Annotated in this window: 101 protein-coding genes, 2 tRNA genes and 1 pseudogene (2 of these 104 running past the window's edge); 40 read left to right on the forward strand and 64 right to left on the reverse strand. The window is 56.7% G+C overall.

Features of this window, described 5'->3' with window-relative positions:
* The 3 genes from BUA15_RS00970 to serS form a co-directional block, all read left to right on the forward strand.
* Window positions 1-8 carry the 3' end of a hypothetical protein gene (locus BUA15_RS00970; protein WP_072714024.1) on the forward strand. The gene continues 472 nt to the left of window position 1, outside the view, so only the last 8 of its 480 coding nucleotides appear in the window; the start codon falls outside the window, past its left edge; the stop codon is at window positions 6-8.
* 69 nt (window positions 9-77) lie between these two features.
* On the forward strand, window positions 78-1,004 hold the full coding sequence (gene rfbD / locus BUA15_RS00975) for a dTDP-4-dehydrorhamnose reductase (RefSeq protein WP_072714026.1): 927 nt from the start codon (window positions 78-80) through the stop codon (window positions 1,002-1,004).
* Window positions 1,005-1,037: 33 nt separating this feature from the next.
* Window positions 1,038-2,318 (forward strand): serine--tRNA ligase, encoded by a 1,281-nt coding sequence (gene serS / locus BUA15_RS00980; protein WP_072714028.1) that lies wholly within the window; start codon window positions 1,038-1,040, stop codon window positions 2,316-2,318.
* 8 nt (window positions 2,319-2,326) lie between these two features.
* Here serS and BUA15_RS00985 read toward each other — a convergent pair whose 3' ends face one another.
* From BUA15_RS00985 to BUA15_RS00995, 3 genes are read right to left on the reverse strand one after another with little or no spacing between them, the layout of a single operon-like run.
* Window positions 2,327-4,018 carry a M1 family metallopeptidase gene (locus BUA15_RS00985; RefSeq protein WP_072714030.1) on the reverse strand — a complete coding sequence of 564 codons (1,692 nt, stop codon included), beginning with the start codon at window positions 4,016-4,018 and terminating at the stop codon, window positions 2,327-2,329.
* A 19-nt stretch (window positions 4,019-4,037) separates the two neighbouring features.
* Window positions 4,038-4,832, reverse strand: a complete 795-nt coding sequence (locus tag BUA15_RS00990; protein ID WP_245771868.1) for a LytR/AlgR family response regulator transcription factor — start codon at window positions 4,830-4,832, stop codon at window positions 4,038-4,040.
* Window positions 4,825-6,000, reverse strand: coding sequence for a sensor histidine kinase (locus BUA15_RS00995; RefSeq protein WP_072714034.1), 1,176 nt, complete (start codon window positions 5,998-6,000; stop codon window positions 4,825-4,827). Before BUA15_RS00995 ends, BUA15_RS00990 begins: the two co-directional genes overlap by 8 nt.
* A gap of 246 nt (window positions 6,001-6,246) precedes the next feature.
* Here BUA15_RS00995 and BUA15_RS01000 point away from each other — a divergent pair, with 246 nt between their 5' ends.
* Both BUA15_RS01000 and BUA15_RS01005 read left to right on the forward strand, forming a co-directional pair.
* Window positions 6,247-8,736, forward strand: coding sequence for a FlgD immunoglobulin-like domain containing protein (locus tag BUA15_RS01000; RefSeq protein WP_072714036.1), 2,490 nt, complete (start codon window positions 6,247-6,249; stop codon window positions 8,734-8,736).
* A gap of 125 nt (window positions 8,737-8,861) precedes the next feature.
* Window positions 8,862-11,330, forward strand: coding sequence for a TonB-dependent receptor (locus tag BUA15_RS01005; RefSeq protein WP_072714038.1), 2,469 nt, complete (start codon window positions 8,862-8,864; stop codon window positions 11,328-11,330).
* Between the two features lie 498 nt (window positions 11,331-11,828).
* Here BUA15_RS01005 and BUA15_RS01010 read toward each other — a convergent pair.
* From BUA15_RS01010 to BUA15_RS01070, 13 genes and pseudogenes are all read right to left on the reverse strand, one after another.
* A pseudogene (locus BUA15_RS01010) lies at window positions 11,829-12,149 on the reverse strand (LA_3696 family protein); the annotation flags it as partial.
* Between the two features lie 446 nt (window positions 12,150-12,595).
* Window positions 12,596-14,038: a capsule assembly Wzi family protein gene (locus BUA15_RS01015; RefSeq protein ID WP_072714040.1), complete on the reverse strand. Its 1,443-nt coding sequence runs from the start codon at window positions 14,036-14,038 to the stop codon at window positions 12,596-12,598.
* Window positions 14,025-15,521: an undecaprenyl-phosphate galactose phosphotransferase WbaP gene (gene wbaP / locus BUA15_RS01020; protein ID WP_072714042.1), complete on the reverse strand. Its 1,497-nt coding sequence runs from the start codon at window positions 15,519-15,521 to the stop codon at window positions 14,025-14,027. Before wbaP ends, BUA15_RS01015 begins: the two co-directional genes overlap by 14 nt.
* A gap of 300 nt (window positions 15,522-15,821) precedes the next feature.
* Window positions 15,822-16,838, reverse strand: a complete 1,017-nt coding sequence (locus BUA15_RS01025) for an NAD-dependent epimerase/dehydratase family protein (protein WP_072714043.1) — start codon at window positions 16,836-16,838, stop codon at window positions 15,822-15,824.
* A 110-nt stretch (window positions 16,839-16,948) separates the two neighbouring features.
* Window positions 16,949-18,151, reverse strand: coding sequence for a glycosyltransferase family 4 protein (locus tag BUA15_RS01030; RefSeq protein WP_072714044.1), 1,203 nt, complete (start codon window positions 18,149-18,151; stop codon window positions 16,949-16,951).
* 5 nt (window positions 18,152-18,156) lie between these two features.
* Window positions 18,157-19,020, reverse strand: coding sequence for a sulfotransferase domain-containing protein (locus BUA15_RS01035; protein WP_072714045.1), 864 nt, complete (start codon window positions 19,018-19,020; stop codon window positions 18,157-18,159).
* Window positions 19,021-19,153: 133 nt separating this feature from the next.
* Window positions 19,154-20,332, reverse strand: a complete 1,179-nt coding sequence (locus BUA15_RS01040) for a glycosyltransferase family 4 protein (protein WP_072714046.1) — start codon at window positions 20,330-20,332, stop codon at window positions 19,154-19,156.
* 45 nt (window positions 20,333-20,377) lie between these two features.
* Window positions 20,378-21,526 carry a non-hydrolyzing UDP-N-acetylglucosamine 2-epimerase gene (wecB, locus tag BUA15_RS01045; RefSeq protein WP_072714047.1) on the reverse strand — a complete coding sequence of 383 codons (1,149 nt, stop codon included), beginning with the start codon at window positions 21,524-21,526 and terminating at the stop codon, window positions 20,378-20,380.
* Window positions 21,523-22,851, reverse strand: coding sequence for a hypothetical protein (locus BUA15_RS13560; protein ID WP_143149541.1), 1,329 nt, complete (start codon window positions 22,849-22,851; stop codon window positions 21,523-21,525). The genes wecB and BUA15_RS13560 overlap by 4 nt, the downstream gene beginning before the upstream one ends.
* Window positions 22,848-24,242 carry a lipopolysaccharide biosynthesis protein gene (locus tag BUA15_RS01055; protein ID WP_143149542.1) on the reverse strand — a complete coding sequence of 465 codons (1,395 nt, stop codon included), beginning with the start codon at window positions 24,240-24,242 and terminating at the stop codon, window positions 22,848-22,850. Before BUA15_RS01055 ends, BUA15_RS13560 begins: the two co-directional genes overlap by 4 nt.
* Window positions 24,221-25,039 (reverse strand): FkbM family methyltransferase, encoded by an 819-nt coding sequence (locus BUA15_RS01060; RefSeq protein ID WP_072714050.1) that lies wholly within the window; start codon window positions 25,037-25,039, stop codon window positions 24,221-24,223. Before BUA15_RS01060 ends, BUA15_RS01055 begins: the two co-directional genes overlap by 22 nt.
* A complete protein-coding gene (locus tag BUA15_RS01065) occupies window positions 25,036-26,172 on the reverse strand; it encodes a glycosyltransferase (RefSeq protein WP_072714051.1) in 1,137 nt (378 codons plus the stop codon). Before BUA15_RS01065 ends, BUA15_RS01060 begins: the two co-directional genes overlap by 4 nt.
* A 132-nt stretch (window positions 26,173-26,304) precedes the next feature.
* A complete protein-coding gene (locus tag BUA15_RS01070) occupies window positions 26,305-27,555 on the reverse strand; it encodes a Wzz/FepE/Etk N-terminal domain-containing protein (RefSeq protein ID WP_072714052.1) in 1,251 nt (416 codons plus the stop codon).
* Window positions 27,556-27,951: 396 nt separating this feature from the next.
* On the opposite strand from BUA15_RS01070, the gene BUA15_RS01075 reads away from it, so the two are divergent.
* Window positions 27,952-28,025, forward strand: a tRNA-Arg gene (locus BUA15_RS01075).
* A gap of 359 nt (window positions 28,026-28,384) precedes the next feature.
* On the opposite strand, the gene BUA15_RS01080 is transcribed toward BUA15_RS01075, so the two are convergent.
* From BUA15_RS01080 to thiE, 3 genes are read right to left on the reverse strand one after another with little or no spacing between them, the layout of a single operon-like run.
* Window positions 28,385-29,890: a leucyl aminopeptidase gene (locus BUA15_RS01080; RefSeq protein ID WP_072714053.1), complete on the reverse strand. Its 1,506-nt coding sequence runs from the start codon at window positions 29,888-29,890 to the stop codon at window positions 28,385-28,387.
* Window positions 29,887-30,987, reverse strand: coding sequence for a DHH family phosphoesterase (locus BUA15_RS01085; RefSeq protein ID WP_072714054.1), 1,101 nt, complete (start codon window positions 30,985-30,987; stop codon window positions 29,887-29,889). Before BUA15_RS01085 ends, BUA15_RS01080 begins: the two co-directional genes overlap by 4 nt.
* A gap of 52 nt (window positions 30,988-31,039) precedes the next feature.
* Complete coding sequence (gene thiE, locus BUA15_RS01090; protein WP_072714056.1) at window positions 31,040-31,702, reverse strand: thiamine phosphate synthase; 663 nt, start codon at window positions 31,700-31,702, stop codon at window positions 31,040-31,042.
* Window positions 31,703-31,817: 115 nt separating this feature from the next.
* On the opposite strand from thiE, the gene BUA15_RS01095 reads away from it, so the two are divergent.
* Together BUA15_RS01095 and BUA15_RS01100 are read left to right on the forward strand one after the other, a co-directional pair.
* A complete protein-coding gene (locus tag BUA15_RS01095) occupies window positions 31,818-32,663 on the forward strand; it encodes a phosphosulfolactate synthase (protein ID WP_072714058.1) in 846 nt (281 codons plus the stop codon).
* Window positions 32,664-32,950: 287 nt separating this feature from the next.
* The gene (locus tag BUA15_RS01100; RefSeq protein ID WP_072714059.1) at window positions 32,951-35,815 is read left to right on the forward strand and encodes an SLBB domain-containing protein; all 2,865 of its coding nucleotides are present in this window, start codon (window positions 32,951-32,953) and stop codon (window positions 35,813-35,815) included.
* Window positions 35,816-36,663: 848 nt separating this feature from the next.
* On the opposite strand, the gene BUA15_RS01105 is transcribed toward BUA15_RS01100, so the two are convergent.
* Both BUA15_RS01105 and BUA15_RS01110 read right to left on the reverse strand, forming a co-directional pair.
* Window positions 36,664-37,155 carry a PIN domain-containing protein gene (locus tag BUA15_RS01105; protein ID WP_072714061.1) on the reverse strand — a complete coding sequence of 164 codons (492 nt, stop codon included), beginning with the start codon at window positions 37,153-37,155 and terminating at the stop codon, window positions 36,664-36,666.
* A 2-nt stretch (window positions 37,156-37,157) separates the two neighbouring features.
* Complete coding sequence (locus BUA15_RS01110; RefSeq protein ID WP_072714569.1) at window positions 37,158-37,427, reverse strand: UPF0175 family protein; 270 nt, start codon at window positions 37,425-37,427, stop codon at window positions 37,158-37,160.
* A gap of 438 nt (window positions 37,428-37,865) precedes the next feature.
* Here BUA15_RS01110 and BUA15_RS01115 point away from each other — a divergent pair, with 438 nt between their 5' ends.
* Window positions 37,866-38,912, forward strand: coding sequence for a glycosyltransferase family 2 protein (locus BUA15_RS01115; protein ID WP_072714063.1), 1,047 nt, complete (start codon window positions 37,866-37,868; stop codon window positions 38,910-38,912).
* Here the strand turns inward: BUA15_RS01115 and BUA15_RS01120 are convergent.
* The 7 genes from BUA15_RS01120 to BUA15_RS01150 form a co-directional block, all read right to left on the reverse strand.
* Window positions 38,890-39,813, reverse strand: coding sequence for a DMT family transporter (locus tag BUA15_RS01120; RefSeq protein WP_072714064.1), 924 nt, complete (start codon window positions 39,811-39,813; stop codon window positions 38,890-38,892). The two genes, BUA15_RS01115 and BUA15_RS01120, sit on opposite strands and share 23 nt — an antisense overlap.
* A gap of 13 nt (window positions 39,814-39,826) precedes the next feature.
* Window positions 39,827-40,252: a DUF4293 family protein gene (locus tag BUA15_RS01125; RefSeq protein ID WP_072714065.1), complete on the reverse strand. Its 426-nt coding sequence runs from the start codon at window positions 40,250-40,252 to the stop codon at window positions 39,827-39,829.
* 71 nt (window positions 40,253-40,323) lie between these two features.
* On the reverse strand, window positions 40,324-40,782 hold the full coding sequence (locus BUA15_RS01130; protein ID WP_072714066.1) for an ExbD/TolR family protein: 459 nt from the start codon (window positions 40,780-40,782) through the stop codon (window positions 40,324-40,326).
* A 15-nt stretch (window positions 40,783-40,797) separates the two neighbouring features.
* Window positions 40,798-41,352 carry an ExbD/TolR family protein gene (locus BUA15_RS01135; RefSeq protein WP_072714067.1) on the reverse strand — a complete coding sequence of 185 codons (555 nt, stop codon included), beginning with the start codon at window positions 41,350-41,352 and terminating at the stop codon, window positions 40,798-40,800.
* Window positions 41,353-41,367: 15 nt separating this feature from the next.
* Entirely contained in the window at window positions 41,368-41,643 is a 276-nt protein-coding gene (locus BUA15_RS01140; RefSeq protein ID WP_072714068.1) for a hypothetical protein, read from the reverse strand.
* A gap of 42 nt (window positions 41,644-41,685) precedes the next feature.
* A complete protein-coding gene (locus tag BUA15_RS01145; protein WP_072714069.1) occupies window positions 41,686-42,417 on the reverse strand; it encodes a MotA/TolQ/ExbB proton channel family protein in 732 nt (243 codons plus the stop codon).
* A 118-nt stretch (window positions 42,418-42,535) separates the two neighbouring features.
* Window positions 42,536-44,215: a S41 family peptidase gene (locus tag BUA15_RS01150; RefSeq protein ID WP_072714070.1), complete on the reverse strand. Its 1,680-nt coding sequence runs from the start codon at window positions 44,213-44,215 to the stop codon at window positions 42,536-42,538.
* A 125-nt stretch (window positions 44,216-44,340) separates the two neighbouring features.
* Here BUA15_RS01150 and polX point away from each other — a divergent pair, with 125 nt between their 5' ends.
* Both polX and BUA15_RS01160 read left to right on the forward strand, forming a co-directional pair.
* Window positions 44,341-46,017, forward strand: a complete 1,677-nt coding sequence (gene polX / locus BUA15_RS01155) for a DNA polymerase/3'-5' exonuclease PolX (protein WP_072714071.1) — start codon at window positions 44,341-44,343, stop codon at window positions 46,015-46,017.
* A 1-nt stretch (window position 46,018) separates the two neighbouring features.
* A complete protein-coding gene (locus BUA15_RS01160) occupies window positions 46,019-47,896 on the forward strand; it encodes a penicillin acylase family protein (RefSeq protein ID WP_072714072.1) in 1,878 nt (625 codons plus the stop codon).
* On the opposite strand, the gene BUA15_RS01165 is transcribed toward BUA15_RS01160, so the two are convergent.
* The 15 genes from BUA15_RS01165 to BUA15_RS01235 form a co-directional block, all read right to left on the reverse strand.
* The gene (locus tag BUA15_RS01165; RefSeq protein ID WP_245771872.1) at window positions 47,889-48,950 is read right to left on the reverse strand and encodes a M14 family zinc carboxypeptidase; all 1,062 of its coding nucleotides are present in this window, start codon (window positions 48,948-48,950) and stop codon (window positions 47,889-47,891) included. The genes BUA15_RS01160 and BUA15_RS01165 overlap by 8 nt on opposite strands.
* Window positions 48,951-48,959: 9 nt before the next feature.
* Window positions 48,960-49,505 (reverse strand): CvpA family protein, encoded by a 546-nt coding sequence (locus BUA15_RS01170; protein WP_072714074.1) that lies wholly within the window; start codon window positions 49,503-49,505, stop codon window positions 48,960-48,962.
* Window positions 49,502-49,975, reverse strand: coding sequence for a GatB/YqeY domain-containing protein (locus tag BUA15_RS01175; RefSeq protein ID WP_072714075.1), 474 nt, complete (start codon window positions 49,973-49,975; stop codon window positions 49,502-49,504). Before BUA15_RS01175 ends, BUA15_RS01170 begins: the two co-directional genes overlap by 4 nt.
* A 68-nt stretch (window positions 49,976-50,043) precedes the next feature.
* Window positions 50,044-50,808: a hypothetical protein gene (locus BUA15_RS01180; RefSeq protein ID WP_072714076.1), complete on the reverse strand. Its 765-nt coding sequence runs from the start codon at window positions 50,806-50,808 to the stop codon at window positions 50,044-50,046.
* On the reverse strand, window positions 50,786-51,841 hold the full coding sequence (locus BUA15_RS01185) for an outer membrane protein assembly factor BamB family protein (RefSeq protein WP_245771903.1): 1,056 nt from the start codon (window positions 51,839-51,841) through the stop codon (window positions 50,786-50,788). The genes BUA15_RS01180 and BUA15_RS01185 overlap by 23 nt, the downstream gene beginning before the upstream one ends.
* Before the next feature lie 59 nt (window positions 51,842-51,900).
* Entirely contained in the window at window positions 51,901-54,843 is a 2,943-nt protein-coding gene (locus BUA15_RS01190; protein WP_072714080.1) for a peptidase MA family metallohydrolase, read from the reverse strand.
* Between the two features lie 461 nt (window positions 54,844-55,304).
* A complete protein-coding gene (tyrS, locus tag BUA15_RS01195) occupies window positions 55,305-56,552 on the reverse strand; it encodes a tyrosine--tRNA ligase (RefSeq protein ID WP_072714082.1) in 1,248 nt (415 codons plus the stop codon).
* Window positions 56,553-56,567: 15 nt separating this feature from the next.
* Window positions 56,568-57,032 (reverse strand): SsrA-binding protein SmpB, encoded by a 465-nt coding sequence (gene smpB, locus BUA15_RS01200; protein ID WP_072714084.1) that lies wholly within the window; start codon window positions 57,030-57,032, stop codon window positions 56,568-56,570.
* Window positions 57,033-57,050: 18 nt separating this feature from the next.
* The gene (locus tag BUA15_RS01205) at window positions 57,051-57,887 is read right to left on the reverse strand and encodes an MqnA/MqnD/SBP family protein (RefSeq protein ID WP_072714085.1); all 837 of its coding nucleotides are present in this window, start codon (window positions 57,885-57,887) and stop codon (window positions 57,051-57,053) included.
* 133 nt (window positions 57,888-58,020) lie between these two features.
* Window positions 58,021-58,395, reverse strand: a complete 375-nt coding sequence (gene rplS, locus BUA15_RS01210; protein WP_072714086.1) for a 50S ribosomal protein L19 — start codon at window positions 58,393-58,395, stop codon at window positions 58,021-58,023.
* Between the two features lie 15 nt (window positions 58,396-58,410).
* Window positions 58,411-59,130, reverse strand: a complete 720-nt coding sequence (gene trmD, locus BUA15_RS01215; protein WP_072714087.1) for a tRNA (guanosine(37)-N1)-methyltransferase TrmD — start codon at window positions 59,128-59,130, stop codon at window positions 58,411-58,413.
* 27 nt (window positions 59,131-59,157) lie between these two features.
* Window positions 59,158-59,697, reverse strand: coding sequence for a ribosome maturation factor RimM (gene rimM / locus BUA15_RS01220; RefSeq protein WP_072714088.1), 540 nt, complete (start codon window positions 59,695-59,697; stop codon window positions 59,158-59,160).
* A gap of 38 nt (window positions 59,698-59,735) precedes the next feature.
* Window positions 59,736-60,365 carry a 30S ribosomal protein S16 gene (gene rpsP / locus BUA15_RS14045; protein ID WP_072714089.1) on the reverse strand — a complete coding sequence of 210 codons (630 nt, stop codon included), beginning with the start codon at window positions 60,363-60,365 and terminating at the stop codon, window positions 59,736-59,738.
* Between the two features lie 51 nt (window positions 60,366-60,416).
* Window positions 60,417-61,769: a signal recognition particle protein gene (gene ffh / locus BUA15_RS01230; RefSeq protein ID WP_072714090.1), complete on the reverse strand. Its 1,353-nt coding sequence runs from the start codon at window positions 61,767-61,769 to the stop codon at window positions 60,417-60,419.
* A gap of 112 nt (window positions 61,770-61,881) precedes the next feature.
* Window positions 61,882-62,265 carry a carboxymuconolactone decarboxylase family protein gene (locus tag BUA15_RS01235; RefSeq protein ID WP_072714091.1) on the reverse strand — a complete coding sequence of 128 codons (384 nt, stop codon included), beginning with the start codon at window positions 62,263-62,265 and terminating at the stop codon, window positions 61,882-61,884.
* Window positions 62,266-62,281: 16 nt separating this feature from the next.
* Between BUA15_RS01235 and BUA15_RS01240 the strand changes: the two genes are divergently transcribed.
* From BUA15_RS01240 to BUA15_RS01250, 3 genes are all read left to right on the forward strand, one after another.
* Window positions 62,282-62,902, forward strand: coding sequence for a 5-formyltetrahydrofolate cyclo-ligase (locus BUA15_RS01240; RefSeq protein ID WP_245771873.1), 621 nt, complete (start codon window positions 62,282-62,284; stop codon window positions 62,900-62,902).
* A 64-nt stretch (window positions 62,903-62,966) separates the two neighbouring features.
* Window positions 62,967-63,707: a PspC domain-containing protein gene (locus BUA15_RS01245; RefSeq protein WP_072714092.1), complete on the forward strand. Its 741-nt coding sequence runs from the start codon at window positions 62,967-62,969 to the stop codon at window positions 63,705-63,707.
* Between the two features lie 137 nt (window positions 63,708-63,844).
* A tRNA-Asp gene (locus tag BUA15_RS01250) sits at window positions 63,845-63,921 on the forward strand.
* Between the two features lie 144 nt (window positions 63,922-64,065).
* Here the strand turns inward: BUA15_RS01250 and BUA15_RS01255 are convergent.
* Together BUA15_RS01255 and BUA15_RS01260 are read right to left on the reverse strand one after the other, a co-directional pair.
* Window positions 64,066-65,697, reverse strand: coding sequence for an N-acyl-D-amino-acid deacylase family protein (locus BUA15_RS01255; RefSeq protein WP_072714093.1), 1,632 nt, complete (start codon window positions 65,695-65,697; stop codon window positions 64,066-64,068).
* A 163-nt stretch (window positions 65,698-65,860) separates the two neighbouring features.
* The gene (locus tag BUA15_RS01260) at window positions 65,861-66,298 is read right to left on the reverse strand and encodes a MerC domain-containing protein (protein ID WP_072714094.1); all 438 of its coding nucleotides are present in this window, start codon (window positions 66,296-66,298) and stop codon (window positions 65,861-65,863) included.
* A 177-nt stretch (window positions 66,299-66,475) separates the two neighbouring features.
* Between BUA15_RS01260 and BUA15_RS01265 the strand changes: the two genes are divergently transcribed.
* Window positions 66,476-67,969: an OmpA family protein gene (locus BUA15_RS01265; RefSeq protein WP_072714096.1), complete on the forward strand. Its 1,494-nt coding sequence runs from the start codon at window positions 66,476-66,478 to the stop codon at window positions 67,967-67,969.
* Window positions 67,970-68,142: 173 nt separating this feature from the next.
* On the opposite strand, the gene dprA is transcribed toward BUA15_RS01265, so the two are convergent.
* The gene (gene dprA / locus BUA15_RS01270; protein WP_084660489.1) at window positions 68,143-69,282 is read right to left on the reverse strand and encodes a DNA-processing protein DprA; all 1,140 of its coding nucleotides are present in this window, start codon (window positions 69,280-69,282) and stop codon (window positions 68,143-68,145) included.
* A 68-nt stretch (window positions 69,283-69,350) separates the two neighbouring features.
* Window positions 69,351-70,373: a GTPase ObgE gene (obgE, locus tag BUA15_RS01275; protein ID WP_072714098.1), complete on the reverse strand. Its 1,023-nt coding sequence runs from the start codon at window positions 70,371-70,373 to the stop codon at window positions 69,351-69,353.
* A 96-nt stretch (window positions 70,374-70,469) separates the two neighbouring features.
* Between obgE and rnhA the strand changes: the two genes are divergently transcribed.
* Both rnhA and BUA15_RS01285 read left to right on the forward strand, forming a co-directional pair.
* The gene (gene rnhA, locus BUA15_RS01280) at window positions 70,470-70,955 is read left to right on the forward strand and encodes a ribonuclease HI (RefSeq protein WP_072714099.1); all 486 of its coding nucleotides are present in this window, start codon (window positions 70,470-70,472) and stop codon (window positions 70,953-70,955) included.
* Window positions 70,956-70,962: 7 nt separating this feature from the next.
* Complete coding sequence (locus BUA15_RS01285) at window positions 70,963-71,715, forward strand: Mut7-C RNAse domain-containing protein (RefSeq protein ID WP_072714101.1); 753 nt, start codon at window positions 70,963-70,965, stop codon at window positions 71,713-71,715.
* Here the strand turns inward: BUA15_RS01285 and BUA15_RS01290 are convergent.
* Window positions 71,688-72,326: an IMPACT family protein gene (locus tag BUA15_RS01290; RefSeq protein ID WP_072714103.1), complete on the reverse strand. Its 639-nt coding sequence runs from the start codon at window positions 72,324-72,326 to the stop codon at window positions 71,688-71,690. The genes BUA15_RS01285 and BUA15_RS01290 overlap by 28 nt on opposite strands.
* 1,200 nt (window positions 72,327-73,526) lie before the next feature.
* Here BUA15_RS01290 and BUA15_RS01295 point away from each other — a divergent pair.
* Complete coding sequence (locus BUA15_RS01295; RefSeq protein WP_218587554.1) at window positions 73,527-75,971, forward strand: DUF5916 domain-containing protein; 2,445 nt, start codon at window positions 73,527-73,529, stop codon at window positions 75,969-75,971.
* On the opposite strand, the gene BUA15_RS01300 is transcribed toward BUA15_RS01295, so the two are convergent.
* The 4 genes from BUA15_RS01300 to BUA15_RS01315 are packed head-to-tail and all read right to left on the reverse strand — an operon-like array spanning window position 75,972 to window position 78,163.
* On the reverse strand, window positions 75,972-76,280 hold the full coding sequence (locus BUA15_RS01300; RefSeq protein WP_072714106.1) for an ATP-dependent Clp protease adaptor ClpS: 309 nt from the start codon (window positions 76,278-76,280) through the stop codon (window positions 75,972-75,974). It abuts the gene before it with no gap.
* A gap of 19 nt (window positions 76,281-76,299) precedes the next feature.
* The gene (gene purS / locus BUA15_RS01305) at window positions 76,300-76,569 is read right to left on the reverse strand and encodes a phosphoribosylformylglycinamidine synthase subunit PurS (RefSeq protein ID WP_072714108.1); all 270 of its coding nucleotides are present in this window, start codon (window positions 76,567-76,569) and stop codon (window positions 76,300-76,302) included.
* On the reverse strand, window positions 76,562-77,440 hold the full coding sequence (gene pssA, locus BUA15_RS01310) for a CDP-diacylglycerol--serine O-phosphatidyltransferase (RefSeq protein WP_072714110.1): 879 nt from the start codon (window positions 77,438-77,440) through the stop codon (window positions 76,562-76,564). The genes purS and pssA overlap by 8 nt, the downstream gene beginning before the upstream one ends.
* Window positions 77,441-77,455: 15 nt before the next feature.
* On the reverse strand, window positions 77,456-78,163 hold the full coding sequence (locus BUA15_RS01315; protein WP_072714112.1) for a phosphatidylserine decarboxylase family protein: 708 nt from the start codon (window positions 78,161-78,163) through the stop codon (window positions 77,456-77,458).
* Between the two features lie 84 nt (window positions 78,164-78,247).
* Between BUA15_RS01315 and mtaB the strand changes: the two genes are divergently transcribed.
* Window positions 78,248-79,573: a tRNA (N(6)-L-threonylcarbamoyladenosine(37)-C(2))-methylthiotransferase MtaB gene (gene mtaB / locus BUA15_RS01320; protein WP_072714114.1), complete on the forward strand. Its 1,326-nt coding sequence runs from the start codon at window positions 78,248-78,250 to the stop codon at window positions 79,571-79,573.
* Between the two features lie 430 nt (window positions 79,574-80,003).
* Here the strand turns inward: mtaB and carB are convergent, their stop codons facing one another.
* Both carB and carA read right to left on the reverse strand, forming a co-directional pair.
* The gene (gene carB, locus BUA15_RS01325; protein WP_072714115.1) at window positions 80,004-82,844 is read right to left on the reverse strand and encodes a carbamoyl-phosphate synthase large subunit; all 2,841 of its coding nucleotides are present in this window, start codon (window positions 82,842-82,844) and stop codon (window positions 80,004-80,006) included.
* Window positions 82,845-82,880: 36 nt separating this feature from the next.
* Window positions 82,881-84,020: a glutamine-hydrolyzing carbamoyl-phosphate synthase small subunit gene (gene carA, locus BUA15_RS01330; RefSeq protein WP_143149543.1), complete on the reverse strand. Its 1,140-nt coding sequence runs from the start codon at window positions 84,018-84,020 to the stop codon at window positions 82,881-82,883.
* A 337-nt stretch (window positions 84,021-84,357) separates the two neighbouring features.
* On the opposite strand from carA, the gene BUA15_RS01340 reads away from it, so the two are divergent.
* Window positions 84,358-85,035, forward strand: coding sequence for an energy transducer TonB (locus BUA15_RS01340; protein ID WP_072714118.1), 678 nt, complete (start codon window positions 84,358-84,360; stop codon window positions 85,033-85,035).
* 3 nt (window positions 85,036-85,038) lie between these two features.
* On the opposite strand, the gene BUA15_RS13680 is transcribed toward BUA15_RS01340, so the two are convergent.
* The 3 genes from BUA15_RS13680 to folK are packed head-to-tail and all read right to left on the reverse strand — an operon-like array spanning window position 85,039 to window position 86,455.
* Window positions 85,039-85,215, reverse strand: coding sequence for a hypothetical protein (locus BUA15_RS13680; protein WP_178139365.1), 177 nt, complete (start codon window positions 85,213-85,215; stop codon window positions 85,039-85,041).
* Window positions 85,216-85,218: 3 nt separating this feature from the next.
* The gene (locus BUA15_RS01345; protein ID WP_072714120.1) at window positions 85,219-85,902 is read right to left on the reverse strand and encodes a deoxynucleoside kinase; all 684 of its coding nucleotides are present in this window, start codon (window positions 85,900-85,902) and stop codon (window positions 85,219-85,221) included.
* A gap of 16 nt (window positions 85,903-85,918) precedes the next feature.
* Window positions 85,919-86,455 (reverse strand): 2-amino-4-hydroxy-6-hydroxymethyldihydropteridine diphosphokinase, encoded by a 537-nt coding sequence (gene folK / locus BUA15_RS01350; protein ID WP_072714121.1) that lies wholly within the window; start codon window positions 86,453-86,455, stop codon window positions 85,919-85,921.
* Window positions 86,456-86,732: 277 nt separating this feature from the next.
* Between folK and BUA15_RS01355 the strand changes: the two genes are divergently transcribed.
* Window positions 86,733-87,032 carry a SemiSWEET family sugar transporter gene (locus BUA15_RS01355; RefSeq protein ID WP_072714123.1) on the forward strand — a complete coding sequence of 100 codons (300 nt, stop codon included), beginning with the start codon at window positions 86,733-86,735 and terminating at the stop codon, window positions 87,030-87,032.
* Here the strand turns inward: BUA15_RS01355 and BUA15_RS01360 are convergent.
* Window positions 87,013-88,410, reverse strand: coding sequence for an NAD-dependent succinate-semialdehyde dehydrogenase (locus BUA15_RS01360; protein ID WP_072714125.1), 1,398 nt, complete (start codon window positions 88,408-88,410; stop codon window positions 87,013-87,015). The genes BUA15_RS01355 and BUA15_RS01360 overlap by 20 nt on opposite strands.
* A 186-nt stretch (window positions 88,411-88,596) precedes the next feature.
* On the opposite strand from BUA15_RS01360, the gene BUA15_RS01365 reads away from it, so the two are divergent.
* From BUA15_RS01365 to BUA15_RS01405, 9 genes are all read left to right on the forward strand, one after another.
* A complete protein-coding gene (locus BUA15_RS01365) occupies window positions 88,597-89,025 on the forward strand; it encodes an RrF2 family transcriptional regulator (RefSeq protein WP_072714126.1) in 429 nt (142 codons plus the stop codon).
* Between the two features lie 217 nt (window positions 89,026-89,242).
* On the forward strand, window positions 89,243-89,695 hold the full coding sequence (locus BUA15_RS01370; protein ID WP_245771876.1) for an RrF2 family transcriptional regulator: 453 nt from the start codon (window positions 89,243-89,245) through the stop codon (window positions 89,693-89,695).
* A complete protein-coding gene (locus BUA15_RS01375) occupies window positions 89,686-90,174 on the forward strand; it encodes a cytochrome c (protein ID WP_072714130.1) in 489 nt (162 codons plus the stop codon). Before BUA15_RS01370 ends, BUA15_RS01375 begins: the two co-directional genes overlap by 10 nt.
* 35 nt (window positions 90,175-90,209) lie before the next feature.
* Entirely contained in the window at window positions 90,210-92,192 is a 1,983-nt protein-coding gene (gene nosZ, locus BUA15_RS01380) for a Sec-dependent nitrous-oxide reductase (RefSeq protein WP_072714132.1), read from the forward strand.
* A 67-nt stretch (window positions 92,193-92,259) separates the two neighbouring features.
* Complete coding sequence (locus tag BUA15_RS01385; RefSeq protein ID WP_072714133.1) at window positions 92,260-92,922, forward strand: cytochrome C; 663 nt, start codon at window positions 92,260-92,262, stop codon at window positions 92,920-92,922.
* Window positions 92,900-94,270: a nitrous oxide reductase family maturation protein NosD gene (locus tag BUA15_RS01390; RefSeq protein WP_072714135.1), complete on the forward strand. Its 1,371-nt coding sequence runs from the start codon at window positions 92,900-92,902 to the stop codon at window positions 94,268-94,270. The genes BUA15_RS01385 and BUA15_RS01390 overlap by 23 nt, the downstream gene beginning before the upstream one ends.
* A 21-nt stretch (window positions 94,271-94,291) precedes the next feature.
* Complete coding sequence (locus BUA15_RS01395; protein WP_072714137.1) at window positions 94,292-95,161, forward strand: ABC transporter ATP-binding protein; 870 nt, start codon at window positions 94,292-94,294, stop codon at window positions 95,159-95,161.
* Between the two features lie 3 nt (window positions 95,162-95,164).
* On the forward strand, window positions 95,165-96,007 hold the full coding sequence (locus BUA15_RS01400) for an ABC transporter permease (RefSeq protein ID WP_072714139.1): 843 nt from the start codon (window positions 95,165-95,167) through the stop codon (window positions 96,005-96,007).
* Between the two features lie 191 nt (window positions 96,008-96,198).
* Entirely contained in the window at window positions 96,199-96,678 is a 480-nt protein-coding gene (locus BUA15_RS01405) for a nitrous oxide reductase accessory protein NosL (RefSeq protein WP_072714141.1), read from the forward strand.
* A 1-nt stretch (window position 96,679) separates the two neighbouring features.
* Here BUA15_RS01405 and BUA15_RS01410 read toward each other — a convergent pair whose 3' ends face one another.
* Entirely contained in the window at window positions 96,680-97,114 is a 435-nt protein-coding gene (locus BUA15_RS01410; protein ID WP_072714143.1) for a CBS domain-containing protein, read from the reverse strand.
* Between the two features lie 129 nt (window positions 97,115-97,243).
* On the opposite strand from BUA15_RS01410, the gene BUA15_RS01415 reads away from it, so the two are divergent.
* A complete protein-coding gene (locus BUA15_RS01415; RefSeq protein WP_072714145.1) occupies window positions 97,244-98,302 on the forward strand; it encodes a YjbQ family protein in 1,059 nt (352 codons plus the stop codon).
* Here BUA15_RS01415 and BUA15_RS01420 read toward each other — a convergent pair.
* Entirely contained in the window at window positions 98,299-98,631 is a 333-nt protein-coding gene (locus BUA15_RS01420) for a HesB/IscA family protein (protein ID WP_072714147.1), read from the reverse strand. The two genes, BUA15_RS01415 and BUA15_RS01420, sit on opposite strands and share 4 nt — an antisense overlap.
* A 274-nt stretch (window positions 98,632-98,905) precedes the next feature.
* On the opposite strand from BUA15_RS01420, the gene sufB reads away from it, so the two are divergent.
* From sufB to BUA15_RS01460, 8 genes are read left to right on the forward strand one after another with little or no spacing between them, the layout of a single operon-like run.
* A complete protein-coding gene (gene sufB, locus BUA15_RS01425) occupies window positions 98,906-100,366 on the forward strand; it encodes a Fe-S cluster assembly protein SufB (protein WP_072714149.1) in 1,461 nt (486 codons plus the stop codon).
* 47 nt (window positions 100,367-100,413) lie between these two features.
* A complete protein-coding gene (sufC, locus tag BUA15_RS01430; RefSeq protein WP_072714151.1) occupies window positions 100,414-101,178 on the forward strand; it encodes a Fe-S cluster assembly ATPase SufC in 765 nt (254 codons plus the stop codon).
* A 55-nt stretch (window positions 101,179-101,233) separates the two neighbouring features.
* A complete protein-coding gene (gene sufD / locus BUA15_RS01435; protein ID WP_072714152.1) occupies window positions 101,234-102,565 on the forward strand; it encodes a Fe-S cluster assembly protein SufD in 1,332 nt (443 codons plus the stop codon).
* Between the two features lie 29 nt (window positions 102,566-102,594).
* A complete protein-coding gene (locus tag BUA15_RS01440) occupies window positions 102,595-103,851 on the forward strand; it encodes a cysteine desulfurase (RefSeq protein WP_072714154.1) in 1,257 nt (418 codons plus the stop codon).
* A 3-nt stretch (window positions 103,852-103,854) separates the two neighbouring features.
* Complete coding sequence (locus tag BUA15_RS01445) at window positions 103,855-104,298, forward strand: SufE family protein (RefSeq protein ID WP_072714156.1); 444 nt, start codon at window positions 103,855-103,857, stop codon at window positions 104,296-104,298.
* A gap of 15 nt (window positions 104,299-104,313) precedes the next feature.
* Window positions 104,314-104,655: an SUF system Fe-S cluster assembly protein gene (locus BUA15_RS01450; RefSeq protein ID WP_072714157.1), complete on the forward strand. Its 342-nt coding sequence runs from the start codon at window positions 104,314-104,316 to the stop codon at window positions 104,653-104,655.
* Window positions 104,656-104,673: 18 nt separating this feature from the next.
* On the forward strand, window positions 104,674-107,646 hold the full coding sequence (locus BUA15_RS01455) for a sigma-54-dependent transcriptional regulator (RefSeq protein WP_072714159.1): 2,973 nt from the start codon (window positions 104,674-104,676) through the stop codon (window positions 107,644-107,646).
* Window positions 107,647-107,664: 18 nt separating this feature from the next.
* Complete coding sequence (locus tag BUA15_RS01460; RefSeq protein WP_072714161.1) at window positions 107,665-108,087, forward strand: VOC family protein; 423 nt, start codon at window positions 107,665-107,667, stop codon at window positions 108,085-108,087.
* A 2-nt stretch (window positions 108,088-108,089) separates the two neighbouring features.
* Here BUA15_RS01460 and BUA15_RS01465 read toward each other — a convergent pair whose 3' ends face one another.
* Together BUA15_RS01465 and BUA15_RS01470 are read right to left on the reverse strand one after the other, a co-directional pair.
* A complete protein-coding gene (locus BUA15_RS01465) occupies window positions 108,090-108,788 on the reverse strand; it encodes a TPM domain-containing protein (protein WP_072714163.1) in 699 nt (232 codons plus the stop codon).
* Window positions 108,785-109,789, reverse strand: coding sequence for a zinc ribbon domain-containing protein (locus BUA15_RS01470; RefSeq protein WP_072714165.1), 1,005 nt, complete (start codon window positions 109,787-109,789; stop codon window positions 108,785-108,787). Before BUA15_RS01470 ends, BUA15_RS01465 begins: the two co-directional genes overlap by 4 nt.
* 132 nt (window positions 109,790-109,921) lie before the next feature.
* Here BUA15_RS01470 and BUA15_RS01475 point away from each other — a divergent pair, with 132 nt between their 5' ends.
* Window positions 109,922-113,008 carry a M1 family metallopeptidase gene (locus tag BUA15_RS01475; protein ID WP_072714167.1) on the forward strand — a complete coding sequence of 1,029 codons (3,087 nt, stop codon included), beginning with the start codon at window positions 109,922-109,924 and terminating at the stop codon, window positions 113,006-113,008.
* Between the two features lie 6 nt (window positions 113,009-113,014).
* On the opposite strand, the gene BUA15_RS01480 is transcribed toward BUA15_RS01475, so the two are convergent.
* Entirely contained in the window at window positions 113,015-114,895 is a 1,881-nt protein-coding gene (locus tag BUA15_RS01480) for a GspE/PulE family protein (protein ID WP_084660490.1), read from the reverse strand.
* A gap of 98 nt (window positions 114,896-114,993) precedes the next feature.
* Window positions 114,994-115,343, reverse strand: partial view of an SDR family NAD(P)-dependent oxidoreductase gene (locus BUA15_RS01485; protein ID WP_072714168.1) — the 3' portion only. Its footprint extends 427 nt past the window's final position; only the last 350 of its 777 coding nucleotides appear in the window; the start codon falls outside the window, past its right edge; the stop codon is at window positions 114,994-114,996.

Below are 115,343 nucleotides of genomic sequence, written 5' to 3' on the forward strand. Positions count from 1 at the left end.
GTCAGTAGCCAACCCGCAGAACGAAATCCCCCGCTTGCGTGTATCTTTAGGCCACACGCCGACGCACTCCCACCGTCATGCTCTACCAGCGCATCCTGATAACCGGCGCAAACGGCCTGCTGGGCCAGGAGCTGGTTGCCCAACTCAGCCGGCATGCCGAATACGACGTGCTGGCTACCGCCCGCGATCCAGCACCGCGCTTTCAGGGCGGCTCCTGCGGGTACGTGCCGCTCGACATCACCGACGCCCAGGCCGTCCGCCGGATTTTTCAGGATTTTACGCCAACGGTGGTGATCAACTGCGCGGCTATGACGCAGGTCGACCGGTGCGAGCTGGAAAAAGAGGCCTGCTGGCGCGTTAACGTTGAAGCAGTCGAAACACTGGCCCGGCTATGCCGGCAATTTGGCGCCCGCCTCATCCAGGTATCTACCGACTTTGTCTTTGACGGCGCGGCCGGTCCGTACCGGGAAACAGACCGCCCCCATCCGATTAACTTCTACGGCCGCTCCAAACTGGCCAGTGAGAATGTGGTGCGGGAAGCGGGAATCGACCGCTGGGCCATCGCCCGTACCGTACTGGTCTATGGGACCGGCGAGCAGCTCAGCCGCTCCAACATTGCGCTCTGGGTCATCGAACAACTGTCGCAGGGCCGGCGCATCCGGGTTGTTACCGACCAGTGGCGCACCCCTACGTACGTGGCCGACCTGGCAGCCGGTATTGAACGCATTGTCCGCTACCATAAACATGGCATCTACCATATTTCAGGACGTGAATTTCTGACGGTCTACGACTTTGCCTGCCTGATCGCTGACGTGTTCGACCTGGATCGCACGCTTATCGAACCGGTCGATAGCGCCACGCTCAACCAGGTGGCCCCCCGCCCCCCACGCACAGGTTTCATTATCCTGAAAGCTGAAACCGAACTGGGTTACCGCCCACGCTCGATTCCAGAAGCCCTCCGCCATTTAGGCCAACGCCTGGGTTTGCCGGTCACGCTATCCTGAAGTTGTTTCTGGTTGTATCCTGAGAGAAAACCTATGCTGGATCTGCAGCGCATTCGCCAGGAACCCGACCGCGTGCGAGACGCCATTCGGGTCAAAGGAATGGGCGATCCACAGCTCGTTGACCGCGTCCTAGACCTAGACACCCGGCATCGCCAGACGCAAACCGAGTTGCAGGAAGCACGCCATCGCCTGAACACGCTCGCGCGTCAGATCGGCCAGCTCATGCGCGAAGGGCGCCGCGACGAAGCCCAGGCGCTCATCGAAGAAAATGCTCGTCTCAAAGAACGCATTAAGTCGCTGGAAGCTCATGCGCGCGCGCTGGGCGAGCAGCTCGAAACCCTCCTGCTGGAGTTGCCCAATATTCCCCATCCATCGGTTCCGGTCGGGCGCGGCCCCGAAGACAACGTAGTGCTGCATGAAGAGGGCTGCCCGCCGACGTTCGACTTCACACCGCGTCCGCACTGGGAACTGGCCACGCGCCACGGACTGATCGATTTTGAGCGCGGCGCCAAAGTGACGGGAAGCGGCTTCCCCTTCTACGTGGGCAAAGGCGCCCGGCTGCAACGCGCCCTGATTCAGTTCTTCCTGGACCTGGCCGTGCAGGAGGGTGGCTATGTAGAAATACAACCTCCGCTCCTGGTCAACGCTGATAGTGCGCGAGGTACGGGCCAGCTTCCCGACAAGGAGGACCTGATGTACGTGATTGAACGGGATGAACTTTATCCCATCCCTACCGCAGAGGTACCGGTCACTAACTATTTCCGCAACGAAATCCTCGAAGAAAATCAGCTTCCTGTCAAGTTTTGCGCCTACTCTCCCTGCTTTCGGCGTGAGGCAGGGTCTTACGGCAAGGACGTGCGCGGTCTGAACCGTCTGCACCAGTTTGATAAGGTAGAGCTCGTCCAGTTTGTCCACCCGGACCATAGCTACGAAGCGCTGGAACAACTGCGAGAAGATGCAGAGCGGCCGCTTCGCCTGCTGGGACTGCCGTATCGCCGCGTGCTGATGTGCACCGCAGAGACCGGTTTCACGCAGGCCAAAAAGTACGACCTAGAAGTCTGGAGCCCGGGCCAACAACGCTGGTTAGAGGTGTCGTCTATCTCTAATTTTGAAGACTTTCAAGCGCGGCGCGCACGCATCCGCTTCCGCCCGGCCCAGGGGGGCAAGCCCCATTTTGTGCACACGCTCAATGGAAGCGGCCTGGCCCTACCTCGTGTGGTGGCGGCCCTGCTGGAGCACTACCAGCAGCCAGACGGCTCGATTCTCATTCCTGAGGTGCTTCGCCCCTACACCGGCTTCGACCGGATCGGATGAGCTGCGCACTAGTCGGAGGCGCGCAGGATCCAGTGATCCGGATCGATAATCGGGTCAGCTTCCAGCTCGCCTAGCGGCACCACCGCCTTACCATTCGGCATAGGAATGCGGCGCCGCGTCTCCCCGATCTGCACCTCCACGGGCATGGGAAACGGCAGATCGCCTGGCACCTCCCAGCGCAGCACGAGCCGGTCTGGCTCGCGCACTACGAGAAGACGGGGCAGCTCGGCGCGGCGCACGTACACCTCGAAAAACCAGTCCAGCTCCTGTCCGGTAATTGCTTCAACCAGCGAGATAAAATCGTCAGTCGTGGCAAAGCGACATGCACAGCCCCCAGACATGCGCTCCAGTGCCGGATCGGGATACGCCATGCGCCGCAGGGCCCGGAAGAAAGCCTCGTCGCCGATCAGATAGCGCAGCGTGTGCAGCACCCAGGACCCCTTGTAATAGATGTCGTTGTCCGTCTGACCGGTCGCCGGATCTGCAAAGTACATTTCTGTGGTTGTCCTGGAAGTGCGGGGCGCAATAGGCCGCCGGTTCCGAATAGCGGGAAGGTAACGACGTAACTCTGCCCGATAGGCCTCCACGCCGAACCGTTCTTCCGCATAAAGGGCCTGCATGTAGGTGCAGAAGCCTTCATGCAGCCAGAAATCCTTCCAGTCGTAGACTGTTACCAGATTACCCCACCATTCATGGCCCAGTTCGTGGTGGTGTAGCCAGTCGAAGCCATAGGGTTGATCCGAGAAGTCGCTTCCATAGGCAATGATCGTCTGGTGTTCCATGCCCAGGAAAGGCGTATGCGCAATCCCGTATTTGTCCGCACGGAAAGGGTACGGCCCCAGCAGGCGCTCATAGAACGCCAGATGATCCAGAAATTCTGGCAACATGCGGCGAGCATCGGCCTCTCGTTCGGGCAGTACCCAGAACGTTACCGGGATCGTATCGCCAGCCACGCTGACGTAGGTGGTATCGACGGTTCGGTAAGGAGCAATGTTCAGCGCAACGCCGTAGTTGTTGATGGGCGTTGAAACGAACCAGTGGTAGGTGCGCGTGCCATCGGCATGCGGTTCGACGCGGCGCAGCCGCCCGTTGCTGGCTACCACGAGCGGTTCGGGGACAGTAATGCGCAGCGCCATCGAGTCGGGCTCATCCGAAGGATGGTCTTTGCACGGCCACCAGAGGTCCGCCCCTTCGCCCTGGTTGGAAGTAGCAATCCAGGGTTGACCATCGGCCGTGCGCGCCCAGGTAAACCCGCCGATCCAGGGAGGATATGGCGCCTCGCGCGGAACGCCTCCGTAATGCACCCGGAGCACGACGCGCTCACCCGGCTGGCGCGTACGTGTCAGATGCGTCCAGATGCGTCCGTCGGCGCGATGTTCAAAACCGCGCGGCACCCACTGTCCGGCTACCCGTTCCTCTACCTTCTGGACAGTCAGCGCCGTGTCAAGGTCCAGCACGAACCAGATGAGCGGTTGCACTACGCGCGCCTGCACTTCCAGCGTGCCATCGATGCGACGGGCCGCCGGATCGATGCGCAACGCGAGATCATAAAACGTGACGTCGTAAGCAGCCTGCTCAGGTAGTAGCGGCCCACCGGAATGGTTCGTAACCCGTCGGTCCAGCAATCGCTGCGCACAGGCAGCCTGCACGGACAGGATGACAAGACCAAGCGCAAGACTTCCCTTAAGATGCCCGGACATGGGAATATGTTGCTGGTTTTCACTCCGCGTTTAAGCCCAGCCGGCGTTCCAGTGCTTCACGACGGCTGCGACTGACCTTCAGGCGCACCCCGTTTTTCAGCCGCACCGCATAACGCCCCCCGGCTCCCCTCAGCAGCACGTCAATCAGATCAATGCGCACAATTGCCGAACGATGAATGCGAATAAACAGCGCCGGATCCAACCGCTCTTCAAGCGTCTGCATCTGCTCACGAATCACGTACACTTGGTCCCCCACGTGCAGCTCCGCATAGGGGCCACTGGCGGTAATATAGTCGATCTGCCGAACCGGAATGACGCGCACCTGCCCACGCATTTCCACGGCAATGCGCTCCAGATATTTCGGTGGCCGTGCAGGCTCTGGCGTTCGATCTTCCTGCAGCAGTTGCAACAGGCGATCTCGTAGCGCTTCCACCTTTTTGAGCTTCCACAGACGGCGCGCCCGTTCAAGGGCCTGTTCAAATCGTTCATCGTCAAACGGTTTGAGCAGATAGTCCAGCGCTGCCACCTCAAAGGCCTGAAGCGCATACTGGTCGTATGCCGTCACAAAAATGGTAACCGGCATCTGTTCAGGACCGATTTCGCGCACAACGTCAAAACCGGTCATGCCCGGCATCTGCACATCTAAAAAGACCAGATCCGGGTGCAACGAGCGGATGGCCTGAACAGCCTCCCGACCGCTGGTGGCCTGCCCCACAACTTCAATCTCTGCCCGTCCTTTTAGCAAATCCAGTAAACGTTGCCGTGCCAGCGGCTCGTCGTCTACAATCAGCACGCGAAGCGGACGGTCATTCATCGGCATGCGCAGCTACACGCAGGTCGCTTTCGGTATGATAGGGAAGCTGAAGGCAAACTTCTACGCCTCCCTCCGGAAGTTCGCGCAGTTCCAACCGATAGGCAGCGCCATAAAGGCCTTCCAGCCGGGCACGCGTATTTCGCAGCCCCAGCCCTTCCTGCCACTGTCCGTCGCCGGAAAGCCCTGGTCCGTTATCGCGCACGCACAGGCAGAGATAATCTCCTTCCCGCCAGGCACGCAGCGTAATGCGTCCGGTTGTTTCCAGGCGGCTGACGCCATGCTTGATCGCGTTCTCCACAATCGGTTGCAAGATCAGGTTAGGCACCAGTGCATCCAGCACAGCCGGATCGATCTCCTGACGCACCTCCAGACGTCCCTGAAAGCGAATCTGCTGAATGTCCAGGTAACCCTCCAGAAAACGCAGTTCCTGCGACAGCGGGACCTCCTGCGCAACGCTCTCGTCAAGCGTATAGCGCAGCAGCTCACTGAGACGCGCAATCATGTGCCGCACGCCTTTGGGATCACGCTCGACCAGGGCCGAGATGGCATGCAACGTGTTGAATAGAAAATGCGGATTGAGCTGCATGCGAAGCGCCCGCAACCGCGCCTCGGTCAGTCGCGCCTGCAAATCGGCCGCCTGTGCCCGAAGTTGGGCTGCCTCCTGCTGCCGCTGCTGATAGCGAATAAAGTAGTCTCGGGCAAAGCCTGCGGCCAGGACGGCAAAATAGGTAACCAGCTCATTGATAAACCAGAAGCGGCGGATGCCCATCAACAGGTCGAAATTGACGACGCGCCGACGCGCGAGCTTATACACATAGAAGTAGAGATAGTCGACCCATACTTCCATGGCCAGGGCTACCATTAGCCCAATCAGCAAATGTAAAATCAGCCGCCCCACCCAGCGGGGACGGTCGAATGCCAGCTTCCGGCTAAGCCAGAAAATACCCGGCGTCAATAGCGCCCAGGTGTAGTATTCCGAAAAGATGTAAAGCACCTGCCGCTGCAGCAGCGACACGCCCCGATCCGCCCAGCGCGGATCCAGCAACCGACCTGTTACGACCAGCACGGCCAGAAACGTCCAGAAGGCCCAGATGACTAGCACCTCCACCCATGGCCGTCGAAACAGCCGGGCAGCGTCGCACCTTGTCTTTTGCGGCAATGCAGTCATATATCCCTATACCTGGCCAGACTGAAACGCCTGATTGCCTAAAAGATCACCAGGTCTGCACAGAGTGCACCCAGCCACTTACAAACAGCACGGATTTGTTTTCAGCGACTTCGACACTTTTTCAAAACCTGCAAGGTTATTGATCCATTATACAACTGTCTTTTAGACCAGAACACGGATGCGCAGGCTACTCCTATCTGCCTGTCCCGTTGAAGCGTCGCCCATTGATCCAATCTGCATAAACCCATGAAGCTACACTTTTATGGATTGCTCCTCATGCTGTGGGCCCTGCCTGTTTCTGCCCAGCAGCCACTTTTCTACGGAACGCCCGATACTACGGGTAGCCTACCCATAGGCTGGCAGGCGCACTTCTGGACCACGACCGACCAGACTCCATCACCTGGCTCAGGGGGATTCAGCTTTGTGCTCCACGGGCGCCAGGCAGATCGGCTCTGTACCCCTGTGCTTGACACACGCGCAGCGGTACTGGATACGCTGTCTTACCGGGCGCGTCGAACCCGCTCCTATCCGGCGCTGCATCTGACGGTGCGGGCTTCGGTCGATGGAGGCCGCACGTTTCCCTATGTCATAGCGGTCGCCGGTGCAGCCCTGCCCGCATCAGCAAGCAAATGGCAAATCATGCGTTTTCCACTCCCCCCACAGCTTTCTGGCACACCCGCCCTCCAGCTCTGCTTCGATGCCCTGGGCGGCATGACCAGTAGCGCACGGCTCCAACTGGACGATATCCGTCTGTATGGTTCCGGGCAACTCCACCAGCGACCGTTTGCCATCCAGCCTGCGCAAATCAACGCGGGCTTTGTAGCCGTAGGCGATACCGTAATGCTTCCGCTCTACCTGCGCAACCAGAGCGACCGTACCCTGACAATAACTCTTCCCGCTCCCCCTCCTCCCTGGACGTTAACGCGTCATACCATGACGCTTGCACCGCATCAGATCGATACCCTGAAACTCTATGTAGCGCCTTCTCAGCCCGACACGTTCACCGCTACCTGGATGCTTCCCTTTGAGGGTGACACCCTCTGGATCCCGCTCCGCGTCACCGCTACGCTCCCGGTGCATCACCTGGGGTGGAGCACCCCGCATATCCTCGCCCGGGCTCGCGACACCGTTCGCCTCGGGCTCCAGCTACAACTGGGAGGCAACGCCCCCACGCTGCAGGGATTGCTGCTGACAGCCCAGTTGCCGCATCATGCGCACACTTACCTGGTACTGGAGCCAGGCGCATCGCTGCCCGATCCGGACCGATGGACGTTACAATTCACCCAACAGGGCAACACGCTGCAGCTATTATTGCTGGGCGATGCAACGCATACGCTATCGCCGGGAAGCTATCCAGAGCTACTCCGGCTCCAATTGGGGCTGGCCGATGTCCCCGATACAACCCGGCTGCAACTGACCTTGCAATCCGTAGAGGCCATAGCAGCTACGCCGGAAGCCCCCTCCATAGGCCTGGCACTCCATCCACGTCGCCTGCACCTCACCGTGCGTCCGCGCATCGCACAGGCTGTGTTGATGCCCGACACGCTCCGCCTGCCCGCCACGCCCGTGGGTACCCGCCGGTCGGCTACCGTCTACCTGAGCAATCCCGGCGGCGAGCGTCCGCTCCACGCTCGCTTCTATCTTTCACCTGATCCTACCGTGACCATTGTGCCCGACTCTATAGCCGTTGCGCCCAATGACACCGTGCCCCTGACGGTTCGCTTTGAACCAACGCTCCGAAATTTTGGCCGGCGCGTGGCCTCCCTGCACGTGCAGCATGATGGACTGGGCAGCGACACCTTACTTATCATCGAAGCGACGGGCACCGGCGGCCTGGGGGATGCCACCGAAGAGGGCGCCGTCGATGTAGCTGACCTGCAACGAGGCATCCGCTACGTGCTTGGGCTGGAAGAGCCCGAAGCGCAGGATCGGCTTGTGCTCGACGTAGCACCGTTTCCGCACGGCGATGGTCAGTTGCGCTTGAACGACCTGGGCGTGCTGGTGCAGGCGATTGCCCGCAACCAATGGCCTGACGGCCATCCTCTACCTGTCCCCCCGCCTTTTCCACGGACGAGCGCCAAACAAGACGCCCCGATCACCTTGCATCTGCAACCTGAACCAGACGGTATGACAGGCCTGGAAATAGAAGCACCACGCCCATTCGCCGCCCTGCAGCTCATGCTGCCTCCAGTCGCCTTCGATGCAGCCCGGCAGGCTCTGCCTGCAAACGCCCACTTTCGCGTCGAAAACAATCCGAACCACCTCGCACTGCTGATGTACCGTCTTGACGGCGCCGCTTTTGCACCCGGACGATACCGCCTGGGCATGTTGCGAGACGTAAAGGCCGACACGCTGCACCTGCTGCGATGGGTAGCTGTTGATGCGATAGGTCGTTATCTGTCTACTACGGTTCAGGTGGCTCGCGCAACCCCTGTCGAGCCGGCCGCTTCGCCCCCCCTCTTTTTTCCTCCATATCCGCAACCCTTTGCTCCTACCCGCCACACGGCTCTGATACTTTCCGGTACGCTTCCGACGCCTAGTGCATTCACGCTGGAAGTATTTGACCTGCTGGGACGCCGCCTGACGTACACGCAAGGCCATCTGCCTGCTGGCGCGTTTCAGTATCACTGGAACGGACGGGACCTGCAGGGGCGGAGGCTCCCTCCTGGTCTCTACCTGCTTCGCCTGCGCACCGCAAGCCTGACCCAGACTTTCCCTGTGGTAATTATCCACTGAACCCTGCATCCATAGCGCCCACGTGCCACTCATGACAGTTCGGTGCGGCTCGTGCCCTGCGCTGTATCTCGGTGCGTACCCCTACTGTATAAACACGTGCAATAACCAACGCAAAAGGATCCAACATGCGCACCGTCTTCTGGGGCTTATTGCTGAGCAGTCTGGTATACGGATACGCCTGGGCGCAGGACCGACCATTTCAGGGCAGACGGCTACCTACCCACATCGCAGGTCAGGTACTGGATGCTACCCACCAACAACCCATCGAAGCAGCCACCGTTGCCGTCTGGCGCACTGCCGACTCCACGTTGGTCACGGGTACGGTAACGGACGCGCAAGGGCGCTTTACCATTGAAGGGCTTCGGCCAGGCCGCTACTATGTAACAGTTAGCTTCATTGGCTATCAGCGCCAGGTGCTCTCATCTATTGTCCTGCGCCCCCCCAACGCACTACGCATCGACCTGGGCATCATTCACCTGAAGCCCGACACGGCTTACCTTCAGGAAGTGCAGGTTACGGCCGAACGTGCGGCTGTAGAGATCGGCATCGATCGCATTGTTTACAATACGCGCGATCAACTGGTCAGCATTGGCGGCGCGGCCGTCGACGTGCTGCGTAGCATCCCGTCGGTCGAAGTAGATATTGAGGGGAACATCAGTCTGCGGGGCAATCAAAACGTAGCCATCCTGATTAATGGCCGCCCCTCCGCACTGCAGGGCGAAGCGCTTACTCGCTTTCTGGAAGGGCTACCGGCTGATGCCATCGAACGCATTGAGATTATTCCGAACCCCTCCGCCCGCTACGAACCCGACGGCATGGCTGGCCTGATTAACATCGTGCTACGCCAGAATCGGGATCTCGGGCTAGGCGGCAGCCTGACGCTGGGAATCGGCACCCTGAATACCTACAATGCTTCAGGGCTTCTGACCTACCAGCGAGGCCGGCTCAATCTGACGACCAACTATGGCTTTCGGACCGGCGAGCGTCCCATCGAAGGATCCCGATTTCGGGAAAACCGCTATACGGATCCCCTCTCTTACCTGGAACAGCTGGACCGTGGCACGCGCGGGCGTTATGCCCATAATCTGAACACCACGCTGGAATATCGCCTGAGCCGCTACCAATCCCTGGGCCTGCAAACCCTGCTCAGCTTCCGCGGAGGCAATTCCAGTACCCGGGCCCTGTATCAGAATCTGGACGCTGCCCGGACGCTAACCTCGCAGTATGAACGCCAGATGAGCGGTAATCGAAACGACCTGAACACCGACGTCCGTCTTTTCTTCCGACGGATCGTTACGCCTTCCCGCCATGAATTCACGGCCGAGCTGCGCTACGAGCGCGAACGCGACGATAACGAGGAGCGCTACCTCCAACAGTTGCTCTCACGCGAAGGTGATCCCCTGACGCTGATGCGCCGCGAACAGAACGACCAGGATGAACATGGCTCGACCCTCTCGCTTCAGCTTGACTATATGCGTCCCCTGAACGCCCGACTTCGTCTGGAGGCCGGCTATAAAGGCGATTTAAACGTTAATGACTACGCCCAGACTTACCGCGTTCAGGACAACAGCCCACAACTGCTCACCAACACCTTCCGCTACACGCTTCAGCGCCATGCCGCCTATGGCATTCTGAACTATGACCAGGACTGGTGGGGCGTGCAGCTCGGACTCCGCATTGAACAGGCCTATACGGCCTTCGAGCAGAAAACCCTGGGAGAAACGTACCGTCAACGCTACTTCAACCTGTTTCCCAGTATCTTCTTAAGCTTTCGTCCTACAGAGACGCACCAGGTTCGCCTGAGCTACAGTAAACGCATTCGGCGCCCGCGCACCTGGCAGCTCAATCCCTTAAGTGACCTGCGGGATCCACTCTTTCGCCGTCAGGGTAACCCCTACCTCGATCCAGAATACACTCATGCCTTTGAATTCAGCTATTCCTGGCTCTCTTCCTCCTTTACCCTTACCCTGACCCCTTACTACCGCTACACGGTTGACGTTATCCGCTGGTACGAAACGCTGGACCCAGCAAGCGGCACCTCTATCATTACGTTCAAGAATCTGGCGTCCCGCAACGACTGGGGCCTGGAAACCATCGGCACCTTTCGAATGGGGCAGTGGCTGAACGCCCACGCCAGCCTGAACTTCTTCCGGGTCACAACGGATGGGAGTAACGTTGACACCGACTTTGGCAGCGATGCGATCGGCTGGAGCACCCGTCTCAATGCAACCCTACAGCTACGGCCGGGCCTGTCGCTTCAGTTTTTCTACTTTTACCGCGCTCCTATGGACATTGAAAATGGCCGCATCTCCAGCCACTCAATGGCCACCCTGGCGGTGCGGCAGCAATTGCTGGATCGACGGGCCAGCCTGAGCCTGCGCATCAGCGACCTGTTCAACACCATGCGCATTCAGACAGAACGAGAAGATGAGCAGTTCTACCAGCGCTTTTATCGAAGCTGGAATGCGCAACAGGTATTTCTGACCTTCACGTATACCTTTGGGCGCCAACCACAACGCCGCGATCGACGGTGGAGCGGAAACAGAGAGAGTGACCGGCCTCAGGATCTCGAAGGCGTCTTTATGCAGCAGTAGGGATTGCGTTAAGAGCGTGGGCTGGTGTAAAGCCGCCTGCTATAGCTTCGTAGATAAGAAATCAGCGGCAGATAGCAGCGCTGCCTTGTGGCGGGTTGCTGCCTTACACGCGAGGCCCTCTCGATGCCCCACGCAATGGACCCGAGAGTGTCCTTGCGACCAAACAGATATTTCCCACCAACAACCAACAGCCCAGATGATCATTGATCATTCGGCTCCCCCTTAGATCCAATAATCCCTACTGACACCGTGTACGCGTAGCGGGCCGTTCTGTCATCGTGGTAAGTTGCTGCACATAGCTTCTCCGCGCTATCCACGCCCAATCAGAGCAGACCTTCCTCGTTGATGCCCCCTGCCGCACGATTCCAAACCACCTTCCCAGTGCCATCTTCAGGTACCGCGAAGCCCATCCTTCTACCTCCGCATTTTTGGAAGATCGGTCTGGCAAGGCCTTTTGAGCCTAACCATTCTCACCGGAGGCCTTTTCTGCTAGCTCCTTTACCGCAGCAGCGCAAACAGCGCCACAATCACCCCGATCTGTCCCGCCCAGAAAATAAACATCCAGCGCACCAGACTCGCATACCGCTCACTGAGTGCCACTTTCACCTCTGCAAACTGATTGTCCAGACGCGCTTCTACTTCCGTGATGTGCTGTCCCAGACGTGCCTCCACCTCCGTGATACGCTGCTCCAGACGCGACACCTCCTCCGTGATCCGGTTGTCCAGTTTCGCCGCCTCTTCGGTAATTCGGTTTTCCAGGCGTTTTTCCGTCTGGGCAATCAATAACTCCAGCCGCTTGCCTTCTTCCGTCACGCGGCGAAAGATGGATTTGGTTTGGAAATTCATAGCTCACAGGTTCCCCTCCACTTGCACCTGGTCCATATCGCTACCCTCCCACACTACCTTCCCGGGGAGCAGCTGTTGCCATGCGACAGTAAGGGTCCTGACAGTTGCCGGCAGCCGAACCTGCCAGCAGCAGCGTGCGTCCCTGCGCCCGCAGTCATCTTTTCCGCTTCGTTTTATCCCGCTGTGCAATGGCTGCACAACACCGCGCAGAAGCAGAACATCTGGATAACGCTATGGATTCAGCGTCCACCGAATCAGATTCACGCCTGTAGTCAGGTATCAGGCAACGCGGAGTGTTACTCTCAAAAAGCCCCGGGACCAATGTCTCCGGGGCTCCACAAACTACCAGGCCGCTTGCAGTCAAGTGCGAAGCAACGTGGCGCGTCGTTGTCCTGAACAAATTGTTTCAGGTTTCTGCGTCAGCGTCCCTGCCAGCGCAGCGTCACCTCCACTCCAGTGCTTCGGGGGTATACCCGTCCCTGATCTCGGGCTACTGCCATGCGCAAGGTCAGTTGTTCTGAAAGCATCCGTGACAGGGCAATGTACCAGCTCCATTGCCGCGGCCCATTTTCATAGAAGTACGGGACCCCTTCCTGACGTGCTGCATCACGGGCTCTGTAGGTTCCATAATTGCGGGAATAGGTCACCTTAAACACATAGTGCCCTATGCCTGGCAGCGCACCTGACAGTCCCACGTGATGTGCAACAATGCGGTTATTCGCAATGCGATCGGCATTTACAATCTGCCCATTGGGATAAGGGAAGAACAGCGGGTTACTGATCGTGCGGCCGTAGTAGGTCCATCCAGAACGATAAATGTAATGGTTGTAGTAATTATCTTGTCCTCCGGGCCCTCCTCGCCCCACCGTTGGTCCAGGCGGAATTGGTCCACTTTGACGTTTTGAGTAAAGGTATTCATACACCACCTGTGAGATAGTCCCCTTCTCAAACGTTAGCGCTATCCCTAACAGACCATCTCCAGGGTTTTTCAGTTTCAGTCCATCCTTATCGTTAAAAAGAAAATGCCGATAGATGTGTAGATTGATGGCCCCTACCTGTCCTTTCACTCCCACGTCCCAGATACCCAGGTGGTTACCCTGGTAGTATACCTGTTCAGGTAATGGCGTATCCGGCGCACCGCCCATGCCCCAGAACACACGCCACCAATCGTCAATGCCATCAGGTTGCGGCCCATAGACAGGAGATGTGCCGCCCCACTGCACATCATGCACTAACCCACCATAAAACCTCCACTTTCCCAACTGCAACCGGCCATAAAGAAACTTCTGGTGCAGGTAAGCTCCGCGTGTATGGCGTGGATCATCGAACCATCCATGGGCCAGATATGCGCGAACGCCCAGGAGTCCACGTGTCCATGGAACGGTCAGAAATCCGGGCGTTTCGAGCACTACTTTAGGCAGTGGCGTTGCGTTGAGGCCGGTCCCCAGAGATCCCATCGACAGCTTACCGGCCGTTTCGCCGATCTCATAGACTCGCCGACCGATCCAGAACCGTATCCACGTACTGGCTACTTCCGTGTACAGCTCTGGAAAAAACACCGTCTGATGGGGCGAGCGTCGTCCTACCAGTTGAACACTTGCTTCCCACTGCCAGGTCCCCCCCAGATGTTTGCTGGCTATGGCATGCACCCGCACGTACCCATTAGTGCCGCCTGGGTCGATCATGCCCAGGCGGTTTGCATGCAGCCAGAGCGGCAGCGAGTCGGCTGTGGCGGCGACCAGTCCCGTTTCTACCATCAGATGCCGTAATAAAGACTCCTGCCCCCATACTATGCTAGTGCTGTTTAGTCCCAGCACCAGGAGCAGGTGCACAGCTCGCCAGCGACGTTCAGTACGCTCCATGTCCTTGCAGAACAACCCGAATAGTACGAATCAGAATCACCAGGTCCAGCCATATCGACCAGTTGCGCACATAGAAAGAATCCAGCATAACACGATATTCATAGGAGGTATCATTCCTACCGGATACCTGCCATATTCCTGTAACCCCGGGTTTTACTCTCAGATAAAGATCAAACTTGTCTCCATACTTTCTTGCCTCCTCCTCAACAATAGGCCGCGGCCCCACCAGACTCAATTCACCACGCAGCACGTTCCACAACTGAGGTAACTCATCCAGAGAAAACTTGCGTAACCATTTTCCAATCCTTGTAACTCTCGGATCGTTTTTAAGCTTAAAATTCTCCTCCCACTCCTTACGCGCCTCTGGATGTTGTTCCAGATAAGTTTCCAACACCTCTTGGGCATTGGGTACCATTGTGCGAAACTTGATAACCCGAATAGGTCTCCCCTTATATCCTATGCGCTGATGCATAAAGAAAGGTGCTTTTCGATCACTCAGCCATATAAGCAGGGCAATTATTGCAATCAGGGGAGCCCACAGTGGAAGAGTTCCCACCACAAATACTAAATCAAATAATCTTTTGATCACCTGCGCAACTGGATCGGTCAATTCCCGATTGATCTCAAAGGCTGGCCGTCCGGCAAGTCCGCACGATCGTACCCCGAGGATTGGTAGACTGTCGGGCAAGGATGGAATAAAAATAACCCTCCGATAAAGGCTAAGCGGTCCGTCAAGCAGTTTTTCCAGTAGCTTTTTGTTCAATCCCTCTCCAATAAGCAGCGCAACGGGTACTTCATCAGTATTCTGATTTAACCCCCCCAGGACTGGGATCCCCCAGATTTTTTCACCCCAGAGTTCCGGACTTCCGTGAAATATTCCCACAGGATTGTATCCAATAGCCCGCTCATTGCGAAGCGCTGCGCATAATTCCTTGACCGTTCCGTTACATCCATAGATAACCACAGGTACGCCCCATTTATTCAGGCGCACTAATATGTACTTAATAAATGCCCGGGTGGCAGGGAGCATAACCAGTGCCAAAGGGCCTCCCATTGCCAACAACATACGACCTGTTTCTGCTTGTTTTGCTAGAAAGAGCAGCGCTGCGGTCCCGACAAAGAGCGTAACCAAGCCGAGCGTCATCCGACGTAATTCTTCAGCGGCACCCAGCCCCCAACCTGGCAGCAGGCGGCTGAAGGCAGCAATTCCCCACCAGAGTACAGGGAACCCCCACGCCCACACAGGCCAGGAAGCTGCACCGGTTAACCAGAGATCGAGATGATATGCAAGCCCAAGGGCCGCCAGGAGAGCTAATCCTTCTCCTACAGCCAGAATTAGCGCATCCCCTATGCGGCGACGATGATATAGCAGCGCCTTACGACGCCCCAGATGTATGAACTGATGAGCAGAGTCTGTAGCAGTAACGTCGCCTGGGGCAGGCGACGTTACTAACACTTCAACTCCGGCGGCGCCTTCATCCATCGGCGACGCGTGGCTGGACATGCTTTCCCGGGCGGGTTCTGTCTCTAAGCGAGATTCAGGAACAAACATACGCGATTGCGAGGATGTTTACAAGGTCCGGAAGTTTTTTCCTACATAGACATCATTCGCCCTTACGCATAACCTGCACACAAACCTTTCAAAAAAACGAAAGGCAAGACTATTGGGCAGAAGGGCCAAAAAAGTGCCACAAAGAGTAAAGACTCTTCAAAAAAGCACTCCGGCGAGAGCTTGCTCGCCGGAGTGCTTTGCGTTCATGGGTTCGGAGTTAGATTGTTAATCTTATACGGCAGCCTGCTCAAGAGCTTTTTTCTGAGCTTCTTCTGCTAGCCATAGGCGCACCTGCTCCTCAATCCATGCGTAGGTACGTTTCAAGCCTTCCTTTAGCGGCATCGACGGTGCCCAGCCTAATTTCTCCTGAATCAACCGATTGTCAGAATTACGTCCACGGACGCCTTGCGGTTTGGTCAGGTCATGCCGTTTTTTCAGACGCTTGCCAGCAATTTCACAGACCATGTCCACCAGTTGATTGATCGTCACCATTTCCTCGGAGCCAATGTTTACAGGCCCCGGAAAATCTGACTCCATAAGACGACGGATTCCTTCAATGCACTCATCAATGTAGAGAAAAGACCGTGTTTGATTACCATCTCCCCAGATTTCGATTTCATCACCGTCTTTTGCCATCGCGACTTTCCGGCAAATTGCGGCTGGAGCCTTTTCTCGTCCTCCTCGCCAGGTTCCCTGGGGTCCAAAGATGTTATGTAGGCGGGCGATGCGCACATTCAGGCCATAATTACGCATAAAGGCCAGGTAAAGCCGTTCGCTAAACAATTTTTCCCACCCATACTCGCTGTCAGGCATAGCTGGATAGGCAGAATCCTCGGAGCACTTGGGATTATTGGGGTCCTGTTGATTGTAGGCGGGATAGATACATGCGGATGATGAATAGAAGACCTTCTTCACCTTGTGCTCCACACACAGCTTAGCCATGTTCAGATTGATCAATGCTGAGTTGTGCATCACATCCGCATCATGTTCGCCTGTAAAAATGTAGCCTGCGCCGCCCATATCAGCTGCAAGCTGATAAACTTCATCAATGGGACGATCGAACAGACGGGCACATACCTGTGGATCGCGCAAATCTCCCAGCACGAAATCATCAGCGTTCATGTTGCCCCACTCGTTCTCCTTTAGATCCACACCTCGGACCCAGTAACCTTCATCTTTCAGACGATTTACCAGATGTCCGCCGATGAATCCACCGGCACCACACACGATTGCGGTTTTCTGCGCCATAGCTTTGCTCCTCTGGTTTGTTAAGAAGGTGCTGATGACCCGGATTTTCCAGTGCAAGGAGTGTTCCTACAAAAGGGACACCACATTCCCTCCAGGATAACCACTCTTTATCAAATCTTAACAGCACACTTAATAATTGTCTCAAATTTGTCTGCAATCTGTTCAATATCGAAATGTTCTTCGGCGTACGTTCGTCCTTTTTTGGCCATTACTTTCCTCAGGTTGGCATTTTTATACAGCGTCCAGGCAGCTTCCACAAAAGCTTTGGGATCATTGGGAGGCACTACTTTGCCTGCTCCGTGTTCAGAGACAATGCGCGCTGCCAAGTTTTCTGGAGGTACCGCCAGCAATAGCGGCCTGCCCGCACACAGGTAGGTTAATACTTTAGAAGGAACGGCAAAGACACCGGCATCAGGTTCTAGCAGAGCTACCAGTACATCAGCCGCAGCTAACATTCGAGGTAATTGATGGTAATCCTGGAAGGGCAATAGCATGAGGTTATTCAAGGCAAGTTCTTTTTTCTTTTTGCTGAGATAGTTTGCGCCAATACCTTCGGAGGCCACAATAATCCGTACGGTCGGCTCACATTTAAAGTGCTGGGCTAATTCTATCAGCAGATCAGGGTTATGCTTCATACCTAACGTTCCTGAATACAAAAAATTGAAAGTATGCACTACTCCATGATCCTGTGTCCATGCATTTTTCTTATCAAGAACGGGCAGTTCATCCAGCGGTGCCCAGTTGTAGATTACGCTTACGCGATCACGAGTAACACCAGCCCGATCACAGGTAGAAAGAAAATCCTCAGTAATTACAACAATAGCATCACTCTGTCGCAGAAGATATTTTTCTAGCCACACAAAGTATTCGCCAAGCAGCCCACCAATGAGAGGAAGTTTCTTGTTTAAGTTGACTTTAATACCAAAGCCTAGCAAATCCTGGACCCAGTATATTCGATTTATTTTATATTTCTTACACATTTTGTCAATAACCTTCAATGTAATTAAAGGAGTATTTGAAGTTATAACAACATCAGGTTTAAAATGGGCTATTTTTTCTGCTACGAGCAGTCCCAGCTTATATTCTTGACGTAGACGTTCGAGCAGCCCATATCGATTAAATTCCTTTCCCAGTTTTATAGGAGTTATTTCGAAAGTAGGCGAATCGTCCTTTTGCCTAACCAGCGCACCACGTGGTGTTGTAAGCTCTGCAGTAAAAGTATGTAGCACCTGATATCCACGAGAAGCTAACTTTCTGCTAAGCTGAACTTGAAAAGGATGGCCACAGTGATCATTGATCAAAATTTTCAACATAGTCTCTAAACCTCCTTGATTGCCAGTTCGTACCCCAAAGCTCTTATTTCTGAGTGAGCAAGACTTTCAAGAAGAAGTAAATTATCGGGAGATAGACGACTTCTCCACTTTTGAACTCCTCCTTCACGAAATGTATGGGACTTTTGGGGATTAATTCCGGACTCCATTCTTTTCACCAATTCATCTACGGTTCCATAAGCAGATGTCTTTTCCACTATTCTTCTGGCAATATACTTCAACACATTCTTACGATTATCTCCTTGCAGATCTTCATAGCGAATACAAATACAATCTTTACTATTTATCCATGGAATAAAACCACGTAGCCGTTCACTTATATCACCATATATTCCAGGAATTCCTTCTATCAAACTTCTTATTCTATCTTCATAAGAGTCTAATTTACACATAAACTTATGTAAACGATGCCATCGATTCATCTCCGTTAGATATACAGCCTCTGAAATAACAATATCTCTAGGATCTCTATAGATGAACAGATGAATACAATTCATTTTCCTAATTAGATTTTCAATTTTAGTATCATATTTTATATGAGCTCCCACAACTTCTCCAGGCACAAGCATTCTTATTCGCAACAATAATTCCCATACTGAACGCTCTCTTAAGGTTACAGACCAGGCATGTGCAATAAAACCACCCAGGTATATAGTTTGAGGTATTGAACGGGCAATCTGCAATAGCAGATGGGTGCCACTTTTAGGAATAGAATTCACAATAATTGGCGGTTTTACTTTATAGAGAGAAGAAGTACAAGCAAAGCGAAAGGGGATCTTTATCGTTTGTAAAGTATAAGCAACCCCCTTTCTAATTATTGAATTTTTATGATTCAGAAAATATTCCAACATAGATATATCTAGTTTCTAGTTTGATTCAAGTGATTGATCTCACAATTTATTTCAATTAAAACCATTTTACAAATAATTTGTCGTTGACCCTGGAGTTCTCTATCTTCAAATTATGAAGATTATCAACAATTTATCATTTACTCATAACCTTTGTAATGATATTTTCGAGAAGATCTTCCTGACACTCCCAGAAATAACGTTCCCTTATGGCATTACGTCCCGCTTCTCCCATACGTTTCCGCTTTTCATGATCTAGAATAAGTGTCATCAGACCTTCCGCAACTTTATGAGGATCTTCCTCGACAATTATACCACACCCTTCCTTATTAACAAATCGAACCACAGGCTTCATAGGTGTTGCACATACAGGCAACCCCACACTTAAATAGTCATAAATCTTGTTTGGCATTGTATGATTTGTAAGTTCACATACGCGATGAAATATGATACCAATATCCCCTTCACTCATAGCACGATAACGCATTGTTGGAGAAACAAAGCCTCTAAACTCTACAACTGATGCTACTCCTAGCTCATGAGCTCGTTTTTCAAGAGTAGGACGCAACGGGCCGTCCCCAAAAATAACCAATCGTGTAGCTGGTAAATGGCGGTGCACTATAGCAAAGGCATCGATCGCAAGGTCAAGACCACGAATTTCATTAATAAGCCCAAAAGAGACAATCCGCACAGGATCACTAGCGAGACCATAAGGCCGATGCTGACAGTAATCAGTTTGAGATATCTCTGAAAGAAGCGGATAATTTTCAATCACATTTAATTCCTTAGCATAAGGTCGCAGTCGATGAGCATTCTCTTCACATACTACCCAAACCTGATCGGCAGCCTGAATTGTAAAACGTTCAAGCCAGGCAATTAGTAATGGATTGCGGTACGTCACATCAGCCAGGATGCCTTTTGATACAATCTGCATCAATCCTGGATAATGCTCTGCAATGTCCAATATAGCAGGTATACCTAAATGATGCGCAGCAGTAATAGCCGGTAGGCTAAGCCGTAAATCTCGAGTAATCACAAGATCCAATTTCTCAGCCTGGAAAACCTGCTCTAGCCAATGCGTCCAACTTGGGTTAAACGGAATAGATATGTGCTTGATCTTCGAAAATGGCCTGGCCGCAGATATTCTTCTCAGAATACGACCATAATCAAACAGGTCATGTTCCTTATCATCAGAATGTCCAGGACAAAATACAATACATTCATGCCCCATTCTATCTAAACTATAAGCTAGCTTTGTCAAACGAATTTCTCGGGGCGTAGGATACCGATGGGCAGTTACTAAGCCAATACGCATGGGATTCTACTGTTTTCCCCAATCACAAAATGCACAAATACAATTTTATTTATCGTTTACAGATGATAAAATACCAACGATTCTCTGTGCTGCGTATCCATCTCCATAACACAATACAGATCTGCTCATTTGAGCATAGAATGCTTTATCATCAAGCAATCTAGTTGTTTCAGTTACAATACGCCTAACGTCTGTCCCGACAAGCTTTACAACTCCTTCTTTAACAGCCTCCTCTCGCTCCGTCACTTGTCGCATAACTAATACAGGTTTACCAAGCACTGGCGCCTCTTCTTGCACTCCTCCCGAGTCAGTCAATATAAGATAGGAGCGTAACATGAGTCCTACAAACCATCGATAGTCTACCGGATCAATAAGAGAAATATTGGGATAATTCCCAAGCATCTGATACACGGGACCTCGAACGTTAGGATTTAGATGTACAGGATATACAATCTCAACATCTTTCCGCTCTGCAATTTGACTTATTGCTTTACAAATATTTGCAAATCCTTCTCCAAAATTCTCTCGTCTATGCCCTGTCACCAAAATTAATTTACGCCCCTCTTCTCGACAGCGTTTCAAAGCAGGAATAGCTGCTTCCATCTGTCGTGCTAATACACTATCCTTTTTAATACGCTCTGCCATCCATAAAAGAGCATCTACAACAGTGTTACCTGTTACAAAAATCCGATCGTCTGTTACTCCTTCTGATAAAAGATTGATACGAGCGGCTTGTGTTGGAGCAAAATGATAATCAGCAACTACACTTACAATCCGGCGATTTGCTTCCTCAGGAAAGGGAGCATGCAGATTTCTCGTGCGTAAGCCAGCCTCAATATGACCAACAGGGATTTTTCTATAAAATGCAGCAATAGCAGCGGCCATAGTTGATGTAGTGTCACCCTGCACAAGGACGTAATCAGGATTTACACTTCCCATTGCATCATCTATACGCGTTAATATTCTGGCCGTCAAATCTGATAATCTCTGATTGGGAAGCATCACTTGGAGGTCAATATCAGGTACAATGTCAAACATCTCTAAAGTGCTATACAGCATTTCCCGATGCTGACCAGTAGAACAGACAACAGGCTTAAAACAGCCGCTTTCTTGAAGCGCCTGTATAACGGGTGCCATCTTAATAGCTTCAGGTCGTGTTCCGACAACACAAAACACAGTGTACACTGCTTTCATTTTCTTCTTATCGCATTCTTGGTTGTTTGAAATACACTCGAGTAAACAAGCAACACAAAGAAAACCGACCACAATTTCAGACCATTAAGCGCTCCTTCAGTAAGCGCGAAAGCAAGTAATAACATCCAAAATAAGAAGCCTCTTTTTCTGGAACTGACTTGCTGTAGTTTTATCAGACTCCACAGCGCTACTGCTCCTCCCAACAATCCAAATGTTATGATGAATTGAGCGATTGAATTCATTATAAGATACTCAAGCCGCCCAGCAGCGGCCATTTGTCTGATTAATGCAATTCCGGAGTAACTCTCTAAAATGACATCTTCTGCAAAAGCCTCTGCCCCTCCAACCCCAATTCCCGTAACAGGATTAAAAACAAGAAGTTTGGGAATTATAGCAAATGAAATTATAAGGCGGACAGCTGTACTTTGATCTTCACCCGACACAATCTGAGCTAAGCGTGTCCCAATCACATCCCAGAATAGTATAATATACACTACCACTACAGTAATAGCTGCGACTATTCCCAGAAGCAATTTAAAATTTATTTTCAAAATTCCTTTTCCTCTTTTGAAAGAGGAAACCAGATAAAGGGCTGCTGCTATAGGCAATAGCAACAAAGTTGGACTACGCATGACAAAAACCGCTATAGCCGTAGCAAGCATAAAAAGTAGAAAACGTCCTTTCTGATTGGTTGCGAATAGCCAGCATATAAGCATTACAGCAAAATGCTTGCCTAAATAAGAAGGCTCTGAAGAGAAAAATTTCGGTCTAATAGCTCCATGATAAAGTAAATCTCGTTCATCATTAGCATAAGGTAAACGGAAGTTAATAAAGCGATAGGCATCACTAGCTGTTTTGACGGGTTCAAACACTACTTCTAATGTTGCCCCAACTAGCAAAATCAGCGCTGCTCCTCCAGCCCAACGAGCAAGTGTTTTTCTTGGCCAACGCTTCAGTTCTATATACAGAGCAAAAGCAATAAGCACTGAAGCTACCAGATAACTTAAGCTACGTATTCTTGCTAAAAGATACTCTGGTCGAGGTGCTAAAATGGTAGAGATTAATGCCATCAAAAGAAAAACACTGATCCATTTTATCTCTTTCTTAGGAATTGACTCCGCATGAAGTAACAACAAAAACCCACCTGCAAACATTGAAAGTAAAAATGGGATAGGTTGCCACATCTCAAATGGATTAGCGTGTAATCCAATCAGAAAGAAAGCCACCAGCGTACGACCTAATATCGACGGATTAGCCCTCTTGGACAATCTGGTAATCTTACTTTGCGATTCGATTATTATTTCGTGGCTGACAGCTCCTGTCATAGCCTCGCCCCTGAAGTTTTTATAATGCGCCGCTGGAGCGCTGTCAAGCCTATCCATGGTAAAATGAATGTCTCTGCAACAAAGTACGCACCACCTAAAGCGACTATTGCTCCGTTAGCGCCCATCTGGGGAATCATGAAGATGCCTGTAGTTACGATAATAACGAAACGAATAAGATGGGTGACAGCAACTACTTTCTCTTTTTGAAGACCCATCAGAATAATTCCCCAACAATATGCCCAGATTGCCTGGAAGAGTGCCAATGCAAAGAACCATGCCTCCTTTGAAGATATCTCAAAATATTCTCCAACCCACAAATGCAAAATCTGCGAAACACCCACCCCAATACTCATTGCTATAACTAATCCGACACTCACCTCAAGCATTAATAGCCTTTTAATAGATATCTTTAACCATTGCCAATCATTCTCTCGAAAAGCATCAAGAAAAGCAGGCCAAACAGGAAGATTTATAATTGCCAGCAAACTTGTAATCATCACCCACAAACGCATTAAAAGTCCAAAACGAGCCGCTTCACTAGGCTCGGCTAAAGCACCCACTAGAAAAACCAGAAATCCTGTTGTTCCAAATGCCACAAAGTTTATGATACTATACGATAATCCAGTTTTTAGAATAAGCTTTAATTTTATGTAATTTTTCTTGCATATATTTTTAAACCGAGGATATACTTGCTTCATGACATCATATGCATTGAGCACATCGCCCACAAGTAACCCTCCAACCATGGCAGCAACAAAACCTGATAATCCAGCCTTCGCGAATGCGGCAATGGCCAGCAATCCTATAACACACAGCTTACCTACAATTTGAAATAAGTTGACCTTGTAGCTTTTAAGACGTCCAACCTGAACCCCTTGAAATGTCGCTGTTATAGTCTTAACCATCATCAGACCAAGCAGAATAACTGATGCTTCCAGAACCTCTGACCAGGGTAGCGCCGATAATGTCGCCTTACTTTGAAGCCATCCAAGAATAATCCCACCACACACTAAAGCCAAAAAAGTCCCAAAGATTAAAGAAAAAGTCAGCGCTGCCCCCAGGTAATCCCCCAACTTCTCTGCATCATTGGCTTCACCCCCTGCCACAAAACGCGTCAGCGCATCACTCATGCCAAAGTTGCCAAGAGTCACCCACTGGGCAAGTCCCATTAGCATCAGAAAGACGCCAAAACGATCCACCCCTAGCGCATGAAGTGCTATTGGCATAGCAAAGATCTGAACAAGAATTCCTACCCCTCGGGAAAGAAGACCAGTCAAGGCTCCTATACCAATCCCCCGGCCTAATACCTGTCCAAATCCTCTCTCCCAGGCCCGTCGCAAATTACCGCTCGTCCACTTACCAAGCTCTTTCATCTTTTTAACCGATACCATGCATCAAAAAGTGAAAACTCCCGAAAGCAACGTTCATAACCATGAGCGCTCATAATTTTATCTATGGCTGTTTCTCGATCAATATCATTATTATGCTCAATAGACCATAGATAAACTTTATATTTATCGAAATCAAAATTCTTCAAAATTTCCAGTTCACTTCCCTCTACATCTATGCTGATATAATCAATCTCTTCTGGAGCTTCACATTTATGCAATAAATCATTTAGTGAGATAGTCTCAACTTCTATTTGATCATACGAATCAAAATGATCAGAATGAATACTTTTATCAAAGTTATGGCAAATTGTTGCATATTCTGCACTGGTTTTTGGAACATACAGAGTTACTTTCATTCCTGTATGACCGGCAACACAAGCAGTTGAAATAATAGCTGATCTATTTTTTCGAAGTGCTTTATGCCAATACGGAGCCGGCTCTGCCAGAATACCACGCCATCCATACTCTTTTTCCAAAAGCCAGGTATTGCTCAGATACAATCCATCAGCCGCACCAAATTCAACAAAAAAGCCTCCCCGCTTATCATTCAGCTCATAAAGCACCCATAAATCCTGAAAGAGTTGTGCTCTACTACGATGAGCATCCAATACAATTTTTGCCAAAAAACGATACTCTGGTAATTCAAAAGGATGCCCACTTTTTTTCTTTCGAAAAGCACGAAGCAACATGCGATGGCATACCTTAATAGTAAGGGGACGATTTAATCCTGCCCCAGCAAGCTCTGTTACCAAATGCACTAGTGCTTTCCGAATATGCGCCAGTATATTTCCTCTCATGTATTATTCTCCTGGATCAGATTTAATATCTTCTGAGCGAACTTTTCCTCTCCATGACGCTGGAGATAACCCTCAAAATCAGCAGTACGTCGAATTTTATCTATACCTCCTTCACACAGACGTATAATTGCCGCGGCAATAGCTGCCGGGTCATGCGTATCTACCGCTTCCCCCAGTCGGTATCTCTGTAGCTCCCTGCCTATCATCATTGCATTTTGAGAGAGAATAGGCTTATGATAAGCTGCTGCTGTTACCAAGACTCCACTGGAACCTATATGATTTAAGTAAGGAGCAAGTATAACATCTGCTTTCTTGATCTCTTCATCAAGTTCACACTGAGATAAATATCGTGCCTCCACTGTAATGTTAATTCCTTCTGCTAGAAGCTCTTTTTTACGATTTTGGATAAATGGCACCATGGGCCCTTCCCCACAAAACCGAAACTCGCTTTTCTCTTTAACAGAAGAAGGAAGAAGTTTTAAAGCATCAAGTAATGGCTCAATTCCCTTACGCCGCTGCATAGAACCATAAAACAAAAATCGAATTTTTCCCTGTTCCCTCTCTGAATTTGAATCAAAATGCACATCGGGTAAATCATATGGCTCTGGCAAAAATTCCACTTTATATCCATTTACAATATTATTTCTCGCAAACTCCGCAAAATATGGATCTAAAGTAAACAATTTAACAAAATCTCTTCGCTTCAAAGTTCGGTATACTGTTACAGATTTTATAAATTCACGAGCAGAAGAGACAAACCCATTACGCATCTCCTGATAATGCATAGATGCCCGAAATATCAAGCCAGAAATTGTGAAGCCAGAATAGCGTACAGGATCAAACGCAGAACCCAATAGCACATCATCCATAACTGCAAAGAACAGCACATCTGCATTTTGTTGATATGCTATCCTACAACCAAGCCGCCAGCCAAGAAGATGTTTAACCCATCTATTTTTTACATACCTTATCTTCTTAAACTCATCCTCGTTGTTAATCTGAAAAAAATGTAACTTTGTTTTATCTTCATCTACTAAGAACTTAAAAGCCCGCTCTTGCAATTCAGTTGGTACAGCAAACAGAACCTTATCACAAAGCTGAAATTTAAGCGCATAACGCGCAACCACGGCCATATGATGCGGATGATGTCCCTCCCACTCTGTATCAAAATATATTATCATGACCTAACTAACTCATTACCATGTAATGCAGATCAAGAAAACATCGGAGCTTTCCACAAAACTTATATATTTATTTAAATATCATTAATGCTGGGAAAGAATTGCTGACGACCTCTCCTCGTTACTCTTCCGTCCATTCACCAGTGCCCTTACTTCACGCCACCAGGTGCTCGGACGAAAGAGAGCTCGCACCTCCTCAATCTTCTGGCGTTCCTCCTCATTAGCTGGCGCCTGGGAAAGCCAGTGATTCACAAAGGCGAGCCCTACTCCCACAAATACCCCCACAAACAAAAACAGCAACACTATCAACTTACGGCTTGTACCTGTAGCTTCATCAGGAGGAACCGGCGGCTGCACCACGCTCAGCACCGGCGCCTCCTTCTGCACCTGAATCTCAGCCTGCGTCTTCTGCAACTGAAGCTCCCGGTACAACTGCTCCTTGAAGCTTACCTGCCGCTGCAATCGCTCCATCTCAGCCCGCAGCCGAGCCGTCTGCGGATTACGGTTGGCATCCAGAAAGCGCGCCAGCTCCTGCTCGGCCTGACGCAGCTCGGCCTCCACCTGCGCAAACTTCTGTTCAAGAAATTCTAGGTCCTGCCGCGCCTTCTCAGTCTTGATCCGATTTATCGCTGTTTGGAGATGATCTATCGCACGCCGCACAATAGCTGCCGATAAATACGGATCCTTCGTCTCCGCTCGAACTGTGATTACCCCTGGCCCTTCTTTTAACAATCCCCCCCCTACTTTCTCCGAAGCGCTAAGCACCTCACGTAACTCCTTGATCGCCGCGTACTCTTCCTCCGTAGGCAGAATTAACTCACCCGAGTAGAGATCCTGCACAGGCTCCCCCTTACCTCCTCGCAACCAGCGCAGCGGATTCAACCGGGCTAGCCAGCTCTCCCGGCCATAGTACTCCACCAGCGTCATGGCCCGTCCCTCCTCGGCAATGTAAAAGGTATCGCGGGCCAGCGCCAGCAAAAAGTCCGGGCTCTGGACAATGTCAGGATATACGCTGGGACTGATAACTTCGTCTTCGCCCAGGTTTAACCCGAAAGACCGCAACGCCGACAACGCCCCTCCAGCTGCACCTGAACTACTGGGCGCCAGCTTGGCCTCGGCCACGTACGTCTTAGGAGAAAGAAGGGCAACTACTACCCCTACCACCATGGCGATGAGCACACTGAGCATGATCACCCGACGCTGGCGGGCAATGACCACACCCAGATCCAACAACGAAATTTCATCCTCTTCGGGCTGGCCATAGTAAGGCCCTCCGCCAGGCGGCACCGAAGGCGTACCGGAAGTGGGATGTTCCGGAGTATCGGGCGTGCTCATCGTGGGTGGGAACGCGCTCGCATTTCAGCCAGGGCCCCGCTACAAAGATCGGACCTGACAGGGCAAAAATTATAACATTGCCTCCAAGAAGGAAAGCCCCGTTCTCCTTTTCACCGGATCCCCATGGTCGCTCGGCAAATGCTGCCGCAAGCAGTGCGTTTTTTCCGCTCAAAGGTGTCTTTTGCGCCTGCACTACCAAGCATCAGATATCACGAACAAAAAAGCCCGTCTTCTCTCAAGCAGATCTACCCTGTTGTTTCCCACTCATTAGTTTCCCTTAACTGAGTATACTAGCTAGCCCGCCTATCTTTTGCAGAGGAATTCATTGAAGCAGGAAGCCAATCGGCCTGCGCTGCGTTACACGAGAGGTTAATCCATATCCTCCACTTAATAGAAGCCCACGTAGCTCAGTTGGATAGAGCAGCGGCTTCCTAAGCCGTTGGTCGCAGGTTCGAGTCCTGCCGTGGGCACAAGGCGCTTCGCGCTCGTTTAGCGCCCAGCCCCTCTCCCCATTGCTGCATCTACACATGCCCCGTCCACAGGAATCCAGGGCGCATGAGTCCACTCCTAAAAAAACCGGCGCAGCCCCTTCCGGAGCCGCGCCGGCTGCCCCACCATGTGTGTCGAGACTTGCGGGGACGTGCCGCAGACGCAAGTCTCGCCGGACGTGCTTCTGCCTCTATAGACACCAAATGCTTTCTGGTGTAACCACCTGTGGAAAAATTTTTCTGTCCGGCGCTGCGCCCGTCATCATAAAAAAACCTGTCCGCTCTTGCCCGGACCGGGAAGAACGGACAGGCAAAGTTTGCGTCGTCTGACAGCAAGCGGGTCAGCTTGAAAAGCGACGAGGCGAAGCGTAGTCACGCAAGAACTCAACCAATAGCCGAACGCCAAAGCCCGTACCGCCCTTGGGCCGATACGGTTTCGGCTCCTTCAAGAAGGCCGGACCCGCCATATCAATGTGAATCCAGGGATAGCTCACGAAATGCTCCAGGAATTTAGCGGCCGTAATAGAACCCGCCTCGCGTCCTCCAATATTCTTCAGGTCCGCCACATCACTTTCCAGCAGCTTGGCATACTCCTCATACATCGGCAATGGATGGACGCGATCCCCACTGCGCTCCCCGGCAGCCACCATTGCCTGCAACCGCTCTTCCGCTCCCTCCATGCTGTTGGTCATCACAGCGGCCGCCTCCGTTCCCAGTGCAACGACCTGCGCGCCCGTCAGCGTGGCCAGATCAATCACGAGGATCGGACGGTACGTGCGCGCATAGGAAAGCGCATCGGCCAGAATCAGCCGTCCCTCGGCATCCGTGTTGAGCACCTCAACCGTCTTCCCTGAATGCATGCGGATCACCTCGCCGGGGACATAGGCGTTTTCGCCAGGCCGATTATCTGTGGCAGGAATCAAACCGACTACGTACAGCGGAATCTTCAGGCGGGCCAGCGCTTCCATAGTCCCCACGACGGCCGCCGCCCCAGCCATGTCCGACTTCATATAATCCATGCTGTCCTTGGTTGGCTTGAGCGACAGTCCGCCTGTGTCAAAGACCACGCCCTTGCCTACCAGCACTACCGGCCGCTCATTCAGGGCGTTTTCTGGATGCCAGGTCAGCACCGTAAACGTGGGCGGTTCCGGGCTACCCCGGTTGACAGCCAGCAGGCCCCCCATTCCTTCCTCTTCGATCAGAGCCTTGTCCCACACGTCGGCCTCATAGCCATACTTTTTAGCCGACTGTTCAATAAGACGCGCAAACTTGGTCGGGGTCTTTTCGTCAGGGGATAAATTGACCAGATCGCGCGCCGTCATTACACACTCGGCTATGATGCGGCCGCGCTCAGCCCCTCGACGGCTAGCTTTCTCATCCTCACTGGTTTCGTGAATGACAAGCCGCTCAATATCACGCAGCTCCCCTGCATCCGTCTTGTACCGCGTAAAGCGATAGGCAGCCAGCATGAATCCCTCTACCAGCGCCTGACTGGCCGGCTCAGGATCAATAGCTGTGCGAGGCCGCACGATAGCAGCCGTGGCTACCTTGCGATCCCGAGCCAGTTCAGCACCGCAGGCCGCCATGCGACGCAACCGTTCTAAATCGATGCGTTCCGCCGGTCCCATACCCAGCAACGCCAACCGTCGAGCCCGACCGCTTTCTGGATACAACCAGATGAGTTCATCCGGCGCGCCGGTAAAGTCGGCTGCAGCGCGCAGAACGATCTCGCCAAACTGCTCGCTCAGGGCGTTCAGGGTTGCCTCGGCAGCCCCTTCCGCTACCGGTACCAGGAGCAGATCAATATCCAGCTCATTCAGCGGGATGGTAGTGACCGAGACTTTCATGACGCTGTAGAGGATGCTTGCGACTTCTGATTCAGGAGTGCTGAAAGATACGACGCATCTTCCGAAGAAAGGGTGCCCGAGACCCTGTTGGAGGCGTCCGCCTCTAACTGAGGTACATAACGAGGCGCAGCTGCCAACACCGCATCCACCAGAGTCTCCAGCGACGTATTCTCTACAAAGGCACCCGCTGCGTTGCGATGTCCACCGCCTCCAAAAGCCCGAGCCCAGGCGTTCACATGATAATCTCCTTTGGATCGAAAGCTTACTTTGATGCCTTTTTCAATCTCCGTAAACAGCAACGCCACACGCACCCCACGAATCGACAGCAGATAATTGATAAATCCTTCCGTGTCCTCCGTGGAGGCACCGGTCTCGTTAAACATACGGCGAGCAAGCACCATGTACGCCACCTTCCCCTCATAGCGTAGCTGCAAATTACGCAGCGCCAACCCCAACAGACGCATGCTTTCGGGCGTGCGCGTGTCAAAGATGGCACTGTGAATGGCTTCCGTGCTGAGCTGCCCGCGCGCCAACAAATCGGCGGCAATGCGATGCACCGCAGGCGTTACGGTGTTGAAGCGAAACGACCCGGTGTCGGTCATGATCGCCACATACAACGCCGTAGCCAGCTCCCGGTCAATTAGATCAGGATCCATCGCGCGCACCAACTCGTAAACCAGTTCGCCTGTTGAAGAGGCCGTGTCGCGCACATATTGCAAATCGAACCAGTTTTCCGGAGCGGTGTGGTGATCAATCAACAGCTTACGGGCCCGACTGGCCTCCACAGCCGAAGCGAGATTGCCCAACCGATCCAGCGCATTTGTATCGAGCACGCAGATGACATCGGCCCGGTCAATGCGTTCACGCTGAGCAAGCGTTCCAGTAAACACCTCGATTTGATGGATGCCCGGCATCCAAGTCAAATTAGACGGAGGGGGATCGCTATTGATCAGATACACCTCACGGCCCAGCTTCTGAAGCAACCGTCCCAGGGCCAATTGGGAGCCCAGGGCATCGCCATCAGGCCTGATGTGCGTGGTCAGCACAAAACGTTGATGCTTGCGGAAGCAATGTAGAATGGCCCTGCGGGTAGACATACAAACCTCTGCTGGTCTCCAAAAAAGCCCATCCTTAACGCCTGAGGGCCATTCATGTTCGGCGCACCTCGGACAAGGCACGCCGCACCGACTCAATCTCCAGACGAAATTGAGCTGTTGCCGCCTGCGGATCCGGAGCGGTTGTAATTGCTGTCATCACGGCCACACCATAAGCTCCTGCCTCCAACACCGCCCGCACGCGCTGCACCGTGATACCCGCAATCGCAATGACGGGGATAGGAACCGCTTCGCAAACCGCCCGAAGCCCCTCAATGCCCTTGACCGAAGCCGGATTGGCTTTCGAGGTTGTGGGAAAAACCGGCCCAAACCCAATGTAATCGGCACCTGCCTGCCAGGCGGCTACAGCCTGCTCAACCGTGGTGGCTGTCGCCCCAATGATAAAGTCCGGTCCCAGAATACGTCGGGCTTCATCAACCGGAAAATCTTCTTGCCCCAGATGAACGCCATCCGCTCCCACAGCCAGCGCAATATCCAGGTGATCGTCAATAATCAGCGGCACCCCGGCTGCACGACACACCGCGGCCGTGCGCCGCGCTTCGTAGAGCTTGTGCCGGATGCCCCCAAACTTCTGACGAAACTGTACCGTATCGGCTCCACCAGCAATCACCTGTTGCGCCAACTCCGCATGACCATAGCGCTGCTGGAAATAAAAGTCGGTGAGCACGTGCAACCGACCGATGGTCTTCTTCTCCATAACGCAACGTTCTGGTTATGTTCACCCCCTACCGAAACACAAGCATACCTTACTTTCTAACTTGCAAACAAGATTTCGTTGCAGCTTCCGCTCCACTATCCAACCCGAATCAGCCATGCGACGGGAACACCAGGCCCTGAACCAGAAACGTGCCTTTCAATTCCTACGCCTGAATGAACGCGGCTCCAAGCCACGCACCCGAGGCCTGACAGAAATTCGCGGCCCGTATTATTCTGTAATGGGCCCCAACTATTTACAGGATGTGCTTGAGACAATGGGCGCCTATATCGATTCCCTCAAGTTCGCCGGTGGCTCGTTTACACTGATGCCCCGCAATGTGCTTCAGAAGATTATTGACTTATGCCATCAACATGACGTGCTCGTCTCAACCGGAGGCTTTATCGAATACATTATAACCCAGGGACCAGAAGCTGTCCATCGCTACATTCAAGAATGCAAAGACCTGGGATTCGATATCATTGAGATTTCGACCGGGTTCATTACGATTCCAGTTGACGATTGGCTGCGCCTGATAGAAGCTGTGCAGAAAGCCGGACTGAAAGCCAAACCCGAAGTAGGCATTCAATTTGGCGCCGGCGGTGACACGCCTACTGAACTGTTAGAAGCCGAAGGTATCCAGGATCCAGCCTGGGCCATTCAACTGGCCCGGCGTTTTCTAGAGGCGGGTGCCTATATGATCATGGTCGAGTCAGAAGGCATTACGGAGAATGTTACAAGCTGGCGAACAGACGTAGTAGCCCGCTTTGTTAACGAGCTGGGACTGGAAAAGCTTATGTTCGAAGCTGCCGATCCCCGCGTGTTTGCCTGGTATATTAAAAACTATGGACCGGACGTAAATCTTTTCATAGATCACAGCCAGATCGTCCAACTGGAATGTCTCCGCAGTGGTATCTGGGGCACCCAGGACCTCTTTGGACGCGTCCATACATTCAGCGGATGAAACGCGCTCCTGGACAAAGATCAACCTGCCAGACCGTAGACTGCCTGCTCTCTAACAAAAGCCGTTGGGTTGCGGCAAATTGTGCCTGCTGAACTGCGCGTTTTTCCGAAGTCCAAAGGTATTGTGCAGGATTTTGATGAAGTGGCACATGGGTCCAATTTGAATTTGTATCTTTGGGCCATACCAGCGGCTGCCACGTGCATTGTGGTCCGTATCTTGTCAGGCTGTGTGCGAACCATCCGAAACAAACTGTGAGCGTCCCTATCCAGCGAGCCGTAGCGGGTACTATGCGTCAAAAATGTCAGCGTTGGCTGCTGTTTGCCGGAGCAGCCCTGTGGGTTGGCTTGTGGTTATCCACTGTTGCTGCCCTTGCCCAGGAGATCCCTCAATCCGTCCAGGAAGAGCTTCGGCGGCGCGGCATGACGCTCGAAGAAGCCCGCCGCGAAGCCGAACGGCTGGGCATCGACCTGTCTGATCCCGAGCAGGCCGTGCAACGCGCCCGCGAACTGGGCATTCCTGAAAGTCATATCCAGGCCATGCTCGAGGCCGTGCAGCAGGAAGAGACGCAGCAACTCCCTCGCATTCTGACCCCGGGCGTCTATCCCGTTAGCTTTCAGGACACGCTGGCGCTGGCCGACACGTTGCGGCCATTGATTGATACGCTGCGCCTGCAACGCGACACACTCCAGCAACGCCCGGAGGCTCCCACCGACCGCCTTCCATACTTTGGATACGATGTTTTTGAAAACATTCCGGACGCCTTCAAGCCCAGTCCGTTCGGTCCAGTCGATGATCAGTATCTGGTCGGACCCGGCGACGAGCTACGCCTCATCGTCTGGGGCGCCACCGAGTTTGCCTACGACCTGACGGTTGATCGCGAAGGGCGCATTTTTGTGCCCAACGTAGGGCAGTTCACCGTAGCCGGTAAACGCCTCGAAGTGCTTCGGGACGAACTCAAACGCTGGCTGGCCCGCAGCTATGCTGGCTTGCTGGAAGATCCGCCCACTGTCTTCATGGATCTGACTGTCACCCGTCTCCAACCAGTCTATATCTATGCCTTAGGCGAGGTGAAGCAGCCTGGCGGCTACGTAATCGCCAGCCAGTCTACGGTCTTTCAGGCCCTCTATGCCGTGGGCGGCCCCAAAATTAGCGGTTCGCTGCGCGACGTGCGGGTGGTGCGCAATGGCCGCGTGCTGGCCCGGGTGGACCTCTACGACTATCTGCTGCGCGGCGAAGGACGCGACGACGTGCGGCTGCAGAACAATGACCAGCTTTTTGTACCACCACGCGGCAAGACCGTAGCCATCCGGGGCGCCGTGCGCCGACCAGCCATTTATGAGCTCAAAGAAAAGGAAGGGCTGCGCGAGCTTATTCAGTTTGCGGCGGGCCTTAAACCCGAAGCATTCACCCAGTACGCCCGGATCGAACGCATCATTCCCTTCGACCAGCGCCAGGATCCCTCTATCGTGCGCGAAGTGATCACCGTACCGCTCAACGGTGTGCTAGACGGATCGCGCCAGGTGCCCCTCTACGATGGAGACCATGTAGAAGTACTCTCGGTGCTGGACGTAAGCCGCAACGGTGTCTATATCAGCGGCGCAGTCGTGCATCCTGGCCTCTATGAAATCACCAACCAGGTACGTACCATTCGTGACCTGATTACGCGGGCCGGCGGTGTAACGAGCGACGTCTATGAAGGTCGCGTGCAACTGGTGCGGTTCAAACAGAACCCTGCCGAACGCCCCCCCTCTGTATTTCGCAGCGATCTAAGCCAGGAGGTCATAACGCACACCGCCGACACGCTGGCGCTTATCGAAATGATGCGCACGCTTGACCTGGCGCGCGTCCTGTTAGGAGACCCCGAACACAACCTCATGCTCCAACCAGGCGATCGCATCCGGGTCTATTCAGAGTTGGAGCTGAACGCACCACGCACCGTCGAAATCACCGGCAAGGTACGCAATCCCGGAACCTATGCCTGGCGCGACAGCATGACGGTCTACGACCTGCTCTTTCTGGGCGGCGGGCTCTTTGATAAGGAATTTCGTAAGGAGGTCTATCTGGAACGAGCTGACCTGATCCGAAGGGTCGAACACGGTACCAAAGAGATTATCATCCCCTTCAATCTCGCTGAAGCACTTCGCAACGAAGGAGCCGGACAAGCCCTTCTGCAGCCAGGCGACCGCATCCGCATCTATCCGGTCGATGTGCAGGAGATTCGAGAAAAGTTTGTCACCATCAGCGGCGCCGTTAAAAACCCAGGCCGCTACCGCCTGCAGGAAAACATGACCCTGGAAGACCTGATCCTGCAGGCCGGAGGCTTTACAGAAGATGCCCTTCTGGACTGGGCCGAGGTAACACGCCTGCCCAAAGGAGCGGATCCAGAGCAGTTTGATCTGCTTGCCGTGCAGATTCAGGTGCCCATGGCAGAAGACCTTGACGACGTAGAAGCCGTTTCTTTTGCCCTGGACGACACGACCCGAGCGCTCCGCGGAGCTCGAACGTTCCGGCTTCAGCACCGCGACCGTGTCTATATCCGGAGTAATCCGGCCTTTCGACCGCAGCAGACCGTAACCGTCTGGGGTGAAGTATGGTACCCCGGGACGTACACCATCTTGCATGAGAACGAAACGCTGGCCGACGTGCTGGAACGAGCAGGCGGCGTTCGTCCTACCGGATATCTGAAAGGCGCTCGGTTGATTCGGGGCGGGCTGCCCGTTGTGATCGATATGGAACGCGCCATTCGGCGTGATCCCCGTCATAATGTTATCCTGCTACCCGGGGACGAAATTCGCGTGCCGCCTAAACCCGGCACCGTGGTCGTACGCGGAAATGTGCGGCGACCCGGACTGGTGAAGTACGTGCCTGGTCGACGAGTAGGCTACTATATCGAGCGAGCCGGAGGACTGGACGAAGACTCGAAAGTCATTTTAGTTACCCAGGCCGATGGCGGTACATATCCCGTCTATCTGGGACTGAAGGGGTGGTTCCAACGCGATCCAGTGGTCGACGAGGGGGCCATTATTGAAGTCGTACGCAAACCGCCCGAAGAAAAACGCCAGGTGACGTTTGACATCGGCAAAACGCTAACTGACATTGCTTCAATCGCTGCCAGTACACTTACGATTATTGCCCTTGCCCGGCGCCTGTAGCATTCTTTCGCATTCCCTGCTGCCAGAATGGCGCCGAGTCCCTGTTGCGAAAGCAGCACGGGGTGGGTTAACGCAGCGTAACGTTTCCAGGCTGTTTGCCAGGCTTTAAATAGCATAAAAACGCCAGAGCGTGCTGTACCGACAAGCACCAATGTCTCTGGATATCCTGTCAATCGTCTGGGTAGCATGGGACAGTTCTTCCCTTGGTCGTTGCTCAGAAGAACCAGAATCTTGTGTCTCCGAGTAAATGAAGAGTAGCTCTAGCGTGAGAGCACCCGCCGACAGCACGCAGGCAAAGCTGCCAACGCTGGCCTAAGCGCAAGACAGAACCAGACGTGGTACCGCTGCAGCAGGGATTGCTGGAGATCAACGCGAGGCTTTTTTCCAGGGTCTAGAAAACGTGTTTTCAGACAAAGCGGCTGTAGCGGAGGCCTCGCTCAGAAGAGCGCAGACGCTCCCCGCGCAGAGAAATTCCCCGGTACCTTTTGGCCGCGCCCTTCTGCCAGCAAGAGCTTCGTAAAAAATCTGGTTTTTCCTTTGCCCAGGCGCCACCTGGAGGCAGCAGGAAGACTGGTGCGGGTAGCGTGTTGCCTGTAGAAAAGCCTCGGCCGAAAAAGCCTCTTTTCCCGGCAAAACAGGATAAACGCTCTACCAGCGTGAAAACATTTAGAAGGAAACAGTGGTCAGTCAGGCCTCCTCTTGATGCGGATTTGTCGGGAGGAAAAAGCAGGTTAAACAACGGGCAAGCCCTGCGATTCATATAGGACGCCCCCGAAAGACCGATTCGGCCTTTGAGACCGCCTATCGGGCTGCCGCCTGCGATTCATATAGGACGCCCCCGAAAGAAGTCACTCCTCGGTAAGCTGTTCTTTAAACCACTGAATTAGCCGTGAGCTAACACGAATCGAATGGTGCATGAGCGTCTGGACGGCCTGTTCCGCTTCTTGTTTTGAAAGGAGACGGCCGCGATATGCCGCCAACAGTACGCCGAGCGTTCCCTTGACCCGCAGCCCAAGCGCCTCAGCCGTCTTCCGTCCCAGTCTTTCATCAATCAATACCCAGTCAGCCTGCAATTCCTGCGCAAGCAGAAGCACCTCTATTTCACCCTGATCCAGGCCTAGCAGAATAGGCGGCCATGGAGTCTTGGCCTTCGGTTCGCGGACCTGCAGCCAGGCAGCGCGGGCCACCGCATCGGAACCAGGACGTCCACGACCCTGCATCACAATCTCTCGATAAACTGAAGTAGGAACTATTATTTCGTCATAAAGGATTTGTAATAGTTCAAGATGGTTTGTTAATGAAAGGGCAATGAGAGGTGTACTATTGACTATAACCCGCATGCCTAAGAAATATTCTGGTCTCTTTTCTGAGAGCTGGACTCACGTTCCAGTTCTTCTTCGGGATAATCGATAACAGAAAAGCCATGTGTAGAAAGTAATCGGTAAAATTCCCATCGGTCACATCCAAGAATCTGAGCCCCCAATCCCCCAGATATCTTTCCTTCTTCATATAACTTGCCCAGCGTATAGATCAGCACTTTCTTCTGAAAGGCTTCGCGATCTTCTTTCAGCGCAACCAGCAGTTCTAGAGGAAATACGACTTCAACCCCCATGATCGTTAAGTGCTTTGTCATTACTTGCAGGGTTTGTACCGATTTACGACGTTTTCGTTCTGCGCTGAAAATCAGCAGTTTGGCGTCGCTTTCCCCAGAAGAGAAGCCCAAGAGAAACGGCCAGGGAATAAGGCGCTATGCAGTGTAATGCACGGGTAACCCGTATCCTCCTGCAAGAAGAGTCTGCAGGAATTCCAGCTTTCTCTGCGCCGGAACACTATCCAAAAGTTGCAGGAAGGCTGGTGCGGGCAGCGCGTTGCCTGTAGAAAAGCCTCGGCCGAAAAAGCCCGTAGAGAAAAAGCGTCTCCGGGGTGCCTGCTGCAGTTGCCGCGCTGCTTTTATTGCTGCACGTTCCCACCTGGCACGGCTATTTCAGACCGACAACCTGCGCCCTAAACGCCGGTATAAGGGGCCGGTAGAAGCAACGACGTATGGGTTATGCCATCGGCTCCTGTTGTTTCGGTCATTATTGTTTCCTGGAACGCACGGCATCTGCTGGAGCAGTGCCTTCCTTCGGTAGTAGCGACCAATTATCCTGCGCTGGAGATTATTCTGGCCGACAACGGTTCTACCGACGGATCGGCCGAATGGGTGGCATCCGCTTTTCCATCGGTTCGAATCGTCCGTCATCCTGAAAACTGGGCTTTTTGTCGCGGCAATAATGCAGCCATACCCCACGCTCATGGTCAGTATATCGTGCTGCTTAATAACGATGTAGAAGTCCCCCCCGACTGGCTCTGGCCCCTGGTGCGCCGGATGGAGACTGATCCAACCATTGGCGCTGTGCAGCCCAAACTTCGCCAATACCACCGACGGACGCATTTCGAGTATGCCGGCGCGGCCGGTGGCTTTCTGGATCGCTTCGGCTACCCCTTCACGCGGGGTCGACTCTTTGACACAGTGGAACCAGACGAAGGCCAGTATGACGATCCCGGCCCTATTTTCTGGGCCACCGGCGCAGCCATCATGCTTCGACGGGAGGCGCTGAGCCGCGTGGGCTTGCTCGACGAACACTTCGTGCTCCACATGGAGGAAATCGACCTGTGCTGGCGCTTGCAGCGGGCAGGTTACCGCATCGAACTGGTCCCCGAAAGCGTGGTCTACCACCTGGGGGGCAGCTCGCTTCCCCCTCATGATCCTCGAAAGACCTACTATAATTTTCGAAATAGCCTACTGCTCCTCTACAAGAACCTACCTCCTGCGGAGTGGCGCCGTACGTTTCCCGCCCGCATTCTTCTTGATGCATTGGCCTTGATGCGCTTTGTACTACTGGGTCGCTGGCGAGACGCGGCCGCTGTTATGCGTGCCTATCGGGATGCACATCGCATGCGTCATCTCTATGAAGCGCAGCGTCCTCTGGACGGAGCACCTGTCGTCCTTCCTCCTTACCGAGGCAGCGTTGCACTTGACTACTTCCTACGGCGGCGACGGCGCTTTCACGAACTGCCTGCCCACCGTTTCCTCAAGCCGTGGAAGAAGCGGTAAGGTGCCGCTTTGCCGCCCATTGCTCATACTGCACAGCAAACGCCACGGCTACCAGCACCAGCACCATGCCGACAACCGACAGACCTGGAGGCACCTCGTCAAACAGTAAATAAGCCAGCAGCGATGCCCCAACTGGTTCCAGCAATGAAAGTAACCCCAGCCAGGCAGCCGGAATGTACTTTACGCTGTAGTTAAAAGAGCCATGCCCCAGAATCTGGGGTCCCAGTGCCATCAGCCCACAGAGTGCATAGAAGCGCAGACTGTAGCCCCAGAGGGGGACTTCTAACAGCAACGCCGGCACAAGCGCCGTTAACGCTGCAGCCAGGTATAAAGGGAAGACATAAGCCAGCCACGAAGTTCGCTGCCGGACCACCCGGCCGATAAGCAGATATAAACTGACCAGCAGCGCGCCGCCAAGTGCCAGGGCATTGCCCAGGAGAGGCTGCGCGCCGGATTCCTGTCCTGCCTGATCTCCCCAGCCGATTAGCGCTGCGCCCACCACGGCCAGGCCTATCGCCGCTACGACAGGAAGCGCGAGCCGTTCTCCTAGTAGCCAGAATCCCAGCGCCGCTAAAAAGACCGGGCTCAGGCAAACCAGCACCGACGCACTGGCTACCGAGGTGTAAAAAAGCGAGAGAATCCACACGACAAAGTGCAGACCGAGGAAGAGGCCGGCCAATACTGTAAGTCCGGCTTCTCGTTTGGAAAGACGGTTAGCGCGCAGTTTGGGAAGAGCAAACGGCGCCAGCATGACAATGGCCAGCAGGGTGCGCCAGACGGCTATCGCCAATCCGGACGCCTCTTCGCCGGCCCACCGCACCAGAATTGGACTGGCCGAAAAGCTGAGCAGCCCTAGGGCCAGAATGGGATAAACCCGAAAGGGGATATGTCGGCGGGTCATGCGGCGTTGCATCTCAGCGCAGCCGATCCATGGACCGGATCAGCGCAATGTCCCGTTCGATTCCTCGGCGAGCCAACCAGAGCAACAGATAGGCCAGCACAGGCAGCCCGATCCACAGCACGCGATCCCATAGAATACCATCGGCGGTGCGCACTCCCAGACTGCCTCCCAGATACAGCCCTCCTAGGTACAGCAAGGCAAATAGCAGTACCCCCACCTGCTCGAAAACGACCAGCATGCGCTGGCGTTCAAGCTGACGGTACTGAAAGATGAGCACCCCTGACGCTACCGCCAGCACCACCGCCAAACCCCGCGCTAGCGGTCCGATCCAGGCATAGGGGGCTGTTTCCAGCAATTGCCAGGGGCCCGGTGCCAGTCCTAATCCGAGTAGCGCCAGCCCTGCCAGCAACAGGTAGAGCGACTGTATGCGCTGAATCATGGTTGTGCTGCTGCATAGAAAAGCCCCGCCGAGGCAGGGCCTTTGACTGGTTATCGTTTCCGAAAGTGGCGTTACGATGCTGGAGCTTCCGGCCGTGCTGAATAGTTAATGCGCAGCGTCTGTGCTTCTCGCAGTTCCTGCTGCACGTCGTAGACCAGTTTCATCTTGGCATCCTGGTCAATACGCAGCGATACGATTAGTTTGGGCTGCTCCAGCAGCTTATTGTACATGATGGTACGAATCAACGTAAGATCGTCGATCAGCGCGTCATCGATCTGAACCCTCGTTTCACCCAGCCGGCCATCGGGCAGCTTTCGAGGGCCAATGTAGACATAGGTAAGCAGACGTTTCTGGTCAATCTTGGTCAGCGCTTCGGCCCGTGGCAGGAGCGTCCGCACCTGCACGGTCGTCTCCCGCAACACCGTACTGACCATAAAGAAGATCAACAGCATGAAGATAATGTCCGGGAGCGAAGCCGTTGGAATCGTCTGCTTCGTTTCTGCCTTCTTTTTAAAGTGCTGCGAAGCCATTGTTCAGGGGGATGCTTAACAGTCCGGTTCTGCTACCGAAATCTGAGCCGGGATGATTTTGCGAATCTGGTTTTCGTCGTCTGGTCCCAGCGTAGCTCGATACGCATTGTAGTTCGGATAGCCCAGTTTCCGAGCCTCTGCATTCCAGAGCTCAAAATAGGCCATCCAGACCTCGTCGAGCACCTGGATATAGGTGTTATAGGAAGTCTCGCAGTCGGTCTTGATAGAAACGACCGCTTTCTGTGGGCTTTCGGCGTAGTTAGGATCGACGCCGTTATTGGTTATGTGCTTTTTAACCTCCTCACGAATCTGGTGAATCGAAGCGGGCTGATCTTCAATCAGCACCTGCCCCTGCGCATTAACCAGAATCTTGAGCATGTTGCGCTCCCGCACCGGAGGGGGTTCCTGATCCTCCTCCAGCTTGGGCGGCAAGGTCATCCCAATGCCCGTATCTACATCAATTGTCGTAGTTACCAGGAAGAAGATCAATAGCAGGAATGCAATATCCGCCATGGAAGCCGTAGGGATCTCTGCTTCCTGGCGCTTTTTCTTCTTCAGCAGCCCGGCCATGACCGTATGCCCCGTTTAGAAGGTAAACATGTTACGCAACCCTGAAAGCAGCAGGGCCACTGCAGTAAGTGCGAACATCACCAGTACGGTGGTCACTCCGGCTTCAGCCCAGCTTCCAGTGGTAAACCCTAGCACCACCATAAGCAGCCCCGGGAGCACAACGATCAGCATGGAAACAGGGCTGATCTTACCATAGGTCAGGTTGCGCAGGCCAAAGATTACCTGCGCCACAAGCCCCAGCCCCATCAGAATCAGGGCTGCCCAGATGGCCAGCGGAACAATGTTCTCCATTGCTGCACGTTCGCTTTTTCTTCAAGAAAGTTCCAGGTATACTCAGGACTGTTTAGGAGCCTCCGCTTTCTCCTCGGAAGCCGCCGTTAGCGGACGCCCGGCCTGCATCAACACGAGCGAGTCAATCAACTCAATCGACGCCTCTTCCATATCCACTACAATGCGGTCAATTTTCGAAACCGCATAGTTGTAGAAGAACTGCAGAATGATCGCCGTAATCAGACCGAAAACGGTCGTCAGCAGCGCCACCTTGATACCTCCGGCCACCAGGCTGGGCGAGATGTCACCGGCCTGTTCGATGGCATCAAATGCCTGCACCATGCCCACTACCGTGCCAAGGAAACCAAACATTGGAGCCAGTGAGATAAACAGCGACAGCCAGACCAGCCCGCGCTCCAGAAAGCTCATTTCAATGGAGCCGTACGACACAATGGCCTTTTCAACAGCCTCAATTCCTTCGTCAGCCCGCAACAGACCGGCCTGAAATACCGAAGCAACTGGTCCCCGCGTCTTTGCACAAACCTCTTCAGCCGCCTGAATGCCGCCTTCTTCCAGCGCCTTCTTTACCTGTAAGATGAACTTGCGCGTGTTGATATCGGCCAGGTTCAGGGTAATGATTCGCTCAAAAGCAATCGCCAGACCGATAATCAGGGAAACCAAGACCGGCCACATGAAGTCGCCGCCTTCATTGAAGCGCTGGACCAGCACGTTAATGAATCCTTCTTCTCCGGCGACGGCCTGAGGCAGCATCAGCAGCAGGCTCAGCAGTTCCATGGACGGTTTCCTCCTTGGTTCTCGTTTGTACGATTACACCCTCGTTTTGCAAACATTGCCTGCCCCCAACAGGGCCAGCATTGGATGCGAGCCATATTACCGAATTTCTTTCGCAGAGTCAATCCCGAAGCAAACGTAGACGCTCTTTGTAGCGCTGATCCAGCGCAGCAGCCTGCTCCCACAAACGCTGCGCCTCTCTCAGCGTAGTATCTATCGCGTGATACACCGGGTAACGCGCCCGCGGTCCAAACAAGCGCACCGCCAACTGCGCCTTCAGCAGCGTGCGCAGCACCTTCCAGTCGGTCTGCCACCGCTCCTCTGTAAAACGCAACGCCGCCGGCTCATCTCGAGCACCCCCGAACTGAAAACCGTTTTCCTCCAAAAAATTGTAAAAATCCCGCCGCATAGCCGACCCCGGTTGATAAACTTTCACAAAAGTTTCTTCCTGACGCGCCCATCGTTGCCGTAGCTGCGCCCCGTACCGATCAAACCAGCGCCAGATAAAGCGCTGGTCGAGGTTCCGCCGCAGCACGGCCTGCACGAGCGGCGAAAGCGTATCGGGCGGAACCAGATAGTCTGGCAAAATGCCCCCTCCGCCCAAAACAACACGCCCCCCATCGGTGTAGTAGCGAAGCGAATCAGGCACTTCAGCAAGGATCTCCTCAACACTTCGCGTTACATCCTGAGCAGCACGCCGCCAATGGGCTGCATAATAATCCTGGCGGCTTCCCCGATAAGGAGTCTGAATCAGCCGCCCCGAAGGCGTATAGAAGCGCGCGACGGTCAGCCGCAACGCACTGCCATCAGGAAGATAAATCTGTTGCTGCACAAGCCCTTTGCCAAAGGTGCGCCGTCCCACCAGCAAGGCCCGGTCATGATCCTGCAACGCCCCCGCCACAATCTCACTGGCCGAAGCCGTGCGCTCATTGACCAACACGATAAGCGGACCAGTTTCAAACAGCCCACCGGGACGAGCACGCCAGCTTGCTTGATACTCAGGACGTCGTCCTTTCTGACATACAATGAGCTGATCATCCCCCAGCAACTCGTCGGCCACCTGAACGGCCACCTCCAGATACCCTCCACTGTTGTTGCGCAAGTCGAGCACCAATCGCTCCATTCCCTGCTGTCTCAAGCGACGCAACGCCTGCACAACCTCCCGGTGCGTCGTGCGAGCAAACCGATTGATTTTAAGATAGCCGGTTTGCTCGTCAAGCATATAGGCGGCGTCAACTGTATGGAGCGGAATGCGGTCGCGCGTGATTGTAAACTCCAGAGGTTCTGGCACGCCCGGGCGCCGCACCGTTACGCGAACCTGCGTCCCCCGCGGCCCCTTAAGCGTGCGCTGCACCTGTTCATGCGTAAAGCCTATCGCGCTGGCGTCATTAATGGCCACAATCCGATCTCCGGCCAATAATCCCGCTTGATCACTGGGACCTCCCGGAATCACGCTCTGGACGGCTATGGTATCCTGGCCGTCTGGCCCAGGCAGTAACTCATACGTGATACCGATCCCTTCAAAGGATCCGTCGAAGCTCTCCTGCATGCGGCGCATCTCGGCCGCCGAAAGGTAGACAGAGTGCGGATCCAGTCGCGAAAGCATTCCTCTGATGGCACGCTCTGTCAATCGAGCGGAATCGACAGGGTCCACGTAGCGTTGCTGCACGATCAGAAAGACTTCCTGCAACTTATGGAACGCACGACGGGCCGGATTGCTTGAAAAGACCGCCCCCATCTGAAACCCCAGCGCCACTCCCCCCAGTAGCAGCGCCAGACCATAGGGCAGAAACCGACGCATAGATTTGCCGTAGCGCCCGGGAAGTTTTTGAACACAGATGATCTTACCCCACCTTCGGAGCTGAGGATCCGGTTTTTCTTTTCTCAAACACAACCGTAATTTGTGCGCACAAGCGTTGTGTACCTATGGAAAACCACGAAGTAGCTCGCCTGCTCCGTGAAACGGCACGGCTGCTGGAACTGCGCGGTGAAAATCCGTTTCGCATTCGGGCGTATGAGCAGGCTGCCGAAGCGATTGAACAACTGGAAGATTCGGTTGCCGAACGAGTGCGCCGGGGCACCCTCACCGAGATTCCCGGCATCGGCCGAGGCCTGGCCGCTCAGATTCAGGAACTGGTTGAACGAGGCTCCTCGGAAGTTTTGGAGCGTCTTCGACAGGAATTGCCCCCGGGCCTCCTGGAGCTTCTGACCCTGAAAGGTCTTGGTCCCCAACGCGTACGGCAACTCTGGCAGCTACTGGGCATTACCTCGCTCGATGAGCTGGAAGCGGCCTTACGCGAGGGGCGGCTCAATCAACTCAAAGGCTTCGGGCCTCGCCTGCGCGAACGGCTGTTACGCGAACTGACCCTGCGCCGCCACTATCGCACCCTGCGGCTGCTGGCGCAGGTGTCTCCCATCGCTGATGAGCTCCTGACGCGCCTGCGCCAGCACCCAGGCGTGCAACGCGCTGAACAAGCTGGCGCGATCCGACGCCTGCATGAAGTAGTGGACTGTATCGAACTGGTAGTAGCCGGCCCTCTGGAAGCGGTGCAGCAGGTCTTTGCCCTTCCGCATCAACGGACCGGACCGCACGGCGAAACGCTCCTGGAAGGCACGCTGCCAGACGGATTCCCTATCCGCTTGATTCTAACTACTCCGGATGCTTTTGGCACCACCCTCTGGTGGTATACTGGTTCAGCGGCCCACTGCCAGGCATTTGTGCAAGCGTATGGCCCACCCACCCCATGTTCCGAGGAAACAGCTGTCTATGAGCAAGCTGGCCTGCCATTTATTCCGCCCGAACTGCGTGAAAACCAGGGCGAACTGGAGGCGGCTGCACACAACGCCCTGCCTTCCTTAATCACCCAGCGCGACCTCCAGGGTGTGCTCCATAACCACTCCACGTACAGCGATGGTCGCCACACCCTCCGGGAAATGGCCGAAGCCGCCTACCATCGAGGCTATCATTACTTTGGCATTGGAGACCACAGCCAGTCGCTTACCATTGCCCGTGGTCTCTCCATTACTGAAGTGCATCGCCAGCAACAAGAAATTCGCGCGTTAAATGAAGCACTGGCGGCGCGCAACTTCCGCATTCTCAGCGGCACCGAATGCGACATTTTGCCCGACGGAACGCTGGACTATCCCGACGAGGTATTGGCAGGCTTCGATTATGTGGTAGCTAGCGTGCATACCCGGCTGGACATGGACGAAAAAACGGCCACCGAACGTATCCTGCGCGCCCTGCGCAATCCGCACGTCACCATACTGGGACACCCGACCGGCCGCCTGCTCCTTCGGCGAGAAGGCTACCCCCTGGACTGGTCCCGTATAATTGATGCCTGCGCCACGTACCAGGTAGCTATTGAACTCAACGCCAACCCCCAGCGGCTTGATATCGACTGGCGGCGCATTCGTATGGCCACTGCGGCCGGTGTCCCCATCGTAATCAACCCGGACGCCCATGCCATCGAAGAACTGGACTATGTGCGATGGGGCGTTGCTATGGCCCGCAAGGGCTGGTTGACGCCCGATGCCTGCCTGAACACGCGCGAACTGGACGAGCTGATCGCCTGGTTCCAACAACGTCGTCCCCGCACCTGATATGAAGCGCTTGCTACTGCTAACTGCGCTGGTGCTGCTTGTCTTTGTCAGCTACCGGTATTTCTTCGCCGGGGTACGGAAGCAGACGTTTCAGCGTGCGGTAGCCGGTCTTCAAACACCAGTTACGATTCAGGAACTCCCCGACCATCTAATCACCATCCAGGCAGCGACCTTGAAGGACGCGCTGGCGGCGCTGGGATATGTTCATGGCCGCTGGCATAGCTGGCCTCTGTTACTCTGGCGCCAGGCAGCGCTGGGGCGCCAGGCGGAATGGTTCGGCCCCCCGCTGGTTCCTCTCGACAGCCTGATACATGCGCTGCTGCTTCCTCACCAGGCCCAGCGCGCTTATGAGCGGCTGTCGCGCAACGCGCAAGCTTATCTCAAAGCCTATGCTCATGGCTTACAGACTGCGTTGCAAGAACGAGCGGTTCGCCTGCGCGACGAACTGGTATTGCTGGGGATCACCGCGGAGCCCTGGCTGCCCTGGCATAGCCTGGCCATTGAACGATTAATGGCGCTCTTAATGCTACCAGACGCCCTTAAAACTGCGCTGCCTGTACTTTCAGCCCTTCAATCCTGGCTCCACTTGCACGGCTTTCAACACAGCATGGCCTGGACACGCCTCCTGCCCGACAGTTCCTTGCAGCTTACCATGCGTTACGTCTATGGCGACTTAGCGCTTCCTTTTTTTCAAGAAGTTCTGATCGCTTTGCCGCATGATACCCTCCGCCTTGTAACCATCCCAGGCACCTTAATTTTTTTAGCCGGACAAACCCGCCACCAGGCCTGGTATCTACTGCCTACCGCCCGTCCGGCTACCCTGGAGGTTCAAGCGCGAACTGCTCTGGCGCTACGGTCCGTCCTTGCTCGCTTTCGGCTGCCCGGCGGTGACGAACGGCTGCTGCATCGCCAACTGGACGGCGACGCTCTGGTCATTACGGAACTTGCCCCCGACACCGTACGCCTGCTCCGATGGACCGGACTCACTCCTGTTACCGATCTGCCCGCCTGGCTGGCGCTGCTCTCCGACACGACAGCGTCCTTTCACCTTTTTGCAGGCCACGGTCTATTGCTGACCGCAAACGGCCAGTGGCACCTCCTGGGGCAACCTTCTGTTGTTGAATCCCTTACCGATGGCATTCTGATCGGTCAGACCGACTGGCATCGCTGGATCGCTCAACGCCTCCGCACTCTGCCCCCGCACCCGACACCTCTGAATGATACCGTCAGCCTCTGGGCGCAGCAGCAATTAGCTACCCTTCTTCCTGTCCTTGATACCATGACCTTTACCGATACGCTGACCCGAGAAGCCTATACGCTGCTGCGTAACTGGAACGCTTCCTACGATGCAGCCAGCATTGGGGCTACCATCTTTGACTACTGGCTGCATCAATATCAGCAACAAACCGGTACCCTGCCATCTTCCAGAGCATTTTCTGCTACCTCTGCCCAGCGCCTGCACACCGCCTTCCGCAAAGCAGTTGATATGCTGGCGCTGCGCCTGGGTCCCGATCTCAATCTTTGGCGCTGGGAGCGTGCGCACCCCCGGCATCTAGCCTTTCCTGCCTGGTCGCATTTGCCTCACCTGCCTGCGGCTTCCCGCTACGCACCACTCCAGCTTCCTGGCGAAGGACACCCCTCCACGATACAATGGGGCGTCTCTTCACTCCTGCAGGAACTACCAGCTCCGGCGCACTGGGAAGGATGGATGCGCTTCCCTCAACCGACCGCTTTTTATGTGCGGCGTCTCTGGCCCAGGGTGAACCGATTCCTGGCGCGCTACCAGCTCTCCACCCAACCATCCACTTCCGCTCTCCAACTTGCACCTCCGCTGCGCACGTTTCACCTCCGGCCCCGCAAAGCCCACCCCCTCAGGTAGCGACCGTCTCCAGCGCAAAACCTATGGTTTGCAACTGTAACCGCATGGCTATCGGCAGGGGAAGTGCACGCAATCCAAAAAAGCGACGGGCTTCATCCAGCGACACACCTTTCTGCGCGCGCAGGCGCAGCGCCGGCAATTGCTCCCGAAACTCCAGATAAGCCACCGGCACACCCGGCGGAGAAGGCCGATGCCGCACCACAAATAGCGGGAGCTCCGTCACCAGACAGAGCGGATCTCCCCCCAGACTCCGCGTGAACTCCATAGAGCTCATCCGAAAATGCGCTGCCGTATCCGGATCCCCCTGCGCCAGAAAGAACGTGCGCATGGCTTCGCCCTCGGGCGTGGTCATAAAACCAGGTCCCAGGTAGAAAAAGCCTTTCTCGCCTTTGCGGTTGTGATCATGCAGCTCAAGACCTGCTGCGCGCGCTGCTTCAGCAAAAGCCTGCTGCAACGTCTCCGTGCGAAACGACCAGTGCCGTTCGATAAGCAAAAGGGCACCTTCCGCAAAGCCCATGCTATGCAGGTTGATGTAAAGGCTAAAGGGAGCATGAGCGCGCAGAAAATCGGCAATAGCTCGGTTTTCGGACCGCAGATCCGGATAGCCAAACTCTAAATCACGGCCTGGCAGCTCGCGCACCACGCCGGCCAGATAGGCCTCAAGCGATGGCCATCGCTCCGTCCAGCACCGGTTGCGCGCCTCGCCATCTGGATTGATATGGGGCAGGATCACGAAACGAAACCGCTCCAGCAACGACTGCAAGCGCTCTGCCTGTCGCAATCCTTCGATCACCAGCCAGCGCAACGTCTCCGGCCCCACGGGTTCGTCTGCATGCGCTCCCGCCAACAACAGCACCGTTTGTTGCCCTCGCCCCATCACAATGGCGTCCAGCGGCCTTCCTTCTTCGCTGCGTCCAATTTCGTAGAAGGTAGCCAGACCCTTGCTGGACTGGCAGGCCGATTTAAGGGCCGCCCGCACCATCTCCTGCGTCCGAAATACCGGCGTAGCTTCATCAGGAATAAGCGTCGCTAATTGATCAGCCCAACTTGCCATGGCCATACGCTACGGCTCTTGCTCTACCTTTTTCTCCAGTCCTGAGAAGCGCTCTACTAATTTGCGTGCTTCCGGAGCACGGGCTACGACAACGTCCCATGCAGCCGGCAACACGTCGGCTACCGATGCGTAGAGGGGAGATGCACGACGCGCATCCGGACTGGGCAGGTCAAACGTGCGCAACACCAGAAACAGCAGACTCAACAGCAGCACGGCCTTTACTCCTCCCACCAGCGCTCCCAGTAAACGATTGAGCACGGACAGCTTGATCGCCCCCAGCAACGCCTCTGTCGCCTGCATGGCCAGCCATACGCCCACCTGCACCGCCAGAAACACCAGCATAAAGCCAATCAGCGGCCCCACGCGCGGCGAAAGCCCCAGACTGTCTGCCACCAGCCGACCTACAGGCTCCATGGCCGAAATACCGACGACAACAGCCAGCACAAATCCCACAATGCTTGCCATCTGACGCACCCCACCCGTTGCGAACCCCCGCACCATGCCCCAACCAATCAGCGCCAGAATGAACCAGTCCAGTGTGGTCAGTCCCATCATGAAGCAGCCTCACGCTGAGTCAACAGTTCACGCGCCAGCTCACTGACGCGACGGCCATCAGCCTGGCCGCGCATGCGCGCCATGGCCTCCTTCATCACCCGTCCCAGGTCGCGCACCGAACGTGCGGCTACGGCGTCAATGATCTCCGCCAGCATCTCGCGAATTTCGTCGTCGCTGAGCTGGCGCGGGAGATATTCTTCGATGATCTTCAACTCCTCTGCCTCTTTTTGCACCAGATCGTCCCGGCCAGCCGCCCGAAACTGTTCAATGGCTTCTCGACGGCGTTTCGCTTCTTTCTGAAGCACAGCCAGCTCCTGCTCGGGCGTCAGCGTAGCCTTCCCCCCTTTACGTTCGGCAATCTCTCGCTCCATCAGAGCAGCGCGCAATGCTCGGATTGTGCGCAGGCGCGCTTCATCGCGCGCTCGCATAGCGGCTTTCAGATCTTCGGTCAGGCGTTCTTTCAACGACATGGCTTGTCTCCGTGTATGCAAAGCGTTTGATTTAAAATTACACACTGGCCATTCCTTTTGGGCGACTTCTATTGAAAGATCAGCCGAAAAGCTACGACAGCCAATCCTAGCTGAGCTACCCCCAACGCGATCCCAGCTCGAAGGTCAAGTGTGCGAATACGCGGGCGTAACGCCGGATCTCCTGTCTCTTCATAACGCGCATAGAGCCGGTCTGCCTGAAATTTATAGTGCACCGAAATGGCGGTAGCCGTTACGGCCAGGCCCAGAGCGGCGTACGTGATCCAATGTCGCTGCTTCACAGCCGGCTCCCATGGCTGGACATCTGCACGGATATCCTGGAGAGGACGCAAGTATATGCGGTGGCGATTCCACACCTGCTGACCAGGCCATAGGGTAGCCTGCGCATAGCCCGACCGGATCAGGTAAAGCGTGTCGCGTAGTGGCGCATCGAAAGCACCCAGAAAGGGCGTCTGCCCTATCAACTGCTGGCGTTCAGGGGCTCCGAGAAAAATATCCGCCCCCGAGGGTATCGACTCGATTCGGTAATGGTAGCGAAAGAATACGGCGATTCGAAGGGTATCGGTGGCAGTATCTGGGATCGAAACCAGACGGGCTGGAATGCTCCAGACGTCGCTCTCAGGGGGCGTCAGCCGCAGCGTACGCGCACCGGCAGGCCACCAGAAAACGCGCTGGCTGGCCGTGCCCAGTGCCACCGAATCGGCATAGACGCGAGCTACCGGCCAGTTTGTGTCGAGCACGACAACGGGCTGCGACTGTCCGGCCATTGCCAATCCTAAAGAAAGGATCAGGCTAAGGATGCGTAGCCACGTCATGGTTCGCGCGCAGTAAGTATACGTGCCGGGGACGAGCCAGCACGACCAGTCCAAAAGCTGATGTCTCCAGTGCCAGGATCCCTCCCTGCAAATTAGTTTCCCAGCGCAACTGTCCAGTAGTTAGCTCCAGGGCTACCAGACGGTTGCGCAGGTCGCCCACGTAGAGCACGCCGGCAGCGGTATCGGCCACAGGAGTTGCCGCAATGGCGGCACGTCCGCTCCAGGACCAACGCAATGTGCCCGTGGTGCGCTCCAGCGCGCGCACCATGCCGTCTCCACCGGCTACGTAGACCATCTGTCCGGCTACCACCGGCGCCGTAAAACGCACGGTCGTATCGGGCAACGCGTAGGTCCATACAACCGCGCCCGATGCTGCCTGCAGGGCCACCAACCGCCCACGCGTGGTCGATATAAACACATGATGTCCATCCGTTATCAGGTCAGCATAAACGGGCCAGAGCTGGCGCCGCCAGCGTGGCCTACCGGTTTGCATTTCCAGGGCTACGACACGCCCCCGTTTATCAGCTACCACGAGCCAATCACCAACTGCTACAGGACGCGCTCGCACGCCTTCCAGTCTGGTCGTGCTAGGCTCTTGCAGCCAGTGCTCCCGTCCGTTCTGTAGATGGAGCGCATACACCCTTCCCCACCGTTCTGCTACATATACGACCGAATCGGTCAGCACCAGTCCGGCCTCGACCCCTTCACCCATGCGGCGCCAGACAACCCGGCGCCGGTATAGATCGTAGGCTACTATTGAAGCGTCGTCCAGCGCTACAGGCACCAGGAGCAGGGCTCCCCTGCGCGCCGGTTTTCCTGACACATCTCGCCCCAGATCAAGCATGCCGCGCCGACGGCCTTCCGGCAGTTCAAACGCGCGCACCTCGCCTTTACGGTTGGTAACCAACAAGATGCGCCCCGCCACCAGCGCCTGCGCTGGCGCAGCCTCGATGTCGCGCCGCCAATGCACCATAAGGGGAGGGACTGCTACCCACCGATCCTCAGCGGGCAGCATCAGGGCTCCGGGGGGCACCTGCAAGGAGCGGCAGCCGCCCAGTATAAGCAGCCCGCCCAACCCTGGCAGTAGCCGTCTTAAAAATCCCATCCGAAGAAAAACTGGCGAAACGCACGCTCGCGCTTTCGGAATCCGTCGCGATACCGATAGCCCATATCGTAGCGCAGCACCAACCCGCCGAACAGATTCAACCGGAAGCCCACTCCTATAGCCCCGAGCGTCTCCCCTGTGTAAAGTTGCGGCTCCCGGCGATCGTAGCGGTCGTTCCACACGTGGGCCGCATCGAAAAACAACGCGCCCCGTAGATTAACAATGCCGAAGGGCGCCAGCAACGGAATGTAGAACGACGGGGCTTCCAGAATTGGAAAACGCAGCTCATGTGATGTAAACCAGAGCTTGCGGCCGCGCACATCAAACAGAGGAAAGCCGCGCAGGTCCCAGCTTCCTCCCAGAAACCACAGCCGAGCTTCGCGCCCTTCGTTGAAGCGAAGCAGTCCCCAGGATGCCAGGGTAACGCTGCGGGTCAGTCGCAGATAATGACGTACGTCCAGGCTCAGCGTGTAGTAGCTAACGTTAGCGTAACGGAGGTCTGTCGTGTAGCCCAGCGTCAGATTGGCCCGCCAGCCTTCCACAGGGCCATTCGCACCGTAGAGAGCGTCGTCGTGCACCAAGGCCAATGCGTTTGACAGCAGCAGCGCTTGCCGTTGAATTCCCCGCAAGGCTACGCGTTTATCACTCCAGGCCAGCGCTGTGCTTAATTCGATGCGTCGGAAGGTCGAAATCGGATAACTCAGGGCCCCATACGCACCCACCAGCTCTTCCCAGAGCAATGGATATTCGGCGGGCGCGTCTGGGTCGGTCAGATCAAAGCGCAGCCCGGCAAAGCGATAGAGGCCATAGCCGACGTCCGTGCGACGGTGGAGCTGCACACGGGAAACCGCCACATTTAACCCTTTGAGCAACGCCCCACTGCCCCTTCCGGTATGAAAGATAGTGACGTACCAGCGGTCATCGCCCAATAGATCTGAAAAGGCCAGAGCAGCACCTCCGGCTGTGCCCCAGAGTGCACTCTGGCTAATGCTGATACCCCCGTAGGCCAGGTCCAGGCTATAGCGGCGACGGTAGGGCTTTCGGCGCGCGCCGTTTTCAGCGGAAAGGTATCCCGGCTTCCAGGCGGGCTGACTGCCGAGCAGCATTACGGTTGTTTGCCGATAGGGACGAGCCAGCCGATCTGCTACCTTTGGTATTTGCCGGATCGTGAACCGGTAATGTTCGAACGCGCTGAAAAGCAGCGTGCCCTCGGGTGTCCAGACCGGATCGAAAGCGGCCGTGGCCAGGTTTGTCAGTTGATAGAGACGGCGCACCGGTGGATGAGCTGGATTCAGCGCTGCGTGAGGATGTGTCGTTGCCACCGGTCGATCAGGCAGACCTGGCGTCACCTCCACGGCCCAGATATTCCGCGGCCCAAAGCGACCGTTGTCTTCCCTGACCGTGCTGGCAAACACGACATAATGTCCATCCGGACTCCACCGCGGCTCTCGGTCGCGTCGCCATCCGTCAGTAAGCTGGCGAATCTGCCCTGTATCAAAGTCATAAAGAAAGAGATTCATGCCGTAGCGGTCGCCCCAGGCAGTACGGTCTGAGGCAAAGACCAGGTAACGGCCATCCGGACTCCAGGCCGGATCCCGGTCATCATAGAGATCACGCGTGAGCCGTTCGAGCTGACCGGTTGCTAGCTCCAGCACATAGAGATCAATCCATCCTCCCTCATCAATGGCGCTGAACGCCAGGCGAGTGCCGTCTGGATTCCATGTGGGACTGTAGAGAGCTACCAGGTGAGGCAGCCGGTAGGTAGTTACCAATTTTTCCCGCTCCAGGTCGTACAGGTGCAGCACGTCTTCCCCTCCGCTGCGCGTGGTAAAAGCCAGCACGCCCTTGGCTGACACGTCCATGCGGTCTTCGAGCAGGCTTATCGACTCGAAACGTTCGCTTCGGCCTATGCGAATCAGCAGCTTCGGGTCTCCACTGGGTCGATAGGCCGCGTCAACCGGAACGGCGTACAGATGGGTGTAGGCGCCTTCGTTGCCCAGATAGTAGACCCATCGCTGCCCGTTACGGCGTCGATAAACAACGGGTTTTGTGCTGAATCCCGTTGCTACAATCGCTTCAGAATCCAGGGAAGGCAGCGTCTGGCTCGGCAATGCCGACAGATAGCGGCGCTTCAACCAGCGTTCCCATCGATCCGAGATGGCATAGAAATCCTCACCCAGTACATGCTCCAGTACACGCCGAAAGTCGCGGTCTATCCAGAACTGCTCGATGAGCTCCAGTAGCTTTTCTTCACCATATGTTTCAGCCACAAAATGGCAGAACGCCTCTCCTTCTTTGTACATAAGAAAGGTGCCATAGATGCGATACATGTTTTCCAGGGGCACCAGGTAATTGGCATAAAGTGCATCGCGCAAGATCATTTCATGTTGATCGTCCGGTGGCCCCGACCAGTATTCAGCCAGTCCTTCCGTAAACCAGAGGGGCAGGTAACGATCGGGCGGAATCCGATGATCTCGAAGTGCCTGCAACGCGCGATGGAATGTAAATACATGAACGAGTTCATGCCAGATTACACGTCGGAAGCGATACAGATTGCCACTAGCTGGAATGACAACGCGCCCTTTGATCAGTTCAAAAAAACCGCCCACCCCTTCTGGAATAAAGCCTGGCGTTGTGTTGGTCTGCTGGAAATGGTAGGGCGCCGCATAGAAGATAATGGGCGTGCGCTTCGGCAATGCATAGTTAAAACGCTGCTGGAGCGCGCGATAAGCTTCTTCCGCGAAGTATGCGCCATGCTCAGCCAGCGTCTGCATTTCAGGGTAGTAGTAGATGTCAAAGTGCTCGGTTTCTAAGACGTGCCAGTCGAAACGCTCATACTGAATTTTGTTTTTGCCGAAATGCGCCTCATAGAACTGCGCCCGTGCTACCGGCGCCATCAGCATCCACAGCCCCAGCAAAAGGGCACGCATCGCACAGAATGGCGGATAAGGTTACCGAAACCGTATTCACCGTCTATTCACAGGCTACGCCAACCCGAAGCGCCCGTTCCACCCTGAAGGTCTGCTTTTGAAAGGCGAAAACGCCAGTATTCAGATGTTTCAAATGCCTCTTCTCACCTCCTTAGTATTAGCAGGACCTGGCGGTCCTGTTTAAGGATGGCATGTTGCTCCCCAGATCGAAAAAAGTTGCGGATTCCCTTATAGGGAGTTGTTGCAAAGCAACTGAAGGGACCTTTACCAGGTCAGCGAACTGCCGGGTAGCAAGCGTCTTTGCGGGAAGCACTTCATCCCCTCCCAGCGAGGACGCAAAGCGGCAGATATTACGTGCACATTGGACAGTAGCCCCAACGTTTGAGTACAAAACCCATGTAACCGATGGTGCCGCATTGCTGCTCAGGAACAGCAATCGCGGGCGGTCCAAGATTCCTGCCTTAAGCTGGCTGTTGCGCTTTGTCTTCGTCCCAGACGATCCGGGCAAAGCGCCGTTTGCCCACTTTTAACACAAAGGGAGCACGTTGCGCCAGATCAATCACCAACTGCTCGTCCGTCACGCGTTTACCATCAATCGATACAGCGTTCTGACGGATTAACCGTCGGGCTTCACTTTTAGACGAAGCCAGACCAGCCTGCACAATCAGGCCAGGTAGCGTAATGCGCGTGCCCTCGTCCGGCGTAGGTCGGAACGGAGGCAGGTCTTCAGGCGCTTCGCCCCGGATGATCGTCCGCTCGAAGTGTGCCCGGGCCCGGTCAGCAGCCTGCGCTCCGTGGTACATGCGCACGATGGTCCAGGCCAGTTCATGCTTGGCATTGCGCGGGTCACGCGCGGCAAATTCCTTTTTAGCCGGCAATTCTTCGGTTGGGACATCCGTGGCCAGCTCAAAATAGCGATAGATTAAGTGATCCGGGATCGAGAGCACCTTGCCATACATTTCTTCAGGCGGTTCGGTAATCCCGATGTAGTTGCCCAGCGATTTGGACATCTTCTCGACCCCGTCGGTCCCTTCCAGAATGGGCATGAGCAGGCATACCTGAGGTTCCTGCCCGTAGGCCTGCTGGATGTCGCGCCCCACCAGCAGGTTAAAGCGCTGGTCTGTCCCTCCTAGCTCAATATCCGCCTGAATTTCCACTGAATCCATGGCCTGCGCCAGCGGGTACAGAAACTCATGGATACCAATGGGCTCTCCGGCTCGGTAGCGCTGTTCAAAGTCGTCGCGTTCCAGCATGCGCGCCACAGTATACCTGGCCGCCAGTTCGATGACCTCCCGAAACGTCATCGTACCGAGCCATTCTGAGTTATAGCGGATGATGGTGCGATCTGGATCAAGGATTTTAGAGGCCTGTTCGAAATAGGTGCGGCCGTTGGCGCGCGTTTCCTCAAGCGTGAGGGCCGGACGCGTTTTGGAGCGCCCCGTCGGGTCGCCAATCATGGCCGTAAAGTCCCCGATGATCAGCACAGCTTGATGGCCCAGATCCTGGAACTGCCGGAGTTTGCGCAGCACGACGGCGTGTCCCAGGTGCAGATCGGGCCGGCTGGGATCACATCCCAGCTTTACCACGAGCGGCTTCCCTGTGCGATAGGAGCGCTCTAGTTTTTGCACAAGTTCCTCCTCGGGAATGATTTCAACGGCTCCGCGGCGAATTTGCCGGAGCTGCTCTTCCACAGGTGGAAACGGCGGCATAGGACGTTCGGCGTTTTATCCACGGCGGCTTTTGAGCACCCGTTCCAGACGACGCCGGGCTTCGCGTTCGGCAATATCTGCGCGGCGGTCATAGAGTTTCTTTCCGCGCGCCAGTCCAATTTCCACTTTAGCCCGGCCGTTTTTGAAATAGATTTTTAGCGGAATGATTGTGTAGCCTTTTCGCTGTGCGGCCTGCCCCCAGCGTTCGATTTCACGTTTGTGCATGAGGAGCTTACGGGGGCGAAGAGGATCATGATTGTCGTGGGGCCCTGTGTTGCGGTACGGCGAGATGTGGCAGTTTAGCAGGTACATCTCACCGCGCTCAACCGTGCAGTACGCATCTTGCAGATTCACCCGCCCTTCCCGGAGCGACTTGACCTCGGTTCCTTTCAGCACCAGGCCTGCTTCCAGTGTATCTTCAATATGATACTCGTGGCGGGCTTTTCGGTTGGTTGCAACAATCTTGATGTTGTCCGCCATGCCGGGAATGGGTCGGGTTCAGAGCAAGGGTACTTCGTCTTCGTCCTCTTCCTCGTCTTCTTCATCTTCCGGGATAGTATACAGCGGCAAATCCGGGACTTCGTCAGTAATCTGAAAATAGAAGAGGTATTCCCGGAATTCTGTCAGGCTGGCCATAACCAGATCATCAAACCGGAGGCGCAGGTTTTCCAGAAAATAGGCATGCAGTTCTGGACTCATTTCACGGGTGTGGGTCCACACCTCCCGTTGCGCTTCGGCTGCTCGTGCCAGTCGGCGCAGGGTTTTGACCAGCACCGGGTTGCCCTCGCCCTTGCGCACCGCAAACAGGCCCCAGACCATTGGATAGTTGGCCAGTTCGTACCATTCCTGGCCCAGGTCGAGCGTCAACGTGCCGGTTTGCAGGGTAGGTACGTCGTTGCCGATAAGCAAGCAGGCGTCCTCGTCACCGCTCAGCAGTTCATCCCGCGTAGCGCCTTCGTAGGCCACAGGCTGCGGCGTCTGGCCATAGTGCTCCTGAAGCACCACCTGCGCGACAAACGCCTCCTGCGCATAGCGAGGATCTAGCGCCAGCGAGCCGACCTGCGTAAAGCCCTGACGCAACACAATGCGCGCATACGGATGTTTCCAGGAAGAAAGGGCAACGGCGGGCAATGCGTCAACCTCCTCGTTGTGCAACAGCACGTCGAGCGTAGGGACCAGCGCCACATCGACATCTCCTCCCAGCAGGCGTTCCAGCGCCTCAGGTGCCGCGCACCGCTCCACTTCGAGCGGTACCGGCAACTGCACGGTACCTGCTGTCAGTCCCGAAACAAAAAATTCAGCAGGCAAGGTATCCCAGATAGCCAAACGCACCATAGCGTTCCCCTCCTCCGTGAAACGTTTTATTTCCATGCCAACAAAAACCGCCGGCCCGGAGCTCCGGTCGGCGGTCTGGCATGCCTAGTTGCGTACGTGTTAAACGCCCGCTGAGAGGCCGGGCTCCATCGTTTTACCCCTGCCCTTCTTCAGGGGCAACGTAGCGTTTCTCCTTAATGCGGGCCGACTTTCCGGAGCGCTGGCGCAAGTAATAGAGCTTCGCGCGACGCACATGCCCCCGGCGCAGCACCTCGATCTTGGCGATCTTAGGTGAGTAGAGCGGGAAGATACGCTCCACGCCCACCCCGTTAGAAACCTTCCGCACCGTGAAGGTCTTTCGAGCGCCACTCCCTCGGATCGAGATAACCACGCCTTTGAACTGCTGAATGCGCTCCTTATCTCCCTCCACTACCCGCACATGCACGTTGACGGTATCGCCGGGCCCAAACTCCGGGATATCCTCCCGAAGTTGGGTGGCCTCAACCAGACGAATCAACGCATCCGACATAACAAATCCTCCGTTTTATTCGTCGTGGGTCATTGACGATTCAGTCTGCGCAAGCAAATCCGGGCGCCGCTGACGCGTCTTCAACAAGCGTTGTTCCTCGCGCCAGGCAGCGATTCGTTCATGATCGCCTGAGCGCAACACCTCAGGCACCGCCATGCCACGAAAAACGGCGGGCCGCGTGTAGACGGGTGCGTCTAGCAATCCATCCTGGAAGGAGTCGGTGAGCGCCGATTCGGCATCACCCAGCACGCCTGGAATCAGGCGCACAATAGCGTCCACCACAACCAACGCCGGCAACTCTCCTCCACTCAACACATAATCCCCGATGGACAACTCCATCGTTACCAGAGCATCGCGCACCCGCTGATCTACCCCTTTGTAGTGGCCTGCCAGCAGCACCAGGTGCTGGCAGAGGGACAACCGATTGGCCAGCTCCTGATTGAATACCTGGCCATCTGGCGTCAGATAGATGACCTCATCAATCGGACGCCCTGCGCGGCGCGCTTCTTCCTGGATCGCTTCAATGCAACGGAAGATGGGCTCGGGCTTGAGCACCATGCCTCCGCCGCCTCCATAGGGATAGTCATCTATCTGCCGATGCCGGTCCGTGGTATAGTCGCGCAGGTCATGAACGCGAATGTCTACCTGTCCGCGCTCACGCGCCCGCCGGATAATGCTGTATTCCAGCGGTCCCCGGACCAGATCGGGAAACGCCGTCACAATGTCAATGCGCACGGTTCTACCCGATGGTTTGCCTTCCCCTCAATCCAACAGCCCTTCGATTGGGCGTATAACGAGCCGTCGGCCTTCAAGGTCCAGCTCTCGCACAAAGACGTCAACATCCGGCACCATTGCATGAGGACGTCCCGGACGACCCACCACATAGATCAAGTGGGCGGGCATTTCCAGCACTTCGACTACGGTCCCGACAAGCTCCCCCGCCTCGGTCTCTACCCGTAACCCCACCAGATCGTGCAGGAAGAATTCACCTTCGGCCAGCGGGGGCAGGTCGGACTGCCGGGCATATACCCGAAGGCCCCGGAGCGCCTGGGCCGCATCTCGGTCCGTGATTTCTTCTACCTGCAACAGCACGATCAGGCCTCGCCGCGTAGGCTGGTACTGCACGCGCCGCAGGCGCACCGGTCGGACCGACTCCGGTGATCGTCCTACGTAGATAGTCTCCAACGCTTCAAAGCGCCTGGGATCGTCCGTTTCGGGGACTACCTTGAAGGCCCCCCGGACCCCGTGCGCTCGGGCTACATAGCCCATCAATAGCAGCTCGTCCGGATCGACCCTCTGCATGGCGTTCCCCTGCACCGACGATCATCGAACGCGCGCCTTCAGGAGGCCTTCTCCTCCTGGTCGTCAGCCTCCGCCGAAGCTTCTGGCTCAGACGCTACGGCTGCTTCTCCCCCTTCAGGGGTCGCTGTCTCTGCGGCGGCCTCAGGTGCTTCTGTTTCGGCGTCGGCAGCCGCTTCAGCGGCTTCCTCCTGCGCCTTGCGCTCGGCCTCCTCGCGGGCTTTTGCTTCCGCTTCAGCCTGCTTCCGGGCCAGTTCAGCCTCTAGCTCAGCAACGCGCCGCCGCTCTTCTTCCAGCGCGGCCTGCTTTAGCTGGGCTACGGTCGGCTTTGCTTTTTTGCGCAGCTTTTCGTACTGGCGCGCGCGGTGCTCGGCTACCGCCTGCTGGATCTCTTCCTCCGACTTTCCCTTGCGGCGCAGATGCAACGCCAGCAGGATCCCCTCACGCCGCAAGATGCTGCGCACCGTTTCGGTTGGCTGCGCGCCCCGTTCCAGCCAGTAGAGCACCCGGTCAGCCTTCAGCTCGACCGTAGCCGGTTCGTGCAGCGGATAATAGCGTCCAAGATCTTCAATGAAACGTCCATCTCGTGGCGCCCGTGCATCAGCCGCCACAATGGCAAAAATCGGAAGGTTTCTCCGACCCAGTCGACGCAAACGTATTCTGACCGCCATAGGCCGTAATCGCTCCTTGGTTCGTTCAGTGAGGTTATCGCAAAACGGTGGTTACAGTCTTCCACTCAGCAGTTGACGCAAATCGACCGCCCGGCCTTTGCCCATCAGTTTAGACATCGACTTCATCATTTTCCGCATTTCCTTGAACTGCCGAAGCAACTGATTGACATCACTCACCTCCATCCCACTTCCCCGGGCGATCCGGCGACGCCGGCTCGCGTCAATAATGTCTGGATTGCGACGCTCCTCCGGCGTCATGGACAGAATCATTGCCTCAATATGTTTAAACGCATCGTCATCCACATCCAGGTCTTTGATATAACGCCCCATCCCCGGAATCATCCCGATGAGCTCGCGCAGCGAGCCCATCTTCTTAATGCGCTGCAACTGCTCGTAGAAGTCTTCCAGGTTAAAGTCGGCCGAGCGCAGCTTGCGACGCAATTTCTCAGCCTGGCGGGCGTCGTACTGCTCCTGAGCCCGTTCGACCAGCGAAACCACATCACCCATGCCCAGGATGCGCTGGGCCATGCGATCTGGATAAAAGGGCGTCAGCGCATCCAATTTCTCACCGGTGGAGGCAAACTTGATCGGTTTATTGACCACTGAACGGATGGAAAGGGCTGCCCCCCCTCGCGTGTCACCGTCCAGTTTGGTCAGCACGACCCCGTCGAAATCCAGGCGTTCGTTAAACGCCTTGGCCGTGTTGACGGCATCCTGCCCTGTCATGCTATCTACCACAAAGAGGATCTCGTGGGGCCGCACGGCCTCTTTGATCTGTTCCACCTCCCGCATCATCGCCTCGTCGATGTGCAGGCGGCCAGCCGTGTCAATGATCACAATGTCGCGCGCGGTGCGACGCGCCTCCTGCACGGCCTCACGCGCCACCCGCACGGCATCCTGCACTACCCGCCCATCCTCTTCAATTGAGTAAGCGGGCACGTTGATTGATGCCGCCAGCGTCTTGAGCTGGTCAACTGCTGCAGGCCGATACACATCAGCTGCTGCCAGCAGCGGCGCCCGGCCTTTCTTTTTGAAGAAAAGCGCCAGCTTGGCGCAGAACGTAGTCTTCCCGGATCCCTGAAGTCCAGCCACCAGAATCACGGTGGGCGGATTGGGGCTCAGGTTGATGTCGACCTGTTCCGAGCCCAACAGCCGCACCAGCTCGTCATAGACAATCTTGACAAGCTGCTGCCCTGGCGAAACCGACGTCAGCACCTTGGTCCCGAGCGCCTTTTCTTTAACCCGCTCGGTGAACTCCCGCGCTACCTGGTAATTGACGTCCGCCTCGAGCAGGGCCCGCCGGATCTCGCGCATTGTTCCGGCAATATTCAGCTCCGTGATGCGTCCCTGCCCCGAGAGGGACTTGAGGGCAGCTTCTAATTTTTCCGTAAGACTTTCGAACATAGCCTGTCTCGCCTACTTACAGAAGCGAGAAGATAGCGTTTTCACGTTCGAAATACAACGCGTAAACGTTACGCAGGATCACCTGATCATGCCCCAAACCAACCGCCTCTGGTTATTCCGTCGGATTTTCACGGGTGCGCAGCAAGTCGAGCGTCTCCACAGCATGTCGCAAATGCGGAATCACAATAGATCCTCCCACGATCAGCGCCACATTCATGGCGTCAAATAGTTCTTCATCCGAAAAGCCTAACCGTACGCAGTTAATCAGGTGATAGTCGATGCAATCATTGCAGCGCAACACCATAGAGGCCACCAGCCCGAGCAGTTCTTTGGTCTTGCGATCCAGGGCGCCGTCGCAATAGGCTGTTTCATCCAGATGAAAGAACCGTTTAATGCCCAGATGGTCGGCTGCTAAAATGCGCTGGTTCATACGAGCGCGATAGGACTCAAAGGCAGCCAGCCGATCACAGCTAGTCGTATCTTTTGCTTTTTCCATATGTTAATCGTTTTTTATGTTTAACGACCATGCAGCGCGCCTGACTATGTCGCTGGACACCTTACCGGTTCAGATTAAAGAAACACTCCGGAAGCAGTTTCGGGAATTTCGGGCCAGCCTGAGCCGCGAAGCCCATCAAAAGCGAAGCCGGGCTATCGTACGGCAACTTCAGGCGCTGCCGGAGCTCCAACAAGCTCGTTCCGTATTGCTTTACTGGCCGCTGCTGGAGCGACGCGAAATTGACCTGCGACCGCTGGCCGAGTGGCTTCGCCGGCGCAACGTGCAGGTAGCGCTACCTGTTGTTGCCGGCACCCATCCCCCCGTGCTTGAGGCTCGACGCTTCGACGATCCCAGCCAGCTTGTAGATGGACCCTGGGGCCTGCAAGAACCCCGCATGGCCCCTCTCGTTCCCCCGGAAACGCTTGACGTCGTCCTGGTACCCGCTCTGGGTGTGGGACGCAATGGATACCGCATTGGCTATGGCAAGGGCTATTATGATACATTTCTCCGCCATCTGACGGCCCGCACCATCTGCCCGGTTTACATGGAGTGCCTGGTCGACGTGGTACCGCCCGAACCACACGATGTACCGGTACAGGTAGTGGTAACGGAACAGGAGGTGATTCGCCGGTCGTAACTTATCATGAAGCTATGCGTAAGGCGCAAAGAAGGGAGTTCCTCAGCACCTAACAATACCCCATATGGCCACCCGTACCCGCACGCAATCGCTACGGCTGGAATCAGAAGAAGCGGACGCCCTCGAGCTGGAGCAGCTTTCTGATGCCGAACTGGAGCAACTGCTATTTGGAGAAGAAGGGAGTACTTCTCGCCGCGATTCGGTATGGAACCTGCCCACAGTTGCGGGCCTGGCGTTTCTGCTCGTCGGCGTCGTATACGTGCTGCAACAGATAGGCCTCTGGGAAGGGGTGGACCTGAGTACTCTGGTAGGCTTTCTGCCCTGGGTAGCCGCGCTGCTGATCATCTTGCTGGGGCTGGGCGTGCTCTCCTGGCGGCCACGCCGTCGCACCCACCGCCGCAAAAAAGCGAAACCCAGGGCCCAGACCCAGAAGTCCCTGGACGAAGTGTTCGAGCAGCCCCGAAAAGCCTTTGAAGAGCTGTTTGAAGAGCTACGGACTACCTTCTCTTCATCGAAGGGTGCTTCGACGACAACGAAAGGGGCGAAATCACCTCCTCCGGCCAGCCGCACCAAACGTCTGGTCAAGTCACGCGATCGCATGCTGGCTGGCGTTTGCGGAGGCATCGCAGAATACTTTGGATGGGATCCTACGCTAATTCGAGCGCTCTTTGTGCTGGGAGCCATCTTTTCCAGTGGCTTTCCTTTTATTATCGTTTACCTGATCCTGGCCTGGATCATGCCGGAACCCAGCCAACTTGAAAAATCAGAGGACGACGAGCCACGAATCACGATTTTGCCCGAATGAGCTGGCGCGCTTGAAACCTTCAGAGGGGCTGTGGCGTGTACGGTCATGCTTCGGGTAACCACGCTAATCCACGGAAGCTTCAAGGAGGACGGGTTGCCCGGAAGTTTGCAGTAGTTATAGTTTGCACAGTGTCTAGCGGTCCGGTAGTTCAGTTGGTTAGAACGCCGGCCTGTCACGCCGGAGGTCGCGGGTTCGAGTCCCGTCCGGACCGCCACTTCATTTAAGTGACTCGCCTGAGAAAGCTGCCTAGTAGGTGGCTTTTTTGTTATTGTTTCGCGGACGTCTCGCTTTGCTTCGTGCGGGTCCCCTGGCCTGTCGGAAACTGTCGTTGCCCAAACAGCTCCCAAGGGGCACGCCTTCATTCGTGAGCAGGATCAGTTTGCAACCCGACCGAACGGGGTTTGCGCAGCGCCCTTCCGGGTCGCAGTCCGGTTATCTGCCCGTTGAGCAGCACAGCCTGACCATTTACGAACACATGGACCACCCCGTCCGCGTACTGATGCGGTCGCTCATAGGTCGCTCGATCCTGAACGCGGGCCAGGTCAAGCACAACCACGTCGGCATAGGCCCCTACCCGCAGCACGCCCCGATCCTGGAGTCCTAATCGCCAGGCCGGTAGTCCGCTCATCTTGTAGATCGCCTCCTCCGGCGTGAGCAGTTGCTGCTCCCGAACGTAGCGCGCCAGCACCCGGGCAAATGCACCGTAGTTGCGCGGATGGGGCACGCCAACGCCCGGATCGGGAATGCCCCCATCTGAACAGATCATGGTTCGTGGATGCTGCAAGATACGCACAACATCCTCCTCGTGCATCACATGAAAGATTCCCTGACAACCGCCCCGCTCCTGGATCTCTAAAACCAGCTCAGCCGCTTCCTCAAAGGTCACCGGACGTCCCTGCTCTTGCAGCACGTGCGCGAGACTTTTTCCGTTGAGCGTCGTGTCCCATCGACAGAAAGCCAGCACTACACGGCGCGGATCCCCACCACCAAGGTCATCCATAAGATTCTGGATCACGGCCTCCCGGATACGTCGGCGCGTCGCTGCATCCTGTAGCCGTGCCAGCACATCGGCCGAGTCGCCAGCCAGTGCCCATTCAGGCAACAATACCCCGATCTGCGTGCTCCCTGCTGTATAGGGATACTGATCCATACTCACATCCACCCCCTGCCGCAGGGCAGCATCCACGCGCGCCAGAAATGCCGTGCTTTTCCCCCACATGCGACGCCCGCTAACTTTGGCATGAGTGATCTGCACGGGCAGGCCACCCTCTCGACCGATGCGAAATGTTTCTTCCAGACTTTCCAGCACACGCAGTCCTTCATCTCGCATATGCGGAATGTAGATCCCACCATATCGCGCCGCTACCCGAGCCAACGCAATGACCTCCTCAGTGGCTGCATAGGCACCCGGAACATACCGCAGACCGGCCGAAAGTCCCCAGGCCCCCGCTTCCATCGCTTGTGCTACCAGCGCCTTCATTTGCTCCAGCTCCTCAGGCGTGGGAGCTCGATTGGCATTGCCCATTACCGCCCGTCGCACACTGTTGTGTCCCACAAAAAGCCCCACGTTCACAGCTGCCGGTAGAACGTCGTACCGTGCCAGGAATACCTCAACAGGCAGCGGCGAAAAACCATCTGCTCCCCCCAGCACAGTGGTTACCCCTTGCCGGATGTAATTTTCCGCCAGCGGCTGCCGAAATACCCCGCTTCGCTCTGGTTGACTAGCAACCGCATGGCTATGGATATCAATAAACCCCGGCGCAACGGCCAATCCCCGCACATCAAGCCGAAGTGCTGCCCGGGCCTGTCGCAGATCACCGATCGCAGCGATGCGATCTCCCTGCAAGCCAACATCCGCAACAAACGGCGGCTGCCCTGTGCCGTCGTACACCTGTCCTCCCTCCAGAATGACCGAATAGATCGTTTCCTGAGCAACCGCCTGCGAGATAAGTAACCACACCAATCCGCTGTACCATACCAAACGGGTCATTATTCACAGGCGTTTAGTTAACCAGGATATGGAAATTTTTTGAATTTACTTCCCACAGTCAAGCACACCTGGAAAATTGCTGCCTGCGTCCTCTCTGAAGAGTACGGCCCGGCTCTGTGCAGGAAATAGCGCGGAAAATCCTTCCTTGAAACCAGACAGGGCTTCAGGTGCTGGCCGGCTCTGCGGCGGCGTGCTTTGCGCTGGGCAGACAGGCATTCTGAGCGCACCGCACCTGCAATCGCCAGTTTTGCCAGTGCCCCCAGATAAGCAACGCGCTTCCTAGCATGGTAATCAGCGTGCCTCCTATCACCCCCAGCCCCTCATGGCCTGGAAAACTGGCCAGGAGCACAAGGGCAAGCCCGGGTCCGAATCCCCAGAGCGTTCGTTTCTGGCGATGCTTACGGTACCCCTGATAAAAAGCTAGAGCTGTTGTAGGCACCAGCAACGCCGCAAATACCATATGCACATCCTCATGCCAGGTAATAACCAGGGCCCCGAGCGGCACTACAACCAACGCTAAGGGGAGCAGCAAGCAGTGAACGAGACAGATTCCAGACAGCCAGATCCCCACCCGATCCCACAGTGACCTTTTTGTCCCCATTGGTTTGTTGTGCACCGGCCTGTAGTCAAAACCATGTATCGACAAACGCCAGAATTGATGTGTAAGATTCTAAAAAAGTGTAACCCCTGTCCTGCTTTCTTGGCGTATGTTTTGTATACTTTTTATCCTAAAGCGGGCCATTATCACAGAATCCAGGGGGCATCCCTTCAAACAGCAATGCGACACCTGGGGTTACGTTGCGGCTTCTGCGTGCTGCTCTTACTGACAGCATCGGATCTCCTCGCACAGCGCGTATGGATTACGCCCGGCCCCTTCTTGCGCTTTGGATACGGGCCTTCGATCAGTGAAACAGACTTCTCGACGTATGCCATCGAGCCGTATGCCCTGAAGGGTGAGATAGGCTATCAGTTTCCCCTGGGATTAAGCCTGGGTCTGGCCTACGAAGGAGGCAACTATCCCAAGGTAAGCCGCGTCTATCACCGGTTTCATATCATTCAGGGATTGCTACGCTGGCGCGTTTTTCCCTACAGGCGGCTCAGTCATTACTTTAACATTGGTCCCCATATCACGCTGGGTGGCTACAAGACGGGATTTGGCCTCAACGCTGCCCTGGGAGCTGACTATGTGCTCACGCGTAACGTAGCGTTTTTCGTGGAGGCCAGTGCCAATGCGGTTTTTCCCGACCGAGCCGCAGAAGGCATCCGCAGCGGTCGAGCAGCCTTCGATGGACTCGGCTTTCTGGGGGCAGGCCTTCGCATCACACTCAAGCCGTTGCCTATTCCAATTCGAACGCTGACTATCGAGGGCCCGGCGCAGTTGCAACGACGCGAATACGGTATTTTTACGGCCCGGGTCGACGACGAGGCCACGCGGCCCATTTCATATGTCTGGTTCATGGGCGACGGTACCCAGTATACCGGCCCCACGATTGAACACCGCTATCGACTGCCCGGCCGCTATGAAATTCAGGTGCAAGCGCGCAATGCGGCTGGAATTGTCCGCACCGCCACCCACCTTGTGGAGGTTGTTGAGCGACCACGGGCCGTTCGCATTGTCTCCTTTCAGCCGCTCGCAGATACGATTCGACGAGGCAATCTGATCACCTTTGAAGCCCAAATTGAAGGCGCACCGCACATACGATACTTCTGGAACTTCGGCGACGGCAACGTAACGCTCACCACAGATAATCAATATCGCCTGGAAGAAGGGCTGCGAGCCGGAACCATGTCGCTACGTGCTCAGGCTACTCATCGCTTTGATAAAACAGGAGTGTATACCGTATCACTCGTCGCCGATAATGAGCTGGGACGGGATTCCGTGCAGGCGCAGATTGTGGTAAAACCGAACGCCTGCGACTTGATCACGGCGCTGGAGTCGGTTACGTTCGACTTCGGCAAAAGCTCGCTCAATGAATCTGCGCGCGCGGTGCTGGACCAGAATGTTCGGATATTGCAGAGCTGTCCAGACCTGATCGTGCAACTGGTGGGTTATGCAGACTATGTAGGGGGCGAAGCCTTCAATACCCTGCTTTCGCTGCGACGCGCCCTGGCCGTATATAACTACTATCAACAGCAGGGCATTGCGCCGGAACGTCTCATCTTTCGAGGCCTTGGCGCCCTGCCGCCTCCCTGTCCTAATCCTGAAGAAGACCGTCCGGGATGCCGGCAGCTACGTCGCGTCGACACCATCATCATCCGCTGGCCCCGATAGGCGCTCCCTTTCGGTACGCGGACAGGCATAATGCTAACGCAATGTTCTTGCATCTGCCTGTTGCCGGCGATGAAGTAGAGAAGGCAGGATGGTGCTTGCAGTCTTTTTTTGAGCAGCAAGGTTTGCTCGCCGGGTCCTCCCTCCGAGCCTGGACTCCGTAACGACCAGCGTCCTCAGAGGCGGTAAAATTGTTTACCGGCAAGCTGACGCACCAGTCCCTTAAACTCAAGCTGAAGCAAATAAACCAGGGCCGTTGAAGGATCCAGGCCTGTGCGCTCGCATAGCACATCGATGTGAAGAGGTTCAGGCTCAAGCGCATCGTAGAGTTGCCGTTCCAGTCCGTTCAGGGAGGGTGGAGACGGTGGAGGTTGCGCAACAGGGGAAGCTCCGAATCCAATAGCTTCCAGCACATCATCGGGCGTGCACACAAGCCGCGCCAGGCTGTCGCGGATGAGGCGGTTGGTACCGGCACTGGCCGGATTGTGCAGCACTCCGGGAATTGCCAGGACTTCGCGGTTCTGCTCCAACGCCAGCCGGGCGGTAATAAGCGCCCCGCCCGTTTCGTAGGCTTCCACGATAAGCACAGCCCGAGCCAGTCCGCTGATCAGTCGGTTGCGACGCGGAAAATTTGGCGCATCGGGTGCGGCCCCCAGCGGAAACTCAGAAAAGAGGGCGCCCTGGTTCAGGATAGCACGAGCCAATCGTTCATGACGCGCTGGATAGATGCGGTCGACCCCCGATCCCAGCACCGCCAGCGTGCGCCCACCAGCTTCCAGCGCTCCCCGGTGAGCTGCCGCATCAATACCGTAGGCCAGTCCACTGATCACCGTTACCCCCTCGCGGGCCAACGCTGCGGCAAACTGGCGGGCTGTGCGCAATCCGTAATCCGTCGGACGCCGCGTGCCCACAATAGCCACCGCATGATGATCCTCCGGCGTCCATGTACCGCGCATCCAGAGCAGAGCGGGCGGGTCATAGATCGTGCGCAGCAATGGGGGAAAACGCTCATCCCAGGCCGGAATCAAGGTGGCACCGACACGCTCCGCCTGCTCAAACTGCATGTCCACCGCATCCCAGTCGTCAAAGGCCACAATGCGCTGAGCTGTCTGCATGCCGATGCCGGGCACTTGCATCAGCTCAGCAATCGAAGCATACAGCACCCTCTGGGCTGAGCCAAAGCGGGCCAGCAATGCCCGGATGCGCCCGGATCCCACGCCCGGCACTAGCGTCAGCGCCACCAGGGCCCGGAGCTCCTCCGAGGGATTATCGGGCACCTTACCCAACGCAGCTTCGTCGTCTTTAACGAAAGGCACCTTGGTCTCGACAGGCTTTTTTTCAACAGAGACGCTACTTCCTGAACGTTAGGAGCTATGTGCAACGGCTACGTAGCAGCTTCGGTCGTCGTCCGCACTTCCTGCAATTGGCGCCAGAGCCCTTCTTTTAGCTCCTCCAGTCCAATCCGGGCGACCGCACTGATCGCATAAATCGGCACGTGGGCCGGCAACTCAGCCTGCACGGTTGCGATCCGCGTGCCTCTTTCAGACTCCGGTACCAGGTCCAGTTTGGTGAGAGCAATGGCGCGAGGTTTCTCAAGCAGTGCCGGATTGAATGCTTCCAGCTCCCCCAACAGCGTGCGGTAAACCTGACCCGGCGATGCTTCGACCACGGGGATAACAAAGAGCAAAATGGCGTTGCGTTCGATATGCTTCAAAAAACGAATGCCCAGTCCCCGACCTTCATGAGCCCCTTCAATGATGCCGGGTAAATCGGCCATGACAAACGAACGGAATTCCCCCACATACACCATCCCCAGCGCCGGCTCCAACGTCGTGAACGGATAATCGGCAATCTTCGGGCGTGCTGCCGAAATAGAGGCAATCAGCGTACTTTTGCCCGCATTCGGAAACCCGACGAGCCCGACATCTGCCAGCAGCTTTAGCTCCAGCGTGATATTTTTCTCCTCGCCTGGCTCTCCCGGTTGAGCGTAGCGGGGAGCCTGATTTGTAGAAGACTTAAAGAAAGCATTGCCCTTACCTCCTCGCCCTCCCTTTGCTAAGAGCAGCCGCTGCCCTGGCCGGAGCACTTCGCCAATAACCTCACCGGTCTCCGTAATTTTGGCCACCGTTCCCAGTGGCACCCGAAGAATGATGTCTCGTCCGTTACGTCCTTTTTTGTTTTTGCCCGAACCTGGCTTGCCATCTTCCGCAAAGTGATGCCGGTTATAGCGCAGGTCCAGAAGCGTGTAGAGATGAGGATCACCTTCCAGATAAACGGATCCGCCATCTCCCCCATCTCCTCCTGCGGGTCCTCCTCTGGGGACATACTTCTCCCGCCGGAACGCGACAGCACCGGCACCGCCTTTTCCGCTTCGCACTGTAATCGTAACGTAATCGACGAACTTCATGGCCTTCCCTGCGTTTGTCCGTGCTCTCTGAACGCTCCGTTTCCCTTGAAGTTTTTGCTGAACTGCCCCTGAATCAGCTTCGTTGGATATAAAGCAATGAGCACCTCCCGCAAACGCGTGGTGATCTACACCGACGGGGCCTGCAGTGGCAACCCGGGCCCCGGCGGCTGGGCGGCTATTCTGCGCTACAACCAGCATGAAAAAGTACTGACAGGCAATGCCCCCCATACCACAAATAACCGCATGGAACTGACCGCTGTCATTGAAGCCCTGCGCGCCCTTAAGGAACCCTGCCACGTAGAGCTTTACACCGACAGCAACTACATTGTGCGAGCCTTCCAGGAAGGCTGGGTAGAGCGCTGGCAACGCAACGGGTGGCGCACAGCCAGCAAAAAGGCTGTTGAGAATCAGGACCTGTGGCGACAGTTGCTGGAACTCACGCAGCGCCATGACGTGCGCTTTTTAAAAGTGAAAGGCCATGGCGACGATGCGCTGAACAACCGGGTAGATCGTCTGGCCGTCGAAGCCCTGCGTCGCGGTCAGGCGGCCAACAACCGCTCTGCGAGCCCCAACGATGGCTGAATAGATCATGCGCACGCTCTGGCTTCGGTTCTATGCCAGTCTGAACGATTTTCTTCCCACCCGCTGGAAGCAACGCACTTTCAAGGTAGGCTTCCTCGGACAACCTACGGTCCGGGAGCTGCTCGTGCAGCTCAATGTCCCTCCTCCCGAAGTTGCCTTAATCCTGGCGGAGGGACGTCCGGTCTCTTTCGAGTACCGTCCTGGCGAAGGAGAACGCCTCAGCTTTTACCCCATCTTTTACTGCCTGTTACCGAGCCAGCCGTTGCACACGCTGCCTCCAGAACGTCCTCCCCGTTTTCTGCTCGACACCCACCTGGGCCGGCTGGCTCGCTACCTGCGCATGCTGGGCTTCGATGCAGAACACCTGTCCGATCCTGATCCGGGCGATGCCGCGCTGGCTCAGCGAGCCGGCCATGACGGCCGCGTCTTGCTAACGCGCGACCGTCGGCTGCTGGCCCGAAAGGCCGTCCGCTACGGTTACTTCGTACGCGCCACCGCCCCCAGGGCACAACTGGCAGAAGTGCTGGACCGTTTTGCGCTGCATGATCTGATTAATCCCTTTAGCCGATGCATGTGTTGCAATGTACCTTTGAGACCGGTCGCTGCCGAAACGGTGGCAGATCAGTTACCGCCGGGCATTCGCGCGCAGCACGCTGAGTTTTACCGCTGCCCTGCGTGCCAGCGCATCTACTGGGAAGGGTCGCATCATGCTCGGATGCAGCGGTTGATTGATCAGGTTGTGCGCGGCAACTCCTGTTGAGGCGCGCAGCAGCCGCGTCCGGCCAGCGCTTCCACAAATGCTTCGCGAAAGGCAACCGCCTGCGCACGCGGCACGTCAACCAGCATCTCTGTTTCCGTATCGTAGTGCGTTTTGCGTATCCGGGCGCCGGTGCGTTCAATCAGACGCATCACGGGAGCCGTGTCTTCATACGCAAAGCGCAGCCGAAAAGGAATCGTAACAACGCGCTCTGCCACGGGCGCCTGGTCCAGCGCTGAGGCAGCAGCCTCTCCATAGGCCCGCATCAACCCCCCACGTCCTAGCTTGGTCCCTCCAAAGTAGCGCGTTACCACCACCAGCGTGTTGGTCAAGCCGCGCGTCTCAATCTGCCGCAAAATAGGCAGGCCGGCCGTTCCGGAAGGCTCGCCATCATCATTATAGCGAAATACTTCACCGCTCGGTCCCAGCCGATAAGCCGTGCAGTGATGCGTGGCCGCATGTTCGCGACGACGCACGGCTTCAACGGCGACTGCTACCTCTTCTGCTGTTTCTACCGGAAACACCTCTGCCAGGAAACGCGAACCTTTTACCCGCAACTCAGCCCGCGCTTCTCCAACAACAACCCGATAGGTGTCCCCAACCTTGCTGTTCATAACACCTGTGTGCAATTCATAACAGGCTACTCCCTACCCTTCCGGGAAACGCTTAGTTTCCTGGAGCTATGCGCCAGGCAAAGCCACGGCAGCTTATCCATTACAAGCTGTCCTGTTAGACGCCGCGCAGCAACCGTATGGGAAGATCATCGTCGAAAGACTGCAGGCTTTGCCTGTGCGCGATAGACCTACTGACAAGTGCTCGGACCAGGTGGATGCTGCAAGATTTAGAAATTTATCTGAATCGGCTAGAAGACGCTGATTGGAAAGCCGAATCGGGAACGATCGCCGGTTGATTCGGCGGCTTTGAGCAATCTGGCCCGATTCCAGGAATTTTAGCAGACAAAATCTTTTGCTTCACACGATGCAGTCCGACCAGTGCTAAGGGGAAGGGGATGGGGTGTCTCTAAAAGCAAAAGGAGGTATGGGAGCTATTAAGCGTCCCTATCGATTCAGATTTGCCAGAGCAGAGCTTCCGTCCCACTGCTGCATGGGCTCGGGCCCAGCAATACTCGCCGTTTGTGGATCGACGGCGAGGTCCTCCGTCGCCAGGCTACCTACACGCCCACACTGCTGCGCCAGCTCGGCACAGACGCTCATATGAGCGAAACCGGGCTGTTGCGGGACATGCCCGTTTGGTCTGCCCTCTTGCTGAATACTGTCCCGAAAGAGCAGACTGCTATTGCTCTCCCACACAGCCCGGACGGACAGCCTGAGCGCACGAATCTGCGGGCAGATTCTGTTGAGCCCCCTGCGCCCTTGCGACCGGTATCCCAGACGCCACGGACCATAAACCGGAAGCCACAGGCTTCATGCAGTTATGCAGCTTACAACAGGCCACCCTGCAACGCGCAGAACTTGCAGGGGTCTTGCCCGACACCGAGCGTATCCGTTTTGGCCTTTGCCTGGCGGGCTGGTCTGCCACTACCAGGCAAGGCGCCCGTTCCTGCTTCTTTGCGCCCTGTATCCCCTTGCTCCTATAGAGAAGCGACTTCGGAAAGGCTGCGTTGGTTATTCAGATGCCGAGTTGTGATTTGAATCCCTGCTAAAATTATTCATACAGAGCAACGAATTATCCTGGCGAGTCGTACGCCAATCGGCTATGAAACCGCTTTTTGTGCAATGTACGTGCTGTTACTGAGTCTACTGTTAGTCGGTATAGGGGGAAGGCCTTCGGTTGATACCCTTGTCTCCCCCACCTTGCGTGCTATTCCGCTCAATCACGGACTGCGCCTTGATGGCCGTCTGGCTGAGCCAGTCTGGCAGCAAGCTCCGGCCGCTACCGCCTTCCGCCAGACCGAACCGGTGGAAGGGGCCGAGCCTACGTTTCCAACAGCCGTGCGCGTTCTTTACGGCCCTGATGCAATCTACATTGGGGCCATGTTGTACGATCCTGAACCCCACCGCATCCGTCGCCTGCTGAGCCGGCGCGACCAGTTTAACCAGGCCGACTGGTTTGCCGTCGCAATTGACTCGTACTTTGACCGCAAAACAGCGTACGTGTTTGCCGTCAATGCAGCCGGCGTGCTGGCCGATGGCATTCTGATCAGCACCGGATCCCCCCGCCGTCGGGGCGAACCCGATCTTTCCTGGGATGCGGTCTGGGAAGCGGCCGTGGCTGTCGTCGACTCCGGATGGTCTGTCGAAATCCGCATCCCTTATGCAATGCTGCGTTTTCCCCGGGCCGATTCCATGACCTGGGGCATCTTTTTCCGACGCGATATTGCCCGCCTGAGCGAAGTCGATGAATGGCCGTTTATTCCGCGAGCTGTCCGTAGCGCGGGTACCGTCGCATACTTTGGCCACCTGACAGGACTGCGCGGATTACATCCGGGACGAAATCTTCAGATTACCCCTTACCTGGTCTCTAACGGCAGCCGTCTGCAGCTCCGAAACGGCCAGATTCAGTCTACGCTTGAAGCCGATGGAGGCGTCGACCTGAAGCTGGGTCTGAGTTCCAATTTTATTCTGGACCTGACCCTCAATCCTGACTTTGGTCAGGTAGAAGTTGACCCGGCCGTGCTCAATCTGACGGCGTTTGAGACGGTTTTTGAAGAACGGCGCCCCTTCTTCACCGAGGGCACGCAGATCTTTCGCTTCTCCTATGGCCGGGAAGGACGGCTGTTTTACAGCCGGCGCATCGGTGCCAACGAACCGATTATTGCTGCCGCCAAGATTTCAGGTCGCAGTGAGGGCGGGCTATCGCTGGGTCTGCTGGGGGCTACCACCGGAGCCGACTTCCAACCGCGCCAGCATTACCTGGTGGGGCGTCTTCGCCAGGAACTGGGGCCGTATTCAACCATCGGCCTCATGGCGACCGGGCTTTTTCTCTCCCCGCGTGCTTCAGGAGACCTGGCTTATAGTCTGGCAGGCGGTACGGACTGGGATCTGCGCTTTGGCGGCAATACTTACCGCTTTGGTGGACACCTGAGCCTATCACATCGTCAACAGAAACAACAACCGGCCCTGACTGGCTGGGCAATGGCGCTGCGCCTGGAACGCCTGCAGGGCGTCTGGACCTACGGGGCCGGCTTCGACGGGTTCGATGACCGCTTTGACGTTAATGATGTTGGACAGCTTCGCCGAAACGATCTACAACGGATCTGGGCCCGTCTCGGCCATCAGTTCAACAACTACCGTCCCTTTGGGCCCTTTCAGCGGGCAGATGCCTTTATGTTCACCTGGCATCAGCGTTCCTATCGGGACCATGTGTACCTGGGCAGCGGTTTTTTCTTGCGTGCTGCTGCGCTGACGCGCGGCTTTGCCCGCATCGAACTTCGCGCGCGCGGCGATTATCTCTGGGGCGGATATGATCTCTACGAGTCACGCGGCATGGGTCCTATCTACCGCCCGCGCACCCTGATGATCGGGGGAAGCTATGAAACCGATACGCGCCGCCGCACCCGCCTGCAACCTTCCCTGGAAGCTGAACTGGACGAAGCAGGCGGCCGCCGGCTGAATACCGGCCTGGAATTGAGCTGGAACGCACGAGCCTGGCTGGACCTGACCGCTCGGCTATCTTTTGAACAGGAACAGAACCTGTTACGATGGGCCTCTAACGAAACCTTCGCGCGGCTGCCTGAAGGGTGGGCCATTGGTACCCGAAGCACCGCTCCCACACGGCTGAGCGCAGAGGACTTTTATCTGCTTGCAGGCAGCGATCCTCTGGAACAACTGGCCGCCCGCGTTTCGCCATACCCTGGCTTTGAAGATCGTTACTACGTGGCTGTCTTTGGACTCCGGGACACGCGCCGCCTGGAATTCACGCTGCGGAGTACACTTACGTTCTCCCCTATGCTTTCCGTGCAGAGCTTTGCCCAGCTTCTGTTAGCACGAGGGCGCTACACCGACCCCGCTCTCCGCCTGGATAAAGACACCCTGCTGCCCTTCCCGGCTTATCCCAAGCAGCACGAGTTCGTGCTCAACAGCTTTCGAGTCAACGTAGTGCTGCGTTGGGAATACCGTCCCGGATCGGTGCTCTATCTTGTCTGGACCCAGAATCGAAATACCTATGACCGTCCCGACCCCTTTCAGCCGGACTCGTGGTACCAGCGCCTGACTTTTCCAGAACAGTTGCGCGACACGTTCCGGCTGTTCCCCAACAATGCCTTTACGGTCAAGCTAACCTACCTGATCTTCTCCTGATTACCCCTGAATTTCCGTGATGAGCTGGATTTCGCGGAGCACGCCCTGGACGCGAAAGCATGCTTCAAAGGATCCTTCGTAGACAGCCGCCTTGCCTTCGGTATGCACTTTCCAGGTCAACGCCTCGGCCTCGGGTAGCGAACAGCCCGTGGCTTTCATGAGCTGAAAGATGACCTCGTCAAAGGTATGAACGTCATCGTTGTAGAGAATAACGCGCCAGGGCGCATCAAGCCGCGTTTCTTCTTCGACCGTTACCTCAGGAACCGGACTAACCGGCTTTGCTTCGGCCAGTAAGTTCGGCAACCCCATGGCTTCTCTGGCAGCAGATTTATCCAGCGGACGCCGGGATCTTCAGAGGCGTGACCGTTATGTCAAAGTCTTCCATGACCGGATTAGCCAGAAGTTTCTCCGCAGCTTCCTGCGCTACCTGCTCGGCAGCTTCAGCGGAATCGGCTTCAATCCACAGGTCAACCACCTTGCCAATGCGCACCTGGGTCACTGCTTGATAGCCCAGATTTTGCAGCGCGTGATGCACCGCCTTGCCCTGAGGGTCCAGGATAGAAGGCCGAAGACGGATGGTTACCGTTGCCTTAAACATCGCGTTTTTCTGGTTGGGTGTAGGTTGCTTCAGCTACCTCTTCTACTGGCGCGTTCAAAATGGCCCGCACCAGGTTGTACACGGCCCGACCGATGCCGTGCAGAATATACGCGCTCAGCACCAGAAGCAATCCAATCTGTTGCAAAAAGACAATCAGCAACAGCGCCATCCCATAGGCTATGGATTTCCAGGGATGGCGTCGCAGATATGCCAGGCTCGGCCGTGGAATGGCATCAAACGGAATGTTCGTAACCATTAGCGCCGAAAGCACAAACACCACAGGAATCAATACCGGGAAATCGCCAGGCGTCAGACGTTCCAGCAGATCCACACCTTCGGCGTTAAGCACCAGCGCTACCAGCGCCGCAGCCTGCGCCGGAATAGGCAATCCCAGAAAGTACTCCCGCTTTTCGCCTTCGAACTGGACATTAAAACGTGCCAGGCGCACCGCACCACAGACGGCCGGTAGCGCAGCAATGATCAGCCCGAGGGTACCGTACGCCTGCAGATTGAAGGCGTAGACGAGATAGGCAGGTGCTACGCCGAACGATACCACATCGCTCAGCGAGTCGAGTTCGACGCCAAACAGACTCGTGCCGTTTGTCAGGCGGGCCAGCATCCCATCCAGGATATCGAAAAAGCCTGCCAGCACAATCAGCCAGCAGGCATAGTCAAAGCGGCCCTCATGGATCTGCGTGATGGCCAGAAAACCGCTGAACAGGTTCATTAACGTAAAAAATGAGGGAACGGCCGCTCGCGGAATGGGCCGCCGCAGCCGCTGGCGACGCTGCGTCCGATAGGCGCGCAGCCGCGCTCGAAAACGGCGCTGTTTCTGGCCATGCCGGTCGTATCTCCAGCGTGCCCGCAACATGTCCTGCGCGTTCAATCAGTTATTGTGCAGGCGGCGCCAATCGACCGCCTCAACTTCTGGCGGTGGCGCTACCAACCGTCCCAGTATCGTCTCACCAGCCCGTACCCGGTCTCCTACCTTTACCTCAAAGGTTACGTGCGGCGGCACCAGCACGTCCATCCGAGATCCAAACTTGACTATCCCAAATCGCTGTCCCGCCTGCACGGTGTCTCCTTCCTGCAGGTGAAACACGATGCGACGGGCCAGTACCCCTGCAATCTGCTTAAACAGAATACGAGCGCCACTGGGATGGCGCAGTCCAATTTCTGAGCGCTCATTCTGCTCGCTGGCCTTTGGATGCCAGGCGACCAGATAATCTCCTGGAATGTAGCGTACCAGTTCAATGACCCCCTTGGCCGGCACGCGGTTGACATGCACGTCCAGGGGAGAAAGAAAAATGGACAGGCGCCGAGCCGGTCCTTTCAGGTACACCGGCTCATAGTCTACCGTTGCGATTTCGACCACCTTTCCGTCGGCCGGCGCCAACAATAGCGTATCGGCCCCCTCCGGGGGCCGGCGGTCTGGATCCCGGAAAAAAAACAGGACAAACCCCAGAAGCAGTGCGGCCAGCAGCAAAACCACCAGGCGCCAGACGCCGGGCAGCCAGTAATACGCCCCGGCTGCCAGCAGAACAGCCGCCAGCGCCGTCCAGCCAATGATTGGATATCCTTCAGGTGCCAGCATGATCTCTTCGCCTGTTGCCGAAACTCCCGGTCTGCGCCCGCGTTCGCTCCGTCACCACCGGGGATCAGGGTTGCCTAAACGTCGATGCCACGCGTTTCGTTCTACACGCTTGGCTGCAAACTGAACTTTGCAGAGACCAGCACGCTGGAGCGTGACTTTCAGGCCCACAATTACGAAGTGGTGCCTTTTGGAGAGCCCGCCGACGTGACCGTCATCAACACCTGTACGGTCACGGCCGAGGCGGAACGCCAATGCCGCCAGATCATTCGCCGGGCTATCCGCCAGAACCCCCACGCCTTCATTATTGTTACCGGCTGCTACGCGCAGCTTCGTCCTGACGAGATTGCACGCATTGAAGGCGTGGACGTCGTGCTGGGTGCCCGTGAAAAATTTCACCTCTTTGAACTGATTGAGCATTTTCAGAAAAAAGAACAAACCCAGGTAGCCGTTTCGTGCATTGATGACCTGCAGGAATTTGGACCGGCCTTCTCTTCCACCGAACGCACACGGGCCTTCCTGAAAATCCAGGATGGATGCGACTACGTCTGCTCGTTCTGCACCATTCCCCGGGCCCGCGGCCGCAGCCGCTCCCAACCCATTGAGGCCACCGTTGCGCAGGCGCGCCAACTGGCGGAAATGGGCTTTAAGGAAATTGTGCTCACCGGCGTTAACATTGGTCTTTATGGCCAGGAGTTCGGATGCACGCTGCTTGATCTGCTCCGAGAGCTCGACCGAGTCGATGGAATCGAACGTTATCGCATCTCTTCGATTGAACCGAACCTGCTCACCGACGAAATCATTGCGTTTGTAGCTTCATCCCGAGCTTTCATGCCCCACTTCCACATGCCCCTGCAAAGCGGTGACAATTTTGTGCTCGGCAAGATGCGACGACGCTACCGGCGGGAGCTGTACGCCGAACGCGTCGCGCGCATCCGCGAGCTGCTGCCCGACGCCGCAATCGGCGTAGACGTGATTGTAGGTTTTCCGGCGGAAACGCCTGAACGTTTCGAGAATACCTACCGTTTCCTGAACGAGCTGCCCGTTTCCTATCTGCATGTGTTCACCTACTCGGAGCGCCCGGGCACCGCGGCTGTCGAACAACTTGACCGCATGGGAGGAGCCCCTGTCCCCAAATCGGAGCGTTCCCGCCGGAATCGCATGCTCCAGGTACTTTCCCATAAAAAACGCCACGCCTTCTACCGGGCGCATCAGGGCCAGGTGCGTCCTGTGCTGTGGGAAAGCACAGAAAAGAAGGGGTACATGTACGGCTATACAGATAATTATATTCGCCTGCAGCGCCCCTTTGATCCGGAGCGTGCGGGACAAATCGAACGCGTTCGCCTGGGCGATTTTGCGCCTGATGGAACGCTCGTCGCTGAAGACCCGTCCTTTATTCCCCTTACCGCGTAACACGGCACGCCATCAATCCGAGCCCGCAGAGAAGCCTACTCGCGGCGCCAGAGGCGTTGGTGGCTGCTGGTATGCTCCCCACTGCCATCCTGTCAAGCTTTCCCACAAGGCCTCGGATGTCCCGAGGCGCAGCAACTCGGATTGAAATACCCCCTTGCGCCTACCCGATCATACAAGCAGAGCCGTCTTGTCAGCCTGAGCGGCACGTTTTTTCTGACTTTGTTCAACACCCGCACCATCCCCTACTGGCACAGCCCCTTGCCTTAGCCCTCTCTCCGCACCTCTGCAAAAGTGCCTGACCGAGATTGCCCCAGGCACTTACTGTCGCAGAGCCCTTCTCCGACGCGTCGGCCATGAGGCAAAGCAACCTGCCTCCGGCTCTGCGTGGATCACGGGCTTTGCACCAGGCATCCAGCAAAATACGGGTCCGTTATCGACTCAGGTAGAGATTGCGGATCGCGTAGGGGCGCCGAAAATGTTCGTCGGTGAGCGTGTCCACAAAGGCAATAGCTTCGCCCGTGGACTTCATCTCCGGCCCCAACTCTTTGGGGACTTCCGGGAATTTGTCCCAGGAAAAGACTGGCTCCTTGATCGCATAGCCCTTGAGCTTCGATTCGAGCAGGCCGGCTTCACGGAATTCCCGGAGCTTACGTCCCAGCATCAGCTGGGTGCCGATTTTGGCCACCGGTACTCCCGTAGCCTTGGCCACGAAGGGCATCGTGCGCGAGGCGCGCGGATTGGCCTCAATTACATAGACCACGTTATCCTTGACTACCATCTGCACATTGATCAGGCCGATCACCTTAAGGCGCCGCGCAATGTCCTCGGTGTAGCGCCGGATGGTACTCAGCACCTCTTCCGACAGCGAGAAAGGCGGCAGGACGGCCGTCGAATCGCCTGAGTGGACGCCTGCTGGTTCAATGTGCTGCATAATTCCAGCAATCCACACGTCCTCTCCATCGCAGGCAGCATCGACGTCCACCTCGATCCCATTTTCCAGAAAGAGATCCAGCAGGATTTCGTTGTCGGGCAGGAGCTTCAGAATATTGCGGACGTAGCGTTCGACCTCCTCCTTGTTGATGGCAATCCGCATGCCCTGCCCGCCCAGCACGTAGCTGGGCCGAATCAGAATCGGATAGCCAATGCGTTCGGCCACTTCGACGGCCTCGGCTACCGTGCGCGCTGCGCCGTAGGGTGGGAAAGGAATTTCCAGTTCGCGCAGCAGGGCTGAGAACTTGCTCCGTTCTTCGGCCAGGTCCATCATCGGAAATGAAGTGCCCAGGATCGGAATGCCCTGTTCATGTAGGTGGCGGGCCAGCTTGAGCGCAGTCTGTCCTCCCAGTTGCACAATGACCCCCTTGAGCTGACCGCGTTGATTTTCATGCTCGATGATGTCGCGGACCCGTTCCCAGAAGACCGGCTCGAAGTAGAGCTTATCGGCCACGTCGAAGTCAGTCGACACCGTCTCCGGGTTACAGTTAATCATGATGGCCTCATATCCCATTTCTTTGGCGGCCATCACGCCGTGGACGCAGCAATAATCGAACTCAATGCCCTGGCCGATGCGGTTGGGACCAGCTCCCAGAATGATTACTTTCTCCCGGTCGGTTACTTCGCTTTCATTTTCCGACTCATACGTGCTGTAGTAATAGGGAGTCTGGGCCGGGAACTCGGCCGCGCAGGTATCAACGAGCTGAAATGTGGGGGTGATGCCCAGCGCCTTGCGCCGCGCGCGCACGTCTTCTTCGGTTACGGGGCCTTGCAGCAGGTAAGCAATCTGCACGTCCGAAAAGCCGTACTGTTTGACCAGCCGCAGCAACGGAGCGTCGAGCTGATCAAGCGTCCGGCGCTCAAGCTCGCGTTCCAGCTTAACGATATCCTCGATCTGATACAGGAACCACGGATCGATGTAGGTGATGTCGTGGATTTCTTCGACCGAGGCGCCCAGCCGAAACGCATTGCGAATCTGGAGCGTGCGGTCCCAGTAGGGCTTTTTGAGGCGGGCCCGAACTTCTTCGCGCGTAGGATCCTCGCGGTCGGCTCCCAGACCGGCATAGCCGTTTTCCAGGCTCTGCCAGGCTTTCTGGAGCGCTTCAGGGAACGTGCGTCCAATTGCCATAACTTCGCCGACCGCCTTCATCTGGGTGGTCAGCTCCTCATCGACACCTTCGAACTTCTCAAAATTCCAGCGCGGAATCTTGACCACCACGTAATCAATTGAGGGCTCAAAGCAGGCGCTTGTGGTGCCGGTTACATCATTGGGCAACTCATCCAGCGTGTAGCCTACCGCCAGCCGGGCAGCCACTTTGGCAATCGGATAGCCGGTAGCCTTTGAGGCCAGGGCTGATGAACGCGACATGCGCGGATTAATCTCGACGGCGATCATGCGGCCAGTATGCGGCTCAACGGCAAACTGCACGTTGCAGCCGCCTGCAAACTTGCCAATGGAGCGCATCATTTTGATCGCCGCATCCCGCATGCGCTGGTACTGCTTATCGGTGAGCGTCTGCGCCGGGGCGACGGTGACCGAGTCGCCCGTATGGATACCCATTGGATCGAAGTTCTCAATGGGACAGACAATGATCACATTGTCATTGGCATCGCGCAGCAGCTCCAGTTCATATTCCTTCCAGCCGTAAACGCTCTCTTCAATGAGCACCTGATGCACCGGCGAGAGCTCCAGCCCGCGCGTTACCTTACGGTCGAACTCCTCCATGGACCAGACGATACCGCCGCCGGTCCCCCCCAGCGTAAACGACGGCCGGATCACCACGGGTAAGCCGCCCAGCTCCTGCAGGATCTCTTTGGCTTCAAGCAAGCTGCGCGCTGTGCGGCTCCGCGCCTGGTCAATTCCGATCTGCTCCATCAGGTCGCGGAATCGCTGGCGATCCTCGGTGATCTGAATGGCTTCAATGTCCACGCCAATGATCTCTACGCCCATAGCGTCCCAGAAGCCCTCCTCATGGAGCTGCGCAGCCAGGTTCAAGGCTGTCTGCCCTCCCATGGTAGGCAGCACCGCGTCGGGACGCTCTTTTTCGACAATGCGCCGAATGGATTCAGGCGTGAGTTCTTGCAAGTAGACCCGATCGGCTGTGATCGGGTCGGTCATGATCGTTGCCGGGTTCGAGTTGACCAGAATGACTTCATATCCCTCTTTCCGCAACGCCCGGGCTGCCTGACTTCCGGAGTAGTCGAACTCACACGCCTGCCCGATCACAATCGGGCCCGATCCGATCAGCAAGATCCGCTGAATGTCGGTCCGCTTTGGCATGGTAGGTTGCAGCGGTTAGGTTCCATTTCGTGAGGGTTATACGCGAGCGAACGGGGCGGTCGTAACCGGACGGTGGGCCGCCACCAGGGCCAGAAATTCATCAAAGAGATAGCGACTGTCGTGGGGCCCCGGAGACGCTTCGGGATGGTACTGGACCGAAAGGCCAGCAAATGATTTGAAGCGCAGCCCTTCAACTGTCTGGTCGTTCAGGTTAACGTGCGACACATCAGCTTCGCGTGGATCAACCGACGCAGCGTCCACAGCAAAACCATGGTTCTGCGTCGTGACTTCTACGCGTCCGGTGCGCAAATTTTTGACCGGGTGATTGGCGCCGCGATGCCCCACGTACATCTTATAAACCTTGAAGCCCAGCGCCAGAGCCATCAGCTGATGCCCCAGACAGATGCCAAAGATTGGCAGGCCTGTCCGAATAGCCGCTCGCACCTGTTCGATAGCCTGCGGCATGGCCCGCGGGTCGCCTGGCCCGTTTGAGAAGAACAGGCCATCTGGCTCCCAGGCCAGCACTTCATTCAGAGGCGTATAGCCCGGGAAAACGCGCACCGTGCAGTCCCGCGCCTGGAACATGCGCAGGATGTTCAGCTTGCAGCCATAATCGAAAACGGCGATGCGCGCTCCGGGTCCTGTGCAAAAGTCGTATGGCTCCTTTGTCATCACATAAGAGGCCAGTTCCAACCCGTTCATCGAAGGCAGGCGTCGCGCCTTCTCCACCAGGCTTTCATCGTCCAGGTCAATGGAGGAAATGACCGCATTCATGACCCCCTTCGTGCGAATGTGCCGCACCAATCGTCGCGTATCGACACCGGAGATACCTACCAGCTTGTAGCGTTGCATCCAGGCTTCTAGCGAGCCATCTGCCAGGCGATTGGAGTAGCGATGCGAAAAGGCGCGCACGACCAGGCCAGCGACCATCGGACGGGCTGCCTCCATGTCGATGTCCATCACCCCGTAGTTGCCAATGTGGGGATAGGTCATCATCATGATCTGACCGTAGTAAGACGGATCGGTCAGGATCTCCTGGTAGCCCGTCATGCTGGTGTTGAAACACAGCTCCCCGCCCGTCTCACCACGGTGTCCGATGGCAATGCCCGTCACAACAGTTCCATCGGCCAACGCCAGCTTACAGGGATCCGGTGTCGGGTGCAGCATGGGAATCATGGGGCCTGTCAGGGGTTTGGTTTAGCATTCACCATGACGAGGTAAAAAAAAACCTTCCCCACATGTGGGAAGGCTTCAGCCGCCACGAAATCGTCGCGTATATAAATGTCCTGTGCCAGAACTTCTCACCATTTGCGATGCTTTCGGCCCGTCAACAGGAGGGCGCGAAAAAAGGTTTCTGGAAGATACGGCATTTGTCCAGGCAAAACCAGGGGATGCGCCGCTTCTCCCGGCTTTTTTCATGGTAGCCCTTCCGGCCTATCTTCTCCGATCTGAAGCGCCTCTGAACGGATTGCGCGGATGGCGGTTCAACAGGTGAAAAAATCGCTTACAGCTTATGCGCGCTGTGCGCCGACAGCAAGAACGCGCAGTTTATTCGCTACGCATGATGGCCAGCCTGGCCTTTACTCTGGGGCTGGTCGTCCTGGTCGTGCGGCTATGGCCGGCCCCCGACCGCACCGCCTTGCCGGCTGCTGTGTATCGTAGTCTATCCCCCGAAGTGATTGCTCTGGAAGAAGTACTGCCTACCCGTCAGGCGCGCCCGGCTCCTCCTCCACCTGTTCCCCCCCTTCCTGTCGTCGTGCCGGATGAAGTGCTGCTGGAAGAGGTCAACATTACGGCAGACGCCAATCGTCTCCTCCTGGAGGAAGCAGGCACCGATCCTTTTGCTGCAGAAGGGGCTCTGGAAGGAACGCTGGCCGCTGCCCCTGCTTTTGAGGTGGGGCCCAAGCCAGTGCGGTTTGTGGAGCCTGAATACACCCGTGCTGCGCGGCGCGCCCGCATCCGGGCCGAAATTGTGGTCGAGGTGCAGGTAAGCCCTACCGGCCAGGTACTTTCAGCAACAATTGTTGAGCGCTATCTGCTCGCTCCCTATCGGCAGCGCGTGGACACGCTGGGCTATGGTCTGGAAGAAGCAGCACTGGCGGCTGCGCGGCGCTGGCGTTTTCGTCCGGCCCGTGTGAACGATCAGCCCGTCGCTAGCTTCACCCGCATCACGTTCAGCTTTGGTCAATAGCCGCTATTCGAGATCAACCCATCGAGCATCTTCAATCTCCTCCCAGGGACGACGACGGGTTGGCGGTCGCTCTTCCAGTTCATAGGGGCGTCCGTGATCCTCCAGCATGGCCCGCACCAGATTGCGACCGCTTCGCCAGATCAGGTACAGCAACACAATCCATAGAAGCAGCTTTACCATGGTCTACTTTAACGTTCGGGCCGGTCGTGGATTAAAATACGTGATACCTCCATAACGGCGGCGTTCCAGAATTTGCCGGATAAGCTCCTCCAGGTCTTCCGGATTTTTGACAAAGTCAATCTGAGCGGCATTCACAATGAGAAGGGGGCCCTTGGTATAGTGGAAAAAGTAGCGATCGTATGCTTCGCAGAGCGCCTCAAGATAACTCCGCTCAATCCGCTGTTCGTAGGGACGGCCCCGCCTGCGAATGTTCTCCAGCAGTCGGTCTGGGGTAGATTGCAGATAGACGACCAGATCAGGTATCGGGACGTTGGGCTCCATCAGGGTATAGAGCGTTTCATAAAGCTGCAGCTCATCGCCCTTCAGGTTGATGCGGGCAAAGATGCGGTCTTTGTCAAAGGCGTAATCACTCACCACAAACGGATGAAACAGGTCGCGCAGCATGAGTTGTTTTTGCTGGCGGAAGCGGCTGGCCAGAAAACTGAGTTGCGTATGAAAAGCCCAGCGTTCTGGGTCTTCGTAGAAACGCGGCAGAAATGGGTTCTCTTCAAATTCCTCCAGCATCAATCGTCCGCCAAAACGTTCGGCAATCAGCCGGGCCAGGGTGGTTTTGCCCACGCCGATGACGCCTTCAATGACCAGATAGCGTAAATCGTCAGGTAGTTGGATCGTGTTGGCGGCCCCCATGCGTTTGCGTCGTCTGTCAGCGCGTTTTTAGCGATACGCCCGTGCGACGCAGGGGTGCCCGGTCTGGACACCGGTGCAGCAATTCGGCTACAGTGGCGCAGAACGGTGCCGGCACATAAAAATCAGGAGCCAGATCAGCCCAGGGCTGCAGCACAAATCGCCGGACAGCCAGCCGTGGATGCGGCAGCGTCAGACGCTCATCGTAGCGCACCAGGTCGTCCCAGGCCAGCACGTCCAGGTCCAGCGTTCGGGGTGCCCAGCGGATGGTTCGCTGCCGTCCGGCTGCAGCTTCCAACCGGCGGCACAGATCCAGCAGCGTTTCGGGCGTTAACGTGGTGTGCAACCACACCACCGCATTCAGATAATCTGGCTGCTCCTGACCAGACAGCACGTGCGCGGCGCTTTCGTACACCGGCGACACCGCCACAAGCTGCACAGCGGGATGCTGACGAAGCGCCGCTACGGCGGCATGCAGGTACGCAGCCCGATCCCCCAGATTCGAGCCCAGCGCCAGAAAAACCGAAGGCAATGGCTGGTCGGGTACGCAATACATCGCGCAGAGCATCTGCCGCTTTTGTTGGAAAAAAACGTTCTCGCTGGAGAGTTTCAACGAAAAAGCCCGAGACCTTACGGGGTCTCGGGCTTTTCCCACCCATCCTGCGAGCACGGTACTGCGATGCGCGTCACCCTTGTTGCAACAAAACCGATACGCAGACGACGATGGGCAGGCGCAGGGTAAGTATCGACCCACCGATCTGGTTTCTTAAGCCAGAACTTTTCACGTAGATCAACCTTTCAGGCATGATGTTGCGAAGAAGAACAGACGCTCCATGAACGTTACTTTTGGCATTGGGCTGCTGGCTGCTACGCTGACCACGCTGGCGTTTTTACCCCAGGTTGTGCGCACCTGGCGTCGCCGTTCTGCCGACGACCTGTCAGCGGGCACCTTTTTGCTGCTGCTTACCGGCATTATCCTCTGGTTACTCTACGGCATCCTCCGCCAGGACCCCATCATTATCCTGGCCAATGCCATCGGTATGAGCCTGGTGGGCAGCCTGCTGTGGATGATCTGGCGCTTCCGCGTGCGGCCGCCCGCACAGAAGCGTGCGCTCAGGAAGCCCCGCCAATAAAGACCGTCTTAATGTTCACAAACTCCCGAATGCCAAAAATCGACAATTCTCGTCCATAACCGCTTTCCTTGACCCCTCCGAAGGGCAGCCGTGGATCGCTACGCACAAAATCGTTTACAAAGCAACATCCGGCCTCAAATGCCTCACGTGCAATGCGTTCTCCCCGCGCCTCGTCCCGCGTAAACACAGCAGCTCCCAGCCCGAACACCGTGTCGTTCGCCACCCGAATTGCTTCGGCTTCGTCACGCACGGGAATGATCGCAGCCACCGGACCAAACAGCTCCTCCTCATAAGCAGGTGACCCCTTGGGCACATCGGTCAACACCGTGGGCGGATAGTAGGCACCCGGTCCCTCCGGGATCTCACCCCCCAGGAGCAACCGGGCTCCGCGGCGCAGGCTTTCCTGCACCTGGCGATGCAGCTCGTCACGCAGGTCATGCCGAGCCATTGGCCCCACTTCGGTGGCTTCGTCCAGCGGATCCCCCATACGAGCCGCCTGCATATGCGCCACCAGCAAACGCTCAAAGGGCTCGCGCACAGCCTCTACGACCACAAATCGTTTGGCTGCGATGCAGCTCTGCCCCGAGTTGATCAATCGGCTTTTGGCACAAATCGCTGCGGCCTGCTCCACATCAGCATCTTCTAAAATCACATACGGATCACTACCTCCCAGCTCTAACACAGTCTTTTTAAGCGCCGCCCCGGCTCTGGCAGCAACTGCTCGTCCAGCCGGGGTGCTTCCTGTCAGCGTTACCGCCCGAATTCGCGGATGCGCAATCACCGGATCTACCTGATCACTACCAATCAGAAGCGTGCGAAACAGATGCTCCGGGAAACCGGCCTCGCGCAACAGTTCCTCAATGGCCAGGGCACAACCAGGCACGTTGGAGGCGTGCTTGAGCACCGCCGCGTTACCTGCCATCAAGGTAGGCGCCGCAAACCGAAAGACCTGCCAGAACGGAAAATTCCAGGGCATAATAGCTAAGATTACGCCCAGCGGCTCAAAAGCGACATAGCTTTTGCGGGCATCGGTTTCAACCGGCTCCGGCGCCAGGAAACGTTCAGCGTGCTCCGCATAGTACTCGCACACCCAGGCACACTTGTGCACTTCCGCCCGCCCATCCCGAATGGGCTTGCCCATTTCCTCGGCCATCAGCCGAGCATAGTGATCCGCCCGCTTCCGCAACAGGCTAGCAGCCTGCCGCATGCAAGCCGCTCGCTCCGCAAACGGCACGCGGCGCCACGCCTGAAAAGCTTCATGCACCCGCTCAATGGTCTGCGCAACTTCTTCCCCGGTCATGCCCTCGTAAACCCGAAGCTGCGCCCCCGTAGCCGGATTGATCACAGGAAATGATCTGCGAACAGCAATTTCTTGCATGGCTTTCTCTGGTCTGGTTCCTGGATAGCCGCCTTGCTGCTTTATATGGTTAGCCCCCCCGGTTCGATTCCACCTGGCTTCTGGCATCAGGTGTAATGAATCGGGAACCTGAAGGCCATCTTGGAAATTTTGTGCCCGTTCCTTTTTAGGACAAATGTATCTCTAAGTCGAAAACCCGGTAGGCCCATGTTCTCTCGCGCCTGTGAATACGGTTTGCGTGCGGTACTGTACCTGGCTGCGCTCAATCACAATGGCTATGTATCAATCCGGGAGATCGGGGAACGCTTGAACATTTCCGTACCCTTTTTGACCAAGATCTTTCAGAAGCTGACGCAGGCAGGCCTGATGCAGTCGCTGCGCGGCCCCAGCGGCGGTGTTATGTTTGCGCGCTCTCCAGAAGAAATTACCCTTTTTGATGTAATTGTGGCCATTGACGGCCCGGACCTGTTCACGGAGTGCGTGCTGGGTCTGCCGGGCTGTGGCGAGGCTGCTCCCTGCCCCCTGCACGATCGCTGGAAAGAAGTGCGCAATCCCATCCGCGACTTGTTTGCGGCCACTACACTGGCCGAGATGGCCCGCCGCATTCAGGAAGCACGCCTGCGCCTGACAGCCTGAAACACTCCACGTTTGTGCACATCCCACCAAATTCCTGCAAAAGTTTAACTAAGCAATCTATTAAGGATAAAATTCTATTATTTTCACTTTTGTCTCTATGAATTGTGTAGGGCTTTCCCCTACACGGAATATCGGGAAATGCGGCATCCTGCTGTCGGATTGGCCCGACACCTAGCTGATCGGCTGTCGCGTACTTTAAGGGCTGAAATTAAGACAAATGAATCCGCAAACGCTAATGATCAGCCTGAGCGGGCGGCAGGCACTGGCGGCTATGTTGGCGCTGGCGCAGCAGCGAAGGGGGCGCTTTGTGCCGGTGCGTCGGCTCAGTCGGATGATTGGCGCCTCCCCGCATACGCTGGCGCGCATCATGCTTCGGCTGACGGCGGCGGGCCTGACCGATGCGCTGCGTGGTCCGGGTGGAGGCGTACGGCTGGCTCGGCCGGCCCACGAAATCACCCTCTTTGAGGTCGTCCAGGAAATCGACGGCCCCGAGGTGCTCAACCGATGCGTGCTGGGACTGGGGACGTGCGACGAGTCCGAGCCCTGTCCCCTTCACCTGATCTGGTATCCCTGCCGTCAGCAATTTCGCCAATTGCTGACCGAAACCACCTTGGCAGATTTAATCCATCGTCCATCCACCCTCAACCAACCCAAAGTGCCATGCACCTGAACCGTGTAACGACGTGGAGTACCATCCTCCTGCTAACCCTGACGCTGGCTGCCTGCGGTGGACGTTCTGGCACAGAGGCGGAGTCGGCTGCTCCCACGGCTAACGCCGAACGTCCGGCAGCTTCTCAAGATCCGGAAGCGCTAGCAGCCGAAATTGGCCCGGTAAAAGAGGTCTCGCTGGGCGCGCAGATTGATGCCGCGCTGGCTCAGCAAGGCCAGCAGCTTTTCAACACCTACTGCACGGCCTGTCACCGGCTTGACGAACGCTTCATCGGGCCGGCGCTGGGCGACGTAACCCAACGGCGGGGGCCTGTCTATCTCATGAACGTGATGCTGAATCCCAATGGCATGATCCAGCGCCACCCTGTCATGAAACAACTGGTGGAGGAATATGGCACGCTCATGACAGACATGGGCCTGACCGAAGACCAGGCGCGTGCCATCCTCGAATACCTGCGTCAGGTTGCTGAAACCAACTGATTTTCCCATAGATCACCAACCCAGGAGGTATAGCCATGAAGCGCAACACATTACTTGGGCTGACCGGCTTAGCACTCGCCGCCCTGCTGCTGATCGGCTGTCGCGGGGACGGCCAGACCGGTGCGGTCGTCAGCGACGATCCTATGGAAATCGCACGCGCGCGCGGTCTGAGCCCGGCCGATGTCGTGGCGGCGGTCAAGACCTATCAGCCCACCGGCACCTACGACGAATACATCATGTTTGCTTCGGGCGGGCACTCTGGACAGGTGCTGGTTATCGGCCTTCCGTCCATGCGCCTGCTGAAAGTCATCGGCGTCTTCACCCCTGAACCCTGGCAGGGCTGGGGCTTTTCCAAAGAAACGCAGGAAGTGCTCGCCCAGGGGAACTACGACGGGAAAGAGCTGACCTGGGGAGACGTGCACCACCCCGCGCTCTCGGAGACAAACGGCGACTATGACGGACAATTCCTGTTTGTCAACGAAAAAGCCAACGCACGCGTAGCCGTCATCGACCTGCGCGACTTTGAAACAAAGCAGATCGTTAAGAACCCGCTGTCGCTGAGCGACCACGGAGGCGCTTTTGTGACGCCCAACACGGAATGGGTGATCGAAGGGGGCCAGTATGCTGCGCCGTTTGACGGCTACGCCCCCTTGGACCAGTATAAAGAAAAGTACCGGGGCCTGGTTACCTTCTGGAAGTTTGACCGGGAGCGTGGCCGTATCCTGCCAGAACAATCCTTTGCGCTGGAGCTGCCTCCTTACTGGCAGGACATCTGCGACGCCGGCAAACAGGTGAGCGAAGGGTGGGTCTTCTGCAATTCGTTCAACACCGAAATGGCCACAGGTGGCGTGGAGAAAGGCAATCCGCCCTTTGAAGCCGGCGCCTCGCAACGTGACATGGACTACCTGCACGTGATCAACCTGCGCAAAGCGGTTGAACTGGTTGAAGCTGGCCGCACGCGCACAATCAAGGGCTTTAAGGTGCTCCCGCTGGAGACAGCGGCTGCTGAAGGCGTCCTGTACTTTGTACCGGAGCCCAAGAGCCCGCACGGAGTGGACGTTTCGCCAGACGGTAACTATCTGGTAGTCTCCGGCAAGCTGGATCCCCATGCCACGGTCTACAACTTCCAGAAAATCCAGGATGCTATCGCCAATGAGCGCTTCTCCGGGCGGGATGACTACGGCGTGCCCATTATCGACTTTGATGCAGTCGTTGAAGCTCAGATCGAGCTGGGCTTAGGACCGCTGCATACGCAGTTCGATCCCAACGGCTATGCCTACACCAGCCTCTTCCTGGAAAGTGCGGTGGTGCGCTGGACGCTGGGCGGTCCCTGGACCGAAAAGCATGGTCGGGAGCCGTGGACCGTGGTGGACAAGGTATCAATCCACTACAACATCGGGCACCTGGCGGTGGCCGAAGGGGATAACGTGAACCCGGACGGTCGCTACCTGGTCGCCATGAACAAGTGGTCCGTGGACCGCTTCGCGAATGTCGGGCCGCTGCTGCCACAAAACTTCCAGTTGGTGGACATCGGCAATCCCAACGGCCCGATGCAGTTGCTCTACGACATGCCGATTCCGCTGGGTGAGCCGCACTACGCCCAGATTATCAAGGCCGACAAGCTGCAGCCGTGGGAAGTGTATCCGGAAGTCGGATGGGATCCGACCACGCAGTCGCGCCATCCGGATGCCACCCAACCAGGCCAGGAACGCATAGAGCGCCGTGGCAACACGGTGGAAATCTGGATGACGGCCACGCGCAGCCACTTTACCCCCGAGCATGTGGAAGTCCGCAAGGGCGACCGGGTCATCTGGCACATTACCAACATCGAGCGGGCCCGGGACGCCACGCACGGCTTTGCTTTGCCCGGCTATAACTTCAACCTGAGCATCGAACCGGGTGAGACGGCTACGATTGAGTTCGTGGCCGACCGCGACGGTGTCTTCGCCTTCTACTGCACCGAGTTCTGCTCGGCGCTTCATCTGGAAATGGCCGGATACTTCCTGGTACGGCCGTAACCCCTACGAGGGGTCAGGGCACCCTGAGGGTGCCCTGACCCCTGTTATTATCAGACCCAGAGAAGCCATGACGTGGTTGGACAAAATCATTGGGCCGCGCATTCCAGATTCGGTCCTGCATCGCGAGCGGCGACGCTTCCGTCGGCCCACCCTCCTGCTGGGCAGCGCGGCATTGTTGCTGTTGATTTCGATTTTCTTTCCCTACTGGCGCATTCGGCTATATGCGCCGCAGTATCCCGGTGGCCTGGTGGCCAAAGTGTACGTGAACCGCGTCGAAGGCGACGTCCGTGAGATTGATGCGCTCAACCATTACATCGGTATGCGGCCGCTCGAAGAGGCTGCCCAGCTTGAACGTTCCCTGAGCATCATACTTATCGGCGCAATGGCCCTGCTGGTAGCCGGCGCCATCTACGTACATTCTCCATGGGCTGCTGTGCTGAGCCTGCCCGCCCTGCTCTACCCCCTGATTTTTCTGGGCGATCTGTACTACTGGCTCTGGAATTTTGGCACCAACCTGGATCCCAGAGCCCCGCTGAGCAGCTCGGTCAAGCCTTTTGTTCCACCGCTCCTGGGCGAAGGCCAGGTCGGCCAGTTCCGGGTTGTGGCTATCTGGGACATTGGACTCTGGCTGGCCATTGTAGCTTCTATTCTGATCGTGGTCGGTCTCTACCACCATCGCAAGGCTTACAAGCCATTTTACGAGGCTTATGTCCGGGGACAGACGGCATAGCATCTGGCGGGGAATGTTAGCTTTTCTCTGGCTGAGCCTGACCGCAGCGCAGGCGCAGCCTGCCACTTCCCTGCAAGAACGACTGGCAGCCGCTGCCCCCGGCGACACCGTGCGCGTAGTCGGAGGCGTTCATAGCGGCCCGTTACGAATTACCCAGCCCGTGGTGCTGCTGGGGGAGCAAATGCCCGTAATTGACGGACGCGGCCAGGGTACCGTTGTCACCATCGAAGCCCCCCACGTGGTCCTTCAAGGCTTTGTAATTCGCAACTCCGGCCGCTCCCTGGATCAAGAGGACGCGGGCATTGCAGTCTATGCCGACCACGTAACCATTGCCGATAACCGCCTTGAAAAGGTACTGTTTGGCATTTACCTGCGACAGGCCGACTCCTGCCGCATCCTGCGCAATATCATCGAAGGGGATCTCACGCTGGAAACAGCTCGCCGAGGTGACCTGATTCGCCTATGGTACAGTAACGATGCCATCATCCAGGATAACGTTACTCGCTACGGCCGCGACGTGGTTATCTGGTTTGCCCGGGGCATTGTACTGCGCGGCAACACAATTGCGTTCGGTCGTTATGGGCTGCACTTCATGTACAGCGACCAGGCTCTGATCGAACGTAACCGCATGCTCCAGAATTCCGTCGGCGCCTACCTGATGTACAGCACGCGCCTGACGTTCCGCCACAATCTGCTCGCCTACAATCGACATGCTTCTGCGATTGGCGTGGGCCTCAAGGACATGGATGAGGTAAGGGTAGAGGAAAACGCTTTTGTGGACAATCAAATCGGCATTTTTATCGACAACAGCCCACGGGCCATTGAGGCGCAGATTCGCTACCGGGGCAACGTAATCGCCTACAATGACATTGGCGTGCAAGCGCTGCAGGAGGCCCCTCGTAGCACGTTTGAAGACAACAGCTTTATGGATAATTATGAACAGGTAGACCTGGTAGGAGGCGGGCAATTTTCAGAAGAAAACGGGACGTTCTGGCGTCGGAACTACTGGAGCGATTACCGGGGCTATGATGCAGACCGCGACGGCTACGGCGATCTCCCCTACCAGGCCGTTGCGCTCTTTGATGCATTGACCGACCGAACGCCTGCATTTCGATTGTTTGTGTTCAGTCCGGCCGTGCAGGCTCTGGAACTGGCAGCCCGGGCGTTTCCAGTGATACGTCCAGCGCCCAAGCTGATTGATCCGACGCCCCGCATGCACCCTCGACTCCCTGAAGGTCTGCCCGCAGCGCGCCAGCAGCCACAACCAACGCTGGCGCTGGCCGGCCTGGCGCTGTTGCTGATGGGCATGCTAACCGTAAGCCGCGTTCACTTGCGTCGTTTAGACTAACCTGCTGGGTTAACCATTACTATGGCGCTGCTGACTATCGAAAAGCTGACCAAGCGCTTTGGGGCCGTAACTGTGCTGCAGGAAATATCCTGCACAATAGCTCCGGGCGAAAGTGTGGCCCTGTGGGGGCCCAACGGAGCGGGCAAAACCACATTGCTTCGCTGCGTGCTGGGCGTGTTGCCGTTTGACGGCAGAATCCAGATCCACGGCCTTGACGTGCGGCGTCAGGGGAAGCAGGCGCGACGGCTGGTGGGCTTTGTGCCGCAGGAAGTGGCTTTCTATCCCACGCTGACCGTCCGAGAAACCGCTGCTTTTTTTGCCCGGCTGCGCGGGCTTGATCCAGCAGAAGCCAGACAACGACTGGTGCAGGTTGCCCTGGAAGATCGCCTGGACCAGCCCGTCCGCACCCTTTCCGGAGGCCAGCGCCAACGCCTGGCCCTCGCATTAGCCTTGCTGGGCGATCCGCCGCTGCTCCTGCTCGACGAGCCCACCGCCAGCCTGGACGTCCGCAGCCGGGCCGAGTTTATCGCCCACCTGCAAACGCTGCTAGCCCAGGGGAAAACGTTGCTGTTTTCGACGCACCGCTTTGAGGAAGTAGAGCACCTGGCGCGTCGCGTGCTTCTGCTCGAAAATGGCCGTCTGGAGGCAGATACCACTCCGGGCGCGCTGGCCCGCCAACTGTTTCCAGATGTAACCCATTATCATCTACGCTTGCATCTCCCTGAATCGCAACGCTCCAGCGCCCTGGAAACGCTCCAGACCCATGGCTACGAGGTATGGATGAACGGCCACGGACTGGAAGTGCGCGTGCCGGCCAACCAGAAAGCCTCACCGCTGCTCCTGCTGAGCCGCGCTGGCTTTGAGGTTATCGACTTTGAACTGCATGCGTGAATCATGACCACCACAACGACACGCGCTACCATCGCGCTCTTAGCCCGCAAGGAACTGCACGATGCCCTGCGCAACCGCTGGTTTGTGCTCTACACGGTAATCTTTGCGGTGCTCTCGCTGGCCCTTTCGTGGATCGGTCTGGCAGGAGGTCAGCTCTACGGGCTGGCAGGATTTGGCCGCACAACAGCCAGCCTGATCAATCTGATCATGCTCATTGTCCCCCTGATGGGACTCACTCTGGGAGCCCTCAGCCTGGCCTTAGAGCGTGAACAGGGCACCCTGCTCTACGTGCTGGCCCAACCTGTTGTCCCCGCCGAAGTGCTGCTGGGCAAGCTGTTGGGATTAGCAACGGCCCTGACAACTGCCCTGAGCATTGGCTTCGGCCTGAGCGGTCTGCTTCTGGCCTGGCGAGGTAGCACGTTAGGGCTGGGCGCCTACCTGGGCCTGTTCGGTTTGACAATCTTACTTGCGCTGCTCAGCTTAAGCCTTGGGCTGCTCCTTTCCAGCGCCCTGCCCCGAACAGCCGCAGCGCTGGGTGGTGCCCTCTTTGCCTGGCTATTTCTGGTGTTTCTGGGCGATCTGGGGTTGCTGGGATCTGCCCTTGTGCTGCGCGTTTCGGTGGAGCAACTCTTCACGCTTTCGCTGCTTAATCCCCTGCAGGTATTTAAAATAGCTGCGATTCTGCTGCTGCGCAGCGATCTGCAAGTTCTGGGACCGGCCGGCCAGTATGCAATGCACACCTACGGCATGCGTCTGCTCCCGCTTTCGGTCGGCCTCCTCTTGCTCTGGACCCTGCTTCCCTTGCTTCTGGCTTACATATTCTTTCGCCGACGGGGCGCGCTGTAAAATGGTTCATCACCCTGCCACCACGCGCAGAAGATGCTACGCCAGCTTCAAAAGTTGTCCTGCAACAATTTTCCAGCCTCCGTCCAGATCTGCGAGATAGCTGGCCTGCAACCGGAACGCCCCGTTACTACTCGCGCAGAATCAGCAACACGTGAAACTAAGCACTCTGCCAACCCAACCACGAGTCAGTCATGCCTGCTACATTGCGTCGTCTGGGCCAGTTAGTTGGATTTAGCGGACTCCTGTTGTTAAGTACCTGCCGGCCGGCTCCTGAGCCAGATTGGCCTCCTGTTATTCGTTTTGGCTACGACGCCTGCGACTACTGCCGCATGCTCATCAGCGAGCCCCGCTATGCGGCTACGCTGCGCACAACAGACGGCCAGGAATACCGCTTTGACGATATGGGGTGTCTGCTTCACTACCTGCACGAGCACCCCGAGCTTACCGAAGCCCGCATCTGGGTCCATGACTATTTCGAGGACCGCTGGCTATCTGCCGACCAGGCGTTCTTTGTGCGCAGCAACCGCCTCCTCACTCCGATGGGATATGGCATCGTCGCTCTGGCCGACACCCTGGCGGCTGACAGCCTGGCTCACGCGCTCGGCGGCGTCCTCACGCGCTTTGCGTCGCTCCGGGAGGCGCCACCGCCTGTCCCCATGCAGCTCCCCTAGCTTACCGTCCGGCAACCACGATGTCACGCAACACGCGCGCCTCAGCTTCGAGCTCTTCCAGGCGAGATTTAACGACGTCGCCAATACTGATCATGCCAATGAGCCGGCCGTCTTCAACCACCGGAAGGTGACGAATGCGGCGATAGGTCATCTGCCACATCACATCCCGAATGGGGTCGTCTGGCTTGCAGAAATGCACCGGACTGGTCATGCAACGGCGCACGGGCTCCTCCAGCAGAGCGGCTCCTCTTTCAGCCAACCGCCACACTACGTCACGCTCCGTAAAGAGCCCGATCATCCGGGCTCGGTCATCAACGACCGGCATGGCCCCGATCTGGTGCCTCCGAAGACGCTGCACCGCCTCACGTACCGGCGTCTCCGCTTCCACAGTAATCACACGCGCGGGTTTGCCGCGCAGTACATCGCGAACCCTCATGGCCTCTGGCAATGATTTCACCTATCCTTTATATTACGACGCAAATTCACAGGATCCAAACATTCTTTTCACCAGACGGTACTTCGCTGTTTCGTTACAACTTGTTGTCAGGCGCTACCCACTGACGTCATGCCCACCGAGTTGACGCTGGCGCTGCAGCCCAAAACGCGGCTGGATCTCATCGACGTCACAGCCCTTATCCGGGAAAAGTGGCCCGATTTTCTACACCACTATCGGCAGGCACTCTATTACTCCTATCACACGACGGCTGGCTATCTCGAGCAGCGCCTTTGCGAACGCCTGGATTATCGGCGCGACGCATTAGAAGCTTTCTTTCGCACCTTCCAGCGGCTATTTCCCCCGGAAGCCGGCTATTGTCACGACCGGCTGGAACTGCGGCAGGAACTGAGTGAGGAGGAGCGCCGTCGCGAACCCCGCAATGCCGATGCTCACCTGACCTATATCGGGGCCGGACTCCTTCCAGCTGCCTGCTATCGAAACACGCCAGATTGTCCGGTCTATTTTGTCGAGCTGGATGGCATCTACGACGGACGCGTGCGCACCCGGCAGACAACCGTTGTAGGATTCAATCGAACCGAACGGCTGGCTACCTGCCGCCTGCGCGTTCCTATGCCAGCCCACCGCATTGCCTCGGTTAACTTGCGCGACCGGCGCCTGGGCCTCTTTGAAACGCTGGAGGACTGGCTCCAGACGTTCGACTTGCGCCATGGGCGTCTGGACCTGTTGCTTCCTGCGGAAGAGCAGCACGCGGCACTAACCGTCAACGAATATGAGACGTTGCTCATGCGCTACGACCTGGCCGAAGTGCTGCGCAATCCCCTTCGTTTTATGGCGGAAACAGGGCGCCATGCCCTGCAAAACCCGCGCGCCGTACCCGGCAAAGCGCTCAACTATGCAAAATACGACCTGGTGCGCCTGGCCAACGAATTAATCGACCGACTGGGCCTGAACGAATCGCTCGTCGAGCGCGTGCTCAACAAATTCTTGGCCCTTCCGGCTGCCCGGTTTCTTCGCATGAAGCGCGGCGTGCACCTGCTGGTAGCCCCCGACGTCTCAGGACAGCCGACCATCCGTCAGGGCCGCTACCAGAGTCCTATCCTCATCCAGTGGGAACGCTCTCCGCGCAATGTGCGAGAAATTGAGGTGCGTCTGTATCGCTTTACTTAAAGCCCGAAAGACTCTCCACAGGCGCAGGTGCGCGCCGCCTGCGGATTGACAAAGTGGAATCCCCGCCCTTCTAACCCATCAGTAAAATCTAACGTGGTCCCTTTCAGATAAAGATAGCTCCGCCGATCAATGACAACCTGCACTCCCTCGAACTGCGCCGTCAGGTCCTGTTCCTGCAATGTCGTGTCCCAGCCCAACTCATAGGTCAGTCCCGAACAGCCTCCCGGCACCACCGCAATGCGAAGCATCGTACGAGCCAGGTCCACTCCTTCATTCTGGGCAATCTCACGAATGCGCGTCAGCGCCCGTTCGGTTATCTGCAATTCCATGGCGTTTTCAAAAATAACGTAACTGCCTGCAAATCACCCCTTCCGGCACGCCAGCACAACCAGTGCCGCCTGTCTCAGGTTCCAGGAGAAGGAACGTTCTGTCAACCTCGTGGTTCGTAATCTAGCGTTGACAAACCGATATGTAAACTTTAGTTTACAAAACCCTGTTACCCTCCCCTGCAAGAGCCGTCTCGCACCGATTGCACGGCGGCACTTGCCTTGCACTACAAGCTATCCGTCTGTAACCCAGAACCCTTAAGCCCTGCTACGCCTTATGAGCGACACTGCCTACCTGCACCAGATCGCCCAGAGCGACTACAAGTACGGGTTCGAGACCGACATCGAAGTTGAAAAGGCGCCTCCTGGCCTGAGCGAGGAGGTCATCCACTACATCTCGGACCGGCGCGGGGAGCCGGACTGGATGCGGGAATGGCGTCTGCGCGCGTTTCGCTATTTCATGAGCCTCCTGGAACGCTACGAAGAAACCTACCCGCGCTGGGCGCACCTGAAGTACCCCGACATCGACTTTCAGGCAATCAGCTACTACGCCGCTCCCCAGAAAAAGCCGCGCTATAAGAGCCTCGACGAAGTCGATCCCAAAATCCTGGAGACGTTCCGTAAACTGGGTATCCCCCTGGATGAACAGATGCGGCTGGCCGGCGTGGCCGTCGATGCGGTCATGGACAGTGTGTCGGTGGCCACCACCTTCAAGGAAGAACTGGCCAAGCACGGCATCATCTTCTGCTCCATGGGTGAGGCCATTGAGCACTATCCGGAGCTCGTGAAAAAGTACCTGGGCTCCGTCGTCCCCTACACCGATAATTTCTTCGCCGCCCTGAACGCTGCCGTCTTCTCCGATGGCTCGTTTGTCTACGTGCCTAAAGGCGTGCGCTGCCCGATGGAGCTGAGCACCTACTTCCGAATCAACACAGCAGGCACCGGGCAATTCGAGCGCACGCTGATCATTGCTGACGAGGGGGCTTACGTGAGCTACCTGGAAGGCTGCACGGCCCCCATGCGCGACGAGCATCAGTTGCACGCAGCCGTCGTGGAACTGATCGCGCTGAAAGACGCCGAAATCAAGTACTCCACCGTCCAGAACTGGTACCCGGGCGATGCAGAAGGCAAAGGCGGGGTCTACAATTTTGTTACCAAACGCGGCATCTGCCTGGGCGAAAACTCCAAGATTTCCTGGACGCAGCTTGAAACCGGCTCCGCTATTACCTGGAAGTATCCAAGCGTCATCCTGAAGGGCGACAACTCGGTAGGCGAGTTTTACTCCGTCGCGTTCACGAAAGGGTACCAGCAGGCCGACACGGGCACTAAGATGATCCATCTGGGCCGCAATACGCGTAGCACGATCATTTCGAAGGGTATTGCGGCCGGATACTCAAACAATAGCTATCGCGGGTTGGTCAAAATAGCCCGCTCGGCCGACAACGCCCGCAACTTCTCCCAGTGCGACTCCATGTTGCTGGGCGACAAGTGCGGAGCGCATACATTTCCCTACCTTGAAATCGAAAACCCGACCGCCCGTGTCGAACACGAGGCAACAACCTCGAAAATTGGTGAAGACCAGATTTTCTACTGCCAGCAGCGGGGCCTGAGCGAAGAAACGGCCATCAAACTCATCGTGAACGGCTTCTGCAAAGAGGTGCTGGCGCAGCTTCCCATGGAGTTTGCCATGGAAGCCCAGAAGCTGCTGGCCATCGAACTGGAAGGTAGTGTTGGCTAAGTCTTAATCCTGTTGTTTCCCGGAAACCCTCAAACCTGAATATCCCTATGGCACTCCTGGAAATTCGTAACCTGCACGCACGCGTTGAAGAAAAGGAAATCCTCAAGGGCGTTAACCTGACCGTCAACCCGGGCGAAGTTCACGCCATCATGGGCCCGAACGGCTCGGGCAAAAGCACGCTGGCTTCGGTCCTGGCCGGCCGCGAAGACTACGAAGTCACCGAAGGGGAAGTGCTCTACGACGGCCAGAACCTGTTAGAGATGGAGCCCGACGAGCGGGCCCGCGAAGGAATCTTTCTGGCTTTCCAGTATCCAGTCGAACTCCCGGGCGTCAATATGGCCACGTTCCTGCGCGAGGCGCTCAAAGCCATCCGGGAGCACCGCGGTCTGCCCCCGCTTAGCCCGGTGGAATTCATGAAACTGCTTAAAGAAAAAGCAGAACTGGTCGGGCTCGACCCCAGCCTGAAGCAACGCTCGGTCAATGAAGGCTTTTCCGGAGGTGAAAAGAAGCGGAGCGAAATCTTTCAGTTGGCCATGTTGGAGCCACGCCTGGCCATCCTTGACGAGACGGACTCAGGGCTTGACATCGACGCCCTTCGCGCGGTGGCCGATGGGGTCAATAAGCTACGCGCGCCCGACCGTGCCTTTGTGATCATTACGCACTACCAGCGTCTTCTCAACTACATCGTGCCGGACTACGTGCACGTCATGGTCGATGGACGAATCGTCCGCTCCGGCGACAAGAACCTCGCCCTGGAGCTGGAAGAAAAAGGCTACGATTGGATTAAGGAAGAAATCGGGCTGGTTGCCTGAGCGTGCTTTTGCTGTCACAATAACCTCCTGAGAGCTAAACCAGTTGTCATAGAAAATGACCACAATAACTGCTACCAAAACGCGTCCAGAAGAGCGCTTCCTGCACGCCTTTGAGGCCTATGCCGGCGAAGTGCTCAACGGCACAAGCGAGCACCTGGCCACGCTGCGCCGGAAAGCCATCGAGCGCTTCGGGGCGCTGGGCTTTCCAGGCCGCAAGTCGGAAGCCTGGAAGTACACGCCCATTACCCGTGCCCTGCAACATCCGTACAAGATTGATCCAGCGCCCTCAATCCCGCCGTTGCGCGACGAGGACCTGGCTCCTTATGCCATCCCCGAACTGGACGCCTATCGCATCGTGCTCCTGAACGGGCGCTTTGCGCCTGCCCTTTCGACTACGTCGGCGCTGCCTCAGGGCGTTATACTGACCAGCCTGCAGGAAGCGGCCCAGCAGCATGCCGATCTATTCGAAAAATACTTCGCTCATTACCTCGACTTTGAAAACGAACCCTTTCTGGCGCTTAACACGGCCTTTGCCCGGGATGGATTCTTCCTGTACGTACCCGAAGGAATCGCCCTGGAGCGCCCGGTGCATGTGCTGCACCTGATTGACACCGAGGAGGAACTGTTTCTGCAGCCGCGCCATGTGGTGGTAGCCGCCCCGGGCGCCTCAATTAAGCTGGTCCTGAGCGGGCACAGCCGCAGCAAGCGCCGCACGTTCACCAACAGCGTCATCGAAGTGTTCGTCGGACAGGGAGCCGAAGTGCACCAGTATGACCTGCGTCTGGAAGGCGAGACGGCTTCTGCTATCTACAGCACGCAGGCCTACCTGGAAGGTGGTGCCCGCTACACCAACGGCACGCTGACGCTGGGCGGCGCCCTGATTCGCAACAACGTGTACGTACGCTTCGATGATCAAGAGGGGGAAGCGCATCTGTATGGCCTCTTTCTGGGGCGCGGCACCATGCATATTGACAACCACACCATGATCGACCATGCGGTGCCGCATTGCGTCAGTAATGAACTCTACAAAGGAATTCTGGACGACCAGGCGACCGGGGTCTTTAACGGCAAAGTGCTTGTACGTCCCCATGCGCAAAAGACAAACGCCTACCAGTCAAACAAGAGTATTGTACTGACGCGGGAGGCCCGCATGTACTCGAAGCCTGAACTGGAAATCTACGCCGACGACGTGCGCTGCACGCACGGCGCAGCCTGCGGCCAGCTTGACGAAAACGGTATCTTTTACCTGCGAACGCGCGGTCTAACGCTCCAGAAAGCCCGGGCTATGATGCTTCTGGCTTTTGCTCGCGACGTGCTCGACCAGATCGCTATCGAGCCGCTGCGGGCTTACCTTGATGAACGGGTAGCCAGCCTTCTGGCAGCCTGAAATCAACCGTTCACCCACCGCCTGCAACCATGCCTGCCTCTGTCGACACCACGGGATTGCAGACATCCTTCGACGTCGCGCGCGTGCGCGCCGACTTTCCGGCCCTGCACCAGCGCATCTATGACGGCCGGCCGCTGGTGTACCTGGACAATGCGGCAACCACCCAGAAACCCCAGGTAGTCATCGACCGCATCCGGGACTTCTACGCGCGCGAAAACGCCAACGTCCACCGAGGCGTGCACTACCTGAGTCAGCTCGCCTCGGACGCCTACGATGAGGCGCGGCGTCTGATTGCTGCCTTCATCGGCGCGCCGGACCCGTCACAGGTCATTTTCACGCGAGGCACAACCGAAAGCATTAACCTGGTGGCCGCCACCTACGGCCGTCAATGCGTTGGCCCCGGAGACGAAATTGTGCTCTCCGCTATGGAGCACCACTCCAACATTGTCCCCTGGCAGATCCTCTGCGAAGAAAAAGGCGCGCATTTGCGCGTCGTACCGGTCGATGAGCAGGGCGTGCTCGATCTGGAAGCGCTGGAGCATATGCTGGGCGAGCGCACGCGCCTGGTAGCCATCGCCCACGTATCGAATGCGCTGGGAACGGTCAATCCCGTCCGGGAAATTATCCAGATGGCACATGCCCGGGGCATTCCGGTGCTGATCGACGGAGCGCAGGCGGTGCAGCACCTGGAGGTGAACGTGGCTGAGCTGGACTGCGACTTTTACTGCTTCTCTGGCCATAAAATGTATGGCCCGACGGGCATCGGCATTCTCTACGGCAAGGCCGAACTGCTTGAAGCGATGCCGCCCTACCAGGGCGGCGGCGACATGATTGAGCGCGTTACCTTTGAGCGCACTACCTATAACCGGCTGCCCTATAAGTTCGAAGCCGGAACGCCCCATATAGCCGGAGCCATTGGCCTGGGAGCGGCCGTCACGTACCTGAACGGACTGGATCGCGCTGCTATAGCCCGCTACGAGGACGAGCTGCTACGCTACGCTACCGAGCGCCTGCAGGAAGTGCCGGGCCTCCGATTAATCGGGACGGCGCCCCATAAAGTCAGTGTCCTTTCCTTTGTGCTTGACGGCGTGCACCCCTATGATGCCGGCACGCTGCTGGATCAAATGGGCATTGCCGTACGCACAGGCCATCACTGTGCCCAACCACTTATGGACCGGCTGGGCCTGAGCGGTACAATCCGTGCTTCGCTGGCGCTTTACAACACGCGCGAAGAAATCGACGCGCTGGTTCAAGCGCTCTATCGCGTGGTTCGCCTGCTTCGTTGAGCTATGGCTACGCCTGGCAACGATACCATTGAAGCCCGTGCGCAACAGATCGTCGAAGAGTTTGCCCTCTTCGACGACTGGATGGGGAAATATGAGTACCTCATTGAACTGGGTAAGTCGCTTCCGCCTATTGAGCCGGAATACAAAACCGACGCATTCCGGATTCATGGCTGCCAATCCCAGGTATGGATCCGGCCTGAGTTTCGAGAGGGTCGCCTTTACTTCAAGGGGGATAGCGATGCCCTGATCACCCGAGGGCTGGTAGCCCTGCTGATTCGCGTGCTTTCGGGGCAGCCCCCGGAAGCTATCGTGAATGCTCGGCTGGACTTCCTGGACGAAATTGGCCTGAAGGCGCATCTGTCACCCACCCGCAAAAACGGGCTGGCTGCCATGATTGAGCAGATGCGTCGTTATGCACAGGCATATTTGCAGACCTCTCACAACTAACCAAATGGCAAGGCAATGTCCGCCTACGTAGCCATTGACAACCAGCCTGGAGATAAGGAGCTAGAGCAGGCTGTCATCGAGGCGCTCAAGAGCATCTATGACCCAGAGATTCCTGTTAACATTTACGATCTGGGTCTGATCTATGAGATTCGCATCTTTGAGGACCGGACGGTTTACGTCAAAATGACGCTAACGGCTCCGGGCTGCCCGGTAGCCGGTACGCTACCGGGGCAGGTTGAAATGCGCCTGCAGGAAGTACCCGGGGTTAAGGATGCGCGGGTTGAACTAACCTTTGATCCTCCGTACACGATTGAGCGCATGTCTGACGAGGCTCGGCTGACGCTTGGCTGGATGTAATTGGCCCGGTAAGCTACCGTGCAGCACACGCAAACCATAGCACTGGCACGCAGCCTGCTGGCCGAAGGGCGCAGCGGTGAGGTGGCCCGCATGCTAAGTCCGCTCATTGAGCCGCTACCGGCCGGATCGGCACCGGCCGACTCACCGCAGCCTATCCTGCGAGCCCTGCTGGCGCGCGTACGATTGCTGCGCCAGGGTGATGTGTCCAGTGCCTATCGGCTGCTAAAGCCGCTTGACGTTTCTACGCTACGTGAGCATCTGTCGCCAGCCGTCCGGGCTGAGGTGGCCCTCTGGCTGGGATGGCTTCATGCCTGGCCAGAAAACCTGGAAGCAGAACGAACGCGTGCTTTTAACCTCCTGGCGGAAGCAGAACGCTTCTTTCACCAGGAGCTCAATACAGCAGGGCGTTGCTGGGTTCAGCTTGGACGCGCACTGGCCTACCTGACCATCGATGAATATGCGCTGGCGCTTCAAGCACTGGATGAAGCAGCCGCTCTGAAGGAGCGGTTGCCCGACCTCCAGGCAGACGGCTGGATCCAGGATCTGGGTGTTCAGGCAGCCCTGCTAACCGGACGCTATCACCGGGCTGAACGCGCCCTGCGTCAGCTTCAAGCGCTGGCCGAGCGCACCGGGGACACCTTGCTGAAGGGTCGTGCGCTTGCCTATCAGGCACTGCTTAAACACGTTCAGGGAGGGGCACCAGCCGAAATCCTTGCGACGGTTGAAGCTGCAGAAGCGTTACTTTCTGGGCTCGTACCTCTTCCGCATTTGCTGTGGCTGGCCCGCGCAGCCCGTCTGGCAGCGCTGCGCCGTCAAGGCCACTGGCGCGAGATCGACCGGCTGCTGCAACGCTGGTCAGGCTCCGATGCCCGCCTGGTTGCTCATCCAATCCTGCTTGAGGCAGCCGAACTGGCCCTGCTGCGGGAGGACTTTACCACCTGTGAGCAATTGCTGGAGCGCATGTTGACTACGCCAGCACCCGCACAATCTCGGTTGCTGGCGACCCGCGCTGCCCTGTTGCAGGCCCGGCATTTTCTGCGACGTAACCAGCTCGCACGAGCCCGTGAATGGGCTGACCGAGCCCATCGCACCGCCCAGGAGTTGGGCCTGGAGCCGCTAATACTGGAGGCGCTCCTGGTGCAGGCTCAGATTGCCCTGGCAGAAAAGGCGCTATCTCAGGCCCAGATGCTCCTGCAGCAGGCCGAAGTCTTTAGCAACTACTTCAGCCTGCTTCCATGGGCTGCCTGGCGCTTCTGGCTGCTGGGTGAGCGCCTGCAGGCCGAAGGCCAGCCGGATGAAGCGCGGGCCCATTATGTACAAGCGCTGTCAGCCTACTCGCTGTTGGGCGACCGCTACCACACGGCACAGATGCAGTTGGCCGTAGCCCAGTTAGTCCGCTCAACCGATTCGGCTCAGGCGCGCTCGCTGCTGGAAGCAGCCGCGCAGACGTTCGAAGCACTGGGCGTAGCCTCCCGGGGCCAGCAGGCCCGCCATATGCTTCAACACCTTCCCCACCAGGCATCACCTGCTGCGCTGGCCCCTGAATCCCAACTGGGCAACGTTCTGGCCCGAGCTGCCCTCTCCGTTGAGTTGGTCGCAGAAGCCTGGCTACAGGTACTGGAACAGCTCTGGCCGGATCGATGGCTTGCTGTCTTTCAACACACGCCAGAGGGCGAGTGGACCTCTATTCGCGCCCATGGTGAAGCTCCCGCCCCCCTTTCCTTCCCATCTCCAGACAAACCTCAGACGTATCAGGATGGCGTCGCCTGGCTACAACTGCGCGCCCTGCCGGGCCCCGTCTTCTTTATGGCAGCCCGGGTAGCCGAAATCGAATATGCCGACTGGCAGGCTATCGTCGCGCGGCTGCGCCCCTGGCTTCCCGTTGTTGCGTTAGCCCTGGACCATGCCCTGCTACGGGCCCGCCAGTTTGGCGAACTGGCCAACGGACACGCGCCAGAGGACACCCAACCGTCTCCGCTGGAAGATCTTGTTTATGCGAGCCCGACCATGAGGGCCCTCGTCAACCAGATTTACCGGGTGCGCAGCAGCCACAGTCCCGTTTTGATTCTGGGAGAAAGCGGCACCGGCAAAGAGTTGATTGCCCGCGCCGTCCACGCCACCAGCGATCGCCGGGAGGCTCCCTTCATCGCCTTTAACTGCGCCAACGTTCCGCCAGAGCTGATTGACAGCCACCTGTTCGGCCACGAAAAAGGCGCCTTCACGGGCGCCTTGCAGGCGAACCCCGGCGTTATCCGGGCTGCCGATGGGGGCACGCTTTTCCTCGACGAAATTGGTGATCTGCCCCTTGAAGTTCAGCCTAAGCTGCTACGTTTCCTTCAGGAAGGTGAAATCTTTCCGCTGGGAGCGCGTCGCCCGGTGCGCGTTAACGTGCGCGTCATTGCTGCAACCCATCGAGATCTGGAGGCGCTCGTGCGCGAGGGTAAGTTTCGAGAAGATCTGTACTACCGACTCAACGTGATTCCCCTGTACGTTCCGCCCCTGCGCGAGCGCCGCGAGGACATCCCGGTCCTGGTTCGGCACTTTCTGAATACGTTGCGGCCGCCAGGTGCGCCGGCCGTTTCCATTACCAGCCGAGCCATGGAGGCGCTCATGCGCTACGACTGGCCCGGAAACGTGCGCCAGTTGCGTAACGAAATTGAACGCGCGCTGGTATTCGTGGCGAGCGAGCCTGCTCCTACCATTGATCTGAAAGATCTGTCTCCGGTCGTGCAGCGCGCCCAACGTGATGCGACAGCGCCTCTGGTCCGCTCCGCTATCGACAGTAGCCAGCCCCTGGAGGCTATTCTGGCCGACACTGAAAAAGCTCTGATTGAACAGGTGCTGGCCGACCATCGCGGACGCATCAGCGCTGCAGCTCGGGCACTGGGCCTAACCCGACAGGGGCTTTACAAAAAAATGAAGCGGCTCGGCATCGACCCAGGCCGCTTTCAACACCGTCGTGCTAGCACGAACCCAACCGCAACCTCATAGATCATCTAACAGAGCACCATGCAACCGACCCGCAGCCCCGACGTCAAGCCGACCGTCAACGAAACGCTGACCGTCCACCTGGACCACGCGGCCATCATGACGACCCAACTGGACGCCGCGGTGGATTTTTATACCCGATTTATTGGCCTGCATTTGCGGGTTATTGAAGAAGATCCCATCCGTAAAGGCCGTCGCCGGGCACTGTTGACCGATGCCAACGGCCGCGAAGTACTGGAACTCATTGAAATGCCCGAGCTAAGCCATCCCACTATTCCGGGCCGAGGAGGCATCCATCATCTGGGATTCCGCCTACCCCCCACCGACTGGCACGCCTTGCGGGCTCGGCTGGACGCAGCAGGCTACCCCTACCAGGAAGTGCATCAACGTCTGTTCGTGCGCGACGCAGACGGTCTGGTACTGGAGATTGAACCGCTTCGCTGAGCTTATCGTCCCCGCCGACGCTTCCGTCGTCGTCCTCCTTTCTTCTGGCCGCGCACGCGCAGCACGTCGGCCAGTTCGTTGGTGTCGTCCGGGCGCAGCGCCACCCCATGCGCGGCCAGCAACTGGCCGCATTGTTCAATAGCGGCCACCAGGCCATCGACGGGACGGCCTTCGCGAATCCCCTTCCGAATTCGATCTACAACTTCTGCCCACGCCTCTGGTCCTACTCGTTGGTTGATCCCTGTATCACCAATTACTTCCACCCAGTGCTCAAAAAGCGAGACAAAAATCAGAATACCCGTGCGATCTCGCGTGTTGAACACTTCTTCCTCGACAAACGCCTGTAATGCCCGCAAATGTACCTGTTCAGCCATCCGCGCCTCGCTTACCAGCCAACGCTGCACGGGCGCCACGTACGCCGCCAGCAAACCGCCCACTATACCCGCCAGAGACGTAAGCAACGCAACTCCCCACCCTGTATGCAGCCATGTCAGTCCCCAGCCCTGGTAGATAAAGTCAAACACCAGAGCCACCACCAGCACCGGGAACATCAACAGTAGCGCTCCCTTCCATACCGCCTCAGGATACGTACCGCTACGCGGCACAATCACCGGAACGATCTCGCCTGCCGTCTGCTGTTCAGCGGCGGCAACAGCCTCTTTAACTCGGTTCAGCTCTTCTTCCGTAAAAAGCAGGTTCATGGTGTCGCATCGGTAGTTTGCAAGCGACGAATCAACTGCAAAATTGTATCAGCCTGGGCATAAAGGGGAGAACGCGGACCAACCAGCCGCTGCACCTTTTCAAACTGGGCGCGCGCCTCCTCAAGCCGGTTGATCTGCAGCAACATGATGCCCAGGTTAAAATTTGCCTGGATGTGGGTAGAATCTTGCGCCAGCACGAGCCGCGTCTGGCGCACCGCCTCCATCGGATTGTCCGGGTCATAAAGATAGGCAATGGCCATATCGGCCCGCACGTCCAGGTTGTCTGGTTCTTTGTCAAGCACGCGCTGATAAGCTGCTATAACGCGACGGGCCAGCGCCGTTTTAGCCGGTCCATCGACCATTTCCATCCAATCATAGAACAGATTGCCTGCCCGTCGCCAGGCCTCTGGTGTATCCAGACGACGCGCGATCTCTTCCTGAATAAGCGCTGCGCGATCAGGGCGACCAATCCCGATCAGCAGGTTCACCAGGGCCTGCTGTTTTTCCAGCCGGGCCGTCCCCTCCAACCGGGCAATCTCCGCTTCCAACGCCGCCACCTGATCCGCCACAGCCGCAGGAATGGGTCCAGGTTCTGGAAGAGGAAGCGTCGCCGGCTGGGTAGCAGCTCCGGCCGGCGGCAGCCCGCCGCGTCCCCCACTGACCAGGGTAATCAGGTATAAAGCACCCACCAGCAACACCCCTCCCACTACAATGAAAACCACATGCACTGGCCGCAATGTCGCCGCTCTCCCGGACGCTTTTGCGGCGGAAGCTGCTGCCGGAGCAGCAGGGCGCTCATGAGGAGCCAGCGGCCGCACGCCCGGCAAGGTCGCTCCACACTGGTTGCAATAACGAGCCCCCGCCGGGTTGGCATGTCCGCATGCCTGGCAAACCAGCACGGCCGGATCCTGCCGCACCGACATGCCACACAGATCACAAACCACAGCCCCTTCCTTCAGACGGGCACCACAGGCCGGACAAACAGCAGTTGTTTTGGACATAATTACTGGTTTACAAGCTTACGAATTTCGCACCTGTTTCTGAACGCTACCCGCTTCCGGGAGTTCGGGCAAAAATGTAGACAACACCGTATCTTTTCAGCCAGTCTGTTGCAACCCGACAGATATAAAACAATGCATCCAGACGCACAGACCGTCCGGGTATCTCTGATTGTATTTCTGGCCGTAACGGCTCCCACGTTCGCGCAGACCTCGCCCGACTGGCAGCAGCAGGTGCACTATGAAATGGACATCCGCCTGGATCCCGAACATCATCGCCTGCGTGGCTTTGCGCAGATCGTCTACTATAACCATTCGCCCGACACGCTCTATCACGTCTTTTTTCACCTGTACTTCAATGCGTTTCACCCGCAGTCCATGATGGCCGAGCGCAACCGCCATCTGCCCGATCCAGACCGGCGCGTAGTTCCCAGAATATGGCAGCTTGGTCCAGAAACGCGTGGGTTCCACCGCATTACCCATCTAGCCCAGGAGGGACAACCCCTGGCCTTTCGCATCACCGACACGGTGCTGAAGGCTGAACTGATCCGGCCGCTGGCGCCCGGCGACTCTACTGTCTTTACCCTCCGCTTCCATTCACAAGTCCCTCTCCAGACGCGCCGTAGCGGTCGCGACAACGCCGAAGGCATCGACTTCTCCATGAGCCAGTGGTATCCTAAAATTGCTGCCTACGACGGACGCGGCTGGCATCCCGACCCATATATTGGACGCGAGTTTTACGGTGTCTTCGGCACATTTGACGTTCGCATCACGCTCCCTGCCTGCTACACCATCGCCGCAACCGGCGTGCTGCTCAACGCCGATGAGGTAGGCCATGGGTACGACCACATCACCGATCAGGGCTGGAGTCGTTTCGACCCGCGCGAAGCTGGTCTGCGCTGCACTCCGGGCGACTCCCTCACCTGGCACTTCCGCGCTGAAAACGTCCACGATTTTGCCTGGGCAGCCGATCCGGACTACATCCATGAAACCTGGCGTGACGATAGCCTCGGGGTGGTCTATCACCTGCTTTTCCAGCCCGACGTAGCAGCGCGCTGGCAACCCATGCGGCAGTGGGTGCCCTGGCTCATTCGCTACTTTAGCCGGCGCTTTGGTCGCTACCCTTATCCTCAGTTCACGGTCGTGCAGGCAGGCGACGGCGGCATGGAATATCCCATGATTAACTTCATCACAGGGCGCCGCAGTCCACTTTCTCTGCTGGGCGTAACTGCCCACGAAGCCGCACACGAGTGGTTCTATGGCGTGCTGGCCTCCAATGAAAACGCCTACGCCTGGATGGACGAAGGCTTTACGAGCTGGGCGACCACCGAGGCAGTCGCTCACCTGCTGGGCCAGGAACCCGACCATCGAAACGCCGCGCTCAGCGTCGTGCGGCTCCAACAGATGGGATTGTTCGAACGCCTGAACACCCCCGCGGACTGGTTCGCCTCCAACATAGCCTACAGCATAGCTTCCTATCCCGGAGGCCAGATGCTACTCGACCTGCTGGGCTACGTGATTTCTGATTCGCTACGCGACGCATTCCTACAGGCCTACTTCCGAACCTATGGCCTGCGCCATCCCAACCCCTATGATGTCGAAAAAGTGGCCGAACAGGTCAGTGGCATGCGCCTGGACTGGTTTTTCGAGCAACTGACCAATACCACCTACACGTATGACGATGCCCTGGATGCCGTTACGCAGCGCCCTACCTCAACAGGATGGCAGGTTACGCTGCGGCTTCGCCGCCGAGGCGCTATGTTTCTGCCAGTTGACGTGCGCCTGACGCTTGCCAACGGCACGACGCAGTGGGTGCATATCCCGCTTGGACTGGCGCAGGGCCATAAGCCGGTTCCCGCGAACTGGGTAGTGGCCCGTCCGTGGCTGTGGACGTTTCCCACCTATACCCTGACGCTCACGCTGCCGGCCCGTGTGGTACGCGCCGAACTGGACCCGCTTCAGCGAACGCCCGACCACAACCGCTTGAACAATACCTGGCCTTTTCCTCTTCGGCTGGATTTTCTGCAGCCCCTCGCCTTCGACTGGACCGCCTACAGGGCCTCATGGCGTCCGCTGCTCACCTATGCGTACGATTTTGGAGCTGGCCTGGGATGGCAACTCCGCGGCCGTTACTTTTTCGACCGTCATGAAACCCTGCTGACGCTCAAACTCTGGCCATTGGTGCTGCTGAGCAACGGCCGTCGCCCTGAACGCCCCGGAATTCAAGGCCGCAACGCCTGGTGGACTGGTATCGACTACGTGGTGCGCTACAGCGATCGGCTGGGGCCGCGCACGCGATGGCACGTGCAGCTTGAAAAACATCTGGGCGTCATGGAAAACCGCCTGCTGCTCACGCATACGCTGGGCCGATGGGCGGCATTAGGGCACGACTACGGAAGCATCGAACTGGGCCTTGTCCACCAGTACGTCCCGAGCAACCGCGCCTTTACCTTTGAACGAACGCTCGCCTGGATGCCCCGTAACCATTTAGCCTGGACCCGCCTGGCTTACCGTTTAGAACGGCCACGGCTACACCTGACAGTAGCCCTCGAAATGGGCGAAGGACAGCAAGGCCGGGGCGCCCTGCGGAGCATGGTGGATGTATCCTGGCATCTGACGCGACCCGCCTCTTTCGGCGTGATTCTGCACGGCACGCTCGCACGAGGAAGTGGACAGTTGCCGTTCAGTCGCGTTTTCCGGCTGGGAAGCGCCTCGGTTGAAACAGCCTGGCGGCATGCAGGCTTTCGCACAATCGCCGCCCTCTTTAACAATGCCCGCCGCTCGCTCCATCTGATTCCCTTAGCAGTAGCGGGCCCTGTTGCCTATTGGAGCCCAGAACTTCAGGATCCGCTTCGCCTGCAGGGAAACGTTCTGGTCGCAGGGCGTGTGGTGGCCTACGGCCGCCCGTTTACGCATGCGCTTTTGCGTCCCCTCCGCTTTGAAGGATTCCTGAGCATAGGCCAGACCTGGTTCACCGATCCCGCCCAGGCTCGCGATCGCTACATCTTTGCCTGGAATCGGTTTCTGGCTGATGCTGGCGTAGGCCTCGCCTATAACCTGGACGAACTGCCCGGCCTGACGCGCTGGGCAGCTCAGTCCGAGCTGCTGCAGCATGTACGCGTTCACCTGCGTCTTCCCCTGTGGGTCAGCAATCCTGACCTTATTGGCCAGCGCGACGCCTTGCGGTTCCGCTGGATACTGGGCCTTGAGGTCAAACGCTAGGGCTTCCTATCCTTCAAAAGCTACAGTGGCCATCATTTCCTCAATGGTCGTCTCGCCGGCCAGCACAACCTCGCGAGCGGCCTCCTGCAGCGTCTGCATGCCTTCTTTGATGGCCTGCTCCCGGAGCGCATCCTCGTCGATAGCCTCCCGGGCTGCTACGATCATATGGCGGATGGCGCGCGAGAACCAGAGCGTTTCGGTAATGGCCCGTCGGCCCTTGTAACCAACCCCTTTGCAGACCGGACACCGCGGGCTGTGGCCGGCTTTGTAAAAAGTAGTCCGGGCTATCTGCTCCTCTGTAAAACCAAGCCGCGCCAGCAACACGGGATCAGGGTCGGGATCGGGCACCCGGCATTGGGGACAGACTTTTCGGATCAGGCGCTGCGCCACCACCAGGTTAATCGCATAGGCAATCAAAAACGGCTCAATCCCCATCTTGTAGAGCCGGCTCACCGCACTGGGCGCATCGTTCGTGTGCAGCGTCGAAAACGTCAAATGCCCCGTGTTGGCCAGCTTGATGGCCAGCTCGGCCGTCTGCCGGTCGCGCATCTCGCCTACCATGACAATGTCGGGGTCGTGCCGCAAAATGGCGCGCAGCGCATCCTCCAGCCCCAGCTTATGGCTGAGTTTGATCTGACGCACGCCCGGAATGATGTATTCAACCGGGTCTTCAACCGTCAACACATTCTTGCGCGGGCTGACGACCTGGTGGAGGGCGGCGTAGAGGGTGGTGCTTTTACCGCTGCCGGTAGGACCGGTAACGATCACCATCCCATAGGGCTGGCGAATTGCCCATTCAAAACGCTCTAAAGCCCGATCGGAAAGTCCCAGCAGGCGCAAATCCTTGATGACCTTGCGATCGTCCAGCACGCGAATGACAATCGACTCCGCTCGCACGTCAAAGCTGGCCGTTGCAATAGGCAGTACGGAGACGCGGAAGCGGATCAGGTGGTCGTCGATCCAGCGCTGAATAAAACCATCCTGGGCTTTCTCTCGCTCAAAGCGATCCACGCCTCCCGCTTTGTCTTTCACTACAGCTAAAAAAGCTTCCGGGTGCACCTTGTCCTCAACATGCCAGCAGTGCAGTTCTCCATCTAACCGGAAGTGAATTTCTACCTTCCGCTCGTGGTTCGGGAAGATGTGGATGTCTGAGGCGCCCTGGCGGACGGCTTCGACCAGCGTTGCTTCAAAGAGATTGATGAGCTTGGAGCGATTGATCTCGGCTTCCAGCGACTCCTCATCAATCAACCCGCCCTCTTCTTCATAGCTCATGCCCAGGTCCAGTGCCTCGCCCTCCTGCTGCACGCGCTCCAGATATTCGTTGCGATGAGGAAAGGCCTCTTCATAGATCTGATCGATCGTTGAAGCGGGCGCATAGCGCAATTCAAAGCGATCCAGCCCTAAACGGGCAAGCTTCCGGTGCAAATCCGGACGCGTTGGATCGTGCGTGGCCAGCACCCAGCGCATAACGTTCCGTTCAGGATCCATTTCCTGCCCGATGGGCAACACCCGCTCGCGTCGCATCCAGCGCCACTGATCCTGGGTAAAGCGTTGTTTTTGCTCTCGGATAAAACGCATTACCTGATCGCGCTGGAGCTGGGCCGTTTTAAAACCATAAACTTCGGCAGCCGTAGCGTAGACGACCTCCGGATTGATTTCTTCAAGATCTGCCAGCACGCGCCATAACGCCCGCCTTCCGCCTTCCTGCTGCTGACGCCACCGTTCCCAGGCCCTGCGCACCTGTTCTTCCCGAACCAGCTCCTGGAACAGGAGCATGATCACCACGGGATCGCTTAGATCCAGAGGCGAAAATTCCTCAGAAGCTGCTCCATTCTCTGAGATAGAGGATGCAGATGCCGACTTGGGACGAGGCCGTTCTTCCGACATGGGGCTGACTGGTTATCACTTGGCGAATCGGTCCTGGTCATAAGAATCGGCCATTCCCCTCCTTTCTATAGCCCCATTTCAGTGTCCTTTGCCCGCCTTCATATCAATGAACGAGACTGTCCGCCGTCCACATTAATGCAGGCGCCTGTTACCCAGCGGGCCCGCTCCGACACAAGAAACGTCACCACGTCGGCTACTTCTTCCACGGTGCCAAACCGTCCCATGGGAATGTTCTGCGCAATAAATTGACGCGTGCCCTCCGGATCTTCCTGCAAACGCCGATCCCAGCTTCCTCCAGGGAAACGAATGGAACCAGGCGCGACGGTGTTGACCCGAATGTTGTAGGGCGCCAGTTCCAGCGCCAGGATCTTAGCAGCGCTTATTAGCGCCGACTTAGTGCTGTTGTAGATAGACAGTCCGGGACCGCCTGCTTCGCGCCCGAAGATTG

The organism is Rhodothermus profundi (assembly GCF_900142415.1).
Taxonomy (GTDB): Bacteria; Bacteroidota; Rhodothermia; order Rhodothermales; family Rhodothermaceae; genus Rhodothermus; species Rhodothermus profundi.

Coding starts and splice junctions, on each gene's coding strand:
- BUA15_RS01365 (WP_072714126.1), top strand. CDS start 88,597: ATGTTCTCTCGCGCCTGTGAATACGGTTTGCGTGCGGTACTGTACCTG.
- BUA15_RS01000 (WP_072714036.1), top strand. CDS start 6,247: ATGAAGCTACACTTTTATGGATTGCTCCTCATGCTGTGGGCCCTGCCT.
- BUA15_RS01160 (WP_072714072.1), top strand. CDS start 46,019: ATGAAGCGCTTGCTACTGCTAACTGCGCTGGTGCTGCTTGTCTTTGTC.
- BUA15_RS13680 (WP_178139365.1), bottom strand. CDS start 85,215: ATGGTAAAGCTGCTTCTATGGATTGTGTTGCTGTACCTGATCTGGCGA.
- BUA15_RS01375 (WP_072714130.1), top strand. CDS start 89,686: ATGCACCTGAACCGTGTAACGACGTGGAGTACCATCCTCCTGCTAACC.
- BUA15_RS01440 (WP_072714154.1), top strand. CDS start 102,595: ATGCCTGCCTCTGTCGACACCACGGGATTGCAGACATCCTTCGACGTC.
- mtaB (WP_072714114.1), top strand. CDS start 78,248: ATGCCACGCGTTTCGTTCTACACGCTTGGCTGCAAACTGAACTTTGCA.
- nosZ (WP_072714132.1), top strand. CDS start 90,210: ATGAAGCGCAACACATTACTTGGGCTGACCGGCTTAGCACTCGCCGCC.
- BUA15_RS01015 (WP_072714040.1), bottom strand. CDS start 14,038: ATGGAGCGTACTGAACGTCGCTGGCGAGCTGTGCACCTGCTCCTGGTG.
- smpB (WP_072714084.1), bottom strand. CDS start 57,032: ATGGCGGACAACATCAAGATTGTTGCAACCAACCGAAAAGCCCGCCAC.
- BUA15_RS01040 (WP_072714046.1), bottom strand. CDS start 20,332: ATGCGTATTGGCTTAGTAACTGCCCATCGGTATCCTACGCCCCGAGAA.
- BUA15_RS01400 (WP_072714139.1), top strand. CDS start 95,165: ATGACCACCACAACGACACGCGCTACCATCGCGCTCTTAGCCCGCAAG.
- BUA15_RS01260 (WP_072714094.1), bottom strand. CDS start 66,298: ATGGGGACAAAAAGGTCACTGTGGGATCGGGTGGGGATCTGGCTGTCT.
- BUA15_RS01030 (WP_072714044.1), bottom strand. CDS start 18,151: ATGTTGAAAATTTTGATCAATGATCACTGTGGCCATCCTTTTCAAGTT.
- BUA15_RS01065 (WP_072714051.1), bottom strand. CDS start 26,172: ATGGCCGTGGTTGCGCGTTATGCGCTTAAATTTCAGCTTTGTGATAAG.
- BUA15_RS01180 (WP_072714076.1), bottom strand. CDS start 50,808: ATGACGTGGCTACGCATCCTTAGCCTGATCCTTTCTTTAGGATTGGCA.
- BUA15_RS01410 (WP_072714143.1), bottom strand. CDS start 97,114: ATGAGGGTTCGCGATGTACTGCGCGGCAAACCCGCGCGTGTGATTACT.
- BUA15_RS01095 (WP_072714058.1), top strand. CDS start 31,818: ATGCGACGGGAACACCAGGCCCTGAACCAGAAACGTGCCTTTCAATTC.
- BUA15_RS01165 (WP_245771872.1), bottom strand. CDS start 48,950: ATGGCAAGTTGGGCTGATCAATTAGCGACGCTTATTCCTGATGAAGCT.
- BUA15_RS01480 (WP_084660490.1), bottom strand. CDS start 114,895: ATGTCGGAAGAACGGCCTCGTCCCAAGTCGGCATCTGCATCCTCTATC.
- BUA15_RS01285 (WP_072714101.1), top strand. CDS start 70,963: ATGCGCACGCTCTGGCTTCGGTTCTATGCCAGTCTGAACGATTTTCTT.
- BUA15_RS01190 (WP_072714080.1), bottom strand. CDS start 54,843: ATGCGTGCCCTTTTGCTGGGGCTGTGGATGCTGATGGCGCCGGTAGCA.
- rplS (WP_072714086.1), bottom strand. CDS start 58,395: ATGTCGGATGCGTTGATTCGTCTGGTTGAGGCCACCCAACTTCGGGAG.
- BUA15_RS01080 (WP_072714053.1), bottom strand. CDS start 29,890: ATGAAAGTCTCGGTCACTACCATCCCGCTGAATGAGCTGGATATTGAT.
- BUA15_RS01130 (WP_072714066.1), bottom strand. CDS start 40,782: ATGGCTTCGCAGCACTTTAAAAAGAAGGCAGAAACGAAGCAGACGATT.
- BUA15_RS13560 (WP_143149541.1), bottom strand. CDS start 22,851: ATGACAGGAGCTGTCAGCCACGAAATAATAATCGAATCGCAAAGTAAG.
- BUA15_RS01005 (WP_072714038.1), top strand. CDS start 8,862: ATGCGCACCGTCTTCTGGGGCTTATTGCTGAGCAGTCTGGTATACGGA.
- wbaP (WP_072714042.1), bottom strand. CDS start 15,521: ATGGATGAAGGCGCCGCCGGAGTTGAAGTGTTAGTAACGTCGCCTGCC.
- BUA15_RS01475 (WP_072714167.1), top strand. CDS start 109,922: ATGCATCCAGACGCACAGACCGTCCGGGTATCTCTGATTGTATTTCTG.
- BUA15_RS01120 (WP_072714064.1), bottom strand. CDS start 39,813: ATGACCCGCCGACATATCCCCTTTCGGGTTTATCCCATTCTGGCCCTA.
- rpsP (WP_072714089.1), bottom strand. CDS start 60,365: ATGGCGGTCAGAATACGTTTGCGTCGACTGGGTCGGAGAAACCTTCCG.
- BUA15_RS01345 (WP_072714120.1), bottom strand. CDS start 85,902: ATGGGGGCCGCCAACACGATCCAACTACCTGACGATTTACGCTATCTG.
- BUA15_RS01070 (WP_072714052.1), bottom strand. CDS start 27,555: ATGAGCACGCCCGATACTCCGGAACATCCCACTTCCGGTACGCCTTCG.
- BUA15_RS01360 (WP_072714125.1), bottom strand. CDS start 88,410: ATGCAAGAAATTGCTGTTCGCAGATCATTTCCTGTGATCAATCCGGCT.
- BUA15_RS01110 (WP_072714569.1), bottom strand. CDS start 37,427: ATGGGGGTTGAAGTCGTATTTCCTCTAGAACTGCTGGTTGCGCTGAAA.
- BUA15_RS01145 (WP_072714069.1), bottom strand. CDS start 42,417: ATGGAACTGCTGAGCCTGCTGCTGATGCTGCCTCAGGCCGTCGCCGGA.
- BUA15_RS01025 (WP_072714043.1), bottom strand. CDS start 16,838: ATGGCGCAGAAAACCGCAATCGTGTGTGGTGCCGGTGGATTCATCGGC.
- BUA15_RS01470 (WP_072714165.1), bottom strand. CDS start 109,789: ATGTCCAAAACAACTGCTGTTTGTCCGGCCTGTGGTGCCCGTCTGAAG.
- BUA15_RS01265 (WP_072714096.1), top strand. CDS start 66,476: ATGCGACACCTGGGGTTACGTTGCGGCTTCTGCGTGCTGCTCTTACTG.
- BUA15_RS01445 (WP_072714156.1), top strand. CDS start 103,855: ATGGCTACGCCTGGCAACGATACCATTGAAGCCCGTGCGCAACAGATC.
- folK (WP_072714121.1), bottom strand. CDS start 86,455: ATGTATTGCGTACCCGACCAGCCATTGCCTTCGGTTTTTCTGGCGCTG.
- sufD (WP_072714152.1), top strand. CDS start 101,234: ATGACCACAATAACTGCTACCAAAACGCGTCCAGAAGAGCGCTTCCTG.
- BUA15_RS01370 (WP_245771876.1), top strand. CDS start 89,243: ATGAATCCGCAAACGCTAATGATCAGCCTGAGCGGGCGGCAGGCACTG.
- BUA15_RS01405 (WP_072714141.1), top strand. CDS start 96,199: ATGCCTGCTACATTGCGTCGTCTGGGCCAGTTAGTTGGATTTAGCGGA.
- rfbD (WP_072714026.1), top strand. CDS start 78: ATGCTCTACCAGCGCATCCTGATAACCGGCGCAAACGGCCTGCTGGGC.
- BUA15_RS01175 (WP_072714075.1), bottom strand. CDS start 49,975: ATGTCGTTGAAAGAACGCCTGACCGAAGATCTGAAAGCCGCTATGCGA.
- tyrS (WP_072714082.1), bottom strand. CDS start 56,552: ATGCCGCCGTTTCCACCTGTGGAAGAGCAGCTCCGGCAAATTCGCCGC.
- purS (WP_072714108.1), bottom strand. CDS start 76,569: ATGTTTAAGGCAACGGTAACCATCCGTCTTCGGCCTTCTATCCTGGAC.
- BUA15_RS01055 (WP_143149542.1), bottom strand. CDS start 24,242: ATGGTATCGGTTAAAAAGATGAAAGAGCTTGGTAAGTGGACGAGCGGT.
- BUA15_RS01125 (WP_072714065.1), bottom strand. CDS start 40,252: ATGATTCAGCGCATACAGTCGCTCTACCTGTTGCTGGCAGGGCTGGCG.
- BUA15_RS01245 (WP_072714092.1), top strand. CDS start 62,967: ATGGCCACCCGTACCCGCACGCAATCGCTACGGCTGGAATCAGAAGAA.
- BUA15_RS01255 (WP_072714093.1), bottom strand. CDS start 65,697: ATGACCCGTTTGGTATGGTACAGCGGATTGGTGTGGTTACTTATCTCG.
- BUA15_RS01105 (WP_072714061.1), bottom strand. CDS start 37,155: ATGCGGGTTATAGTCAATAGTACACCTCTCATTGCCCTTTCATTAACA.
- BUA15_RS01450 (WP_072714157.1), top strand. CDS start 104,314: ATGTCCGCCTACGTAGCCATTGACAACCAGCCTGGAGATAAGGAGCTA.
- BUA15_RS01290 (WP_072714103.1), bottom strand. CDS start 72,326: ATGAACAGCAAGGTTGGGGACACCTATCGGGTTGTTGTTGGAGAAGCG.
- wecB (WP_072714047.1), bottom strand. CDS start 21,526: ATGAAAGCAGTGTACACTGTGTTTTGTGTTGTCGGAACACGACCTGAA.
- BUA15_RS00995 (WP_072714034.1), bottom strand. CDS start 6,000: ATGACTGCATTGCCGCAAAAGACAAGGTGCGACGCTGCCCGGCTGTTT.
- BUA15_RS01240 (WP_245771873.1), top strand. CDS start 62,282: ATGTTTAACGACCATGCAGCGCGCCTGACTATGTCGCTGGACACCTTA.
- BUA15_RS01465 (WP_072714163.1), bottom strand. CDS start 108,788: ATGAACCTGCTTTTTACGGAAGAAGAGCTGAACCGAGTTAAAGAGGCT.
- rimM (WP_072714088.1), bottom strand. CDS start 59,697: ATGCAGAGGGTCGATCCGGACGAGCTGCTATTGATGGGCTATGTAGCC.
- BUA15_RS01235 (WP_072714091.1), bottom strand. CDS start 62,265: ATGGAAAAAGCAAAAGATACGACTAGCTGTGATCGGCTGGCTGCCTTT.
- BUA15_RS01395 (WP_072714137.1), top strand. CDS start 94,292: ATGGCGCTGCTGACTATCGAAAAGCTGACCAAGCGCTTTGGGGCCGTA.
- BUA15_RS01170 (WP_072714074.1), bottom strand. CDS start 49,505: ATGATGGGACTGACCACACTGGACTGGTTCATTCTGGCGCTGATTGGT.
- BUA15_RS01355 (WP_072714123.1), top strand. CDS start 86,733: ATGAACGTTACTTTTGGCATTGGGCTGCTGGCTGCTACGCTGACCACG.
- BUA15_RS01315 (WP_072714112.1), bottom strand. CDS start 78,163: ATGCTGGCACCTGAAGGATATCCAATCATTGGCTGGACGGCGCTGGCG.
- serS (WP_072714028.1), top strand. CDS start 1,038: ATGCTGGATCTGCAGCGCATTCGCCAGGAACCCGACCGCGTGCGAGAC.
- BUA15_RS01205 (WP_072714085.1), bottom strand. CDS start 57,887: ATGGTGCGTTTGGCTATCTGGGATACCTTGCCTGCTGAATTTTTTGTT.
- BUA15_RS00990 (WP_245771868.1), bottom strand. CDS start 4,832: ATGAATGACCGTCCGCTTCGCGTGCTGATTGTAGACGACGAGCCGCTG.
- BUA15_RS01385 (WP_072714133.1), top strand. CDS start 92,260: ATGACGTGGTTGGACAAAATCATTGGGCCGCGCATTCCAGATTCGGTC.
- sufB (WP_072714149.1), top strand. CDS start 98,906: ATGAGCGACACTGCCTACCTGCACCAGATCGCCCAGAGCGACTACAAG.
- polX (WP_072714071.1), top strand. CDS start 44,341: ATGGAAAACCACGAAGTAGCTCGCCTGCTCCGTGAAACGGCACGGCTG.
- pssA (WP_072714110.1), bottom strand. CDS start 77,440: ATGTTGCGGGCACGCTGGAGATACGACCGGCATGGCCAGAAACAGCGC.
- BUA15_RS01115 (WP_072714063.1), top strand. CDS start 37,866: ATGCCATCGGCTCCTGTTGTTTCGGTCATTATTGTTTCCTGGAACGCA.
- BUA15_RS01135 (WP_072714067.1), bottom strand. CDS start 41,352: ATGGCCGGGCTGCTGAAGAAGAAAAAGCGCCAGGAAGCAGAGATCCCT.
- BUA15_RS01150 (WP_072714070.1), bottom strand. CDS start 44,215: ATGCGTCGGTTTCTGCCCTATGGTCTGGCGCTGCTACTGGGGGGAGTG.
- BUA15_RS01140 (WP_072714068.1), bottom strand. CDS start 41,643: ATGGAGAACATTGTTCCGCTGGCCATCTGGGCAGCCCTGATTCTGATG.
- rnhA (WP_072714099.1), top strand. CDS start 70,470: ATGAGCACCTCCCGCAAACGCGTGGTGATCTACACCGACGGGGCCTGC.
- thiE (WP_072714056.1), bottom strand. CDS start 31,702: ATGGAGAAGAAGACCATCGGTCGGTTGCACGTGCTCACCGACTTTTAT.
- obgE (WP_072714098.1), bottom strand. CDS start 70,373: ATGAAGTTCGTCGATTACGTTACGATTACAGTGCGAAGCGGAAAAGGC.
- BUA15_RS01415 (WP_072714145.1), top strand. CDS start 97,244: ATGCCCACCGAGTTGACGCTGGCGCTGCAGCCCAAAACGCGGCTGGAT.
- carB (WP_072714115.1), bottom strand. CDS start 82,844: ATGCCAAAGCGGACCGACATTCAGCGGATCTTGCTGATCGGATCGGGC.
- BUA15_RS01085 (WP_072714054.1), bottom strand. CDS start 30,987: ATGTCTACCCGCAGGGCCATTCTACATTGCTTCCGCAAGCATCAACGT.
- BUA15_RS01100 (WP_072714059.1), top strand. CDS start 32,951: ATGCGTCAAAAATGTCAGCGTTGGCTGCTGTTTGCCGGAGCAGCCCTG.
- ffh (WP_072714090.1), bottom strand. CDS start 61,769: ATGTTCGAAAGTCTTACGGAAAAATTAGAAGCTGCCCTCAAGTCCCTC.
- BUA15_RS01060 (WP_072714050.1), bottom strand. CDS start 25,039: ATGAGAGGAAATATACTGGCGCATATTCGGAAAGCACTAGTGCATTTG.
- BUA15_RS01035 (WP_072714045.1), bottom strand. CDS start 19,020: ATGTTGGAATATTTTCTGAATCATAAAAATTCAATAATTAGAAAGGGG.
- BUA15_RS01300 (WP_072714106.1), bottom strand. CDS start 76,280: ATGGGGTTGCCGAACTTACTGGCCGAAGCAAAGCCGGTTAGTCCGGTT.
- BUA15_RS01420 (WP_072714147.1), bottom strand. CDS start 98,631: ATGGAATTGCAGATAACCGAACGGGCGCTGACGCGCATTCGTGAGATT.
- BUA15_RS01340 (WP_072714118.1), top strand. CDS start 84,358: ATGCGCGCTGTGCGCCGACAGCAAGAACGCGCAGTTTATTCGCTACGC.
- BUA15_RS00985 (WP_072714030.1), bottom strand. CDS start 4,018: ATGTCCGGGCATCTTAAGGGAAGTCTTGCGCTTGGTCTTGTCATCCTG.
- sufC (WP_072714151.1), top strand. CDS start 100,414: ATGGCACTCCTGGAAATTCGTAACCTGCACGCACGCGTTGAAGAAAAG.
- carA (WP_143149543.1), bottom strand. CDS start 84,020: ATGATTCCCATGCTGCACCCGACACCGGATCCCTGTAAGCTGGCGTTG.
- BUA15_RS01390 (WP_072714135.1), top strand. CDS start 92,900: ATGTCCGGGGACAGACGGCATAGCATCTGGCGGGGAATGTTAGCTTTT.
- BUA15_RS01460 (WP_072714161.1), top strand. CDS start 107,665: ATGCAACCGACCCGCAGCCCCGACGTCAAGCCGACCGTCAACGAAACG.